94 protein-coding genes (2 of these 94 cut by a window edge) are annotated in these 115,343 nt (G+C 66.9%); 47 read left to right on the forward strand and 47 right to left on the reverse strand.

All coding sequences use genetic code 11. The annotated features are described in order from the left end of the window. A protein-coding gene (gene pbpC, locus IB256_RS25805) for a penicillin-binding protein 1C (RefSeq protein ID WP_192404617.1) crosses the window boundary here: on the forward strand, nucleotides 1-1,219 show its 3' portion. Its footprint begins 1,130 nt before the window's first position; only the last 1,219 of its 2,349 coding nucleotides appear in the window; its start codon lies off the left edge, out of view; its stop codon occupies nucleotides 1,217-1,219. A gap of 36 nt (nucleotides 1,220-1,255) precedes the next feature. Here pbpC and IB256_RS25810 read toward each other — a convergent pair whose 3' ends face one another. The 5 genes from IB256_RS25810 to IB256_RS25830 form a co-directional block, all read right to left on the reverse strand. Then, nucleotides 1,256-2,029, reverse strand: a complete 774-nt coding sequence (locus IB256_RS25810; RefSeq protein ID WP_192404618.1) for an alpha/beta fold hydrolase — start codon at nucleotides 2,027-2,029, stop codon at nucleotides 1,256-1,258. 82 nt (nucleotides 2,030-2,111) lie between these two features. Continuing rightward, the gene (locus IB256_RS25815) at nucleotides 2,112-2,948 is read right to left on the reverse strand and encodes an oxidoreductase (RefSeq protein WP_192404619.1); all 837 of its coding nucleotides are present in this window, start codon (nucleotides 2,946-2,948) and stop codon (nucleotides 2,112-2,114) included. Between the two features lie 45 nt (nucleotides 2,949-2,993). Further along, nucleotides 2,994-3,494: a cytochrome P460 family protein gene (locus tag IB256_RS25820; RefSeq protein WP_192295569.1), complete on the reverse strand. Its 501-nt coding sequence runs from the start codon at nucleotides 3,492-3,494 to the stop codon at nucleotides 2,994-2,996. A gap of 14 nt (nucleotides 3,495-3,508) precedes the next feature. Further along, complete coding sequence (locus IB256_RS25825; protein WP_192404620.1) at nucleotides 3,509-4,516, reverse strand: alpha/beta fold hydrolase; 1,008 nt, start codon at nucleotides 4,514-4,516, stop codon at nucleotides 3,509-3,511. A 58-nt stretch (nucleotides 4,517-4,574) separates the two neighbouring features. Next, a complete protein-coding gene (locus IB256_RS25830; RefSeq protein ID WP_192295567.1) occupies nucleotides 4,575-5,930 on the reverse strand; it encodes an epoxide hydrolase family protein in 1,356 nt (451 codons plus the stop codon). A 221-nt stretch (nucleotides 5,931-6,151) separates the two neighbouring features. Here IB256_RS25830 and IB256_RS25835 point away from each other — a divergent pair, with 221 nt between their 5' ends. The 3 genes from IB256_RS25835 (at nucleotide 6,152) to IB256_RS25845 (ending at nucleotide 10,040) form a co-directional block, all read left to right on the forward strand. After that, entirely contained in the window at nucleotides 6,152-8,950 is a 2,799-nt protein-coding gene (locus IB256_RS25835; RefSeq protein WP_192295566.1) for a PAS domain-containing protein, read from the forward strand. Further along, nucleotides 8,950-9,321, forward strand: a complete 372-nt coding sequence (locus tag IB256_RS25840) for a response regulator transcription factor (protein WP_192295565.1) — start codon at nucleotides 8,950-8,952, stop codon at nucleotides 9,319-9,321. The genes IB256_RS25835 and IB256_RS25840 overlap by 1 nt, the downstream gene beginning before the upstream one ends. Before the next feature lie 89 nt (nucleotides 9,322-9,410). Next, entirely contained in the window at nucleotides 9,411-10,040 is a 630-nt protein-coding gene (locus IB256_RS25845; RefSeq protein ID WP_168190511.1) for a response regulator transcription factor, read from the forward strand. 6 nt (nucleotides 10,041-10,046) lie between these two features. Here the strand turns inward: IB256_RS25845 and IB256_RS25850 are convergent, their stop codons facing one another. The 5 genes from IB256_RS25850 to IB256_RS25870 form a co-directional block, all read right to left on the reverse strand. Further along, nucleotides 10,047-12,920: an ATP-binding protein gene (locus tag IB256_RS25850; protein ID WP_192404621.1), complete on the reverse strand. Its 2,874-nt coding sequence runs from the start codon at nucleotides 12,918-12,920 to the stop codon at nucleotides 10,047-10,049. A gap of 141 nt (nucleotides 12,921-13,061) precedes the next feature. Further along, complete coding sequence (locus tag IB256_RS25855; RefSeq protein ID WP_192295563.1) at nucleotides 13,062-13,478, reverse strand: organic hydroperoxide resistance protein; 417 nt, start codon at nucleotides 13,476-13,478, stop codon at nucleotides 13,062-13,064. A gap of 23 nt (nucleotides 13,479-13,501) precedes the next feature. Next, on the reverse strand, nucleotides 13,502-13,891 hold the full coding sequence (locus IB256_RS25860) for a hypothetical protein (protein WP_192295562.1): 390 nt from the start codon (nucleotides 13,889-13,891) through the stop codon (nucleotides 13,502-13,504). Between the two features lie 174 nt (nucleotides 13,892-14,065). Next, nucleotides 14,066-14,815, reverse strand: coding sequence for a creatininase family protein (locus tag IB256_RS25865; protein WP_192295561.1), 750 nt, complete (start codon nucleotides 14,813-14,815; stop codon nucleotides 14,066-14,068). A gap of 212 nt (nucleotides 14,816-15,027) precedes the next feature. Then, nucleotides 15,028-15,915: a DMT family transporter gene (locus IB256_RS25870; RefSeq protein ID WP_192295560.1), complete on the reverse strand. Its 888-nt coding sequence runs from the start codon at nucleotides 15,913-15,915 to the stop codon at nucleotides 15,028-15,030. Between the two features lie 190 nt (nucleotides 15,916-16,105). On the opposite strand from IB256_RS25870, the gene IB256_RS25875 reads away from it, so the two are divergent. The 5 genes from IB256_RS25875 (at nucleotide 16,106) to IB256_RS25895 (ending at nucleotide 21,060) form a co-directional block, all read left to right on the forward strand. After that, nucleotides 16,106-17,017, forward strand: a complete 912-nt coding sequence (locus tag IB256_RS25875) for a LysR family transcriptional regulator (protein WP_192404622.1) — start codon at nucleotides 16,106-16,108, stop codon at nucleotides 17,015-17,017. Beyond that, entirely contained in the window at nucleotides 17,014-17,916 is a 903-nt protein-coding gene (locus IB256_RS25880) for a LysR family transcriptional regulator (RefSeq protein WP_192295558.1), read from the forward strand. Before IB256_RS25875 ends, IB256_RS25880 begins: the two co-directional genes overlap by 4 nt. Nucleotides 17,917-18,114: 198 nt before the next feature. Further along, a complete protein-coding gene (locus IB256_RS25885; RefSeq protein ID WP_192295557.1) occupies nucleotides 18,115-18,738 on the forward strand; it encodes a glutathione S-transferase family protein in 624 nt (207 codons plus the stop codon). 55 nt (nucleotides 18,739-18,793) lie between these two features. After that, nucleotides 18,794-20,830, forward strand: coding sequence for a pyridoxamine 5'-phosphate oxidase family protein (locus IB256_RS25890; RefSeq protein WP_192404623.1), 2,037 nt, complete (start codon nucleotides 18,794-18,796; stop codon nucleotides 20,828-20,830). A 14-nt stretch (nucleotides 20,831-20,844) separates the two neighbouring features. After that, nucleotides 20,845-21,060 carry a hypothetical protein gene (locus tag IB256_RS25895; protein WP_192295555.1) on the forward strand — a complete coding sequence of 72 codons (216 nt, stop codon included), beginning with the start codon at nucleotides 20,845-20,847 and terminating at the stop codon, nucleotides 21,058-21,060. A gap of 273 nt (nucleotides 21,061-21,333) precedes the next feature. Here the strand turns inward: IB256_RS25895 and IB256_RS25900 are convergent, their stop codons facing one another. Continuing rightward, entirely contained in the window at nucleotides 21,334-22,932 is a 1,599-nt protein-coding gene (locus IB256_RS25900) for an amidohydrolase (RefSeq protein ID WP_192404624.1), read from the reverse strand. Nucleotides 22,933-23,061: 129 nt separating this feature from the next. Between IB256_RS25900 and IB256_RS25905 the strand changes: the two genes are divergently transcribed. Next, entirely contained in the window at nucleotides 23,062-24,009 is a 948-nt protein-coding gene (locus tag IB256_RS25905; protein ID WP_192295553.1) for a LysR substrate-binding domain-containing protein, read from the forward strand. Nucleotides 24,010-24,012: 3 nt separating this feature from the next. Here IB256_RS25905 and IB256_RS25910 read toward each other — a convergent pair whose 3' ends face one another. The 9 genes from IB256_RS25910 to IB256_RS25950 form a co-directional block, all read right to left on the reverse strand. Continuing rightward, complete coding sequence (locus IB256_RS25910) at nucleotides 24,013-25,074, reverse strand: ornithine cyclodeaminase (RefSeq protein WP_192295552.1); 1,062 nt, start codon at nucleotides 25,072-25,074, stop codon at nucleotides 24,013-24,015. A 309-nt stretch (nucleotides 25,075-25,383) separates the two neighbouring features. Then, complete coding sequence (locus IB256_RS25915; protein ID WP_192295551.1) at nucleotides 25,384-25,869, reverse strand: Lrp/AsnC family transcriptional regulator; 486 nt, start codon at nucleotides 25,867-25,869, stop codon at nucleotides 25,384-25,386. 119 nt (nucleotides 25,870-25,988) lie between these two features. Beyond that, nucleotides 25,989-27,332, reverse strand: a complete 1,344-nt coding sequence (locus tag IB256_RS25920; protein ID WP_192404625.1) for an APC family permease — start codon at nucleotides 27,330-27,332, stop codon at nucleotides 25,989-25,991. 114 nt (nucleotides 27,333-27,446) lie between these two features. After that, nucleotides 27,447-28,190: an N-formylglutamate amidohydrolase gene (locus IB256_RS25925; protein ID WP_192295550.1), complete on the reverse strand. Its 744-nt coding sequence runs from the start codon at nucleotides 28,188-28,190 to the stop codon at nucleotides 27,447-27,449. Then, a complete protein-coding gene (locus IB256_RS25930; RefSeq protein WP_192404626.1) occupies nucleotides 28,174-29,514 on the reverse strand; it encodes a glutamine synthetase family protein in 1,341 nt (446 codons plus the stop codon). The genes IB256_RS25925 and IB256_RS25930 overlap by 17 nt, the downstream gene beginning before the upstream one ends. A gap of 15 nt (nucleotides 29,515-29,529) precedes the next feature. Further along, a complete protein-coding gene (locus tag IB256_RS25935) occupies nucleotides 29,530-30,171 on the reverse strand; it encodes an isochorismatase family cysteine hydrolase (protein ID WP_192295548.1) in 642 nt (213 codons plus the stop codon). Nucleotides 30,172-30,173: 2 nt separating this feature from the next. Beyond that, nucleotides 30,174-31,031: a MurR/RpiR family transcriptional regulator gene (locus IB256_RS25940; protein ID WP_138214482.1), complete on the reverse strand. Its 858-nt coding sequence runs from the start codon at nucleotides 31,029-31,031 to the stop codon at nucleotides 30,174-30,176. A gap of 268 nt (nucleotides 31,032-31,299) precedes the next feature. Beyond that, complete coding sequence (locus tag IB256_RS25945) at nucleotides 31,300-31,554, reverse strand: hypothetical protein (RefSeq protein WP_138214483.1); 255 nt, start codon at nucleotides 31,552-31,554, stop codon at nucleotides 31,300-31,302. A 152-nt stretch (nucleotides 31,555-31,706) separates the two neighbouring features. Beyond that, nucleotides 31,707-33,254: an MFS transporter gene (locus tag IB256_RS25950; RefSeq protein WP_192404627.1), complete on the reverse strand. Its 1,548-nt coding sequence runs from the start codon at nucleotides 33,252-33,254 to the stop codon at nucleotides 31,707-31,709. A gap of 141 nt (nucleotides 33,255-33,395) precedes the next feature. On the opposite strand from IB256_RS25950, the gene IB256_RS25955 reads away from it, so the two are divergent. Beyond that, nucleotides 33,396-34,286, forward strand: coding sequence for a LysR family transcriptional regulator (locus tag IB256_RS25955; RefSeq protein ID WP_192295546.1), 891 nt, complete (start codon nucleotides 33,396-33,398; stop codon nucleotides 34,284-34,286). Here the strand turns inward: IB256_RS25955 and IB256_RS25960 are convergent. Next, nucleotides 34,256-34,609: a VOC family protein gene (locus IB256_RS25960; RefSeq protein WP_192295545.1), complete on the reverse strand. Its 354-nt coding sequence runs from the start codon at nucleotides 34,607-34,609 to the stop codon at nucleotides 34,256-34,258. The genes IB256_RS25955 and IB256_RS25960 overlap by 31 nt on opposite strands. A gap of 143 nt (nucleotides 34,610-34,752) precedes the next feature. On the opposite strand from IB256_RS25960, the gene IB256_RS25965 reads away from it, so the two are divergent. From IB256_RS25965 to IB256_RS25975, 3 genes are all read left to right on the forward strand, one after another. After that, on the forward strand, nucleotides 34,753-35,541 hold the full coding sequence (locus IB256_RS25965; protein ID WP_192404628.1) for an AraC family transcriptional regulator: 789 nt from the start codon (nucleotides 34,753-34,755) through the stop codon (nucleotides 35,539-35,541). A gap of 94 nt (nucleotides 35,542-35,635) precedes the next feature. Then, entirely contained in the window at nucleotides 35,636-36,235 is a 600-nt protein-coding gene (locus IB256_RS25970; RefSeq protein WP_192295543.1) for an NAD(P)H-binding protein, read from the forward strand. Between the two features lie 5 nt (nucleotides 36,236-36,240). Further along, nucleotides 36,241-36,567, forward strand: coding sequence for a hypothetical protein (locus IB256_RS25975; protein WP_192404629.1), 327 nt, complete (start codon nucleotides 36,241-36,243; stop codon nucleotides 36,565-36,567). 60 nt (nucleotides 36,568-36,627) lie between these two features. Here the strand turns inward: IB256_RS25975 and IB256_RS25980 are convergent, their stop codons facing one another. From IB256_RS25980 to ptrR, 6 genes are all read right to left on the reverse strand, one after another. Further along, nucleotides 36,628-37,497 carry a hypothetical protein gene (locus IB256_RS25980; protein WP_192295541.1) on the reverse strand — a complete coding sequence of 290 codons (870 nt, stop codon included), beginning with the start codon at nucleotides 37,495-37,497 and terminating at the stop codon, nucleotides 36,628-36,630. Between the two features lie 10 nt (nucleotides 37,498-37,507). Then, on the reverse strand, nucleotides 37,508-38,332 hold the full coding sequence (locus tag IB256_RS25985) for an OmpA family protein (protein WP_192404630.1): 825 nt from the start codon (nucleotides 38,330-38,332) through the stop codon (nucleotides 37,508-37,510). 50 nt (nucleotides 38,333-38,382) lie between these two features. Then, on the reverse strand, nucleotides 38,383-42,564 hold the full coding sequence (locus IB256_RS25990) for a YadA-like family protein (RefSeq protein ID WP_192404631.1): 4,182 nt from the start codon (nucleotides 42,562-42,564) through the stop codon (nucleotides 38,383-38,385). A 48-nt stretch (nucleotides 42,565-42,612) separates the two neighbouring features. Beyond that, the gene (locus IB256_RS25995) at nucleotides 42,613-43,458 is read right to left on the reverse strand and encodes a hypothetical protein (RefSeq protein ID WP_192404632.1); all 846 of its coding nucleotides are present in this window, start codon (nucleotides 43,456-43,458) and stop codon (nucleotides 42,613-42,615) included. A gap of 103 nt (nucleotides 43,459-43,561) precedes the next feature. Beyond that, on the reverse strand, nucleotides 43,562-45,148 hold the full coding sequence (locus IB256_RS26000; protein ID WP_192404633.1) for a response regulator: 1,587 nt from the start codon (nucleotides 45,146-45,148) through the stop codon (nucleotides 43,562-43,564). Nucleotides 45,149-45,229: 81 nt separating this feature from the next. Next, complete coding sequence (gene ptrR / locus IB256_RS26005; RefSeq protein WP_192295536.1) at nucleotides 45,230-46,114, reverse strand: putrescine utilization regulator PtrR; 885 nt, start codon at nucleotides 46,112-46,114, stop codon at nucleotides 45,230-45,232. 108 nt (nucleotides 46,115-46,222) lie between these two features. Between ptrR and IB256_RS26010 the strand changes: the two genes are divergently transcribed. Then, nucleotides 46,223-47,611: an aldehyde dehydrogenase family protein gene (locus IB256_RS26010; RefSeq protein WP_192404634.1), complete on the forward strand. Its 1,389-nt coding sequence runs from the start codon at nucleotides 46,223-46,225 to the stop codon at nucleotides 47,609-47,611. A gap of 58 nt (nucleotides 47,612-47,669) precedes the next feature. Here the strand turns inward: IB256_RS26010 and hemN are convergent, their stop codons facing one another. Beyond that, nucleotides 47,670-49,067: an oxygen-independent coproporphyrinogen III oxidase gene (hemN, locus tag IB256_RS26015; RefSeq protein WP_192295534.1), complete on the reverse strand. Its 1,398-nt coding sequence runs from the start codon at nucleotides 49,065-49,067 to the stop codon at nucleotides 47,670-47,672. Between the two features lie 456 nt (nucleotides 49,068-49,523). Between hemN and IB256_RS26020 the strand changes: the two genes are divergently transcribed. The 6 genes from IB256_RS26020 (at nucleotide 49,524) to IB256_RS26045 (ending at nucleotide 59,883) form a co-directional block, all read left to right on the forward strand. Beyond that, a complete protein-coding gene (locus tag IB256_RS26020; protein WP_192295533.1) occupies nucleotides 49,524-52,172 on the forward strand; it encodes a nitrate/nitrite transporter in 2,649 nt (882 codons plus the stop codon). A gap of 75 nt (nucleotides 52,173-52,247) precedes the next feature. Beyond that, nucleotides 52,248-56,012 (forward strand): nitrate reductase subunit alpha, encoded by a 3,765-nt coding sequence (locus IB256_RS26025; RefSeq protein ID WP_192295532.1) that lies wholly within the window; start codon nucleotides 52,248-52,250, stop codon nucleotides 56,010-56,012. Further along, entirely contained in the window at nucleotides 56,009-57,568 is a 1,560-nt protein-coding gene (gene narH, locus IB256_RS26030; RefSeq protein ID WP_138214498.1) for a nitrate reductase subunit beta, read from the forward strand. Before IB256_RS26025 ends, narH begins: the two co-directional genes overlap by 4 nt. Continuing rightward, nucleotides 57,561-58,331, forward strand: a complete 771-nt coding sequence (gene narJ / locus IB256_RS26035) for a nitrate reductase molybdenum cofactor assembly chaperone (RefSeq protein ID WP_192295530.1) — start codon at nucleotides 57,561-57,563, stop codon at nucleotides 58,329-58,331. The genes narH and narJ overlap by 8 nt, the downstream gene beginning before the upstream one ends. Before the next feature lie 29 nt (nucleotides 58,332-58,360). Beyond that, complete coding sequence (gene narI, locus IB256_RS26040; RefSeq protein ID WP_081518326.1) at nucleotides 58,361-59,044, forward strand: respiratory nitrate reductase subunit gamma; 684 nt, start codon at nucleotides 58,361-58,363, stop codon at nucleotides 59,042-59,044. An 11-nt stretch (nucleotides 59,045-59,055) separates the two neighbouring features. Continuing rightward, on the forward strand, nucleotides 59,056-59,883 hold the full coding sequence (locus IB256_RS26045) for a peptidylprolyl isomerase (RefSeq protein WP_138214501.1): 828 nt from the start codon (nucleotides 59,056-59,058) through the stop codon (nucleotides 59,881-59,883). 12 nt (nucleotides 59,884-59,895) lie between these two features. Here the strand turns inward: IB256_RS26045 and IB256_RS26050 are convergent, their stop codons facing one another. Continuing rightward, nucleotides 59,896-60,159, reverse strand: a complete 264-nt coding sequence (locus tag IB256_RS26050; RefSeq protein WP_138214502.1) for a hypothetical protein — start codon at nucleotides 60,157-60,159, stop codon at nucleotides 59,896-59,898. A gap of 217 nt (nucleotides 60,160-60,376) precedes the next feature. On the opposite strand from IB256_RS26050, the gene IB256_RS26055 reads away from it, so the two are divergent. Further along, nucleotides 60,377-61,558: a GGDEF domain-containing protein gene (locus IB256_RS26055; protein ID WP_192295528.1), complete on the forward strand. Its 1,182-nt coding sequence runs from the start codon at nucleotides 60,377-60,379 to the stop codon at nucleotides 61,556-61,558. 52 nt (nucleotides 61,559-61,610) lie between these two features. On the opposite strand, the gene aguA is transcribed toward IB256_RS26055, so the two are convergent. Beyond that, complete coding sequence (gene aguA / locus IB256_RS26060; RefSeq protein ID WP_192295527.1) at nucleotides 61,611-62,726, reverse strand: agmatine deiminase; 1,116 nt, start codon at nucleotides 62,724-62,726, stop codon at nucleotides 61,611-61,613. 301 nt (nucleotides 62,727-63,027) lie between these two features. After that, complete coding sequence (locus IB256_RS26065) at nucleotides 63,028-63,915, reverse strand: LysR substrate-binding domain-containing protein (RefSeq protein ID WP_192404635.1); 888 nt, start codon at nucleotides 63,913-63,915, stop codon at nucleotides 63,028-63,030. A 410-nt stretch (nucleotides 63,916-64,325) separates the two neighbouring features. Here IB256_RS26065 and IB256_RS26070 point away from each other — a divergent pair, with 410 nt between their 5' ends. The 8 genes from IB256_RS26070 (at nucleotide 64,326) to IB256_RS26105 (ending at nucleotide 75,801) form a co-directional block, all read left to right on the forward strand. Continuing rightward, the gene (locus IB256_RS26070) at nucleotides 64,326-65,627 is read left to right on the forward strand and encodes an OmpP1/FadL family transporter (RefSeq protein WP_192404636.1); all 1,302 of its coding nucleotides are present in this window, start codon (nucleotides 64,326-64,328) and stop codon (nucleotides 65,625-65,627) included. 81 nt (nucleotides 65,628-65,708) lie between these two features. Then, complete coding sequence (locus IB256_RS26075) at nucleotides 65,709-66,380, forward strand: DUF3313 domain-containing protein (protein ID WP_151187466.1); 672 nt, start codon at nucleotides 65,709-65,711, stop codon at nucleotides 66,378-66,380. 138 nt (nucleotides 66,381-66,518) lie between these two features. After that, complete coding sequence (locus IB256_RS26080) at nucleotides 66,519-68,540, forward strand: alkyl/aryl-sulfatase (protein WP_192404637.1); 2,022 nt, start codon at nucleotides 66,519-66,521, stop codon at nucleotides 68,538-68,540. A 75-nt stretch (nucleotides 68,541-68,615) separates the two neighbouring features. Continuing rightward, nucleotides 68,616-69,611 (forward strand): AraC family transcriptional regulator, encoded by a 996-nt coding sequence (locus IB256_RS26085; RefSeq protein WP_192404638.1) that lies wholly within the window; start codon nucleotides 68,616-68,618, stop codon nucleotides 69,609-69,611. Between the two features lie 302 nt (nucleotides 69,612-69,913). Next, nucleotides 69,914-70,447 carry a sigma-70 family RNA polymerase sigma factor gene (locus tag IB256_RS26090; RefSeq protein WP_192295522.1) on the forward strand — a complete coding sequence of 178 codons (534 nt, stop codon included), beginning with the start codon at nucleotides 69,914-69,916 and terminating at the stop codon, nucleotides 70,445-70,447. Further along, a complete protein-coding gene (locus tag IB256_RS26095) occupies nucleotides 70,444-71,418 on the forward strand; it encodes a FecR domain-containing protein (RefSeq protein ID WP_192295521.1) in 975 nt (324 codons plus the stop codon). Before IB256_RS26090 ends, IB256_RS26095 begins: the two co-directional genes overlap by 4 nt. 145 nt (nucleotides 71,419-71,563) lie before the next feature. After that, nucleotides 71,564-74,089, forward strand: coding sequence for a TonB-dependent siderophore receptor (locus tag IB256_RS26100; RefSeq protein WP_192404639.1), 2,526 nt, complete (start codon nucleotides 71,564-71,566; stop codon nucleotides 74,087-74,089). A 242-nt stretch (nucleotides 74,090-74,331) separates the two neighbouring features. Beyond that, nucleotides 74,332-75,801, forward strand: coding sequence for a sensor domain-containing diguanylate cyclase (locus IB256_RS26105; protein WP_192295519.1), 1,470 nt, complete (start codon nucleotides 74,332-74,334; stop codon nucleotides 75,799-75,801). Here the strand turns inward: IB256_RS26105 and IB256_RS26110 are convergent. Beyond that, on the reverse strand, nucleotides 75,798-76,415 hold the full coding sequence (locus tag IB256_RS26110) for a methylthioribulose 1-phosphate dehydratase (protein WP_192404640.1): 618 nt from the start codon (nucleotides 76,413-76,415) through the stop codon (nucleotides 75,798-75,800). The two genes, IB256_RS26105 and IB256_RS26110, sit on opposite strands and share 4 nt — an antisense overlap. A gap of 289 nt (nucleotides 76,416-76,704) precedes the next feature. Between IB256_RS26110 and IB256_RS26115 the strand changes: the two genes are divergently transcribed. The 4 genes from IB256_RS26115 to speE all read left to right on the forward strand — a co-directional run bounded on the left by IB256_RS26115 (nucleotide 76,705) and on the right by speE (nucleotide 79,938). Beyond that, nucleotides 76,705-77,850, forward strand: a complete 1,146-nt coding sequence (locus IB256_RS26115) for a phosphotransferase enzyme family protein (protein WP_192295517.1) — start codon at nucleotides 76,705-76,707, stop codon at nucleotides 77,848-77,850. Between the two features lie 33 nt (nucleotides 77,851-77,883). Further along, nucleotides 77,884-78,474, forward strand: coding sequence for a nicotinamide riboside transporter PnuC (gene pnuC / locus IB256_RS26120; RefSeq protein WP_192295516.1), 591 nt, complete (start codon nucleotides 77,884-77,886; stop codon nucleotides 78,472-78,474). 139 nt (nucleotides 78,475-78,613) lie between these two features. Beyond that, nucleotides 78,614-79,072, forward strand: a complete 459-nt coding sequence (locus IB256_RS26125) for a DUF3574 domain-containing protein (protein ID WP_192295515.1) — start codon at nucleotides 78,614-78,616, stop codon at nucleotides 79,070-79,072. Next, nucleotides 79,072-79,938, forward strand: coding sequence for a polyamine aminopropyltransferase (speE, locus tag IB256_RS26130; RefSeq protein WP_192404641.1), 867 nt, complete (start codon nucleotides 79,072-79,074; stop codon nucleotides 79,936-79,938). The genes IB256_RS26125 and speE overlap by 1 nt, the downstream gene beginning before the upstream one ends. On the opposite strand, the gene IB256_RS26135 is transcribed toward speE, so the two are convergent. From IB256_RS26135 to IB256_RS26165, 7 genes are all read right to left on the reverse strand, one after another. Beyond that, nucleotides 79,923-80,375, reverse strand: coding sequence for a DUF3574 domain-containing protein (locus IB256_RS26135; protein WP_192295513.1), 453 nt, complete (start codon nucleotides 80,373-80,375; stop codon nucleotides 79,923-79,925). The two genes, speE and IB256_RS26135, sit on opposite strands and share 16 nt — an antisense overlap. Then, entirely contained in the window at nucleotides 80,375-81,751 is a 1,377-nt protein-coding gene (locus IB256_RS26140; protein WP_192295512.1) for an APC family permease, read from the reverse strand. Before IB256_RS26140 ends, IB256_RS26135 begins: the two co-directional genes overlap by 1 nt. A gap of 72 nt (nucleotides 81,752-81,823) precedes the next feature. Next, the gene (locus IB256_RS26145) at nucleotides 81,824-84,205 is read right to left on the reverse strand and encodes a TonB-dependent receptor plug domain-containing protein (RefSeq protein WP_192295511.1); all 2,382 of its coding nucleotides are present in this window, start codon (nucleotides 84,203-84,205) and stop codon (nucleotides 81,824-81,826) included. Between the two features lie 371 nt (nucleotides 84,206-84,576). Then, the gene (locus IB256_RS26150; RefSeq protein ID WP_192404655.1) at nucleotides 84,577-85,242 is read right to left on the reverse strand and encodes a sulfite oxidase-like oxidoreductase; all 666 of its coding nucleotides are present in this window, start codon (nucleotides 85,240-85,242) and stop codon (nucleotides 84,577-84,579) included. Nucleotides 85,243-85,251: 9 nt separating this feature from the next. Continuing rightward, a complete protein-coding gene (locus tag IB256_RS26155; RefSeq protein WP_192295510.1) occupies nucleotides 85,252-86,307 on the reverse strand; it encodes a substrate-binding domain-containing protein in 1,056 nt (351 codons plus the stop codon). Nucleotides 86,308-86,332: 25 nt separating this feature from the next. Continuing rightward, nucleotides 86,333-87,355: an ABC transporter permease gene (locus IB256_RS26160; RefSeq protein WP_192404642.1), complete on the reverse strand. Its 1,023-nt coding sequence runs from the start codon at nucleotides 87,353-87,355 to the stop codon at nucleotides 86,333-86,335. A gap of 13 nt (nucleotides 87,356-87,368) precedes the next feature. After that, entirely contained in the window at nucleotides 87,369-88,901 is a 1,533-nt protein-coding gene (locus tag IB256_RS26165) for a sugar ABC transporter ATP-binding protein (RefSeq protein WP_192404643.1), read from the reverse strand. Nucleotides 88,902-89,154: 253 nt separating this feature from the next. Between IB256_RS26165 and yghU the strand changes: the two genes are divergently transcribed. Beyond that, nucleotides 89,155-89,991, forward strand: coding sequence for a glutathione-dependent disulfide-bond oxidoreductase (gene yghU / locus IB256_RS26170; RefSeq protein ID WP_192295507.1), 837 nt, complete (start codon nucleotides 89,155-89,157; stop codon nucleotides 89,989-89,991). Between the two features lie 290 nt (nucleotides 89,992-90,281). Here yghU and ycaC read toward each other — a convergent pair whose 3' ends face one another. Both ycaC and IB256_RS26180 read right to left on the reverse strand, forming a co-directional pair. Continuing rightward, nucleotides 90,282-90,911, reverse strand: coding sequence for an isochorismate family cysteine hydrolase YcaC (gene ycaC / locus IB256_RS26175; protein WP_192319086.1), 630 nt, complete (start codon nucleotides 90,909-90,911; stop codon nucleotides 90,282-90,284). A 174-nt stretch (nucleotides 90,912-91,085) separates the two neighbouring features. Continuing rightward, entirely contained in the window at nucleotides 91,086-91,496 is a 411-nt protein-coding gene (locus IB256_RS26180; RefSeq protein WP_192296351.1) for a helix-turn-helix domain-containing protein, read from the reverse strand. A 474-nt stretch (nucleotides 91,497-91,970) separates the two neighbouring features. Here IB256_RS26180 and IB256_RS26185 point away from each other — a divergent pair, with 474 nt between their 5' ends. Then, on the forward strand, nucleotides 91,971-94,766 hold the full coding sequence (locus IB256_RS26185; protein ID WP_192404644.1) for an ATP-binding protein: 2,796 nt from the start codon (nucleotides 91,971-91,973) through the stop codon (nucleotides 94,764-94,766). 12 nt (nucleotides 94,767-94,778) lie between these two features. Here IB256_RS26185 and tssA read toward each other — a convergent pair whose 3' ends face one another. From tssA to IB256_RS26210, 5 genes are read right to left on the reverse strand one after another with little or no spacing between them, the layout of a single operon-like run. After that, nucleotides 94,779-95,837 (reverse strand): type VI secretion system protein TssA, encoded by a 1,059-nt coding sequence (tssA, locus tag IB256_RS26190; RefSeq protein WP_192404645.1) that lies wholly within the window; start codon nucleotides 95,835-95,837, stop codon nucleotides 94,779-94,781. Continuing rightward, nucleotides 95,834-99,658 carry a type VI secretion protein IcmF/TssM N-terminal domain-containing protein gene (locus IB256_RS26195; RefSeq protein WP_192404646.1) on the reverse strand — a complete coding sequence of 1,275 codons (3,825 nt, stop codon included), beginning with the start codon at nucleotides 99,656-99,658 and terminating at the stop codon, nucleotides 95,834-95,836. The genes tssA and IB256_RS26195 overlap by 4 nt, the downstream gene beginning before the upstream one ends. Then, entirely contained in the window at nucleotides 99,655-100,425 is a 771-nt protein-coding gene (locus IB256_RS26200; RefSeq protein ID WP_192404647.1) for a DotU family type IV/VI secretion system protein, read from the reverse strand. Before IB256_RS26200 ends, IB256_RS26195 begins: the two co-directional genes overlap by 4 nt. Nucleotides 100,426-100,440: 15 nt before the next feature. Continuing rightward, on the reverse strand, nucleotides 100,441-101,772 hold the full coding sequence (gene tssK, locus IB256_RS26205) for a type VI secretion system baseplate subunit TssK (RefSeq protein WP_192296356.1): 1,332 nt from the start codon (nucleotides 101,770-101,772) through the stop codon (nucleotides 100,441-100,443). Between the two features lie 56 nt (nucleotides 101,773-101,828). Further along, nucleotides 101,829-102,284, reverse strand: a complete 456-nt coding sequence (locus IB256_RS26210; RefSeq protein ID WP_138214554.1) for a type VI secretion protein — start codon at nucleotides 102,282-102,284, stop codon at nucleotides 101,829-101,831. A 227-nt stretch (nucleotides 102,285-102,511) separates the two neighbouring features. Here IB256_RS26210 and tssB point away from each other — a divergent pair, with 227 nt between their 5' ends. From tssB to IB256_RS26260, 10 genes are all read left to right on the forward strand, one after another. Continuing rightward, on the forward strand, nucleotides 102,512-103,084 hold the full coding sequence (gene tssB / locus IB256_RS26215; protein ID WP_026079019.1) for a type VI secretion system contractile sheath small subunit: 573 nt from the start codon (nucleotides 102,512-102,514) through the stop codon (nucleotides 103,082-103,084). Between the two features lie 25 nt (nucleotides 103,085-103,109). Beyond that, on the forward strand, nucleotides 103,110-104,597 hold the full coding sequence (tssC, locus tag IB256_RS26220) for a type VI secretion system contractile sheath large subunit (protein ID WP_192404648.1): 1,488 nt from the start codon (nucleotides 103,110-103,112) through the stop codon (nucleotides 104,595-104,597). 70 nt (nucleotides 104,598-104,667) lie between these two features. After that, nucleotides 104,668-105,165 (forward strand): Hcp family type VI secretion system effector, encoded by a 498-nt coding sequence (locus IB256_RS26225; protein WP_192296357.1) that lies wholly within the window; start codon nucleotides 104,668-104,670, stop codon nucleotides 105,163-105,165. Nucleotides 105,166-105,177: 12 nt separating this feature from the next. Beyond that, on the forward strand, nucleotides 105,178-105,606 hold the full coding sequence (tssE, locus tag IB256_RS26230; RefSeq protein ID WP_192296358.1) for a type VI secretion system baseplate subunit TssE: 429 nt from the start codon (nucleotides 105,178-105,180) through the stop codon (nucleotides 105,604-105,606). Then, nucleotides 105,590-107,416 (forward strand): type VI secretion system baseplate subunit TssF, encoded by a 1,827-nt coding sequence (tssF, locus tag IB256_RS26235; protein ID WP_192404649.1) that lies wholly within the window; start codon nucleotides 105,590-105,592, stop codon nucleotides 107,414-107,416. The genes tssE and tssF overlap by 17 nt, the downstream gene beginning before the upstream one ends. Continuing rightward, the gene (gene tssG / locus IB256_RS26240) at nucleotides 107,380-108,393 is read left to right on the forward strand and encodes a type VI secretion system baseplate subunit TssG (RefSeq protein WP_192296360.1); all 1,014 of its coding nucleotides are present in this window, start codon (nucleotides 107,380-107,382) and stop codon (nucleotides 108,391-108,393) included. The genes tssF and tssG overlap by 37 nt, the downstream gene beginning before the upstream one ends. Then, on the forward strand, nucleotides 108,393-110,942 hold the full coding sequence (gene tssH, locus IB256_RS26245) for a type VI secretion system ATPase TssH (protein ID WP_192296361.1): 2,550 nt from the start codon (nucleotides 108,393-108,395) through the stop codon (nucleotides 110,940-110,942). The genes tssG and tssH overlap by 1 nt, the downstream gene beginning before the upstream one ends. Nucleotides 110,943-111,442: 500 nt before the next feature. After that, nucleotides 111,443-111,952: a hypothetical protein gene (locus IB256_RS26250; RefSeq protein WP_192296362.1), complete on the forward strand. Its 510-nt coding sequence runs from the start codon at nucleotides 111,443-111,445 to the stop codon at nucleotides 111,950-111,952. Between the two features lie 38 nt (nucleotides 111,953-111,990). After that, entirely contained in the window at nucleotides 111,991-113,991 is a 2,001-nt protein-coding gene (gene tssI / locus IB256_RS26255) for a type VI secretion system tip protein VgrG (protein ID WP_192296363.1), read from the forward strand. Nucleotides 113,992-114,001: 10 nt separating this feature from the next. Then, nucleotides 114,002-114,547 (forward strand): toxin-antitoxin system YwqK family antitoxin, encoded by a 546-nt coding sequence (locus IB256_RS26260; RefSeq protein ID WP_192296364.1) that lies wholly within the window; start codon nucleotides 114,002-114,004, stop codon nucleotides 114,545-114,547. Nucleotides 114,548-114,553: 6 nt separating this feature from the next. Here IB256_RS26260 and IB256_RS26265 read toward each other — a convergent pair whose 3' ends face one another. Then, nucleotides 114,554-114,949 (reverse strand): DUF4280 domain-containing protein, encoded by a 396-nt coding sequence (locus tag IB256_RS26265; RefSeq protein WP_138214563.1) that lies wholly within the window; start codon nucleotides 114,947-114,949, stop codon nucleotides 114,554-114,556. Nucleotides 114,950-115,152: 203 nt separating this feature from the next. On the opposite strand from IB256_RS26265, the gene IB256_RS26270 reads away from it, so the two are divergent. After that, nucleotides 115,153-115,343, forward strand: partial view of an acetoacetate decarboxylase gene (locus IB256_RS26270; protein WP_192296366.1) — the 5' end (the start) only. The gene runs 709 nt beyond the window's last position; 191 of the gene's 900 nt are visible here — the first part of the coding sequence; the start codon lies at nucleotides 115,153-115,155; its stop codon lies off the right edge, out of view.

Here is a 115,343-nt window from a genome sequence, read left to right on the forward strand (position 1 = left end):
CGGCAACTTCGATGAAGCCTTTGCCGGACCGGTCAGCGTCACCGAGGCCCTGCAGCGCTCGCTGAACGTGCCGGCGGTGGACGTACTGGACCGCGTCGGCCCCGCACGTTTTGCCGCGCAACTGGCGGCCGGCGGCCTGGAGTTGCGTCTGCCGCCGGGTGCGCAGCCCAACCTGGCGATGGTCCTGGGCGGAACGGCGGCCAGGCTGGAAGAACTGGTGGGTGTCTACAGCGCACTGGCCAACGGCGGCGTGGCCGGCGCGCCACGCTATACCCCGGAACAGCCCCTGCGGCAGCGCCGACTGCTGTCACCGGGCGCGGCCTGGATAGTGCGCGACATGCTCGCCAGTAACCCGGCCGAGCTGCCCGGCATGCCCCTGCAGAACAGCGCCACCGCACGTGCCCGCCTGGCCTGGAAGACCGGCACCAGTTACGGCTACCGCGATGCCTGGGCCATCGGCGTCACCGACAACTGGACCGTCGGCATCTGGGTCGGTCGCCCCGACGGCACGCCCTCCCCCGGGCAATACGGCAGCATCACCGCCCTGCCCCTGCTGTTCGCCGTCAACGCCATGCTGCCCAATCCCGGCGGCACGCCGCGCTTCACCCAGCCGGCCAGCGTGCAGGCCATGGACATCTGCTGGCCGCTGGGCACCGCCGCCAGCGCAACCCCTGCCGACCTGTGCCGGCAGCGCCGCAGTGCCTGGGTGCTCGACCATTCCGTACCGCCCACCTTCGCCGAGCGCGGCATGGGCGTCTGGGCCGGCGGCCTGCTCAAGCTGCGTGTCAATGACGCCGGCCAACGCCTCAGCGCCGGTTGCGCCGACGACGCGGAGCGTGCCCTGCAGATCGCCCGCTGGCCTGCCCTGGCAACACCGTGGCTGAGCAGCGCCGACGAGCAGGCCGCCACCGTGCCACCGTTGAAACCGGGCTGCGCGGCGGACTCGTTGGACAGCAGCAGCCCTATCCGCATCGCCGGCCTCACCGATGGCAGTACCCTGCGCAAACCGTCCAACAGCACGGCCCCGCTGCGAATCACGCTGCAGGCGCTGGGCACTTCCGCCCAGGTGCAGTGGCTGCTCGACGGCCGCCTGCAAGCCAGCAGCGAAGGTAGCGAGACGGTGAACATCACCCTGCCCAGGCCCGGTGCGCATCAGGTGACGGCACTGTCCCGCCAAGGACCTTTTGCCCGGTTGTCGCTGACGGTACTGGCGCAGTGAAGCGCCAGCCGTCACACAACAACCGGCTCCCAGCGATCAGTAGCCGGTAGCCGCCTTCTCGATAGAGCGCGCCACGGCCTCGGGATGCGAGACCATGACCACATGGGAAGCCCCGCTGACCACCTCGACGTCCTTCGCCTGGGCGCGCTCGGCCATGAAGGCCAGCGCCTGCGGCGGGATGTTACGGTCCGCATCGCCATAGACGAACCACGACGGAATAGCCGTCCAGGCAGCCGCGCCGGCCTTCTCGTTCAACGCCGCCTCGGTGACCGGCCGCTGCGCCGCCGCCATCAGCGCGGCTTCGCCAGCGGGAACATCGGCGGCGAATTGGTCGTGGAACTTGTCCTGCTGGATGTACAGGTCCTTGCCGCCATCGGCCAGCGCGACCGGCGCGGCCAGGGTCGGGCCGAGGGTGCTGCCGGGGAACTTGCCGGCCAGCTCGGCGGCGCTCTCGCCCTTCTGCGGCGCGAACGCGGCGACGTAGACCAGCGCCTTGACGTTGGCCCGGTCACTGGCTGCCGCGCTGATCACGTTGCCGCCGTAGGAATGACCCACCAGCACCACCGGCCCCTTGACGCTGCCGACGATGTTGCCGATGTACGCGCCATCGCTGGCCACGCCGCGCAGCGGGTTGGCGGCAGCGATCACGCTGTAGCCGTCCTTTTCGAGGATGCGGGTCACGCCGTTCCAGCTGGAAGCATCGGCGAAAGCGCCATGCACCAGCACCACCGTCGGTTTCACCGGAGCCGCGAAAGCGCTGCCGACCAGCAGGCCGCTGGCGAGCGCCAGGGCGGTGAGGGTCATCTTCATAGTGGATCTCCTTGCTGAGGATGTGAGGAATAAAAAGCCCCGCACGGCGGCTCGGGGGAATCTCGGACCGTGCGGGGAACGCTCATGCCGAGCGGGGAAAATCGGAAGACTGGCTCAGTTCGCGCCACAGGCGCAGCTCAGCCAGGCGTGCCTTGTCGGCGTTCTCGATGGCCTGCAGCGCATCGCTGCCCAGGGCCAGGCGCAATGGCGGACGATCCATCCAGGCCACTGCGAGGATCGCCTGCGCGGCGCGCTGCGGATCGCCCGGTTGCTGACCGTCGTAAGCGCGTTGCCGGCGCGCGACCGCACCGACCACGGCGTCGTACTCGAAGCGCCCTTCCGAGAGCGTCGTCGAAGCGCCGGCAAAGTCGGTGCGCAGGCCGCCAGGCTCGATGATCGTCACCCGCACGCCGATCAGCGCCATCTCGCGCGCCAGCACTTCGGAAAAGCCCTCCACGCCCCACTTCGCCGCCGAATAGGGCGCACGCCCTGGCGCGCCGATGCGCCCGCCCACCGACGACAGCTGGATGATGTGGCCGCTGCGCTGTCGGCGCAGAAGCGGGATCGCCGCCTTGGTGACGATGATGGTGCCGAACAGGTTGGTCTCGATTTCCCGGCGGAACTCCTCCAGCGAGGTGTCTTCCACCGAGTTGACGTTGCCGAAGCCGGCGTTGTTGACCAGTACGTCGAGCCCGCCGAACTCCTCGACCATCTGCCCCACGGCGTCCTGCGCGGCGGCCGGGTCGGTGACGTCCAGCGGCGCCAGGCGCAGCGTCTGCGGGTAGAGCCGGGCGAGATCGGCCAGGGCATCCGGATCGCGGGCGGTGGCCAGCAGACGGTGCCCGGCCTGCAGCACGGCCTCGGCCAGCGCGCGGCCCAGCCCGCGGGAGCAGCCGGTGATCAGCCATCGTTGGTTCATGGGGACCTCCACCTCTTTCAAAGTGCAGTGCTCAAGGAGCAGCTATCAGGGTGCGTAGCGGGTGAAGACCAGGTCGTGGTCCTTCACCCGCGCCTGGTGACAGGCCAGGCAGGTCTGGTGCTGCGCCTCGTCGGCGGGCTTGCCGTCGATGAAGCGGGCGAAGCCCCAGCCGCCGGTGGCCGCGTACTTCTTCGAGTCCTTGACCATGAACTGCACGGTGGTGGCCGCACCGGGAACCGACGCCGGCTCGAACTCCGGCGACTGCACGTGCTTCCAGGCGAGCTTGGCCAGCACGCTGCCGTCAGGGAACGGCAAGGTGCCGGCGCGGTAGGCCTTCATGGCGATGTCGTTACCCAGCACGGCGCGCAATTCGTTCAGCGGCGCCGCCTCCTGGGCGGGCGCCACCAGCTGCCAGTTCCGGTAGCCCTCGGGCATGCGCACGCCGTAGATCGGCGAGGCGTCGCCGTCAGCCCTGGCGCCTGACGCCACCAGCAGGGCGAAGCCGGCCAGGGCGATACGGCGCAACATGGTTCCTGTGATGTTCATGGCGGCTCTCCGGCTCACAGATGATCGGCGTCGACCACCGCCTTGACGAAAGCGTCCGGCGCCTCCTGCGGCAGGTTGTGACCAATGCCACCGGTGATCAGGCGGTACTCGTACTTGCCACTGAAGCGCTTGGCGTAGGCCTCGGCCGGCGGGTGCGGCGCACCGTTGGCGTCGCCTTCGAGGGTGATGGTCGGCACCTTGATGCTCGGGAATGCCGCGAGTTTCTTCTCCAGCTCCGCATAGCGCGGCTCGCCTTCGGCGAGGTTCAGGCGCCAGCGATAGTTGTGGATGGAGATCGCGCCGTGGTCGGGGTTGTCCAGGGCCTGGGCGCTGCGCTCGAAGGTGGCGTCGTCGAACTTCCACTGCGGTGAAGCCAGTTGCCAGATCAGCCTGGCGAACTCGTGGCGGTACTTGTCGTAGCCGGCCTTGCCGCGCTCGGTGGAGAAGTAGAACTGGTACCACCACTGCAGCTCGGCGGTCGGCGGCAGCGGCGCCTTGCCCGCTTCCTGGCTGCCGATCAGGTAACCGCTGACCGATACCAGCGCCTTCACCCGCTCCGGCCAGAGCGCCGCGACGATGTCCGCCGAGCGCGCGCCCCAGTCGTAGCCGGCCAGTACGGCGCTCTTGATCTTCAGTGCATCCATGAAGTCAATGACGTCCACTGCCAACGCGGCCGGCTCGCCGTTACGCCGGGTCGAGGCGGAGAGGAAGCGCGTTTCGCCGTAGCCGCGGGCATAGGGAACCAGCACGTGATAACCCTTGGCGGCCAGTTGCGGCGCCACTTCGGTGTAGCTGTGGATGTCGTACGGCCAGCCATGCAACAGGATCACCACCGGGCCGTCGGCCGGACCCGCTTCGGCGTAGGCGACATTGAGCAAGCCGGCATTGATGTGCTTGAGCGTGCCGAACGCCGGATCGGTCGACGGCGCGGTAGCGGCCTGCGCCACCGAGCAGGAGGTGAATTGCGCGAGGGCGATGGCCAGCGCCGAGGCGCCAAGGTACGGATGCTTGAACAGGGTCATCAGGAGTCTCCAGGACAGGCGTGCGGCCTGCACGGTGGTTGCCGGCGTTCGGCGGGAATCAGTGGCTGGTGAGGCTGGCTCGCAGCGGGCGGAATGCCTCGCGCAGCTCCTCGCTGAACAGCTGCGGCTGTTCCCAGGCGGCGAAGTGGCCGCCCTTCTCCACCGCGTGGAAGTACGCCAGCGAGGGATAGGCGCGCTGCGCCCAGCTTTTCGGCGCGCGGTAGATCTCGCCGGGGAACACGCTGATGGCCACCGGCACCTTGATCTGCGCGGTTTTCTGCGCGGCGGCGCTGAAGTTGTTGTTGTTGTTTTCCCAGTAGAAGCGCGAGGAGGAAGCGCCGGTGTTGGTCAGCCAGTAGAGCGAAATGTCGTCGAGCATCTCGTCGCGGCTCAGCACGCGCTCGGGCTCCCCACCGCTGTCGGTCCAGGCGGCGAATTTCTCGTACATCCACGCGGCCATGCCGGCGGGGGAATCGGCCAGGGAATAGCCGATGGTCTGCGGGCGGGTCACCATCATCGCGCCATAGGCGGCATTGCGGCCGAAGAAGGTGCTCAGCGCGTCGAAGGCGCGGCGCTCGTCGGTGCCCAGCCCGGCTGGAGCCGGAGCACCGCTGTTGATCGGCCCGACCAGTTCCGGCGGCACCGTCGCCGGCATGTTCAGGTGGATGCCCAGCAGGCCGGGCGGGGCCAGGCGGCCAAGGGCATCGGAGATCACCGAGCCGTGGTCGCCGCCCTGGGACACATAGTGGCTGTAGCCCAGGCGCTTCATCAGCACGTCCCAGGCGCGGGCCACCCGGTCCGGGCCCCAGCCGGTGGCGGTCGGTTTGCCGGAAAAGCCGTGGCCGGGGATCGCTGGGATCACCACATCGAAGGCGTCTTCCGCGCGCCCGCCATAGGCCACCGGGTCGGTCAGCGGGCCGATGGTCTTGAGGAACTCCAGCGGCGAGCCGGGCCAACCGTGGGTAAGGATCAGCGGCATGGCGTGCGGTTCTTTCGAACGCACGTGGATGAACTGGATGTCCACGCCATCGATGCGAGTAATGAACTGCGGCAGCGCGTTGAGCCGGGCTTCGGCGCGGCGCCAGTCATAGTCCGTGCCCCAGTAGTCCACCAGCGCTCGGACTTTTTCCAGCTGGATGCCTTGCGAGGCATCGTTGACCGTCTCGCGGTCCGGCCAGCGCGTCGCGGCGATGCGCCGGCGCAGATCGTCCAGTTGCCCCTGCGGCACCTGGACGCGGAACGGCCGCACGCTGTCATCGGCGCTCGCGGCGCTGCTGGCAATGGCGGTTGCGGCAAAGGTTTGCTGCAGCAGGTGATGCTGACCGTCGCCGAGCAGGAACAGGCCCACGGCGGAGGCCATGAGCGTGCGGCTGAAGCGGCGACGAAACTCTTGCGATAACGCGACGGCTGGCATGGTCGATCTCCCTGAGTCACTGGCCGACGGATCGGCGACCTGCAGCGATCTCAACAAAGCCCGGGAGGTGCCGCGATTGCACCATGGTGTCGGTCGATACCTTGGTATCGGGCCCGGCGCGTGAAGCACATGCGGTGTCGCGGCCGACACCTAGGTATCATTGGCAGCCCCGCCAGCAAGGCGCATGCTCGCCCCACGGCTAGCGCCGGGAGAGGACCGGTATGCACAACGAAGTCGTCGACAAGCTGCCCGACATGGCGTGGACCGCCAGCGTCGAAGGCCGCCTGGAAAGCGTCAACCAGGCCTGGCGCCTTTATGCCGGGCGCGACCCCGACGCCCTCGGCGAGCATGCCTGGCAGGCGTTGGTGCATCCTGACGACCTGCCGGCGCTGCAGCGCGGCTGGAGCGCCATCTGCCAGTGTGGCGTTGCCCATGACCTGCAGGCCCGCCTGCGCCGGCACGACGGTGTCTATCGCCGCTTCCTGCTGCGCGCCCGCCCGCTCACCAACGATCTCGACGAGCCCGCCGGCTGGTGCGGCCAGAACATCGATATCGAAGACCTTCTGCCCGCGCCGCCCTTGACCGTGACGCGCGAGACCCAGGACCTGATCGACAGCATTCCCGCGCTGATCTCGCTGATGACGCCCAGCGGCGAACTGGAGTGCGTCAACCGGCACAACCGCGAGTACCTCGGCGCCAGTTTCGACGAGCTGCGGCGCTGGACCAGCTCTGACACCATCCACCCCGACGACCTGCCCTGCGCGCTGGCCGCCTGGAAGCACTCGGTGGCCAGCGGCGATCCGTACAACTTCCAGCAGCGGGTGCGCGGCGCGGACGGCATCTACCGCTGGTTCCACGTGCGCGGCCTGCCCCACCGCGATGCCGAGGGGCGCATTCAGCGCTGGTTCGTGCTGAAGGTGGACATCGACGAACAGCGGCGCGACCAGGCCTTGATCGCCCAGGCGCAGACGTCGCTGGCCCGTGCGCTGGAAGAAGTCAGCGTTTCCGAGGACCGACTGCGCACCCTGATTGACGCCGTGCCCGGCTTCGTCTGGCGCACCGACCCGGGCGGCAGCGTGGAGTTCCTCAACCAGCGCTGGTTCGACTACACCGGCATGACCCCGGAAAGCGCCGCCGGCGTTGGCTGGATGACCGCCCTGCACCCTGAGGATGCGCCGGCCCTGGGCGTCTACTGGCAAGGCCTGCTGGAAGCGGGCAGCGCCGGCGAATTCGAAGCGCGCCTGCGCCGCTTCGACGGCAGCTACCGCTGGTTCCTCATCCGCGCGGTGCCCCAGCTGGACGCGGCTGGCCGCGTGCTGAAATGGTACGGCGGCAACACCGACATCCATGTGCGCAAGCGCGCCGAGCTGTTGCTGGCCGGCGAAAAACGCCTGCTCGGTCTGATGGCCGGCGGTTGCGCCCTGCCGCAGGTGCTGGAAGCCCTTTGCGACCTGGTGGAGGCCAACCTCGAGGGCAGCCGCTGCGCCATCACCCTGGTCGCGCCGCGCCATGGCCGCTTGCCGGAAGCGACGCTGCGCCTGCAGGCCGGCGCCGCACCGCACCTGCCGGCTTCGATGTACGGCGGCGCGGACGGCCAGCCGGCGAGTTCGCAAAGCAGCCCGCAGGCACTGGCTGTGCTGCAGGGCGCCACCGTGAAGATCGATGACCTGCAGCGGGAAGTCCGCTGGCCGCTCTGGCGGCAACAGGCGCAAGCCAGCGACCTGCACGCGCTGGCGGCAGTGCCGGTGGTGGCCAACCACGGCGAGGTGAGCGGCATCCTCTCGGTTTATTTCGGCCAGCCCCAGAAGTTGGACGAAAACCAGTGCGCGCTGATCGGGCAGTTCACTCACCTCGCCAGCATCGCCATCGACCGCGCCCGCAGCGAAGCGGCCCTGCGACAGAGCGAAGCCTTCCTGGCCAAGGCCCAGCGCATCAGCCTCACCGGCACCTTCTCCTGGCGCGTGGACAACGACGAGATCGCCTGGTCGGAAGAGATCTACCGGCTCCTCGACCTGCAGCCGGGCCTGACGCCGGGCTTCGATCTGATCTTCTCGCGCATCCACCCGGACGACCGCGCCACCGTGGAAGCCATGCTCAGGCGCCAGCGCCGCGACGGCTGCGACTTCGAGCATGAACACCGGCTGCTGCTGCCCAGCGGCGCCGTGCGCCACGTCCACCTGGTCGCCCAGGCCACCCGCGAAGCCGACGGCGCGCTGCTGTACATCGCCACGGCGCAGGACGTCACCCAGCGCCGCCTCGCCGAGGAAACCCTGCACCGGACCCGCGCCGAGCTCGCCCATGTCGCCCGCGTCGCCAGCCTGGGCGCGCTGACCGCGTCCATCGCCCACGAGGTCAACCAGCCGCTGTCGGGCATCATCACCAATGCCAGCACCTGCCTGCGCATGCTCGGCTCGCAAACCCCCAACCTGGAAGGTGCCCGGGAAACCGCGCGGCGCACCATCCGCGACGGCAACCGCGCGGCCGACGTGATCAAGCGCCTGCGTGCGCTGTTCGCCCGCCACGAAACGGTCAGTGAACAGGTGGACCTGAACGAGGCCACGCGGGAAGTCATCGCCATGCTGCACAACGAACTGCAGCGCCACGGCGTGACTGTGCTGCCCACGCTGCAGGAAGAGTTGCCCGCCGTGAGCGGCGACCGCGTGCAGCTGCAGCAGGTGATCCTCAACCTCATCCTCAACGCCATCGATGCGCTGGACGAAGTGCACGACCGCCCCCGGCAGCTGCGCATCAGCACCGGCCATGACCTGGACGCGAGCATCTTCCTGGCGGTACGCGACAACGGCGCGGGCTTTGCGCCGGAGGACGCCGGCCGGCTGTTCGACGCCTTCTTCAGCACCAAGCAGTCGGGCATGGGCATCGGCCTGTGGGTCAGCCGCTCGATCATCGAGCACCACGCCGGCCGGGTCTGGGCCACCACCCACGACGGGCCGGGCTCCACCTTCATCTTCGCGCTGCCCCCGGCATCGCCCAGCCACGACCAACCGATGGAGATCCGCTGATGGCCACGCCCCTGCTCGTGTCGGTGGTCGATGACGACGAATCAGTGCGCGAATCCCTGCCGGACCTGCTGCGCGAGTTCGGCTTCGAGGTGAACGCGTTTTCCTCGGCCGAGGACTTCCTCGCCTCGGAGGCGCTGCAACGCACCCGCTGCCTGATCCTCGACGTGTCGATGCCGGGCATGAGCGGGCCGCAGCTGCAGAAGGAACTGGCGCAGCGGGCGATCCCCGTGCCGATCATCTTCATCACCGCCTACAGCGACGCAACCACCTGCCCACGCCTGCTCGCCCTGGGCGCAGTGGCCTGCCTGCTCAAGCCGTTCAGCGAAGCGGAACTGCTCAAGGCGCTCAGCGCCGCCCTGCCGGTCGGCTGACAGCCCGGTCGACGCCACTCGGAGGACATGGCATGTTGCACCACTCTCCCCTTCAACCCGGCTCATCCCCGCGAACGGAAACCCGGTCCATGTCAGAGGCGACACCCATCGTCTACGTGGTCGACGACGACATCTCGGTGCGCGAATCACTGGAGCTGCTGATCCGCTCGGCCGGCTGGCAGCCGGTGCTGTTCGAGGCCGCCAGCGCCTTCCTCGACCAGCCGCCGAGCCTCGCGCCGTGCTGCCTGGTGCTGGACGTCAACCTGCCGGACCTCAACGGGCTCGACCTGCAGCGCAGCGTGGCCGGCGAGCGCCCGGCGATGCCGATCATCTTCATCACCGGCTACGGCGACGTACCGCTCACCGTGCGTGCGATGAAGGCGGGCGCGGTGGAGTTCCTCACCAAGCCGTTCGACAGCGACACGCTGCTGCAGGCCATCACCGACGCCCTGGAACACAGCCGCGCAGCGCTCGGCCAGCAGTCCCGTCTCGACGCCCTGCGCCAGGCCTACGCCCTGCTCACCAGCCGCGAGCGGGAAGTACTGGAGATGGTGGTGGCCGGCCGCCTGAACAAGCAGGTTGCCGCCGACCTGGGCATCAGCGAGATCACCGTGAAAGCCCACCGTGGCCGGGTCATGCGCAAGATGCAGGCGCGCACGCTGCCAGACCTGGTGAACATGGCGGCACTGCTCGCCATCGGGCCGGCCGAGAGCCGCTGAGATCGCTCAGGCGGTAGCGCCCAGCGCCCGCCGCAATGCTTCCAGCTGGCAGACGTCGAGCGTGTCCAGGCCTTCTTCGGGCTGGCAGGTTTCCAGCAGCGCCAGCGCTTGGGCCACATCCCCTTGCTTCGCGCGCAGCCGCGCCAGGTCCAGGCTCGAACGCAAGACCCAGGCGAACGCGCCCTGTTCGCGAGCCATCGCCAGCGACGCCTGGAGAACACGCTCCACCGCCTGATCCCCCTCCTCGCCCAGCGCAGCGATGATCTGCGCCTCGATACGCATCAGCTCCGGCAAGGCATAGGCATCACCGCTGCTGCGGCAGTGCGCGATGCTGCGCCGCGCCACACCCAGTGCGCGGCGGTGTTCGCCGGCGAGGATCAGGCCTTCGGCCAGGGCAATCTCGAACGAGGTGGTCAGCAACTCGTAGCGCATGCCGTGCAGGCGCGTGAGGCTTTCTTCCAGTTGACGCACCGCATCGCCGGGTTGTTCGCGGCGAATGGCGATGGCCGCGCGCAGGCCCGGAGTCGCGGCCTGATAGGGGGCGAAGGCGTTGGCCTCGGCGATCCGGCTGAAACTCGCCAGGCTGCGCTCGGCCTTGTCCAGCTCGCCGGTCCAGAGATGAATGCACAGCGTCCACACCAGGGCGATGCAATGGGTGGCCGGGTGGTTGAGTTCCGCCGCCTCGGCTTCCACCTGGTCCGCCCAGCGCCGCGACTGGTCGGCGCAACCCAGCAGCCAGAGCGTCCGCGCCAAGGCGAGACCCGTGCGGTTGTGGTGGTCGAAGCCATAGTGCAACGTGCGGCTGCGTTCGGAAGGCAAGCTGTTGCGCAGGGACTTTTCCAGTTCCTCTCGCGCCCGCTGCTGGTCGCCCAGCAGGTGATGGGAGATACCGGCGAGCGAGGCAGCCACGGCCACCGCTTCCGGTTCGCCCAGGATATCGCCGACCAGCACCGCGCGCTCCGCCCAGGCCAGTGAAGAGGCGAAGTCACCGATGCGTTCGTAGAAGATCTGCAGGCGCCCGAGCACCCGCAGTTCGGCCCAGTGGTCGCCCAGCGCCTCGGCGATTTCCAGCGCGCGAAGCAGGGCCTTTCCGGCGGCCTCGCTGTTGCCGCGGGTGAACATCAGCACCAGCCCGAGGGCCGCCTGCAGTTCCATTTCAGTGGGCGTGCCGAAGTAGCCCAGCTCCAGCAACTCAGTGGCGCGAGCGCACCAGGTACGGCACTCCACCTGCAGTGAATAGTGCAGGAACAGCGGCGCGCTGGCCGCCGCCAGCGGTAGGGCCAGACCAGGGTCGCCCTGCGGGCCGAAGCTCCACTCCAGCGCGCTGCGCACGTTGCCCAGCTGGCTGGCCAGTCGCGCGCAGCCTTCGTAGATCACCTCGGGCACGCTCCCCAGTTGCTCCAGCAACCACAGGTAATAGGCGGCGTGACGAAAGGCCAGTGCGTGCGCCTCGTCAAGGCCTTGGGAAGCAGCCTTTTCGCGGGCGAAGGCACGGGTCATTTCCAGCAAGCGATAGGCCGTGGCGGCCTCGCTGCGGTCCACCGCCACGAGTCCCTTGGCGGTCAGCTCATCGAGGATGGCAGCCGCTTCCAGCGTGTCGATTCGTGCATCGGCAACGACCTGCGCGGCCGCCTCCTGGGAGAACGGCCCGACGAAGACCGAAAGGCGGTCGAACACCAGCTTCTCGCTGCCGGACAACAGGCCATAGCTCCAGTCCAGCATGGCGCGCAGCGTCTGGTGGCGCGGCTGGGCGGTGCGCCGGCCGGACCAGCCCAGGGAGAAGCGTTCGCCCAGCAGCGAATGGGTGGCCCTCACGCCATGGACGGCCACCCGTACCGCCGCCAGTTCGATGGGCAAGGCCATGCCACCCAGGCGCCGGCACATGTCGGCAATCAGGCCGGGGTCGCCATCCTGCAATTGCAGCGAAGCATTGGCGGCCTCGGCGCGCTCGACGAACAGCCGCACGGCGGGGAACGCCAGCAAAGCTTCTGGCGGCAAGCCTTGCGGGTCTTCGGGGAAATCCAGCGGGCCCAGCCAGTGCGCCTCTTCGTCCCGCGCGCGCAGCGGCTCGCGACTGGTGGCCAGTAGGCCGACGCCGGGAGCCGCATCGCGAATGCGCTCGGCCAGCGCGGACACTACGTCCACCACGTGCTCGCAGTTATCGACGATCAGCAGCAGGTCCTGGCCCCTGAGGTGCGCCAGCAGCACCGCCAGCGGGTCCTCGGACTGCACCGGAACGCCCACCGAAGCGGCCAGCGCCGAGGTCACCAGGTTTTCATCCTCGACTTGCGCCAGGTCTATGAAGCGCACCGCCTGCCGGCCCTCCGCGGCCAGGCGGTGACCCACCTCGTTGGCCAGGCTGGTCTTGCCGACACCGCCGGTGCCGACAATGGTGAACAGGCGCGGCTCACGCAGGCGCTGCAGGATCATCTGCACGTCGGACTCGCGGCCGATCAGCTTCACCCGTGGCGGCAAGCTGCCGACGCCTTCGCTCTTGCTCATCACGGGCAGCACTGCCGGCGCTGCGTCGCTGCCACGACTCACCGGCGCGACGAAGGCATAGCCGACACCCACCTGGGTGGTGATATAGCGCGCGCCGTCCTCGCCGTCGCCCAGGGCGCGGCGCAGGCCGGTCATGTGGAAGCGCAGGCTGCCCTCTTCCACCACCATGTCGGGCCACACGCGCTTGAGCAGCTCGCGCTTGGAGAGCACCCGACCGGGCTTTTCCAGCAGCGCGAGCAGCAGGTCGAAGGCACGCCCGCCGATGTCCATCGGCTGCGCATTACGGGTGAGCAGGCGCTTGCCGGGCACGACCCGGAACGGGCCGAATTCGACCGGCGTTTTGAGTGAGGAGGACAGATCGTCCGCTGCGGACTCCACGGGGCGTCTCTTCCGACAGAGGGAGTGGGCGCGAGACTGGCCCGCAAGTCCTAGCAGGATAGGAGTTTCGAGCACGCGATCAAGCCTTTGCGTGACCTTTTATGCGGGCTGTCACGCCCAATGGCCGGTGGCGATGCCCCATCAGCACAGGCTCAGGGTGACGGCGACATTGCCCCGCAGTGCTTTCGAGTAGGGGCAACTCTGCTGCGCGGCATCCAGCAGCCGCTGCGCCAGTTCGGCGTCCAGCCCCGGCAGGTGGACCGCCAGGTGGGCCCGCAGGAAGAAACCCTGCTCGCCGTGCATCAGCTCCACCTCGGCATCCACCGTCGTGTCCGCCGGGAACTCCTGCTTGCGCGCATTCGCGGCATGCCGCAGCGCGCCGATGAAACAGGCGGACCAGCCAGCGGCGAACAACTGCTCGGGGTTGCTGCCCTCCCCCGGTGCGCCGGGTGGCGTCAGACGGACCTGCAACCGACCATCATCACTGCGTGCTTCACCATCACGGCCGCCACGGGTATGTACGCGGGCGGTGTAGAGAATTTTCTCGATCGACTGCATCGGGACTTCCTGAAAACCTGGACTCAGTGGGCGGCGGCGGTACGCCTGCGCCGCGCCGGTTTCTGCGCTTCACACACGACGGGCCCTGCGCCCGGCAGCGCGCAACGGTGGACACTCAGTTCATGCCGAGCCAGCTCCAGCAGCCAGGCGCGAAAGGGCACGGCCGGGTCGTAGCTGGCGCGCTGTCCGTCGACCTGCCGCAGGGTGGCGCGCAGCAGGTCGCCCATGTCGTGCTGGTCGATGCGCCCGGCCTGCGCCTGACCCTCGAAGAAGGCGATGAGCAGCGGCAGCACGGCCATGTACAGCTGGCGCGATGCCACCTCGTCGTGTTCGCCGGAGCCGAGGATCAACGCGCCGAATTCGGCATTGCTGCGCCGCCCCGCCAGATTCATGCAGCCATCATGCTGGGTCATGGAGGCCTCCCTGGTTAGCCAATGACACCCGGTTGCCAGAGTGGCAAGGCCTGCGCAATCGGGCGAGTTATCTGCTGTTAGCTCTTGTTAGCTGGCCGGCTTTGCGCGGCGCAGAAAAGCAGAAACCCGAGCGAGGCTCGGGTTTGCGTGAGGTAGCGCAGCGGCGGATGGCACTCAGAACGGCGAGGGTTCCCCGCTGAAGGCCTCGACCGCCTGCACCAGTCCGAGGGCAGCCAGCATCACCAGCTCGCGCCCCTTCTCCGGCGTGGCAAGGCCTGGATCAGAGCCCATGCGGCCGTCCGGATGGCGCGCGCGGAAGTCCGCCGCTTCGCGTATCGGGCCCCAGTTAGCGATCGGCGGCGAGTACTCGGCCGACTTGATGTGCTGCGGATAGGCCCACTGGGTCACGGCGATCTCCGACGGCGTAGCGTGGATGCCATGGCCCTTGGGGAACTGTCGGTTGGCCAGTTCGCCGACGCCTTCCAGGTCCCACCAGTTGCACAGCTTCAGGGCGAAACCGGCCGGGCGGCGGGCGAAGCTGGCCTGGGCGTAGAGCTCGGAGAAGGCGGCCTCGATGGAAGCGACGTTGCCGCCGTGGCCATTGAGGAAGAGGATTCTCTCGAAGCCGTGGGCAGCCAGGGAATTCACCCAGTCGCAGATGGCGGCGATGAAGGTCGAGGGGCGCAGCGTGATGGTGCCGGGGAAGCCCAGGTGATGCTGCGCCATGCCGATGTTGAAGGTCGGCGCGATGAGGATGTCCGCCGACTTCTGCGCTTCGTGGGCGATGATTTCCGGGCACATCCAGTCGGTCCCCAGCAGGCCGATGGGGCCGTGCTGCTCGTTGGAGCCGATGGGGATGACGATGGTCCGGCTGCGGCCAAGGAACTGCTCGATTTCGGACCAGGTACAAAGGGGTAGGAGCATGGAGACCTCGCGATTCGACGGGTTCGCCTGGGTAGGATGAGCGTGCGGCGCACGTTCGGGCGGCGGGGTTCTCGGAGTTGAGACCGGGTTGCCCCTGCCGGGAATGACACCACGCCGGCCGGGAGGCGGACATTGCACCATGGTGTCTATCGGGCGTTCGGCGCGGCTGATTGACGGCGGACCTTGTCCGCCATTCGCGAGCAGGCTCGCTCCTACAAGGCCTTCGGCCTGATCGAGTACAACCCCGCCAGCAGGATCAGCAGCGCGCCGGTGATGGTCCAGAGGGTCGGCGTCTCGCCGAAGACGATGAGGCCGATCAGCGTGGCGAAGGCCAGCAGCGAGTAGTTGAACGGCTGCAGCGTCGAGGCCTGGGCGTACTTCAGCGCCTGGATCAGCAGCAACTGGGCGATCACCCCGGAGACGGCGACGATCGACATCAGCATCGCTTCGTGGGGCGTCGGCGTGACCCACGCGGGAAGCCCGGCGGAGGTGGCCGCCACGGCGCCGACCACGGCCATGTACAGCGTAGTGGTGGCGAAGGAGTCGGTCTGGCTGATACGCCGCGAGAGGATGTTGAAGAAGGCGAAGGTCAGCGCCGCCGCCAGCGGAATCAGCGCCGCGGGCTCGAACACGCCCATGCCGGGGCGCAGGATCAGCAGCGTACCGCCAAAACCCACCGCCGCCGCCAGCCATTGCCGGCCGACCATCCGCTCACCGAGAAACAGCCGCGCCAGGCCCAGCGTCATCAGCGGGAAGACCGCGTAGAGTGCGTGGGTTTCGGCCAGCCCGAGATAGCGCAGGGCCAGGCCGAAGATGGCGATCTCGCCTACGCCCAGCAACGCGCGGACCACCTGTTGCCAGGGGCTGGCGCTGCGGATGGCCGCGCGCACGCCGCCCTGGGAACGACAGACGATGAGCGCGAACAGCACGAACACCCAGTAGCGCACCATCACCAGTTCGGCCACCGGCAAGTGGCGGACCAGCACCTTGGTGATGCCGTCCTGGCAGGCGAAGATGAGCATCGACAGCAGGCACAGGGCGATGCCCAGGCGTGGGTTGTTGGCAGCGGCCAGCGCGGTAGTCGAGGTCTTGCTGGTCATGGGAGAAGGCTCTTGGCGGTGGCGGCCTCGCGGCGGGCGCCTCCAGCGCTTGTGCCGGAGCGGCCGGGGCGCGGTCAAGCCACAGGGCGCTGGCAAGCACGCCGATGTCGCCCGCAAGCCGCCGGCACTTCAATCCGGCGCCGCTTCCCTCTACAGTCTGGCGACCCGCTCAAGGCGACAACGGTGATCCATGGACAGGTTTCAGGAAATGACAGTACTGCTGGCCGTGGCCGAGGCCGGCAGCTTTGCCGCTGGCGCCAAGCAGCTGGGCCTGTCGCCGCCCAGCGTGACCCGCGCCATCGCCGCGCTGGAGCAGCGCCTGGGTACCCTGCTGCTGGCCCGCAGCACCCGCAGCGTGCGGCTGACCGAGGCCGGCCAGCGTTATGTCGAGGACTGCCGGCGCATCCTCCAGGAACTGGAAGAAGCCGAGGAACTGGCCTCCGGCAGCGCCCTGCGGCCGCGCGGCAACCTGGCGGTGACCGCCCCGGTGCTGTTCGGCGAGCTGTACCTGATCCCGCTGATCGCCGGCTACCTGGAAACCCATCCCGAGGTGACAGTCAACGCGCTGCTGGTGGATCGCGTGGTGAACATGCTCGACGAGGGCATCGACGTGGCCGTGCGTATCGGCCAACTGCCCGAGGGCAGCCTGACCGCGCTGAAAGTCGGCGAAATCCGCCCGGTGGTCTGCGCCTCCCCGGCGTTCCTCGACTGCCACGGCCGCCCGCGGCACCCCAACGAACTGCTCGACGCGCCGGTGGTGATGGCCGCCACCAGCGTCCTGCTCACCGACTGGCAGTTCGTCACCGCGGACGGCCCGCTGACCCTGCGCCCACCGTCGCGTTTCATGGTCAGCTCGAACAACGCCGCCATCCACGCCGCGCGCCTGGGCGGCGGCTATACCCGCGTCCTCTCCTACCAGGCCGCCGAGGCCGTGGCGCGTGGCGAACTGGAGATCGTCCTCGACGAGTTCGCCACGGCGCCATTGCCGATCCACCTGCTTTACCAGGACAGCACGCGGCTGCCGGCGAAGGTTCGCAGCTTCGTCACGCATTGCGCGGAACGCCTGCGCGCCGACCCGGCCCTGCAAGCCACACAGCCGTGAGCCGCTACCGGGAAATGCAGGCGTTCGACGCCGTGGCGCGCTCCGGCAGCCTCGCCGCGGGCGCGCGTCGGCTGGAGCTGTCCACCGCGACGGTGATGCGCCTGGTTGCCGCTTTGGAGTCCCGCCTGCAATGCGAGTTTCTGCTGCGCGGCCCGCGTGGGGTCGAGCTGAGCGCCAGTGGCGAAGCCTTCGCCGCCAGTTGCCGGCAGATTCTCCAGGGTATCGATGAGGCGGAAGGCTCGCTCGACGGCTTGCAGGCCCACCCTGCCGGGCAGTTGAACCTGACATTGCCGCTGCTGATGGCCGACCGCCTCTTCGCGCCCATCGCAATGGATTACCTGGCAGCCTTTCCCGATGTACGCCTGGTCAGCCGTCACCGCGAGGACCTGCCGCGTCTGCTGGAAGACGGCATCGATGTGGCGCTGGTAATAGGTACCTTGCCCGACTCTTCCGGCTTCGCCTTGCCGGTGGGCATGGTGCGGCCGGTGATCTGCGCATCGCCCGACTACCTCACGCGCCATGGCGTGCCGCAGGCGCCGGAGGACCTCAAGGCGCACAGCATCATCGTCTCCGGCAGCCAGGGCCCCATCAGCGAATGGCGCTTCCGTCATCAGGGCGCGCCGCGTTCGGTGCGCTTCTCACCGAGGCTGGCGTGCAGCACCACCCACGCGGCGATCCGTGCGGCCAGCCTGGGGCTCGGGCTGACCCGCTGCATGAGTCACGAGGCCCATGCCGAACTGAGCAGCGGGGGCCTGCAAGCTGTGCTGCAGGACTACGCGGCGCCAGGGTTGCCGGTGCAGCTGATCTACCGCGAAGGCCGCCGCGCGGCGGCGCGGGTGCGTACCTTCCTCGATTTCGTGGTGCCGCGCCTGCGCGCGCATCCGGCATTGCGCGGGTAGGTCGGAGCGGCGAGGGCAGCCCATGGCCGCACGACGGCTGATCCCACCGCCCATTCTTCCGCATTCTGAAACGCTGGATTGCCCGCCCTGGTGATTCTGCGCGCCGTCCATCAGGCGCAGCATTCACCCATCAGCTCGAGCAACCCACCCCGAACCGACTCGCGCTGCCTACCCACTCAAGCCAACGGAGTCACCGCCATGTCCCACACCATCAAACTCTTCCGCCATCCGCTGTCCGGCCACGCCCACCGCGTCGAGCTGATGCTCTCGCTGTTGCAGCTGCCCACCGAACTGATCTCCGTGGACCTCGCCAAGGGCGCCCACAAGCATCCGGATTTCCTCGCCCTGAACCCTTTCGGCCAGGTGCCGGTGATCGATGACGAAGGCGTCATCGTCTCTGACTCCAACGCCATCCTGGTCTACCTGGCGAAAAAATACGGCAACGGCCGCTGGCTGCCGGAAGATCCGCTGGGCGCCGCCCGCGTGCAGCGCTGGCTGTCGGTCGCCGCCGGGCAGGTTGCCTACGGCCCGGCCGCCGCGCGGCTGATCACCGTGTTCGGCGCCGCCTTCAACCCCGAGGAAGTCGCCACCCGCGCCCACACCCTGTTCCAGGTGATGGAACGCGAACTGGCGAAGACGCCCTTCCTGACCGGCAGCGAGGCGACCATCGCCGACGTGTCCAACTACTCCTACATTTCCCATGCGCCGGAGGGCAACGTCTCACTGCAGGACTACCCCAACCTGCGAGCCTGGCTGGCCCGAGTGGAGGCCCTGCCGCACTTCGTGCCGATGCAGCGCACTGCCATCGGCCTGCAAGCCTGATGCAACCTTCGCTGCCGGGGTAACCCGGCAGCCCCTTCGTCGCGAGGTGCCCGTCATGTTCCAGTTGCCCAAACACCGTACCTCCCCCTGGCACGCCGGCGAGAAGGCGATCCAGGAGCGCGTCGGCGTCGCCGAGCGCATGGAAGTCCATGGCCAGAAAGTCATCCGCGACTACATGCCCGACCAGCACCGTGAGTTCTACCACCAGCTGCCCTTCATCATCGCCGGCGCCGTGGATGACCAGGGCAGGCCCTGGGCAACCCTGCTCGAAGGTGCGGAAGGCTTCGTCACTTCACCCGACCCGAAAAGCCTGCTGCTCGACAGCGTGCCCGACAGCCAGGACCCGGCGGCCAGCGGCCTGCGAGCCGGCCACGCCATCGGTCTGCTGGGCATCGAGTTGCATACCCGCCGGCGCAACCGCATGAACGGTGTCCTCCGCGAAGTGGACGGCGGCCTGTTGACGGTGGCCGTCGAGCACTCCTTCGGCAACTGCCCGCAGTACATCCAGAAGCGCGAGTGGAGCCGCGACGAGCAGCGCTACAGCCAGCGCGCCCCGCGTGAGGATTTCGGTGCGCTGAACGAGGAGCTGGCAACCATCATCCGCAACGCCGACACCTTCTTCGTCGCCAGCTATGTGCAGCACGAAGACGGCGAGCGTTCGGTGGACGTTTCCCATCGCGGCGGCCGCCCCGGCTTCGTCCGGGTCGACGGCAATCGCCTGACCATCCCCGACTATGCCGGCAACCTGCACTTCAACACCCTCGGCAACCTGCAGGTCAACCCGCAGGCGGGGCTGCTGTTCGTCGACTTCACCAGCGGTGACGTGCTGCAGGTTCACGGCCGCACCGAAATCCTCTTCGACAGCCCGCTGCTGGCGGCCTTCGAAGGCGCCGAACGCCTGTGGACCCTGGACATGCAGCACGCGGTGCTGCGCCGCAACGCCCTGGCGCTGCGCTGGAACTTCCGCGAATACTCGCCCACCAGCCTGATGACCGGCACCTGGGCCGAGGCCGACGCCAGACTGCAGGAGCGCGAGCAGCGCCAGCAGTGGCAGGACTGGCAGGTGCTGCGCGTGGAACCGGAAAGCGAAGACATCCGCTCGTTCTACCTGCAACCACCCACCGGCCTCGCCGTGACCTTCGCACCAGGCCAGCATCTGCCGGTGCGCCTGGCAGCCGGCGAACAGGCGCTGATCCGCACCTACAGCCTTTCCAGCGCACCGTCGGACGGCGAGCTGCGCATCAGCGTGAAGGCCCAGGGCCCGGCGTCGCGATACCTGCATGAACATATTGGTGTGGGCGATCACCTGCAGATCCGCGCGCCCATGGGCAGCTTCACCCTGAAGGGCGACAGCGTACGGCCAGTGGTGCTGATCGGCGCGGGCGTGGGCATCACCCCACTGCTGTCGATGCTACGTGAATTGGCGGCGGGCCCGGCGCGGCGCGTGCATCTGTTCCAGTCTGCGCGGACGCTGGGCCAGTTACCGTTCCAGCGCGAGATCGCCGAGCTGCGCCAGCGCGCGCCGCAACTGCAGATTCACCGTGCACTCAGCCGCCCGGAACCGGATGCTCTGCCCGGCCGCGACTTCGAACAGATCGGGCGTCTGGATATCGAGGCGATCAAGGCGCGGCTGCCGCTGGACGATTACGACTTCTACGTCTGCGGCCCCGGCGAATTCACCCAGGCAATCTACGACGGCCTGCGCGGCCTGAGCATCGCCGACGCGCGCATCCACGCCGAGACCTTCGGCCCCTCGACGCTCAAACGCCGGGGTGACGGCCAAGAGCCGACGCTGGTGCAACCGCCCGCTGCCACCGAACCGGTGCCGGTGTACTTCGCCGGCTCGGCCAAGGAGGCCCGCTGGAAGCCCGAGAGCGGCAGCCTGCTGGAGCTGGCCGAGGCCCGGGGGCTGGCACCCGATTTCAGCTGCCGCGGCGGTTCCTGCGGCACCTGCAGGACGAAGATCGTCAGCGGCCAGGTGCACTACCCCAATCCACCGGCGGAACTGCCCGAAGCGGGCAGCGTACTGATCTGCTGCGCCATCCCGGCGCAGGACGACAGCGGCGTGCAACCGCTGGTGCTGGACCTCTAGGAGGCGAAACGATCATGAACGCACTGACTGCATTCGAAAGCGGGAGCGAGCGCTTCCCGCGTTGGGACGAGGAAGTCTTCGAATCGGCCGCGCCGGGTCTCTGCGGGCCGAACGAAGCGGAAGTGGGTTTCCTGCTGCCGCAGCTGCTCTCGACGCCGGGCTGTCCGTCGCGCTCGCGCGCCGTGGAGATTAGCGCGGCACTGGTCCGCTGGCTCAAACGCGCCCGATAGGCGCTATTCGCGCCTATGTACAACCGCGTAGGGCGCATAACCCGGAACGGGTTATCCGCCGATGCCATGACGGCGGATAACGCTGGCGCGTTATGCGCCCTACGGAACGGGTTCAGGCGCGCCCAACCAACCACACCAGATCACAAGGGAACTCCAACGTAGGATGGGTGGAGCCTGCGATACCCATGCTGTATCGCAGGCAGGGATCGATGGGTATCGCTGCGCTCAACCCATCCTACGTGCGCATTTCCCGGCGGGTTCGGTAGCTCGGGATCACTCGTCCTCGCGCGCCGGAATCCACCATTCCTCGCCGCGCACCGTGCGGATGTACTCCGGCCAGCGGAAGCGGTGCGGGACCTTGAAGTCCTTCGGCAGCAGCGGCGCCTGCCACTGTTCGCCGCCGATGCCGCCGCCGGTGCGCTGGTTGAATTCGCGGGTCGCCTCGGCCAGCAGGCCGGCATCGGTGAACAACTCGATCAGCGTGCTGCCGATGGTCTTCGAGGCCACGTCGATCATCGGGTCGATGGTCTCGCGGATGCCGCCCAGGGCGTTGGACACCCAGTCCGGATAGGTGAAGCCGGAGGGCGCGCTGAGCATCGGCCGGGCCACGTAGAGGCGCACGGTCGGGCAGTGCCAGGTGTATTCGGGGTAGTCGTCGGAGGTCAGGTACTTCTGCCACGCCGGCATCTGCAGGCGCATCTGCCGCTCGCATTCCTGCGGCTCGATCAATGCCTGAGTGGCCGGCAGGAAGGGCTCATCCATGGGCTCGAGACCGAGGTTCACCTGGATTTCCCGCGCCACCGCGATGGCCTGTTCACCCCAGCTCGGCGCGCCGATGGCGGCGAGGTTGTCGTAGCAGGCCTGGGCCAGCGCATGGTTGGCCAGCCCGCCACGGGACTTGCAGACCCAGGTCTTCTTCCACTGGCAGCCGGTGGCCATGGCCGCGGCGGCGGCGTTGTTGTCCATCACCGTGGAGATGGTCTCGGCCTGTTCGATGGAGTCGCAGCGCAGCAGGTACTGGATCTGCGAGACGTGCGGCGGCAGGTTGTCGGCGGTGGCTTGCCCGGTAGTGAGGATGGCTTCGTTGAAGCTCCACAGCCCGGTGAACGGCAGGGTCGAGCGACGCAGGCTCTCGTTCAGGGTGTAGAAGTGCACCAGCGCATCATTGGCGCCAGGAGCGCGGGCGGCCAGGTGGTTCTGCGGGATCGGACTGTAGCGGTCGGCAGCGATCCAGTTCTGCGGCTCTTCGCAGGTGAAGGTGTAGATGTACGAGTAGGCGATACCGCAGTGGGTGTCCCAGGTGGTGGTGTTGTTCAGCGGCAGCATGTAGGTGGGATGGAAGCTGACGGCGGCGTCGAGGTCGTCGTAGTAGCCCTTGGCGGCGTGCACGGGCTTGGACGCGCGCAGTTTTTCCGCCGGTTCGCCGAAGAACTTGATGGTGCCCCGGATACCGAATTCCAGCATCGCCGCCTTGGCCGCCAGCACCCCGCCCAGAGCGCTGATACCCAGCGCGGAGTGCGGGTCGGTGTGGCCCGGCGCGTACTTCGACAGGCCATCGCGTGGCATCGGCCTGGTCGCCGCCGCCTGGCAGTTGCCGGGCACTGCGTCGTATTCGGCGTAGGTGGCGAGGATCGGCCCGTCACCCTCGCTGCCATCGCCATTGCTGAAAGTGGCGACGAAGGCGGTGGGCATGCCGCCGCTGCCCTCTTCCACCGTGAAGCCTTCCTTGCGCAGCAACTCCACGTACCAGGCGCAGGACTTGTACTCGCGGAACGCCGGCTCGGCGAAATGCCAGATCACCTGGTGCCAGTCGGACAGCTGCTGGCGGTGCTCGTCGATCCACTGCTGGACGTAGGCCTTGAATTTCGACATGGCGGCTTCCTCATCGTTGCCTGTTGTTGTTGTCGTGTGGCCTAGTATTGGTGAAGCGGAATTTGCAACAAGCGCAGGATTTCGCCACCCATGTCCAGTTAGTTTCACCAATGGAGCAATGAGCGCCCCATGCACTTTCCCTCGATGACCGCCCTGCGGGCACTGGATGCCGTGGCCCGGCTGGGCAGCGTCTCCGCCGCCGCGACGGAGCTGAACCTCACCCGCAGCGCGGTCAGCCACCGCATCGCCACGCTGGAGGAACGCCTCGGCTTCGCCCTGACCGAGCGCACCGGGCGCGGCATTCGCCTGACCTATCGGGGGGAAAGGTATGCCCGCGACGTGCGACGCATCCTCGCGGAGGTACAGCTGGCCGGCAGCAGCTTCGACGAGCAGCAGGTCAGCGGCCCGTTGTGCGTGAGCTGCAACCCCGGTTTCGCCACCTACTGGCTGTGCCAGCACCTGGGCGACTTCCTGGCGCAGTACCCGAAGGTGCAGTTGCACGTAGTGACGCCGCGCGTGCCGCAGGACACCAGCGCCAGCGACGCCGACCTGTTCATCGCCTACGGCAGCGGCGACTGGCCGAACCAGACGGTGGAGCAACTGGTGGCCCTGCACTTCTTCCCGGTCTGCAGCCCGCGTCTGATCCACTCGCGCGGCGGCCTGCAGCAGCCGGCGGACCTGGCCCACTACACACTGCTGCACATGAATGATTTTGCCGACTGGCGCCTGTGGCTCGGCGCGGTGGGTGCGAGCGCCATCGATCACCGCTCCGGCGTGCTGTTCGCCGATGCACCCTGCACCATCGCCGCGTGCATAGCCGCCCAGGGCGTGGCCATCGGCGACAACCTGCTCAGCGGCGACGCCCTCGCCCGCGGCCTGTTGGTGCGCCCGTTCGACATCACCATCCAGTCCAGCCGGGGCTACTTCCTGGTGACCGACCCGGTGAAGGCCGAACGCGCGGTGGTGAAGGCCTTCAGCCAATGGCTGAAGGCCCGTGTCGCCGCCACCACACAGAGCGCCAGCGACCTCAGCCGCCCACCGCTGGCGATCCCACCAGAGGCGGAACTGACGCGCTGAACCTCAGGCGATGCGGCGCAGCCCTTTGCGCGCCTTGGCAGAGCGGGTGTAGCGGAACAGGTCCTTGGGATCGTTGTCCTCTTCCTCGCTCCACGGCACCAGGTCGATGCGCTCGCCGAGGCCCAGGCGACTGGCCTGCTCATTCACGTAGCGCAACGCGGAGTAATCCTCGAGGGCGAAGCCGACCGAGTCAAAGATGGTCACCTGCTCGGCGCTGTCGCGCCCGGCCAGCTGGCCCGCCAGCACGCGCCACAGATCGGTCACCGGGAAGTCCGCCGGCATCTGCTGGATCTCGCCCTCGACCCGCGATTGCGGCTCGTACTCGACGAACACCTTGCCGGCGCGCAGGACGTCGGCGTGCAGTTCGGTCTTGCCCGGGCAGTCGCCACCCACGCCGTTGATGTGCATGCCCGACTCGATCATCTCCGGGGTAAGAATGGTCGCGTAGGCCTTGTCGGCGGTCACCGTGGTGACGATGTCGGCGCCGCGCACCGCTTCGGCGGTGGAGCCGGCGCGGATGATTTTCAGGTTGGGGACGTCCGCCAGGTTGCGGATCAGCTTCTCGGTGGCCTGCGGATCGATGTCGTAGACGGCGATTTCCTCGATGCCCAGGTGGTGATGGAAGGCCAGGGCCTGGAACTCGCTCTGTGCGCCGTTGCCGATCAGCGCCATGCGTCGCGAATCCGGGCGGGCCAGCGCGCGGGCGGCCATCAGCGAGGTGGCGCAGGTGCGCAGCGCGGTGGCCACGGTCAGCTCGGAGAGCAGCACCGGATAGCCCGTCTCGACATCCGCCAGCACACCGAAGGCCATGACAGTGAACAGCCCGCGCTGGGTGTTCTGCGGGTGGCCGTTGACGTACTTGAAGGCATAGCGGGCGGTATCGGACACGGGCATCAGCTCGATGACGCCGATCTCGGAGTGGTTGGCGACACGGGCGGATTTGTCGAAGGACTCCCAGCGCACGAAATCCTGGGCGATGGTGTCGGCGAGTTCGCCGATGAAGCGGGCGACACCGATCTGCTGGACCAGTTGGGACATCGTGGGGACGTCGACGAAGCGAGTCATGGTGGGACCTCCGATTGTTGTGATTGGACTTTTCTGTCGGTGTATTCGAACGGTACCGCCCCGCTCCAGCATGCCTCGAACAGCGGGCACAACAACGTCGCAGAGGCCCTGGATCAGGTCTGCACTTCGGGAGAGGGGCTACACGATTCTCCCACCGGCCCCAGAGAAAACCCGGCTGTAATGGAGGGCTTTGCCGGCCGATCCGGCTGTATTGGAGGGTCATGACAGCCGATTCGGCTGCGCTTGAGGCAGCCGCTGGCGGGGGGATATCAGCGGAGGAAAACGCCGGAGAAAAGCGAGTCCACGGCGCTAGCTGGCGGACTCCTTGATAGTCGTCAGCTCAGGGTGGGCAACCAGCTTGTCGATGTGCAGGCTCTCATCGTTCAGCCAGGTTTCGGTGAGCGCGCGGTAGTGCTCCATGTCGCGGCAGCGCATGCGCACGCTGTAGTCGAAGGTCCCGCTGATCAGCTGGCAGTGCAGCACTTCCGGGCAGGCGATCATGCGTGCCTCGAAGGCCTTCTGCGCGGTGCGGCCACTCTGGTTGGACAACGCGACCAGCACCAGCAGCGACAGACCCGCGGCGATCTTCTGTTCGTCGATGACGGCTCCGTAGCCACGGATGATGCCGTGCCGCTCCAGCTTGCGGACGCGTTCCTGGCAGGGGCGCGGGGTGAGGTGGACCAGCGCGGACAGCTTGCCGTAGGTGATGCGGCCCTGGTGACGGAGGATGCGGAGGATCTCCTCATCGATGCGGTCCAGGGTGAAGGGCGTACTGTCCTGATCTTTCCTGCTCATGCTGTTTCACGCTGGTTCGTCGGTGTTGGCGGCGTCCCTGCACCGCCCGATCTTTATGGGGCACGCCTCGCCGTCTGTCAAAGCGCGCCGTGCCGTCTGCGACAGCACGGCGCACCCGCTCAGATTTCCCGTGCCAGCTCGCTGCCGTTGCCGCGTCGGCTGAGCACCGCGAGGTACACCAGGCCGATGGCTATCCAGCCTGCGCCCAGCTCCTGCGCCTCACGGCTCATGCTGAACAGTACGTAGGCGATGATCACCAGGCCAACCAGTGGGAACACCAGGTGGCGCAGCACCTGGCCGCTCTTCTGGCGGATGAAGTAATGATTGATCACCGCCAGGTGCAGCAGGCAGAAACCGGTCAGCGCGCCGAAGTTCACCAGCGAGGTGAGCACGTCCGGCGAGTCGAGGAAGTAGATGCCGATGCCCAGCGACAGCACGCCGACCAGGTACAGGCTGATGTGCGGGGTCTGGTACTTCGGGTGCACCTTGGCCAGCACTCGCGGCAACTTGCCGTCGCGAGCCATGGAGTACAGCAGGCGCGAAACGGCGGCTTGCGAGGTGATCGACACAGTCACGCCCCAGGCCAGCGCGGTGGACACCGCCGTCAGCGTGGACAGCCAGCTGCCGCCGGCCGCTTCGGCGATCTCGTAGAAGGCGGTGTCCGCCGACTTGAAGGTCATGCCTGCAGCCAGGTCAGTGGCCAGCCAGGTCTGCACGATGAAGATCGCGCCCATGACGAACAGCGCGATCAGCGAGGCGCGGCCAATCTGCTTGGCCGGGTCGCCCTTGACCTCCTCGGCGAGGGTGGAGATCGCATCGAAGCCGAGGAACGACAGCACCGCGATGGACACCGCCTTCATCACCAGGCCGAGGTTGAAATGCTCCGGCTGCAGCAGCGGTTCCAGCGTCAGCCGGCCATTGCCCAGGCCGCCTTCCAGCGCGTGGTAACCCACCGCCAGGAAGATCGCCAGCACCACCAGTTCGGCGATCAGGAACAGCAGGTTGAAGCGCGCCGCCAGGGTGATGCCGCGCAGGTTGATGAGCGTGGCGGACACCAGGAAGATCAGCATGAAGATTAGCTTGGGGATCGCCGGGAACAGGTGGTTCAGCGCCAGCGCGCTGAACACGTAGAGCAGCGGCGGGATCAGCAGGTAGTCCAGCAGCAGGACCCAGCCGGCAATGAAACCGACGTTGGGGTGGATGCCGCGCTGGGCATAGGAGTACACGGAACCGGCGATGGGAAACGCGCGGGACATCGCGCCATAGCTGAGCGCGGTGAAGAGCATCGCCACCATGCCCACCAGGTAGGCCATGGGCACCATACCGTGGGCGTCGGCATGGACCCAGCCGTACACGCCGAAGGGGGCGATCGGGATCATGAAGATCATCCCGTAGATCACCAGGTCGCCGAGCGTCAGGCTACGGCGGAGTTGTTGCTTGTATCCGAACTGTTCGATGGCCACGGGGCACTTCCTCTGGGAACGGCAGCTTTCAGGGTTCGGCGCTCATGCGCTGAATTGTTGTTGTTTTCAGAACCCGCCCGCCCCGGCCGAACGCACCAGGTCGGGCATGGGTCCTCAGAGCCAGGGAGCCAGGCGTGTCGCCCAGGCTTCCACCCCTTGCGGGGTCCGCAGTCCGTCATTGCGGATTTCGATCAACACGGCGTCCACGCCGCGCTCGTCGCCATGCACCGGGACAGTCATGTCCTCCAGCGGGTCGATCACATAGGGCTGGTTGGCGCCGATTTCTTCCCCGCTCTCCCTCAAGCCAGCAACCATGCGCTGGGCATAGGCTTCGGCCTTCGCGTAGAGCACCCCGGCGACCCACGGGCGCGGCTCGCCGCGATAGCTCGGGGTGAAGCTGTGTACGCCGACAAGCCGGGTTGGCCGGGCGGCGGCCAGGCGCTCGTCGAGCAGCGCGGTCAATCGCTGGTGGAAGGGTTCGAACAGACTCGCGACCCTCTCCTGCCGGGCCGCGGCGCTCAGGTTGAGGTTGCCGGGGATCGGGTAGATCTCGCTGTGCTCGGGAATCGCATCGGGTGCCGACAGCGGGCGGTTGAGGTCGATCAGCAGGCGCGAGTAGTTGGCTACCAGCAGCGTGGCGTCCAGGCGCGCCGACAGCTCGCGGGCCAGCTCCAGCGCGCCGATGTCCCAGGCGATGTGCTCGGCGGCAGCCGCGTCGTCCAGGCCCAGCTGCGCCAGTTCCTCGGGGATGTAGCGACTGGCGTGCTCGCAGACCAGCAGCACCGGGCTCTTGCCCTGCGGGTTGACGATCTCGAACGGCGGACGCCGGTAGAGGCCGGATTCAGTAGAACTTTGCATAGGATTCACAGAGTTGTTCTTCGCTGAGTTCACGGGTCAGGGCCTGCTCCTGGCGCTTCATGGAAACGTAGGTCTGCAGCAGCGCCGGCGGCAGCTGGGCGCACAGTTCGGTATCGGCGAGCAGCAGGCGCTGGGCCTCCTCCAGCGAACCCGGCAGCGACTTGATCCCCAGCTCCTCGCGCTGGGCGTCGCTGAGACTGTGCGGATCGACGTCGGTGACCGCCGACAACGGCAGTTCCTGCTGCATGCCCAGGCGCCCGGCGATCAGCACCGCGGCCATGGCCAGGTGCGGGCTGGCGGTGGCGTCCATGGGGCGGAATTCCAGGTTGAACTGACGCGCCTTGGGCTTGCCGCCAATTTCCACCACCGGGCAGATGCGAAGCGCGGCTTCGCGGTTGCGCAGGCCCAGGCAGGCGTAGGCGGCGCTCCAGTGGTGCGGCTTCAGCCGCAGGTAGGACACCGCCGTTGGCGCGGTGAGCGCGCACAGCGCCGGCAGGTGGCGCAGCACGCCAGCGGCCCAGTGCTCGGCGAGCTTCGACAGGTTGCTCGGCGCGGCTTCGTCGTAGAACACCGGGGTACCGTCCAGGCGTTGCAGGCTCAGGTGCAGGTGCACGCCGTTGGTCACGGCGCCGGGCGCCAGCAGCGGAGTGAAGGTGCTGCGCCAGCCGAACTGGCGGGCGATCTCGCGGGTGACTTCGCGGACGTTCACTGCGCGGTCGGCCGCAGCAACGCCCTGGGTCGGCCGGCAGGTGACTTCGTACTGGTTGCGGCCGTACTCGGGCAGGAACATTTCCGGCTCGGCGCCGATCTGTTCCAGCGCGCTCATCAGCCAGCCGCCGAAGTTGCCGGTCTGCCGCTGTGCCTGAAGCGAGAAAGCGGCGGCGTGTTCGTCCGCCAGGCCCAGCAGGTTGAATTCATGTTCGAAGGCGGCGGTGACTTGCAGATCGAGCTCCCGGTAGCGGGCGATCTCCTCGCGCAGCAGCGTGCGCGGGCACACCGGCCAGGGCGTGCCGGTGGTGGTCACCAGGTCGCCGTGCAGGTAATCCAGCGGCGCGGCCTGGGCGTCCGGGCCGTTTTGAAGTCGCACCCGGCTGCTCGGGTCGGGCAGCAGGCGCAGGTCGCCGTGGCTGCCCCAGGGATTGTCGTCGGCAATGATGTCCTGGGGCGTCAGCGCGCTGTTGGCGGGCACCCAGCCACAACCAGTGACAAGCTGCTCGGCGACTTCCGATTCGGGAAGCGAGCGGCCACGGGTGATGCCGCAGAGGTCGGTGGTGACGAAGCTGGTCAGGCGCATCGGAGCGGGATTGTTATTGTTCTGACTCATGACGTTCTCCCGGCCTCAGGCCAGCGCGGCGATACGGGCCAGCACACTGTCGGTGTCGGCGATCCAGCAGTAGCCCTTGATCGCTTCCAGGCAGGCCTGGTGGCGTTCGGCGGTGTGGGTGGCGCAGGCGTCCTCGACGAGGGTGACGAGGTAGCCACGGTCGGCTGCGTCGCGCACGGCCATGTCCACGCACTGGTCGGTGACCACGCCGCAGATGATCAGGTGGCGGGTATTCAGGTTGCGCAGCACGTAGTCGATGGCGGTGGAGTTGAAGACCCCCGAGGAAGTCTTGGGCAGCACGATCTCGTTCTCCCGCGGCGCCAGGGCATCGATCACCTGAGCGTCGGGGCTGCCCTTGGGCAGGTGCATGTCGGAGAGCTTGTGGTCCAGCGAGCGGTCACGGCCATCGGCGGTGAGGCTCTCGATGATGGTGTGCAGCACCTCCCCGCCCACCTCGCGCATGGCCGCCAGCAGGCGCTGCTGGTTGGGTATCACGCTCGCCTCGACACGGTCGTAGAAGTAGGAGTGCGTCGCTGGATCGACATGAGCATCGCGGCCGGGGATGACCCAGGCGTTCTGCATGTCGACGAACAGGATGGCGGTCTGGCCGCGAGTGAACGGAAGGTCACGGGGCGATTGGTGGGGCAAGCTGAACACGGTCATTCCTCGAGGATGTGGCTGCCAAAGGCAGCTCTCAGGTGGTCGATGCCTTCCAGGCGTTCGTCGAGCTGGCCGTCCATGCGCGCTACCAGGCTGGCGATCAGCGCCTCGACCTGGGCCATGGTCGGCACCAGGGTGTCGAAGGGCGATGGGGATTCCACCGGGGCACTGATGATCAGGTCGGCGAACTCGCGCAGCGGCGAGTCGTAGATATCGGTGAACAGCACCACGCGGGCGCCACGGGCCTTGGCCGCACGGGTCACGCCCAGCGCCTGGGCCTGGTAGCGGCGGTAGTCGAACACCACCACCAGGGTCTGGCGGTCGATGTCGCCCAGCTGGTCGGGCAGCGCGGCGCCGTCGTCCAGCAACAGGCAACCGCTGCGCAGCATGCGCAGGTGCGCCACCAGGTAACCGGCGAGGAAGCGGCTGAAGCGGCCGCCGTGGCAGAGCACGCGCAGCTTGGGGTCGAGCAGCCAGTCGCCGAGCAGGCGCACGTCGTCGGCCTGGGTCAGCGCCAGGGTGCGTTGGATGCCTTCGCTGGCGTCGCTCAGGTAGTTGGACCAGACATCGTCGCGGCTCATGCCTTCGCGACGCCCGGCGAGCAGGGTGCGCGGCGAGCGCAGGCGGTCGTCCACCTCGGCCATCAGCGCGTTCTGGAAGTCGCTATAGCCGCTGAAGCCGAGCTTCTTCACCAGACGCAGGATGCTGGGATCACTGACCCCGGCCTGACGCGCGAGGCGCGACATCGGTCCGAGGCCGGCGCGCGGGTAGTCGTCGAGCAAGGCGCGCAGGACTTTGCGCTCGGCCTTGGTGAGCTCGACTTCCGGGGTGTTCAGGCGATCTTTGAGTGTGAGCATGGTGGCGCCTCTTGTTATGGCGCCATTTGTATAATGTGCTTCATAAACTTTCAATACGTATTTTTTGTAGTATTCACTACAAATTGCAGGCGCACGACTTCAGCGTGGCGACGTAGACGTTCGCCTGCGATTTTCCAGTGAATAGGCGGGGCGTGTTGGCAGGTGCTTCGAACGTCGTCGGCGACGGCAGTCAGGCTGAATGAACGAAGTGGGAAAAGGCGGCGCCAGCCACGATTCGCAGGAACGGCGCCACCAGCGCGCCGCTGCGTCAGACGCCCTCGTCGAGGCGCTCGACCCAGCGCTCGGCCGCGTCATGGGACGCCTGGAAGGCTTCCTCGTGGGACTCCCACGGGCCGACCACCACGTCCAGCGGCGACACGCCGGCCGGCATCTTCGCCAGCGACAGCAGCACTTCTCCCACCTTGCCCGGGGCGATGTATCGCGGCGACATCAACACGGCGACACCCGTGGACGTCAGGTACTCACTGGGTGCCATGAACTCCGGCTCGACTGACTGCTGCATGTGTTTCCCCCCTGGCCGTGGACGGCCCGTTCTGCTCTGGATGGCGGCGACGAGGCGCACAACGCGCACTCTTCCTGATTCCTGACCCGGCCGGACGAACCACAGTTCCGGCAACCACCGCCGTCCCGCCGGCTAGCGGACAAACGGCCGTTTCAGGCGGGCACCGGCTCATGCGCCGGCATCGGCCGCTTGAGCAGCGCACCCACCAGCACCGCGAACACCAGCGCCGCGACGCCCGCCGCCAGCAATACACCCTCGAAACCGCCGATGAAGGCCTGGCGCACAGCGGGCGCCAGCGCACTGCGCAGTGTCGGATCGACCAGCGACAGCGCCGCCGTGAAGTCCCCCGCCGCCGCGCGGGTCGCCATCTCGGCAGCCTTGTCCAGGTGCGCAGGGGCAAGCTTTGCCAGTGCGTCGCGCAGCAACTGGGCGCTGCGTGCGGCCAGGATGCCACCGAGAATGCCGATGGCCAGCACGATGGCGGCGAAGCGCGTGGTGGTGCTCAACCCCGAGGCCATCCCGGTGCGCTCGCGGGGCACGCAGGCCATGATGTTCTTCTGCGTGTCGCCGTTGAGCAGCCCGGCGCCGGCACCCAGCACCAGGCTGGCGAGGGCGAAGGCCAGGTAGCCGCCCTGCCCGGCCGCCAGCGCGCACAGCAGGTTGCCCGCGCCGACCAGCACCAGACCGAAGGCAAAAATCTGCGCCGGGCTGAAGCGCCCACTCAGGCGCATGCCCACCCGTGGCGCCAGCAGCATCGCCACGGCGAACGGCAGCATTCCCGCGCCCGCCGCCACCGCCGACAGCTGCAGGCCGTTCTGCAGGTACAGCGGCAGCAGGGTCATCATCACCTGGGCACAGGCGGCGTAGCCGAACATGCCGAGCAAGGCGCCGATGAAGCGGCCGCTGCGCATCAGCCGCAGGTCGATCATCGGCCGCGCCTGGCTGCGCTCCACCAGCACGAACAGGCCCAGCAGGCCGGCGCTGACCAGCAACCGCGCGAGGGTCGGCGGGCTGTCCCAGCCGACGCGGTTGCCATCGATCAGCGCCCAGATCAGGTAGCCCAGGCCGCCAGCGAGGGTCAGGCTGCCCAGCGGGTCGAGGCGCGCGGCAGCGCTGTCGCGGGACTCCTCGATGCTGCGCAGCGCCATCGCCCCCAGCAGCACCACCAGCGGCAGATTGAGGTAGAAGATCCAGCGCCAGCCCAGGGTGGCGGATATCACCCCGCCCAGCAGCGGCGCGAAGGTGATGGTGGCGCCCATGCACGCGCCCCAGAAGGCCCAGGCGCGCAGGCGCTCCTCGGGTTCGTGGAAGCGATGGCCGATGGCGGCCAGCGCCGAGGTCAGCAACAGCGCGGCACCGACTCCCTTGGCGGCGCGGGCGATATCCAGGAACAGCAGGCTCGGCGCCGCACCGCAGGCCAGCGAGGCTGCGCCGAACAGCACCAGCCCGAGCAGCAGCATGCGCCGCCGGCCGAAACGGTCGGCCAGGCTGCCGGCGGGCAGCAGGCAGGCGGCGAAGGCCAGCAGGTAGGCGCTGACCACCCACTCGATATCGGCGAAGGAGCCGGACAGGTCGCGGGCGATGCTCGGCAGCGAAACCGCGACGATGTTGGTGTCGAGGATGATCAGCGCGCACACCGCCGAAGCGGTCAGCAGGGTGAAACGGGCGGAGGGTCGTGGGCGAATCACAGGGTCGGACATGGCAAGGCTTCCCGCGCTGGCCGGCGCGCCGGGTTTTGCCCTCGTCGCGCCAGCCTTGTAGTGTTGCCTCCACGGTAACGCCCGCGTGCGCCGGGCTTGTTAGCCACGGCGGCCTTCGTCATTAGCCTGCGACTAACGAACATGGAAATCCGACATTTCCGCTACTTCCTCAGCGTCGCCCACCACGGCCACTTCACCCGCGCGGCCGAGCAACTGGGCATCGCCCCGCCGACCCTGAGCCGGCAGATCCAGGACATGGAAAAGGAACTGGGCGTGCTGCTGTTCCAGCGCAGCCAGCGCGAGGTGCGCCTGACCGCCGCCGGCGAAGCCCTGCTGGCGGAAGCCGGACTCGCGGTACGCCAGTTCGACGCCGCGCAACTGGGCGCGCAGCGCGCCGGCCGGGGCGAAACCGGGCATCTGCGCCTGGGCTACGTGGCCTCAGCGGCCTACTCCGGCGTGCTGCAGCAGCATGTCGAGCAATTCACCCGCGCTCTGCCGGCGGTGGACCTGGACATCAGCGAAGCGCCCATGGCGCAACTGCCGGCGCAGGTACGCGACGGTACGCTCGACCTCGCCTACGTGCGCTCGCCGATGAGCCTGCCAGAGGAGCTGGAAGCCATCGCCCTGCAGGAGGAAGGCTTCGTCCTCGCCCTGCCCGCTTCCTCGCGCCTCAACGAGCTGCCGGAGATTCGCGCCGCGCGCTTGAGTGGTGAAACCTTCATCCTTCCGGAGCAGATCTCCGGCACGCTGGAAGTGGCCAGCGCCGGCGGCTTTGCCCCGCGCCTGGGCCAGCAGCCGGGCAGCCTGGTCGCGGTGATCGCGCTGGTGTCCCTCGGCCGCGGCGTCGCCATCGTCCCCGAGTCCGTGGTGCGCCGGGTGCAATTGCCGCAGGTGAACTACCGTCCGCTCGCCGACTGCGCGCCGCGCTCGTGGCTGTCACTGCTGCACCGGCGCTTCGAGAAATCACCGCTGGTGCGGCGCTATATCGAACAGGTCCGGGCTCAGTCCGCCGACCACACCGCCAGCTCGTAGCCGTCCGGGTCGATGAAATGGAAACGCCGGCCGCCGGGGAAGGCAAACGTCGCGCGGCTGATGGTGGCGCCGGCGGCTTCGAGGCGCGCCTGGGTTTGCGCCAGGTCGTCGGCGTAGAGGATCACCAGCGGGCCGCCGGGGCGTACCGGCTCACCGGTGGTGAAACCGCCGGTCAGGCGGCCGTCGCTGAACTCGGTATAGGTGGGGCCGTAGTCGGTGTAGCGCCAGCCGAACGCACTGGCGTAGAAGGCCTTGCTGCGCGCGATGTCGCTGACGTTGAACTCGATGTTGTCGATCTGACGGTCGTTTCCGCGGATACCCATAGTCGCCTCCTGGCAAGTCATGTCGGCCTGATCCTACGGCAAATCCCCGCGAGCAAAGCGCACCGCGCCGGTCGACCGCAGGCTGATTGGCCATTTTACGCCGATTGACGAATAATCATCGCGACTCAGCCAGATTCGCTGCCATGCTCAACATCCCCCTCGCCAGTGTCGACGACGTCGACCGCGCTGTGCTCGCCATCGGCACCGATTACCCGCTCGGCACGCTGCTCAAGCCCCACGCCCACCGCCGAGCGCAGTTCCTCTATGGCATGAGCGGGCTGATGGAGGTGGAAACCGAGGACGGCGCCTGGGTGATCCCACCCTACAGCGGCGTGTGGATTCCCGCCGGCAAGCAGCATCGGGTGCTGATGCGCGGGGTCAGCACACGCAGCCTGTACATCGACCCGCAGGTGCCGGTGCGCGACACCCTGCTGTGCCAGGCGCTGACCGTCTCGCCGCTGCTGCATCACCTGCTGCTGGCCAGCGTCGAGGTGCCGGCGCTGCACGACGAGCACGGCCGCGACGGCGACCTGATCCGCCTGCTGCTCCACGAGCTGCGCCAGGCGCCGAGCCTGCCGCTGTTCGCACCGCTGCCGGCGCACCCGCGACTGCTGGAGCTGTGCCGGGACTTCCTGCGCGCACCGGCCATCGACGTCACGGCGGACCGCTGGGCCGGCGAGTTGCATTGCAGCACGCGCACCTTCAGCCGGCTGTTCCGCCAGCAGACCGGCCTCTCCTTCGGCGCCTGGCGCCAGCAGGCCTGCCTGCTTGCCGCCGTCACCCGGCTCGCGGCGGGCAACCCGGTCACCCGCGTGGCGCTGGAGCTGGGCTACGACAGCCCGAGCGCCTTCTCCAGCATGTTCCGCCGCAGCCTGGGCGTGGCGCCCAGCAGCTACCAGGCCTCGGCGGACAGCACTGCGGTGACCGCGTAACACCGCTGGCGCAATCGGACTGAACCCTCGCCGGCCCTCTCCTTCGATATGCACATGTCGCATCCGTCGAACCAACGCTGTCGAAGGAGCCTCCATGCACAACCTGGAAACCCCGACCCTCAAGCTGGGACTGTTCAAACCCTCGGGCAGCTTCGGCCAGGCGCTGATCGCCGGCGCCCTGCAACGCCAGCACGAGGTCACCGTGCTGCTCGACGACCTCAACCGCCTGCGTGCGCGCCCCGGCCTGCGCTGCAAGCTGGGCAGCCTGGACTCGTCCATCGTGGTCAGCCAGGCCGTTTCGGGGTTGGATGTAGTCTTTGCCTTCCTCGCCGACCAGCCGGCGGAGGAGCTGCCGCCGCAGTGCGGCGCACTGATCGACGGTGCGTTGCGCGCGGAGGTCCCGCGCCTTCTGCTGGTGGGCCATTGGGGCTGGCTGGTGGAGCCTGCCGATGCTGACCAGGAACAGCTCGGCGCCGGCCTCGCCCGTAGCCTCGAAGTCAGCGGTCTGGACTGGACACTGGTGGAGGCACCGCCAATGCCCGAAGGCCTGCGCATCGACGACTTCAGTCGCGCCGGTAGCGCCTCCGCCGAGGACTCCGCCCTGGCGCTGTCCTACGCCGAGGCGCTGCTGGACGAGATGCAGCTGAGCCTGCACAGCGGCCAGTGCCTGCGCCTGCGCAGCGGCGAGGAGTAGCCGCCATGTCCGGCCCCGATGCACTCAGCCAGTTTCTCGGCACCCTGCTACTGGCGCTGGCCTTCAGCGCCTTCATCCTCTTCGTGCGCGGCTATCGCCCGGCCGGCGTCAGCGGTATCTGGTACGACCTGGTGCTGGTGTTCGTCGGTCTCTGGCTCGCACTGTGGCCGGAGCTGGGCAATTACCTGCGGAGCATGAGCATCCACAGCGCCATCGGCCTGCTGGCGGAGCTGCTTGCCACACTGCTGGGCGGAATACTGGGGGCGGGAGTGGCGTATGGATTGCGCCGGGTCATGCGCGAAAGCGGCAGCGACAGCCGGCCGGGGAGATGAGTGAAAGCGGTGCGACGGCGGACGATGGCCTGGACCACCGTCCGTCGCGCCCCTCAGGCCTCAGGGGTGATCCACGACCTGAGTGACGGCGTGGGGGTAATAGGCCACCCGCAGCGTATGCGGCTGGCCCATCAGTTGGCCATCGCCGTACCAGGTGATGTTGTCCTGGCGCAGGGTCATGCCGTCGCTGGTGTATTCGTACTCGCCGCCGTTGGAAGTGCTGAAGGCAAAGCGCTCGCTGTCCATCTGCTTCAGGTCGAAGCGGGTGCCAGCCGGCGGCATCTGCTGCTTCACGCGCTTGAGGTAGGCCGGCGCCAGTTCGGAGAACAGCTCGCGGGTGCGTGACTGATACTGGGCATCGGTGAGACCGGGGGTCTGCTGCAGTTTCTCGGCGATCAGGGTGAAGTACTCGGCATCGGTGCGGGCCAGCGCCATGCGCACGGCCATCACTTCGCCCAGGCGGGCCTGGTCGACCTGCAGCTTGCCGTCGGCGCCCTTGTCCGGGGCGATGAACTCGTTGCCATCGACCTGGATCAGCGGCGTGGTAGCCAGGTAGGCGGCGCAGGCGATCTGCTGGCCGGTGTGGTTCCCGCTGACCAGCAGCGCGGTGACGCCACCCTTCTCCTTCAGGCCGGCAGTGCTTTCGCCACTGGCGGCGACGAAACGGTCCACTTCCGCCTGGGTGGCTTCGCCACGGGCCAGGCTGCAGACCTGCTGCATTACGGCGGGATTACGTTTGCCGCCGACCAGCGGGCTCATGCTGAACACGGCGTTGCGGATGATCGGCAGGGCTGGATAGTCCAGCGTGCCCAGGTGCTGCTGGGCGCTGGCTTTGGCATCGCTGGCGGGAGTCTGGTCGGAGCCTTTGCAGCCGGCCAGCAGGCAGACGGGGATCAGCATCGCGGTCAGCCATTTGCTCTGGATGTTCATGGCGTGTTCCTCACTCGTGGACTTGCGCCGCAGCGGCGCTGGATTCGATGACGACCCGGCGGTCGGCCGCCAGGCAGTTGATCAGTTGGGTGCGCGGCAGGTCCGGGCAATCGGCTACCGGCTCAGCGGCCCCGGCACCGCGTACGTGCATCGAGGCGAACGGCACGCCAGCGGCGGCCAGGTATTCGCGCACCGCTTCGGCACGGCGCCGCGACAGCTCGCGGTTGTAGGCCGGCGAGCCAAGACGGTCGGTGTGCCCGGTGATGCTGATCTGCGATGGCTGCTGCGCCTTCAGTTGTTCGGCCAGGGGCGCCAGGCTGGCGCGGCCGGCAGGGCTGAGTTCAGCGCTGTTGAAGGCGAAAGTGGCGTCACCGCCGAGGGTGACGCGCTGCGAAGCAGCCGGTGCCGTCACGGGTGATTGAGCCGGGGCCGGCTGGGCCTGATCCAGGCAGTCGGCCGGCGAGAACAGGAAGGTCTGCGCCTGCATGTCCTTGTCGAACAGCACCTTGTACTGGCAGACCAGGTCCTGCTGGCCCGGACGGCGGAAGCGCAGGACGTAGTCCCATTCATGCACGCCGAACAGGCCTTCCTGGAAGTGCGGGGTGCCGAGCAGTTCGTAGAGCTGGGCCTTGCCCATGCCCGGCTGTACCTTGCCGAGGTTTTCCAGGTTCACGTAGCTGCCCTGCGGGCGGTAGGAATCGCTGATCGCGGGGAATTGCGGATCGGCACTATGCCCCTGGGCATCGACCACGCTGTGGCTGCCGCAGGCTGCCAGCAGCAGTCCGCTGCAGGCCAGGGCCAGGGTGCACAGGTTGCGGATGGTGAAAGTGTTCATTTTGACCTCCTTCGCGCAGCCCGACCGGAGCCGGGCCGCGACGTAATGACTTACCACTGGTAACCGAGACCGACGGCGACGCCGGCTTCACCCTGGCTGCTGGTACTGCCCTGCAGCTTGGTGACCCACTTGCCGTTGTCGGAGATGCGCGAGACGCCAATCGCCAGCGCACCCTGGCCGCGGTAGTTGCCCAGCCCGACGGTGGCCATGCTGGCCCCGGCCGAGTGCGGCTGCGGCAGGGTCGCCATGGCCATGGCCCCGGCGATACCGGCGCTGAGGATGTCGTCCTGTTTCTTCAGGTCGTGGCGCAGCGCGTTGTAGCGGGAGTCGGTGTAGTCGTAGAACTGGTTGGAGATGTCACCCATGCTCTGCTGCAGCTGGCTGACGTTCACCGCATCGGTCGGCGCGGTGCCGGCGGCGAGGTTGGTGATCTGCCGCTCGTTGCCGGCGCTGCCCATCGAGACGCTGTTGGCGCGGTCGGCGACCGAATTGGCACCCAGTGCCACCGAGTTCTGCGCCTGGGCGCTGGAGCCGTTGCCCAGGGCCGTGGCGTTGGCGCCGCTGGCCCGTGCGCGGGTGCCGATGGCCGCACTGTTGTTGCCCGAGGCCTCCGCTCCCGCGCCGCCGGCCACCGCATCGGTGCCGGTGGGGCGCGGCTTGGGCAGGCTGCTGCTGTTGTTCACCTGGAACATGCCATCGGTGCCGTTCTGCAGCTGGGTGATGTCGGTCTTCGCCTGGGTGACGCGGTTGTCGACGTTGTTGATGGTGCTGTTGACCGTGTTGCCGTGGTCGCGCAACTGCGAGACGTTGACCGCATCGGTGTCGGCCTCGCCGGCCTTGACGTTGGTGATCTGCCGTTCGTTGCCGGCGCTGCCCACCGAGACGCTGTTATCGCGATCGGCCACCGAGTCGGCGCCCAGGGCCACGCTGTTCGCGGCCTCGGCACTGGCTCCGGCGCCGATGGCCGAGCTGCGCTCGCCGGTGGCGGCAGCACCCTCGCCCATGGCCACCGAGGAACTGCCAGTGGCGCTGGCGCCGGTGCCCACCGCCGTGGCGCTGTCAGCGCTGGCGGTTGCATGGCTGCCGATGGCGCTGGCGTTGCTGGCACTGGCATTGGCGCCATCGCCCATGGCCAGGGAGGACCTCCCGGAAGCCTGGGCGGCCGGGCCGACGGCGATGGAATCGGCGCCGCTGGCGATGGAGTCGGGTTTCTGCGAATTGGCGTGGAAGTACCTGATGCCGCCCAGGGTGATGTTGTTGATCTGGGTGGTCACTTCGTACAGCTGCGAGCCGTTCACTGCGTCGGTGGAGGTAGCGTCGATATTGCCGGCGGCGACGTTGGTGATCTTGCTCGGCCCGCGCCCGCCGTGGTTGGCGCTGAAGGCCCCTTTGCCACCATTGGCGGTCGGGTCCCAGAGCAGCGCATCCTGGCTCAGTTGGTCGGTGCGGTCGGAGACACCCTTGAGTTGCGAGACGTTCACCGCGTCGGTCTCATCCGCGCCTGCCGCGACACCCGTGACACGGCGGTTGCCGACATTGACTTCACCTGTCGCACTGCCGCCCACCAGATACGCCTGATGTCCCAGGGTGCTGCCATCGGCGACGGAACCTGCGCCCAGCGCCACGCTGCCGTCATGGCTGGACACCGCGCCCATGCCAATGGCGACGGAGTCCTGGCCGAGCGCCGCCGAATCAGTGCCGGTGGAGTTGGCGTGGAAGTACTTGGTGCCCGTGTTGTAGATATTCTCGACGTGGTCGCCCAGGTTGGAGACATCTCCTTCCACGTTGGTGACGCGGCCACCCAGGTGCGTCACCTGAGTGTTGGTCGCGGATAACTGCGAACCGTTCACTGCATCGGTGGAGTTGTCGTTGATATCGCCGGCTGCGACGTTGGTGATCTTGTTCGGCCCGTTGCCGTGGTGGGTGGCGCTGAAGCTGTTGCTGCCCCAGTCCCAGAGCAGCGCATCCTGGCTCAGTTGCTCGGCCCGTTCGGAAACGCCCCTGAGCTGCGAGACGTTCACAGCATCGGTGTCATCGGCACCAGCGGCGAGGTTGGTGATGCGGCGTTCGGCTCCGGAGGAACCAACGGAGACCTCACCGTTAGCATTGCCCATCGCCGGGTAGCCGCCTGCCATGTACGCTGGATGGCCGAGATTGGCCGTGGTGGTGCTGCCCGCCCCCAGCGCCACGCTGTTGTCGGCACTGGCGTTGCTATTGCGGCCCAGCGCCAGGGCGTCCTTGCCAGTCGCCTGAGCCTGATAACCGACCGCCGTGGAGCCCTGGCCCTTGGCGTAGGCGTCGTCCACCTGCAGCCCTTCGTCATTGGTGCGCACGTAGCGGATGCCACGTCCGTTCTCGGCGACGTTGGCATCGTTGTCGTTGCCGAAGACGTTGTTCACCCGGTTGTCGACATGGGTGACTCGGTTGTCGACCTGAGTGACGCGGTTATCGACGTTGGTGACGTTCTCGTTGGTCTCGTTGAGCTGCGACATGTTCACCGCGTCGCTGTCATCCGCACCACGGGCGACGTTAGTGATCCTGGTGCCGCCGGTCCTGGTCGACGAGTTGTAGGTATCGCCCTGCATCACCACCTTGTTGTAGTTGATGCTGCCGGTGACCGGATCGCGCTCGTACTTGACCGCGCCGGCGTCGCCGTCGGCCACCTGCTCGCCCAGGGCTTTCAGCTGGCTGACGTTGACGCCGTCGGTATCCTGCGCGCCAGCGGCAAGGTTGGTCAGGCGGCGGACGATCGGAGCGTTGCTGGTGTCGCCGGCATGACCGATGGAGAATTCGCTGTCGGCAACACTGCCAGCAACGCTGGTGGCGCCAGTCGGAACGTAGGCAGTTTCCGTGCGTATGCTTCTGCCGGCAGTGCTGGTGCTGTTGGCGCCCAGCACGATGCTGTTAAGCCCGTTGGCTTGCGCACCATTGCCGATGGCCACCGAGTTGGAGCGACTGGCCGAGCTCGCGTTGCCCAGGGCAATTGCGTTACTGGCATCCATCCCTACACTGCTGCCGTTGCCCAGCGCCATGCCGTTGCTGGCACGGTCACCGACCATTGCCTTTGTACCTAACGCCACCGTGTTGCTCGCGCCGACTCCGATCTGACTGCTACTCCCCAGGGCCAGGCCATTGCTGGAGTTGGTACCGACCACGGCAGAGCTGCCCAGCGCTACGGAATTGGTCGCGCCGGTCACGGCGGATGTGCCCAGAGCCAGCGAGTTGTTGGCATTGGCAGTCGCGCCCTTGCCAAGGGCTGCAGCGTTCTGGGCACCGTCGGCGATCAGACTGCCGCTACCCAGCGCGAGGCTGTCGGTGGCGCTCTGGCCGACCTTCGCAGCGCTGCCCATCGCAACGGAGCCCGCTGCACCCGCCACCGAACTTTCGCCCAGCGCCGTGGACCGGGAAGCTTGAGCATTGGCTCCGAAGCCCAGCGCTGTCGCTTTGTTGGCGTCCGCGGCAACCTGGCTGTTGTTGCCCAGCGCCATGCTGTCGGTGGCGCCGCGATTGACGGTCGCGCCATTGCCCAGCGTGAGCGCGTCGTTGGAAAGGGTCTGCGCGCCGTTGCCGATGGCGATGCCCTTGCTGCCCTGCACCAGGGCGTTGTTGCCCACGGCCAGGCCCTGGCTCGACTCGCTGCCGACCTTCGCCCCTGTCCCGAAGGCGCTGGCATCCTGGCTCAGGCTCTGGGCGTTGTTGCCGATGGCGATGGCATCGGCGCCAGTGGCGCTGGTGCCATTGGCATCGTTGACGTTGCCGATGGCCATGGAATTGCTGCCATCGATCTTGTTGTTCAGACCGATTCGGCCGCCGTTGACGTAGAGCTCGTTGCCCAGGGTCAGCGAGTTGCTGCCATCCGCCTGGGAGCCGGTTCCATAGAACAGCACCCGGCCAGTCTGGGTCGATTTGTCATTGGAAAGACAGTTTTCGTTCCCGCTGTCGGGGCCGTCATACTTCCAGCCCGTGCTACCAGTGGCACCGGTGTCATGCACGAAGATGCAACCTGGATCGGTGCTGTCGTTGACGTACAGACCGGGGTTACCTGCCACCGCACCGGCCATCCCGCTGACGGCAAGGCCGACGCTCAACGCCAGCAGAGACAGGGCCTGCTTTAACGGACGGCCCGCGCCGGCACCGCGATGACCACTCTTGCCGACGCGACTGGTCAGCTCCGAGGCAACACACCAGGCAGCGCGACTGCGCGACCACACCAGACGATAAATCCTGTTCATGAGAAGCTCCTTCCAGGGGCGCTGCCCCCGGATTTCTGCGAAGGGAAATCAGCGGGAGGACAGCTGCAGGGCGCGGCTGGACTGGATCAGTTGCGGGCGTTCCATGGCCGTCGGGCGCGACTGCTGCAGCGCGCGCTCGTAAAGGCGCAGTGCGCCGGCATGGTCCTGGCGGACGTAGTCGAGGTAGCCACCGGCGAACAATCCGGCCTCGGTGCGCAGGTCACGCTTGACCGCGTCGGGGGCCTGCAGGCCATCGATCTGGGCGAACACCGCGGAGCTGTCGGACTTGCCCTGGAACAGCGCGAGCATGGCGCGCTGGTGCTCGTCGACCGGTTTGATGGCACGGGCGAGTTTCTCCACACGCGCCTTGGTGACGGCCGGCTTGACTCCGGCATCGCTGGCCTGGCGGGCGGTTACCCAGAGGTTCCAGAGGCCGGCGTAAGCCTGGACCTGCGGACTGGGGGAGGTCTTCTGCAGCTCTGCGAAGGCTTTGCCGGCCTGCTCGAAGCGGCCCAGCGCGGCCAGGTTCACTGCCGACGGCAAGGCGATCACCGCCGCCTGGTCGCTGCCCTTGAGGGCGTCGTAGAACTGCCGGGCGCGCATGTGGCGGCCGCCGGCATCCTCGATGAAGGCCTGCTCGGCCAGGGCGCGGCTACCGCCCTGCCCTTGCGCGCCGGCTTCGCGCAGCAGCGCCTGGGCCGAAGCGAGGTCGCCTTCGAGCAGTTGCTGGTGGGCCAGCAGCACCAGGGGTTGTGCGACGGTTTGCGCGGGCGCCTGCGGCACCGGTTGCGCCGGGCCGGCCAGGGCCGACCCCGTGGCGACCAGCAATGCCAGGGCGATGGTGGAAAGCTTGCCGGAGCGACTGCGATCGGCGGTTTTCGAGAGAGGGTTCATGGCGGCAACTCCTGTAAATGTTCGAGTTGCCGTCATGCTAGGAATGGCGCGGGCGGAGCGAACTAGGAGTCCTCCCCGCCCCGGCATCAGAGTTGTTCCGCAATCAGGAGGGTGCTGCCAGGACCAGCTCCAGCTCCAGGTCGATGGCCAGACGCTCCGCGTTCCGCTCGGCCCCCATCCGGGCATTCATCCGTTGCGCCAGGCGCTGGACGTACTGCTGCAGGATGACGCTGCCGGTTCCTCCCAGGCCGCTGAGCTCCAGACGCACCAGCAACTGCCCCTGACGCACCGCTCGAGCTGCGAGCGTGACCTGTTCCGGCTCGCCAAGCAGCTCCAGTGCGCCACAGAGCCAATGGGCGAAAAGCTCGGCATCCAGCCAGCCATGCAGCGGCTCGCTGCAATGGTCGGCAAAACGGCAATCGGGATACGCCGCCAGGCAACGCTCGATGACCGGGCTCAGGTCACACGGCAACAGTGCCGGTGCGGGGTGGTCTTCGCGCGGATTACTGGTGCTCCTGAGCCGGCGCAGTGATTCGAAGACACCGGTCAGGCCCGGCGTCGCCGGATGCAATTCGAGCCCTGCCAGGTGCATCGTCAGTTCGTCCAGGGCCGCCGTGCCGATTTCGCGGATGCGATGCAACCGGGCTTCGGCGGCCAGCGCGCGGTCGCGCCACTCGAGCAGTTCGCCTTCGCTGTCGGTGATGTCCTGCAAGCCGCCGAGCACTCCGGTCGGCTGCCCACCGGAGTCTCGACAAGGCACCATCCAGGCGTGTACCACATGGTGGCTGCCCGCAAGATCGACGCGGAATGTCGTAGTGACCGGCACGCCTTTCTCGACCAGTGCCTGGAACTTCTCGGGCAAGACTTCGCGGTACTGTTGCGGCAGCCAGGGACTGTCGGCCAGGCGGGAACCGAGCGCTTCGTCCACGCTGATCCGGTGGTAGTCGAGAAAGCGCTGATTGCAGAACAGCAGGCGACTGTCGACACCCCGCACGAACATCGGGTTGGGCGCGGCATCGACCAGCTCGCGCAGCATGCCGATCTCGGCGGGCAGCGCTTCGGCCACCGCCGCACCCGATGGATAATCCGCTACCAGGCCTGCACGACGGGCGATATCGGCCAGCTCGACGTTGGAGCCAACGCGCAGCTTCTCCAGCAGGTGCGCCTTGTAGGTGCTGACCGTCTTGAAGCTGATGCGCAGCTGCTCGGCGATACGCACGTTCGACTGCCCCTCGGCGATCAGTTGCAGCACCGATAATTCACGCGGAGTCAGGCCGCCCAGCACATCTTCGGGGCCCGACTGCATGTGCTCGCGGGCGAAGTGACCGCGGCCGGCGAGAACATCGGCGATGGCCTTGCGCAGCAGGGCGGTGTCTTCATGCTTGCTGACGAAGCCACTGGCGCCGGCCTGGAAGCACAGCGGGGCGAAATGCGCCGGGTTCTGCCGGCTGTAGACCAGCACCTTCTGCCGGGCATCGCGAGCGCGCAGGCGCCGCAGCAGGTCGAGCCCGCCTGCCCCCGGCAGGTTCAGTTCGAGGACTACCAGGTCCGGGTGGGCTTCACGCGCCAGGCTCAGGGCATTGGGCACATCGATCGCCTCTGCCGCCACCTCGTGGCCCATTTCTTCCAGCAACGTGCGCAAGGCATCGCGCACTATCGGTGTCGCATCCGCGAGCAAAACCCTGGCCATAGCTACCCTGCTCCGAGCCGGTTTCCGTCCGCAACAGCATAGGCACCACCGACCCTCCACGCAGCGCCTTTATCGAGAAGATCAACCCCCCGCCATGTCCAGCGCCGCCGCCTGCTCGTCGACCAACTGGCGGAACAGCTCCAGCGAGCGTGAGCGCGAGTCGCTGCGCCAGATCAGCCAGGTGTTCAGCCGGGCGAAGTCGCCACTCATGGGCCAGGCGCTGACCGAGGCGCTGCCGGGCATGTTGCTCAGCATGCTGCGCGGCATCACCGCCAGGCCGCCGCCCGCGCTCACGCAGGCGAGCATGCTGTGATAGGACTCCAGCTCGCGGATGGCGCCGGGGGCCGCGCCGTCAGCGGCGAACCAGCGTTCGAAGTGATGTCGGTAAGAGCAGTTGTCGCGGAACACGTAGATCATCTCGCCGTCGGCATCCTGGCCACGCTGGATAGGCGCGTGGTGCGAAGGCGCGACCACCAGCATGTCCTCGTCGAACACCGGCACGCCGTCCAGCGCCGGGTGCTTGATCGGCCCGTCGACGAAGGCGGCGATCAGCTCGCCGGCGATCACCCCGTCGATCATGTCGCCCGACGGGCCGGTGGACAGGTCCAGCTCCACCTTCGGGTACTGCTGGTGGTAGCGCGCCAGCAGGCGCGGGATGCGCACCGCCGCCGTGCTCTCCAGCGAGCCGATGGGGAAGCGCCCCGTGGGCTCCTTGCCCGACACCACCACCCGCGCCTCTTCCACCAGGCCGAGGATGCGCGTGGCGTAGACGAGGAAGTCGTGCCCGGCCAGGGACAGGCGCAGGCGGTTGTTCTCGCGGATGAACAGGTCGGCGCCCAGGTCCGCTTCCAGCTGCTTGATCCGCGTGGTCAGGTTGGACGGCACGCGGTGCATGGCCTGGGCGGCGGCGGCGATGCTCTTGTGGGCCGCCACGGCGCAGAAGATTTCCAGCTGGACGAGGTCCATTTCATTCTCCAAACGAGAGCGTAATCGTCATTATTATTCAGTTTTCATAAGCATGATTCAACGCGACACTGGCTCCACTTCCTGCAACCCACCCTCCAGGAGCGAGCCATGAGCATCTCCCCGCAAACCCACGCGATCTCCCGCAATCCCGCCACCGGCGAGGTGATCGACAGCTACGCCTTCGAGTCCGCGCAGGCGCTTGAGCAGTCCCTGGCCCGCGCAGCACAGGGCTACGCGACCTGGAAGCGCACCCCGCTGGAGCAGCGCGCCGCCGCCCTGGTACGCCTAGGCCAGGCGCTGCGCGCCAACTCCGATGCCCTTGCCGCCACTATCACCGCCGAGATGGGCAAGCCCATCACCCAGGCCCGTGGCGAAGTGGAAAAGTGCGCCGGCCTGTGCGACTGGTACGCCGCCAACGGCCCGCAGATGCTCGCCCCGGAGCCCACCAGCGTGGAGCACGAGCGCGCCTGGATCGAGTACCGCCCGCTGGGCCCGATCCTCGCGGTGATGCCGTGGAACTTCCCGATCTGGCAAGTGCTGCGCGGCGCGGTGCCGGCGCTGCTGGCAGGCAACACCTATGTGCTCAAGCACGCACCGAACGTCATGGGCAGCGCCTACGGAATGCTGCAGGCGTTCCAGCAGGCGGACTTCCCGGCCGGTGTGTTCGAGGTGATCAACGTCGGTAACGACCTGGTATCCCAGGCCATCCGCGACGACCGCATCGCCGCCGTCACCGTGACCGGCAGCGTGCGCGCCGGCTCCGCCATCGGCTCCCAAGCCGGCGCCGCGCTGAAGAAGTGCGTGCTGGAACTGGGCGGCTCGGACGCTTTCATCGTGCTCGCCGATGCCGACCTCGACGTGGCCGTGAAGGCCGCCGTCGCGGGACGCTTCCAGAATTCCGGACAGGTCTGCGCCGCCGCCAAGCGCTTCATCATCGAGGACAGCATCGCCGACGCCTTTACCGAACGCTTCGTCGCCGCCACCCGCGAACTGCCGATGGGCGACCCGACCCAGGCACAGACCTACGTCGGCCCCATGGCCCGCTATGACCTGCGCGACGAGCTGGATGACCAGGTACAGCGCACCCTGGCCGAAGGCGCCACCCTGCTGCTGGGCGGCTGCAAGGCCGAAGGTGCGGGCAACTTCTACCAGCCCACCGTGCTGGCGGACGTGACGCCGGACATGACCTCGTTCCGCGAGGAACTGTTCGGCCCGGTGGCCTCGATCATCCGCGCCAGGGACGCCCGCCACGCGCTGGAACTGGCCAATGACAGCGACTTCGGCCTGACCGCCACGGTGTTCACCGCCGACCTCGCCCGCGCCCGGCAGATGAGCGCCGAGCTGGACGTCGGTGGCGTGTTCATCAACGGCTACAGCGCCAGCGATGCCCGCGTCGGTTTCGGCGGCGTGAAGAAGAGCGGCTTCGGTCGCGAGCTGTCGCACTTCGGCGTGCGCGAGTTCTGCAACGCGCAGACCGTGTGGGTCGATCGCCGCTAAGCGCTGAAAACGCAAAGGCCCACCTCGCAGGTGGGCCTTTGTGCATCTGTCACCAGCGTCAGATAGTGCGCGAGAAGCGCTCCTGCTGCTCGCCACCCAGGTAGGCGTCAAAGGCCATGGCCACGCTGCGCATCATCAGCTGGCCCTGGGGCAGCAGCACCAGCGCGTCGTCGTGCAGCTCAATCAGGCCGTCGCCGACCTGCTCGCGCAACTGCCGCAGCGAGCCCTCGAAGTAATCGCCGAAGCGAATGCCGTGGCGCTCCTCCAGCGGGGCGTAGTCCACGCGGCCATGGCACATCAGTGCGCTGATCACTTCGCGGCGCAGGCAGTCGTCGTCGGTCAGGCGATAGCCCTTGTGCACCGGCAGCAAGCCCTCATTGATCCGCGCGTAATACTGCGACAGCTCCTTCACGTTCTGCCCGTAGGTGTCGCCGACCTTGCTGATGGACGACACGCCCAGGGCGATCAGGTCGCAGTCGGCGTGGGTCGAGTAGCCCTGGAAGTTGCGCTGCAGGGTGCCGTTGCTGCGGGCCACGGTGAGCTCGTCGTCGGGCAGGGAAAAGTGGTCCATGCCGATGTAGACGTAGCCCGCTTCGGTCAGCCGCTGGATGGTCAGTTCCAGCAGTTCCAGCTTGCGCTCGGGCGGTGGCATGTCCTCGCGGCGGATCAGCCGCTGCGCGCGTACCCGCTCGGGCAGGTGGGCGTAACTGTAGGCGGCAATGCGGTCGGGGCGCAGGGCGATGATCTTGCTGAGGGTAGTGTCGAAGCTCGCAACGGTCTGCAGCGGCAGGCCATAGATCAGGTCCACGGAGACCGACTTGAACTTCGCCTCGCGCGCCGCCGCGACCAGGTCGAAGACCTGCTGCTCGCTCTGCACGCGGTTGACTGCTTCCTGCACCTTCTCGTCGAAATCCTGCACGCCGAAGCTCAGGCGGTTGAAGCCCTGGGCGCGCAGCTCGGCGATGCGCTCGCGGCTGATGGTGCGCGGGTCGACTTCAATGGAGAACTCGTGGGCGTCGCTTTCGTCGAGGTTGAAATGCTCGCGCAGGCTGTCCATCACCTCGCCAAGCTGCTCGCTGGTCAGATAGGTCGGCGTGCCGCCCCCCAGGTGCAGCTGGGTGAGCTTGCGGGTGCCGTCGAACAGCTCGGCCTGCATGGCGATCTCGCGCTTGAGGTAGTCCAGGTATTCCACGGCGCGGTGGGTCTTCTGGGTGATGATCTTGTTGCAGGCGCAGTAGTAGCAGAGGCTCTTGCAGAACGGGATATGGATGTACACCGAGAGCGGCTTGGCCGCGCTCCCGTCGGTGGGGTGGTTGCTGCGCCGGGCAGCCGCGCGGTAGTCGTCGGCGGCGAACGCGCCATGGAACTGCGGCGCGGTGGGATAGGAGGTGTAGCGCGGGCCGGGACGGTCGTACTTCTCCACCAGCGCGCGGTTGAAACTCATCGATTCGGGCATGACACGGGCTCCTGAGGCGCTGGCAGTCTGTCGCTGCGAGTCGCCGCCGCACGATACTCCGCTCAAGCTACGCGCCTCCTGCGCAGGATCAAGAAGTTCTGTCGTGCAGGACGAATCTCCACGCTCCTACAGTAGTTGCTGATCGATGGCAGCACGTCTGTTCACGCAATGGCAATCCAATGGCCATCGCTATTTATATTTCTATACAGCGAAACACCAAGTTGCGCACGTTCGCAGCAATATCCCGCCTCGTTTTGGAATTCCCGTTGATCTGCGTCTAGGCTGGACCTCTGCAGCACCTGAGCGGTGCCAAGATAACCAGAGATTCCACAAGACACCGTGATTCGGCTAATGGCAATGCCCGCGAGCGCAGGTACCCACTGACCTGCCCCGGCATCGTTACGGCTGGATGGAACGAACCGTTGCTGACGGTACCTTCAAGGGACTGCGTGCAGAATGGCTACTTCAATTCCAGCCGGCGACCGCTATCGCGCTCTCGGCTTGTCGACCCTGGCCTTTACCCTGTGCTTCGCCGTATGGACGCTGTTCTCCATCCTCGGCCTGCAGATCAAGAACGAGTTCGGCCTGAGCGATACCCAGCTCGGCCTGCTGATGGCGACGCCGGTGCTGACCGGCTCGATCTCGCGCATCTTCCTCGGCCTGTGGACCGACCGCTACGGCGGCCGCTGGGTGTTCGGCCTGCTGATGCTGGTGTCGGCCGTCTGCGTCTACCTGCTGACCTTCGCCAACAGTTTCCCGATGTTGCTGGTGGCCGCCCTTGGCGTGGGCCTCGCCGGCGGCGGCTTCATCGTCGGCACTGCCTACACCGCCACCTGGTTCGAAGCCGGGCAACAGGGCACCGCGCTGGGGATCTTCGGCGCCGGTAACGTCGGCGCCGGCCTGACCAACCTCGCCGCCCCGCTGCTGATGCTCGCCCTCGGCTGGCGCGGCGCCGCGCTGGTCTATGCGATCGTGCTCGGCGTCATGGGTATCCTGTTCATCCTGCTGGCCAAGACCGACCCGCAGGCCGCCACCCGCCAGGCCAAGGCCATCCCGCTGTCCGAGCAACTGGCGCCGCTGGCCGAGCTGCGCGTGTGGCGCTTCTCGCTCTATTACTTCTTTGTCTTCGGCGCCTTCGTCGCGCTGGCCCTGTGGCTGCCGCACTACCTGATGGAGGTGTACGGCCTGGGGCTGGCCGCCGCCGGTTTCGTCGCCGCGCTGTACACGGTGCCGGCCTCGCTGTTCCGCATCCTCGGCGGCTGGCTGTCGGACCGCTACGGCGCGCGCCGGGTGATGTACTGGACCCTGAGCCTGTCGGTGATCTGCACCTTCCTGCTCAGCTATCCACCGACCCGCTATGTCGTCACCGGCGTGCGCGGCGAGGTGGAATTCGCCATGCACCTGGGGCTGATCGGCTTCGCCGCAATCATCATCGTGCTGGGCTTCTTCATGTCCCTGGGCAAGGCGGCGGTGTTCAAGCACATTCCCACCTATTACCCGCAGCACGTCGGTGTGGTCGGCGGGCTGGTGGGGATGATGGGCGGCCTGGGCGGCTTCCTGCTGCCGCTGACCTTCGGCATGCTCAACGACGTGGTCGGCATCTGGCAGAGCTGCTTCATGCTGCTGTTCCTGATCGCCGCCGGCGCCCTGGCCTGGATGCACTATGCGATCCGCATGGCCGAGCGGGTGGAATGGGCCGAGCGCAGTTCCTCCCGCGACCTGCCGGAGCTCTCCACCCCCAGCAGCTTCGTCCTGCGCGAATGGCACCCCGAGGACCCGGCATTCTGGGAGCAGACCGGCAAGCGTATCGCCACGCGCAACCTGTGGATCTCCATCCCCAACCTGCTGCTGGCCTTCGCCATCTGGATGGTCTGGTCGGTGGTGGTAGCCAAGCTGCCGCTGGCGGGCTTCGAGTACAGCGCCAACCAGCTGTTCTGGCTGGCCGCCCTGCCCGGCCTGTCCGGCGCCACCCTGCGCATCTTCTACAGCTTCATGGTGCCGATCTTCGGCGGCCGGCGCTGGACGGCGCTGTCCACCGCGTCGCTGCTGCTGCCGGCACTTTGGATCGGCTTCGCCGTGCAGAACCCGAACACGCCGTACCTGGTGATGCTGATCCTCGCTCTGCTCTGCGGCCTGGGCGGCGGCAACTTCTCTTCCAGCATGGCGAACATCTCGTTCTTCTTCCCCAAACAGGCCAAGGGCGCGGCCATGGGCCTGAACGCCGGACTGGGCAACCTGGGCGTGAGCGTCATGCAGTTCGCCGTGCCGCTGTGCATCACCATGGCGGTGTTCGGCAGCCTGGGCGGCGAGCCGCAGATGACCGCCGCCGGCACGCCGCTGTGGCTGCAGAACGCCGGCTTCATCTGGGTGCCGTTCATCATCCTGGCGACCATCGCCGCCTGGTTCGGCATGAACGACATCGCCAGCGCCAAGTCGTCCTTCGCCGACCAGATGGCGATCTTCAAGCGCAAGCACACCTGGCTGATGAGCGTGCTCTATACCGGCACCTTCGGCAGCTTCATCGGCTTCTCCGCTGGCTTCCCGCTGCTGGCCGGGCACCTGTTCCCCGGCGTCGACGTACTCAAGTTCGCCTTCCTCGGGCCGCTGATCGGCGCCCTCGCCCGCGCCTTCACCGGCGGCCTGGCGGACCGTTTCGGCGGCGGGCGGATCAGCCTCTGGGTATTCGTCGCCATGGCCGTGTGCGTCGGCGGCGTGCTGTTCTTCATCGAAGGCAAGGATCAGCCGGGCGCCTTCTGGGGTTTCCTGGCGATGTTCCTGCTGTTGTTCTTCTTCTCCGGCGTGGGCAATGCCAGCACCACGCAGATGATCCCGGCGATCTTCCGGATCATGACACCCCGCCTGTTCCCCAGCCTGCCCGCCGAGCAACAGGGCCTGCAGAGCGAGAAGGAGTCCGCCGCGGCGGTGGGCTTCATCTCGGCGGTAGCGGCCTACGGCGGCTTCTTCATCCCGAAATCGTTCGGCAGTTCGTTCGACCTCACCGGAGGCCCGGAATGGGCGCTCTACGGGTTCATCGTGTTCTACGTGCTGTGTATCGCGCTGACCTGGTTCTACTACACCCGTGGCAATGCCGAAGTTCGTTGCTGACGAGCTGCGTTGCTGAAGAGTCGCGTTGCTAGAGAGGCGCGTTGCTAACCGCGTGCCCTGCCAAGGAGGAGAAACATGAGCTTCTTCATCGACCGCCTGCGCTACCTGGTCAAGCGTCCCCCGGAGTTCGCCGGCGGCCACGGCGAAACCCGCGATGAGAGCCGCGACTGGGAAGACGGCTATCGCCAGCGCTGGCAGTTCGACAAGATCGCCCGCTCGACCCACGGGGTGAACTGCACCGGCTCCTGCAGCTGGAAGATCTACGTGAAGAACGGCCTGGTCACCTGGGAAACCCAGCAGACCGACTACCCGCGCACCCGCCCCGACCTGCCCAACCACGAGCCCCGTGGCTGCCCGCGCGGCGCCAGCTATTCCTGGTACCTGTACAGCGCCAACCGGCTGAAATACCCCATGGTGCGCAAGGCGCTGGTGCAGCTATGGCGCGAGGCGCTGGCGACCCACAAGGACCCGGTACTGGCCTGGGCGAGCATCGTCGAGGACCCGCAGAAGTCCAAACAGTACAAATCCATCCGTGGCCGTGGCGGGTTCGTCCGCGCCGATTGGGACGAGATGCAGACCCTGGTCGCCGCCGCCAACGTCTACACCGTGAAGACCTACGGCCCGGACCGCGTCGCCGGCTTCTCGCCGATCCCGGCGATGTCGATGGTCTCCTACGCCTCGGGCACCCGTTACCTGTCGCTGATCGGCGGGGTCTGCCTGAGCTTCTACGACTGGTACTGCGACCTGCCGCCCGCCTCGCCACAGGTGTGGGGCGAGCAGACCGACGTGCCCGAGTCCGCCGACTGGTACAACTCCGGCTACATCATCGCCTGGGGTTCCAACGTCCCGCAGACCCGCACCCCCGACGCGCACTTCTTCACCGAGGTGCGTTACAAGGGCACCAAGACCATCGCCATCACCCCCGACTACGCGGAAATATCCAAGCTCTGCGACGAATGGATGAGCGCCAAGCAGGGCACCGACTCCGCGCTGGCCATCGCCATGGGCCATGTGATCTTCAAGGAATTCCACCTGGAGAAACCCAGCGCCTACTTCACCGACTACATCCGCCGCTACACCGACATGCCGATCCTGGTCGAGCTGGAACAGCGCGACGACGGCAGCCTGGTGCCGGGCAAGCAGCTGCGCGCCAGCGACTTCGACGGCAACCTGGAGCAGGCCAACAACCCCGAATGGAAGACCGTGGCCTGGGACGAAAGCGGCGACCGCCTGGTGGTACCGCGCGGCGCCATCGGCTTCCGCTGGGGCGAGAGCGGCCACTGGAACCTGGAGCAGGTCGACGCCGACGGCAAGGAGATCAGCCTGCGCCTGTCGCAACTCGGCCACCATGACGAAGTGGCGCGGGTGGCCTTCCCCTACTTCGGCGGCATCGAGCGCCAGCACTTCCCCAACGTGAAAGTGCGCGACGTCATCTACCACCATGTGCCGGCCAAGCGCCTGAAACTGGCCGATGGCCGCGAGGTGCTGGCGGTCACCGTGTTCGACCTGACCGCCGCCAACTACGGCATCGACCGTGGCCTGCAAGCCACCGTCGGCGGTGCGGGCGAGGACGACGGCGCCAGCGACTACGGGCAGATGAAGCCCTATACCCCGGCCTGGCAGGAGGCGATCACCGGGGTGCCGGCGGCGCAGATGATCCGCATCGCCCGCGAGTTCGCCCTCAATGCCGACAAGACCCATGGCCGTTCCATGATCATCGTCGGTGCCGGGATGAACCACTGGTACCACATGGACATGAACTACCGCGGGCTGATCAACATGCTCATCCTCTGCGGTTGTATCGGCAAGAGCGGCGGCGGCTGGTCGCACTATGTCGGCCAGGAAAAGCTGCGCCCGCAGACCGGCTGGACGCCGCTGGCCTTCGCCCTCGACTGGCACCGTCCGCCGCGCCACATGAACGGCACCTCGTTCTTCTACAACCACTCCAGCCAGTGGCGCTACGAGAAGCTGGAAGTGAAGGAGCTGCTCTCCCCGCTCGCCCGCCCGCAGGACTTCAGCGGCAGCCTGGTGGACTTCAACGTGCGCGCCGAGCGCATGGGCTGGCTGCCCTCCGCACCGCAACTGGGGATCAACCCGCTGCGCCTGGCCGCCGCCGCCCAGGCCGCCGGCAAGAGCACCGTGGACTACACCGTCGAGCAACTGAAAAGCGGCCAGCTGCGTTTTGCCAGCGAAGACCCGGACAACCCGCAGAACCACCCGCGCAACCTGTTCGTCTGGCGCTCCAACCTGCTCGGTTCTTCCGGCAAGGGCCACGAGTACATGCTCAAGTACCTGCTGGGCACCAAGCATGGCGTGCTCGGCAAGGACCTGGGCGAAGCGGGCAAGCAGCGCTCCGAGGAGGTGGTCTGGAAGGACGACCCCATCGAAGGCAAGCTCGACCTGCTGACCACCCTGGACTTCCGCATGTCCACCACCTGCCTCTACTCGGATGTGGTGCTGCCCACCGCCACCTGGTACGAGAAGGACGACCTCAACACCTCGGACATGCACCCCTTCATCCACCCGCTCACCGCCGCCACCGACCCGGCGTGGGAAGCGCGCAGCGACTGGCAGATCTACGACGGCATCGCCCAGGCCTTCTCGCGCCTGTGCGTCGGCCACCTGGGCGAGGAAACCGACCTGGTCACCCTGCCCCTGCAGCACGACAGCCCCGGCGAGCTGGCCCAGCCCGAAGTGCGTGACTGGAAGAAGGGCGAGTGCGAGGCAATCCCCGGAAAGACCATGCCGTCGCTCATCGAGGTCAAGCGCAACTACCCGGAAACCTACGAGCGCTTCAGCTCCGTCGGCCCGCTGCTGGACACCATCGGCAACGGTGGCAAGGGCATCGCCTGGAAGACCGAGACCGAGGTCGACCTGCTCGGCAAGCTCAACTACCGCAAGCTGGAAGGCTCCGCCGCCGGCCGGCCGAAGATCGCCTCGGCCATCGACGCCGCCGAGATGATCCTCGCGCTGGCGCCGGAAACCAACGGCCAGGTAGCGGTGAAAGCCTGGGCGGCGCTGTCGAAGATCACCGGGCGCGACCACACGCACCTGGCCAAGCCCAAGGAAGAAGAGAAAATCCGCTTCCGCGACCTCGTCGCGCAGCCGCGCAAGATCATCTCCAGCCCTACCTGGTCGGGCCTGGAAGACGAGCACGTGAGCTACAACGCCTGCTACACCAATGTGCATGAGCTGATCCCCTGGCGCACCGTCACCGGCCGCCAGCAGTTCTACCAGGACCACCCGTGGATGCGCGCCTTCGGTGAAAGCCTGATGGTCTATCGCCCGCCCATCGACACCAAGGCCGCCGCCAGCGTTGCCGCGCCGAAAAGCAACGGCAACCCGGAAATCGCCCTGAACTGGCTGACCCCGCACCAGAAGTGGGGCATCCACTCCACCTACAGCGACAACCTGCTGATGCAGACCCTGTCGCGCGGCGGGCCGATCGTCTGGATGTCCGAGGACGACGCACGCTCCATTGGTGTCTCCGATAACGACTGGATCGAGCTGTACAACGCCAACGGCGCCATCGCCGCCCGCGCAGTGGTGAGTCAGCGGGTGCGCCCGGGCATGGCGATGATGTACCACGCCCAGGAGCGCATCCTGAATATCCCAGGCTCGGAGATGACCGGCACGCGCGGCGGTATCCACAACTCGGTCACGCGGGTCTGTCCCAAGCCGACCCACATGATCGGCGGCTACGCGCAGCTCTCCTACGGCTTCAACTACTACGGCACCGTGGGTTCCAACCGCGACGAGTTCGTCATCGTGCGCAAGATGCGCCGCATCGACTGGCTCGACGGTGAAGGCAACGACTATCAGCAGGAGGCCGTCAAATGAAGATTCGTTCCCAGGTCGGGATGGTCCTGAACCTCGACAAGTGCATCGGCTGTCACACCTGCTCGGTCACCTGCAAGAACGTCTGGACCAGCCGCGAAGGCATCGAATATGCCTGGTACAACAACGTCGAGACCAAGCCCGGCATCGGCTACCCCAAGGAATGGGAGAACCAGAAGAAATGGAACGGCGGCTGGGTGCGCAACGCCGACGGCTCCATCAACCCGCGCATCGGCGGCAAGTGGCGGGTACTGGCGAACATCTTCGCCAACCCGGACCTGCCGGAGATCGACGACTACTACGAGCCCTTCACCTTCGACTACCAGCACCTGCACAGCGCCAAGCAGGGCGACCACCAGCCGGTGGCGCGGCCGCGCTCGCTGATCTCCGGGCAGCGCATGGACAAGGTGGAATGGGGCCCGAACTGGGAAGAACTGCTGGGCACCGAGTTCGCCAAGCGGCGCAAGGACATCAACTTCGACCAGGTACAGGCGGACATCTACGGGCAGTTCGAAAACACCTTCATGATGTACCTGCCGCGCCTGTGCGAGCACTGCCTGAACCCGGCGTGCGTGGCCTCCTGCCCCAGTGGCGCGATCTACAAGCGCGAGGAAGACGGCATCGTCCTCATCGACCAGGACAAGTGCCGCGGCTGGCGCATGTGCATCAGTGGCTGCCCGTACAAGAAGATCTACTACAACTGGAAAAGCGGTAAGTCGGAGAAGTGCATCTTCTGCTACCCGCGCATCGAGACCGGCCAGCCCACGGTGTGCTCGGAAACCTGCGTGGGACGCATCCGCTACCTCGGCGTGCTGCTCTACGACGCCGACCGCATCGAGGAAGTGGCCGCCTCCAAGGATGACCGCGACCTCTACCACCGCCAGTGCGAAATCTTCCTCGATCCGCACGACCCGGAAGTCATCGCCCAGGCGCGCAAGGACGGCATCCCCGACAACGTGATCGCCGCAGCGCAAGCCTCACCCGTCTACAAGCTGGCCATCGACTGGCAGCTGGCCCTGCCGCTGCACCCGGAATACCGCACCCTGCCGATGGTCTGGTACGTGCCGCCGCTCTCCCCCATCCAGTCCGCCGCCGAGGCCGGGCACGTGGAGTTCGATGGCGTGCTGCCCAAGGTCGAGTCGCTGCGCATCCCGGTACGTTACCTGGCGAACATGCTCACCGCCGGCGAGGAAGCACCGGTGGTGCTGGCCCTCAAGCGCCTCATGGCAATGCGCGTGTACATGCGCGCCAAGCACGTCGACAAGGAGCTGAACACCGAGGTGCTGCAACAGGTCGGCCTGACCCAGAACCAGGTCGAGGAGATGTACCGCTACCTGGCCATCGCCAACTACGAGGATCGTTTCGTCATTCCCACCGGCCACCGCGAGCACATCCCCGAGGCCTATGCCGAACGCAGCGGTTGCGGCTTCACCTTCGGCGACGGCTGCAACGGTGGCGGCAACAACCAGGTCAGCCTGTTCGGCGGACGCAAGAACACCACCACGCTGGTCAAGCCGGTGCAGACCTTCGACCCGGTGGAGGACAGCCGCCATGGGTAACTACGAAGCCATTCCCAAACCTCACGACGGCCCCATCGTCGGCCTGCTCAGCCTGCGCGTGCTGGCGCGCCTGCTCGACTACCCCACCGCCGAGCTGCAGGCGGCCTGCGCCGAAGCCGTGGAGATTCTCGACGGCGAGGACCGCCTGCCACTGAAGCTGCGCACGGAACTGGCGCAGTGGTGCGCTGAACTGGCCGCCGGCGACCTGCTCGATCTCGAGGAAGCCTACGTCGAGCTGTTCGACCGTGGCCGCGCCACCTCACTGCTGCTGTTCGAGCACGTGCACGGCGAATCCCGTGACCGCGGCCAGGCCATGGTCAACCTGCTGGCCGAGTATGAAGCCGCCGGCTTCCAGCTCGACGCCCGCGAGTTGCCGGACTACCTGCCGCTGTTCCTGGAGTACCTGTCGACCCGCAGCCATGAGGAAATCGGCCAGTGGCTGGGCGACATCCAGCACATCCTCGCCCTGCTCACCGCGCGTCTGGAAGAGCGCGGCACCCGCTACGCGCTGGTACCCCGCGCCCTGCTCGCGCTGATCGGCGCCACCGAGGCCATCGACGAGCAGCGCCCGGTGGCCGCCGGCGAAGCACCGGACAACACGCCCCAGGCGCTGGACGCGGTGTGGGAGGAAGAAGCCGTGCGCTTCCACGCCGAAACCGACAAGGACTGCAGCCTGCAGTCAGCCGAAGGACGACGCCTGGCTGAACGCAAGTACGAAGCGCTGCCCCAGGTCGTGCAGATCATGCCGTCAGAGCGCCCCTGAACCCGGCAAAGAATGAACGGAGGCCCATCATGTTCGAGCAATACCTGCTCCAATTCATCTACGGCATCTACCCCTACCTCGCCGGCACCGTGTTCCTGATCGGCAGCCTGATGCGCTACGACTATGGCCAGTACACTTGGAAGACCGGCTCCAGCCAGATGCTCTCGTCGAAGCACATGCGCCTGGCCAGTAACCTCTTCCACATCGGCATCCTGGCGATCTTCGGCGGCCACCTGGTCGGCCTGCTGACGCCGCACTGGGTCTACGCGCCGTTCCTCTCGGCCGGGCACAAGCAGCTGATGGCGATCATCTTCGGCGGCATCGCCGGGGTGCTCTGCGTGATCGGCGGCGCCATGCTGCTCTGGCGGCGGCTGACCAACCCGCGCGTGCGCGCCTCCTCCAGCGTGATGGACAACCTGATCATCGCCCTGCTCCTGCTGCAGGCCTGCCTGGGCCTGACCACCATCTTCGAATCCATGGACCACCTGGACGGCGGCATGATGCTGGCGCTGGCCAACTGGGCGCAGGCCATCGTGTTCTTCCGCGGCGGCGCGGCCGACTTCGTGATGGAAGCGCCGCTGATCTTCAAGCTGCACATCTTCATCGGCCTGACCATCATCCTGCTGTTCCCCTTCACCCGTCTGGTGCACGTGTGGAGCATTCCGCTGGGCTACTTCGGCCGTAACTACCAGATCGTCCGCCGTCGCGGCTAAGGAAAAAGCCAATGGACATGATTGCCGTCGAGAACCTCCCCGATGCACCGATCCCGGTGATCCGCGTCGGCGACACCGAACTGACCGAGGCCGACATCGCCAAGGAGACGCCCTTCCACCCGGCCTCCTCGCTGGCCGATGCGCAGCTCAGCGCCGTGCGCGCACTGGTCGTGCGCGAGCTGCTGTCGCAGCGCGCCGCCATGCTCGGGCTGACAGCGAACATCGAGGATGATGACCAGGCCGTCGCGGCCCTGCTGGAACGCGAGCTGAACGTCCCGGAGCCGGACGAAACCAGCTGCCGGCGCTACTTCGACACCCACCGCGAGCGCTTCTCCGAACCGACCCGCCTGCGCGTGCGGCACATCCTGCTGCCCGCCGCACCGGAAGACGCCAAGGCCCGCGACGCGCACTACCGGCTGGGCGAGAAGCTGCTGAAGGAGCTGGGCGAGCACCCGGAGCGCTTCACCGACCTGGCTCAGCGGCATTCCGCCTGCCCGTCGAAGGACGAAGGCGGCGAACTGGGCTGGCTGACCTCCGGGCAGACCGTCGCTGAGCTGGACCAGGCCATCCAGCGCCTGCCGGTAGGCCTGCACGACCGGCCACTTGCGTCACGCTATGGCTGGCATGTGGTGAGCATCGACGAGCGCCAGGAACGCAAGCCGCTGCCCTATTCCCAGGTCGCCAACCACGTACACCACAGCCTGCGCGAGGAATCCACCCGCCACGCCCTGCGCCAGTACCTGCTGGCGCTGGAGAAGGAAATCGGTGTCCGCGGCTTCAGCCTGGATGAAGACCCCATCGAAGGCTCCGGCAACCGGCGCAGCGATATCGGGCTCTGACTTGCCCAGGGCTCAGGAACGGTCGCGGCGCACGGTGGAGATGAAGCTGGTCGGGATCGACATCAGCAGGATATAGGCCGATACCGCCAGCATCAGTCCGCCGCTACCCAGCAGCAGGTAGCGGCGCTCCTTCACCACGGTCACGTCCAGGCCGCCGGAAAAGAGAATCCAGCCCAGCCCCGCCAGCGCAACGGTGAAAAGGATGGCAATCAGGTAGCTGGCGGCGACGATCAGCATCCAGAACGGACTCCAGCGCCGGCGCGTTGGCTTTTCCATGGCTTCGGGCCTCCCAGCCCCCCAGCGAATACTCACGAACCCGCGCAGTCTGATGGCCACTGGCCGCTTCGGCAATGCGACGAAAGCGCAAGAAGCGCTTCCCAGACACGGCAGGGGCGCTGCAAACCCGACCGGAAGCGCCCGGCTGGCATACCGGAAAACCAGCAAGGGCGCTTACAATCACGGTTTTTGCCGACAGTGCAGTACGGTTTCGAAAATGTCGCTCGATCCACCCACCATGTTGACCATCACGGTCGCCCTCGCTGCGGCCGCAGCGCTGTACCTGGCCATCGAATGGCGCAGCGTGCGCGAACGCTCGCTGCTCTACTGGAGCGCGGGCTTCGCCACCATCACCATCGGCTCCACCCTCGCCCTGCTGCGCATGAGCGGCTACCTGCTGGTGGGCATCTGGTTCGCCAACGGCCTGCTGGTGCTGGCGCACTGGTTCTTCCTCAGCGGCGTGGCGAAGTTCACCGAAGCGAGGTTGTCGCGGGGCTGGCTGCTCGTCCCGCTCACCTGGATAGCGTTGCTGGCGCTTCCCGACGGCGGCCCGCTGTGGTCCAAGCTCATGCTGCTGGCCAACTCCTGGCTGGTCGCCCTGCTCTCCCTGCGCGCCAGCTACCTGCTGCGGCCCCACGGCAAGTCCCTGAGCGTGGGCGCGGTGCAACTGCGCTACGTGATGCTGGTGCACGGCGCCTTTTACCTGGCCAAGGGCGCGACGGTGATCATCCCCGGTACGCTGATCGACCTGGCCGCCTTCCGTGGCGAAATCATCCAGATTTCCCTGGTCGAAGGCGCCATGGCGATCATGCTGATCGCCCTGTCGATGACCGGCACCGAGCGCTATCGCCGCGAGAAACGCATCGCCCGGCTTGCCGCGCGGGACCCGCTGACCGCCCTGTACAACCGCCGCGCCCTCGAAGTCCGTGCGCCGCGCGTGTTCGAGGAGATCTCCCCGGAGCGCCCCGGCGCGCTGCTGTTGATCGACATCGACAACTTCAAGCAGGTCAACGACCTGCACGGCCACACCGCCGGCGACCGCCTGCTGGTGGCGCTCAGCGAGATGATCCGCGCCGCTTTGCCCGAGCGGGCCGTGGCGGCGCGCCTGGGCGGTGACGAGTTCGTCATCCTGCTGAGCAATATCAGCGGCGAACAGGTGATGGAACTGGCCGGCAAGCTGCGCGAGCAGTTCCAGACCACCGCCACGCAGAACTTCGCCACGCCCCAGGCCGTGACCCTGAGCATCGGCGCCAACCTGTTCGACCAGCCACCGGCCAGCCTCGCCGCGCTGATCGAGCAAGGCGACGCTGCGCTCTACGAATCCAAGCGCGGCGGTCGCGACAGCATCCGCCTGATGGACCGCACGGTGGCCGGTGGCGATCCGCTGCGCCTGGGCTGATTCGAGCGGATAGGAGCAACGCGGCCCGCGCAAGGCGGGCCGTGTGGGGACCTCAGGTGTGGCGCGCCGGCGCCGCGTACTGGGGCATGGTGATGCAGCCGATGTTGCCGCCGCCCAGGAGAATTTCCCGCGAGTTGTCGATACCGATCACGCGCTTGTCCGGGAACAGCTCGGCCAGCACGCCCTGGGCGATGCGGTCGTTGGGGTCGTTGAAGAACGGCATCACGATGGCCGAGTTGCCGGTGTAGAAGTTGATGTAGGAGGCGCAGATCTTCGTGCCTTCCTGGCGGTCGAAGCTGCCGTCGACCTGGTCCAGGCCCTCGGCCTCGGCAGCCGTCCACTCCAGGACCTGCGGCTGCGGCAGCTTGTGTACTTCCAGCGCGTTGCCTCGGGCGTCGCGAGCGCTGCGCAGCACGTCGTAGGCCTCCTGGTAGATTTCCCACTGCGGGTCGCTGCGGTCGTCCGTCCACTGCATCACCACCACGCCGGGCCGCACGAAGCAGGCCAGATCGTCGACGTGGCCGTCGGTTTCGTCGAACTTGCACCCGCGCGGCAGCCAGATCACGTGCTCGGCGCCCAGGTAGTCGCAGAGCCGGCGGGTGACCTCTTCCTTGCCCAGGTGGGCATTGCGGTTGCGGTTGAGCAGGCACTGCTCGGTGGTCAGCAGGGTGCCCTGGCCGTCACTGCGGATGCTGCCCATCTCGGCGATGATCGACGCGCGATAGCGGTCGAAGCCTTCGATCTCGAGGATCTTCTGCGCGATCTGGTCGTCCTTGTCCCAGGGGTAATAAAGGCCGCCATCGAGCCCGCCGTAGGCGTTGAACTGGAAGTCCACCCCGCGCATCTCGCCGGTGGCGTCATTGACCAGGAAAGCCGGGCCGCTGTCGCGGAACCAGGTGTCGTTGCAGGTCATTTCCACCACGCGCACATTCTCGGGGAGCATGCGCCGGGCGTTGGCGTACTGCGCGGCAGAGGCGCAGACGGTCACCGGCTCGCTGCTGGCGATGGCGCTGACCACCTCGACCCAGATCTTCTGCGCCGGCTTGCCGCCGTTGCGCCAGACATCCGTGCGCTCGGGCCAGCCAAGCCAGCAGCGGGCCTTGGGTTCGAATTCGCCGGGCAGGCGGAAGCCGTCGGCCTTGGGCAGTGTCGAGTGGGTGCGAGACATCGGTGGTACTCCGCAATCAGGGACTGGAATGCCTCAAGGTTGCCGGCTCGCCGCGAAGAGCACCATTGATGAATTTCGCGGAATAGCTGAATTCAATTCATCGAAAACCAACAAAAAGATGAGACCCACCAACAGTACCGACCTTACCGGCAAACCTCGCCGTAGGATGGGTGGAGCCTGCGACACCCATGCTGCCTGGGCTTCACGGCGCATCGATGGGTCTCGCTGCGCTCCACGCCATCCTACCTGGCGTTCATCCTGCGAGACGCAGGTTAAGCCGCCAGAACAGACCGTGCCGGACTCACATGTCATTGAGCTGGTCGGTCATCCATTCGATGAAATCCGCCACCGCCGGCTTCTCCAGACGCAGGCGTTCGCAGACCAGCGCGTACTGCCCCAGGGAGGTGATCTGCGCGGCGAACGGGCGCACCAGCCGGCCGCTGGCCAGGTCCTCGGCGCTGGTCAGGTTGTCGCCGATGGCCACGCCCTGCCCGCGCACCGCCGCTTCCATGGTCAGCCCGGCGTGGCCAAGGTAGACGTGGCGGCTGGGGCGGATGTCGCTGGCGTGGGTGGTCAGCCAGGCAGTCCAGGACTTGCCGTCCTGGTCGTCGTGCAGCAGGCAGTGGCGCGCCAGGTCGCGTGGATGCTTGAGCGGCGACTGGTTGAACAGGCCGGGGCTGCACACCGGGAAGAACTGCAGGGTCGGCAACGGCCGCACGAAGTAGGTGCTGGCGTCCGCCGGACCGGTGCCGTAGGTGATCGCCAGGTCGATCTCGGCGGCCGGCCCCGGCGCCTCCAGCGGCTGTTCATGCAGGTGCAGGACAATCTCCGGATAGCGCTCGGCGAAATCCGCCAGCCGGCCCACCAGCCACTTCTGCGCCAGCTCCACCGTCACGGCGATATGCAGCTGTGCCTGAGAGCCCGGATCGCGCAACTCATCGCACGCTGTACCGATCAGCTCGAAGGCCTGTTGCAGGCTGCGCAGCAGGCGCCGCGCCTGGGGAGTGGGCTGCACCTGGCGACCCTGGCGCTCGAACAGCGTCGCCCCCAGTTGCTCTTCGAGCTGGCGTATCTGGTGGCTGACCGCACTGTCGGTGACACACAGCTCGGCGGCGGCGCGGCCGAAGTGCGCATGGCGGGCAGCGGACTCGAAGGTGCGCAGGGCGGTAAGCGAAGGCAGGCGGCGCATGGGCGGCAGGTCTTTTCGAAGAATGGCGGCCGGCATGCTGACCGAGGCGCCACGCCCAGCGCAAGCCACGGCATCGAGGCAGGGGCATCACTCTTTTCGCGACAGCCGCCACCGGCAGGGGACCAACGTCACTTTGCGGGAGCACCATCGTCGAGTGACGGCCAATCGGCAGGCCGGACGATTGGATACTCTTTATGTCCAGCATTGTGTCGTGTGCGGCACATCTATCGCGTCTTGAAGCAAAACCCGAGTTGCATATCCCGGATCGCTATCTAGGCTCTTTCACACAACCTGCTTCCCCATGTCCTATGGGTAGCAGGCTCAACGTCTCCAGAGCGCATTCGGAGCGAATGCCTTTCACGTCGCCAGGGCGACGCGAGAGCCAGTCAGGGATCAGCAGGGGATGCTCGATGACCAGAGACAGCACAGGCGCCGCAAAGGCCATCAGCGCCACCATCGCCACATCGCTTTGTATCCTGTTCTCCGGCCCCGCCTCCGCGGGCGGCATCATGATCTACGAGGCCGGGCAGGAAGGCATGGGCCTGGCCAACGCCGGCTCCGCCGCCCTGGCCAGCGACCCCAGCGTGCTGATGAGCAACCCCGCCGGTATCGCCAGGCTCAAGGGCACGCAGATCAGCGCCAACGCCCAGGTCATCCTCGGCGACCTGCGTTTCTCCCGTGACGACAACAACCAGTTCGATGGCAACGAAGGCGGCAACGCCCTGGAATGGCTGCCCGGCGCGAGCTTCTTCGTCAGCCAGCAGATCGACGAGCGCTCGGCCATCGGCTTCGGCATGTACGGCAACTTCGGCCTGGCGCTGAACTACGACGACGACTGGGCCGGCCGCTACTTCAGCCAGGAAACGGCGATCATCGGCGTGTCCTTCCAGCCGACCATCGCGCACAAATTCACCGACGACCTCACCTTCGGCATCGGCCCGCGCATCGTCTACGGCTACTACCGCACCGAGATGGCCATCAACAACAACCTGCTGGGCCTGCGCGACAACCCCGACGGCCAGCTGGAATACAAGGACACCGACGTCGGCGTCGGGGTCAACCTGGGCCTGCTCTATGACCTGAGCGAGCGCACGCAGATCGGCCTCGCCTACACCAGCAAGGTGAAGCTGGAGTTCGAAGACAGCCCCGACGTGAGCAAGATCAGCAACCCGATCATCAATGCCGCGCTCAACCGCCTGGACGTCAGCTCGCTGGAGCTGGACGTGAACATCCCGCAGACGGCGACCCTGAGCATCGCCCACCAGCTGGACCCGCAGTGGAAGCTGCTGGGCAGCCTGGGCTGGCAGGACTGGAGCGAGTTCGGCGAGATCGGCGTGGACGTCGACGCCAACGCCGGCGGTGTCGACCGTACTGTCGACCGCAAGTACAAGGACACCTGGCACGCCTCCATCGGCACACAGTACCAGGCCACCCCGCAATGGCGCTGGAGCCTCGGCCTGGGCTACGACAGCTCGGCGGTGGACGACAAGGACCGCACCGTGGACAACCCCATGGCCGAGACCTGGCGCCTGGCGACCGGTATCAACTACCAGGTCGAGGAAGGCCTCGACCTGCACCTGGCCTACACCCTCGTCTGGCTCGGCGACATGGACGTCGAGCAGACCAAGTCACGCTCCGGCGAGACCCTTTCCGGCACTTACAACAACGCCGCCCTGCACATCATCGGCGGCGGTGCGACCTGGCGATTCTGACGGCCTACGCGACGACAAGAGCGCGGCCCTGACACTGCGATACGACACCTTCCACAAGAAACATCCCTAAGGAGCACTGCAATGAACCTGAAATTCCTGGCCCTGCCGCTGTGCGTGGCCACCCTCACCCTCTCCGGCTGCGCCAGCAAGTACGTGGAGCCGGAGAACTACTCAGGCTTCCTCAAGGACTACAGCGTCCTCAAGGAAGAGAAATCGCCCTCCGGCGCGCCGGTGATGCGCTGGATCAAGCCCGGCATCGACGTCAGCCAGTTCACCAGCGTCTACGTCGAGCCGAGCCAGCTCTACCCGAAACCGCAGCCCAGCGAGAAGATCCCGCAGAGCACCCTGGACGGCATCACCAAGTACTACGACCAGGCGCTGCAGACGCAATTCGCCAAGGCCCTGCCGCTGGCCACCGGCCCCGGCCCGGGCGTGCTGATCGTGCGTCCGGCGATCACCGCCGTCAGCGCCGAGACCAAGGGCCTGCAACCCTACGAGGTGATCCCGATCGCCCTGATCGCCGCCGGCGTCAGCACCGCCACCGGCATCCGCGACCAGGACACCAGCATCGCCACCGAAGCGGCCTTCCTCGACGGCAGTGACGGCAAGGTGGTCGCCCAGGTCGTGCGCAAGGGCGCCGGCACCGAGCTGGAGAACTCCTCCCAGGTCATGAGCGCCAACGACGCCAAGGCCGTGCTCGATGGCTGGGCGCGGGACATGCTCAAGTCCTATGAGCAACTGAAACACAAGTAACCCCCTGCATGGCCCGCCAGCCGGCGGGCCATGCCCACAAGGCCCCGACGCACCACCCGATGCAGTGAGGAAGTCACCGACATTCAACGCTGGCAGTTGCCCCGCAGGTACAGCGCATTCCGCAAGAAGGAGCTTGAAATGAAAGCGATTGCCCGATCCCTGAAGCCGTTTGGCCAACTGCCAGGCCAAGGCCTGTGGAAATTCAGTGCCTCGTTCGCCCTGGCCGCCGCCATCTCCATGACCACCCAGGCCTGGGCCGCCGAAGCGCCCAAGGCTGCTACCGACGCGACCAAGTCCGCCAACGACGCCCTGCTCAAGGAGCTGCCGTTCGACGACAAGACCTCGTTCGAGCTGGCGCACAAGGGCTTCATCGCGCCGCTGCCGTCCGAGCCGATCAAGGGCGAGAAAGGCAACCTGATCTGGGACCCGGCCAAGTACAACTTCATCAAGGAAGGCCAGGCCGCGCCGGCCTCGACCAACCCGAGCCTGTGGCGACAATCGCAGCTGATCAACATCTCCGGTCTGTTCGAGGTCACCAAGGGCCTCTACCAGGTGCGCAACTACGACCTGTCGAACATGACCATTGTCGAGGGCAAGACCGGCATCACCATCTTCGACCCGCTGATCTCCGAGGAAACCGCCCGCGCGGCGCTGGAGCTGTACTACCAGCACCGACCGAAGAAACCGGTGGTGGCGGTGATCTACACCCACAGCCACGTCGACCACTACGGCGGCGTGAAGGGCGTGGTGAAAGAGGAAGACGTCAAGGCCGGCAAGGTGAAGATCTACGCACCCAAGGGCTTCCTCGAACACGCCGTGGCCGAGAACGTAATGGCCGGCACCGCCATGAGCCGCCGCGCCAGCTACATGTACGGCAACCTGCTGCCGCCGACTGACACCGGCCAGCTCGGCGCGGGCCTGGGCACTACCACCTCTGCCGGCACCGTGACCCTGATCCCGCCGACCGACATCATTTCCCAGACCGGCGAGAAGCACGTCATCGACGGCCTGCACTACGAGTTCCTCTACGCGCCGGGCAGCGAGGCCCCGGCCGAGATGATGTACTACATCAAGGAAATGAAGGCGCTGAACACCGCCGAAGACTCCACCCATACCCTGCACAACACCTATTCGCTGCGCGGCGCGAAAATCCGCGAGCCGCTGCCCTGGTCCAAGTACCTCAACCAGGCGCTGAAGATGTGGGGCGACGACGTCCAGGTGATGTACGCCATGCACCACTGGCCGGTCTGGGGCAACAAGGAAGTCAACGAGCACATCGGCCTGCAGCGCGACATGTACCGCTACATCAACGACGAAACCCTGCGCCTGGCGAACAAGGGCCTGACCATGACCGAAATCGCCGAGCAGGTGAAGCTGCCCAAGGCGATCGCCACCAAGTTCTCCAACCGGGGCTACTACGGCTCGCTGAACCACAACGTGAAGGCGACCTACGTGCTCTACCTGGGCTGGTTCAACGGCAACCCGGCGACCCTGCACGAGCTGCCGCCGGACGAGGAAGGCAAGCGCTACGTCGACATGATGGGCGGCGCCGACGCGGTGCTGAAGAAGGCCAAGGAGTACTACGACAAGGGCGACTACCGCTGGGTGGCCGAGGTGGTCAACCACGTGGTCTTCGCCGACCCGAACAACCAGGCGGCGAAGAACCTGCAGGCCGACGCTCTCGAGCAGATGGGCTACCAGGCCGAGAGCGGCCCGTGGCGCAACTTCTACCTGACCGGTGCGCAGGAGCTGCGCAACGGCGTGCAGAAGCTGCCGACGCCGGACACCGCCAGCCCCGACACCGTCAAGGCGATGGACCTCGACCTGTTCTTCGACTACCTGGCCATGCGCCTGAAAGGCCCGGAAGTCGAGGACAAGAAGATCACCCTGAACTTCGACTTCACCGACCTCAAGCAGAAGTACCTGCTGCAGATGGAAAACGGCGTGCTCAACCACACCGAAGGTCTGCAGGCCAAGGACGCCGACGCCACCATCACCCTGACCCGCGACACCCTCAACAAGCTGATGCTCAAGCAGGCGACGCTGAAGGATGCCGAGGCCTCGGGCGACATCAAGGTCAACGGCGACCAGGCCAAGCTCGAAGAGCTCATGAGCTACATGGACAACTTCGACTTCTGGTTCAACATCGTCACGCCCTGACCGGGCCGCAGCAGCCAGGCCGGCGGCACGCGCCGCCGGCCTGGCGCTTTCCTCGCAGTCCTGGAAGCCCCTCACATGGATACCGTTCGCGGCACCGCTTTCCTCCAGTTCGGCGAACTGCTCGCCGAGCGCGGCGCCTCGCTTCGCGCTCACCTCGCGCCGCATCGCATCGACCTGAACGTCGTCGGCGACTACGAGAAGAAGTTCTCCTACCGCAGCCTGGTGCAGATCTTCGAAGGCAGTGCCCGCTCACTGGCCATGCCAGAATTCGGCCTGGAACTGGCGAGCCGGCAGAAATCCACCCTGCTCGGCCCTCTGCAACACCTGGCGCAGACCGCGCCCACTGCCGGCGAAGGGCTGGCTGCGGTGGTGCGCTACATGCGCCTCTACAGTCCCTCGATCCTCTTCCACCTCGAGCGCCGCAACGACTGCACCCTGCTCTGCTTCGACAACGCCCTGCCGTGCATCGAAGAGATTCCGCAAATCGTCGAGAAGTCACTGCTGCACGGCCGACTGATGATGGCTGAACTGCTCGGCACGCCCTTCCAGCCCACCACCGTGCTGCTGCGCCACCAGCCGCAAGCCGAGCTGGCGGTGTACCGGCGCTACTTCGGTTGCCCGGTGCTGTTCGGCCAGGAATACAACGCCCTGGCGATCTCCCAGCGCGACCTGCAACGCCCCTGCGTACGTCACGACGCCACGCTGCACGCCATCGTGAAGTTCTACCTGGAAGCACATTCGGGCGCGGACGAGAAACTCGGCTTCGAGGTCGAGCGACACATCCACGCCCTGCTGCCCCGGCAGCGCTGCAACCTGGAACAGGTGGCACAACTGCTCGACCTGCACCCGCGCACCCTGCAGCGTCGACTGGCCAACGACGGTATCGACTTCGAAGAGCACGTCGACCAGATCCGCCGCCGCCGCGCCGAACAACTGCTCGGCCAGTCCGACCTGCCCATCTCGAGGATCGCCCAGGAGCTGGGCTACCGCCGCACCACCTCATTCTGCCGCGCGCACCACCGCTGGTTCGGCATGGCGCCCATCGAGCATCGGCGCGCGCTGAAGTCCTGAGTCCGCCACACCCGCGATCGATTCACCGCCGCTCCGCTCCGTAGGGCGCATAACCCGGAACGGGTTATCCGCCGGCAGCCTGACGGCGGATAACGCTGGCGCGTTGTCCGCCCTACCAGCGCGAGCACGCTGCAGCGCCAGATGCACCAGGCCTGTGGTCGCGCGCATCGCGCGCTCCTCCAGCAGCCCCGCGATACCGGCGCTCACTCGAACATTCCCTGCAAAGCGTTATTGCCCTGAGGCCAGGCATTCGGTTATTTTGATAATAATTCGCATTTGCACGATCCATCGTCCGGCCTCCCATGACACGACCCATCGCCCGCGCCCATCGAGCCCAAGTGGCCAGCCTCTACCGCGAGAACCACGGCTGGATCCAGCAGTGGATCAATCGTCGCCTGGGCAATGCCAGCGATGCCGCCGAGCTGGCCCAGGACGTCTTCGTGCGCCTGTTGGCGCAGCCACGGGAGTTCGAGAGCGACGTCCACGCCCGCGCCTACCTGAGCCGCATCTCGCTGCACCTGTGCGTCGATTTCTGGCGCCGCAAGCAGTTGGAGAAAGCCTGGCTCGAAGCCCTGGCGCTGGTGCCGGAAAGCCATTGGCCGTCGCAGGAACACCAGGCGATCATCCTGGAAACCCTTGGCCAGCTGCAGGACCTGCTGGAACGGCTGCCGCCCAAGGTCGCCGCCGCCTTCAGCCTGTCGCAGCTGCACGGCATGGGTTACCGGGAGATCGCCGAGGAGCTTGGCGTTTCGGTGCGCACAGTGACCAAATACATCGCCCAGGCCATGTTCCAGTGCGCCCTGCTCGAGGCGGAACTGGACGGAGTGCTGCAGTGAGCGCGCGCCCCGGCCTCGACCACGCCACGCTGGAAAGCGCCGCCAACTGGTTCGCGCGCCTGCAAGAGTCCCCCAACGACACCGAACTGCGCGCGCAATGGCGCCGCTGGCTCGACCAGGGCGAATCGCAGCGCCTGGCCTGGAGCTACATCGAACGCATCGGCCAGCGCTTTGCCAGCCTGCAGGAGCAGGGCCCCTCCGCGCACAGGACACTGACCTCCCTGCGCACCGGCAAGCAGACCCGCCGCCGCCTGCTCAGCCAGCTCAGCGTATTGGCCGGCGCCGGCCTGTTCGGCTGGCTCGGTTGGCGAGCAAATCCCATCGCCAGCCTCCACGCCTGGCGCGCCCAGTACCGCACGGCGGTGGGCGAGCGCCGCAGCGAGCGGCTGAGCGACGGCACACAAGTCTGGCTCAACAGCGACAGCGCACTGGACGTTCATTTCGACGACGCCCGCCGCGAGCTGGTGCTGTACGCCGGTGAAGTGCTGATCGAGACCGGCCACGGCGACAGCCGTCCCTTCCAGGTCCGCACCCGTGCCGGCTTGCTGCAGCCGCTGGGCACGCGCTTCAGCGTGCGCGAAATCGGCCCGCGCACGCAGCTCAATGTCTACCAGGGCGCGGTGCGCGCCACCCTGCAGGACAGCGGCGCCAGCCTCACCCTGCAAGCGGGCCAGGGCGTCGTCTTCGATGCCCTCGAAGCCGCTGCGCTGACCCGCGCCGAAGCCCGCCGCGAAGCCTGGAGCCGCGGCCTGCTGCTGGCCGAGGACATGCCGCTGGAGGAATTCATCGCCGAACTCGGCGGTTACCGGAGCGGCCACCTGGGCGTCGACCCCACCGTGGCACGGCTGCGCGTCATGGGCAGCTTCCCGCTGGCCGACACCGACCAGGCCCTGGCACAACTGGAAGAGGCGCTGCCGGTGCGTGTGCAGCGGCGTTTCGACTGGTGGGTGACGGTGGTTCCACGGAGCTAGCCAGGCGCCCTGCGGGTGTTCGCGAGCAACAATCTTCCCGCTCTGGTGGCACCCTGCAAAAAAGTTTTCGAGAATGGTTCCGATTTTCCGTTCTGCTTCGGATTACTAGGAAACACTCCTAATAACCGGACGCCAAGGAACCGGAATGTCACGCCAAGACCAGCACTTCCCGAGCAAAAAGCATCCCCTGTTTCTCGCCATCGCCCTGAGCCTGGCCACCGTCGCCTCGCTCACGACAACCTCCACGGCGATGGCTGAGCAAGCTCAGCGCCAGAGCTTCGACATCCCCGCCGGCCCCCTCGCCCGCCAGCTCAATGAGCTGGCCGCGCAGACCGGCCTGCTGCTGGCCGCCGACGCCGAGCTGACCCGCGACCGCCAGAGCCAGGCCGTGCGCGGCAACTACAGCGCCGAGGAAGCGCTGGACGTGATGCTGATGGGCAGCGGCCTCGCAGCCCAGCGCAAAGGCAACCGCTACCAGCTGGTGCCGATCCCGCAGGACGACGCCGCGCTGGAGATGACCGACACCACCATCATGGGCCAGGGCATGGGCCAGGCCACCGAGAACAGCGGCAGCTACACGCCGGGCCTGACCAGCGTCGGCTCGAAGACGCCGACTTCGCTGAAGGAAACCCCGCAGTCGGTCTCGGTAATCACCCGCCAGTTGATGGACGACCGCCAGATCACCGACATCAACGAGGCCATGAAGGCGGTACCGGGGATCACCGTGCAGAGCGGCACCTTCCGCCTGCAGGACTACTACTCGCGCGGCTTCGCCATCCAGAACATCCAGCTCGACGGCGCCGCGCCGATGGCCCTGGGCACCACCGCCGGCTCGTTCTACTCCTCCAACGTCTACGACATGGCCGAGTTCGACCACGTCGAAGTGCTGCGCGGCAGCTCGGCGCTGTTCGGCGGCACCGGCGACCCCGGCGGCATCATCAACCTGGTGCGCAAGCGCCCGCTGGATACCTACCAGCTGAAGTTCAGCGCCTCCGCCGGCACTTGGGACAACTACCGCTCAGAGCTGGACGTGACCGGGCCGCTGGGTTTCGACGGCAAGCTGCGCGGGCGCGCGGTGGTGGCCTACCAGGACCGCCAGTACTTCACCGACAACCGCGCCACCGACAAGCCGATCTTCTACGGCGTGCTGGAAGCCGACGTCACCGACGACACCCTGCTCACCGGCGGGATGCGCTTCAACCAGGTCCACGAAACCGGTACCGCCAACGCCGTGCCGCGCTACAGCAACGGCGTCGATCTCGGCCTGCCGCGCCATACCGGGCTGTCCACCACCTGGGCGTATGCAGATGGTTTTTCCCGCGAGTACTTTGCCAAGCTGGACCACCGCCTGAACGACGACTGGAAGCTCAACCTCAGCTACACCAACATCTACGACACCATCGAAACCAACAACGCCACCACCCTGGGGTCGGTGAACCCGGTGACCGGCACCGGAGTCACCCGCTACGGCACCTGGATCACCCAGTGGAGCGAGCAGGACCTCTGGGACGCCAACGTCTCGGGCAACTTCAGCCTGTTCGGCCTGAACCACCAGCTCACCGTCGGCGGCGACTACCAGGACATCGACAGCCGCTGGCAGGGCACCCCGCGCTTCGCGACTGCCGGCGGCGCGGTGGACGTGTTCGACCCGAACTCCACGCCCTGGACCGACCCCGGCCCCCGTCCGGACGTTACCCGCAACTACAGCCCCAACAGCCAGACCCAGTACGGCCTCTACTCCAGCCTGCGCCTGCAGCTGGCCGAGCCGCTGCATCTGATCCTTGGCGCGCGGGTGCAGCGCTACAAGTTCGACCAGACCTACCAGACCCTGGCTAGCGGCACCTGGAACACGCAGTCACGCGTCGACATGCGCGAACCGACCAGGACCACGCCGTTCGGCGGTATCGTCTACGACCTCAGCGACGAGTGGGCCGCCTACGCCAGCTACGCGGAAATCTTCAAGCCGCAGCAGAACTACATGGCCGGCCCGCTGGGCAGCGGCAGCACCCTCGACCCCATGACCGGCAAGACCTACGAGACGGGCCTGAAGGGCGAGCTGTTCGACGGCAGGGTGAACACCAGCGTGGCGCTCTACTACACCAAGCGCGAAGACCAGGCCGTGCTCGACCCACAGTACGACGCCACCTCGGTGCTGTTCGGCGGCAACTGCTGCTACGTCAACGGCGGCGAAGTCGTCAGCAAGGGCGTGGACATGGAAATCTCCGGCGAGGTACTGCCGGACTGGATGGTGATGGCCAGCTACACCCTCAACCTCAACAAGAACCGCACCGTCGGCGGCGAGCTGAGCACCATCACGCCCAAGCACCTGGCCAAGCTGTTCAGCACCTACCGCCTGCCGGGCGACTGGTCGAAGTTCCGCGTCGGCGGCGGCGTCGATATCCAGAGCGCGACCAAGGTCAGCGGCACCGCCTCCTACTACGACAGCAACGGCAACGTGACGCAGGCCGACGTGCCGTACGACTACCAGCAAAGCGGCTACGCGGTGTGGAATGCGCTGGTCGACTACCAGCTGGACGAACACTGGAACGTCGCGCTCAACGGCAACAACCTGTTCGACAAGAAGTACTACCAGACGGTCGGCACCTCGACCTATGGCAACGTCTATGGCGACCCGCGCAACTTCATGCTGACCGTGCGTGCGACGTACTGAGGATCGGGCCTTCATCAAAGCTTAATCTTGCGCCGGCAGACTGAAGCCAGTCACCAATGGTGCGTGACCCATGAATGCTGCCTGTTCCAGGCAGCATTTTTTTTGCCTCCCCGTCGGGGCACACCGGCAGGAGCAGCCCATGTTCTTCCTGCCGGGGAATACCGGACAACCCGGCCGATTGCTGCTATATGCCTTGAGGCACGCACCGATGTGCAGCCGCCCCTCCCTGTATGGATACCGGCATGCCGATCCGCCGTTCGAGCACCATCCTTCTTGCCAGCCTGGGCCTGACCGGCGCCATCGGCGCCCTGTCGACCTGGGCCATCCTGGAAATGCGCCACGACGCCCTCGAAGTCGCCAGTGCCAACGGCCACAACATCGCCCTGCTGGTGCAGCGCGACATCCAGCGCAACCTCGACCTCTACGACATGACCCTGCAGGCCGTGGTGCACGCCCACGCCCAGCCGGAGATACGCGGGCTGTCCATGGACACGCGCAACCTGCTGCTTCGGGCCTACACCGCGCCCACTCGCGGCATGGGCTCGGTGTTCCTGACCAACGCCGACGGCATCGCCACCTACAGCTTCGGCAAGGAAGTACCGGCACGCATCGACCTCTCCGGCCGCGAGTACTTCCAGGCACTACGCGTATCGCAGGGCGACGCGCCCTACCTGAGCCACCCGTACATCCCCTACTCCAGCGACGCCCGCAACAGCGTTGCGCTGAGCCGTCGCCTGGAACGCGAAGACGGCAGCTTCGCCGGGGTGGTCGGCGCCAACCTGGAGCTGGCCTACTTCAGCGAACTGTTCAGCGACCTCAACCTCGGCGATGGCGGCACGGTCAGCCTGCACATGCGCGACGGCACCCTGCTCGCGCACTGGCCGGACACGGAGCCCGCCGCGACGCTGGGCGAATCCTTCGAGCGCTACCGCAGCAACGGCGCGGAGAACTTCTTCGACACCAACAGCGACGGGCAGGAGCGCTGGCACGACTTCCGCCCGGTAGACGGCTACCCGCTGGTGTTCAGCGTCGCCCTGCCATCGCGCGAGATCTACGAGGACTGGTACTGGCGCGCCAGCCTGATCGGTTTGCTGGGCGTTTCCCTGGTCGGCGCGGTCATCGGCCTCGCGCTGCTCGCCCTGCGCCAGATGCGTGAGCGCGACCGCCAGGAAGCCGAATTGCGGCAGGCCGCCAGCACCGACCCGCTGACCGGACTGAACAACCGCCGTGCCTTCGACCTGCGCGCCAACCACGAGTGGGCGCGCTACCAGCGCAGCGGAGCCGCGCTGTCAGTGATGCTGATGGATATCGACAAGTTCAAGGCCTACAACGACCACTACGGTCACCCCGCCGGCGACGCCGCACTGAAGACCGTGGCCCGGGTGATCGCCGAGTGGGCACGGCGCCCCGCCGATTGCGCGGCGCGCTTCGGCGGCGAGGAATTCGTCGTGCTGCTGGGCGACAGCGAAGAAGCCGATGCCCTGGAGCTTGCCGAGCACATCCGCGCCAGCCTGCAGGCCCTCGCCGTGCCGCACGAGCATGGCCCGCAGGGGGTGCTCACCCTGAGCATCGGCGTGGCCAGCACCTCGCAATTCAACCCCGCCGACTGGGCCGAGTTGCTGCAGTCTGCCGACAGCGCGCTGTACCGGGCAAAGGATGGCGGACGCAACCGGGTGGTCGGCTTCCGTTGCACCTCAGTCGAAGCCTCCTAGCCGCGCAGGCTCAGCACCTTCAGCTCGCACTCGAAGAGAAACTCGAACGCCTCCACCTGGCGCAGCGCATCGCTCATCTGCGCGCCCCAGGTGTACAGGCCATGCCCGCGAATCAGATAGCCGAAGCAATCCGGGTGGGCGTCGAGCCAGGGCTGCACCTGGGTGGCCAGGCGGGCGATGTCCTGGTCGTTGTCGAAGACCGGCACGCTGACGCGGCCTTCATGGGTACTGACGCCGGCAAAGGCCTTCTGCAGCTCGTAATCCTCCAGTTGCAGACGATCACCGACGGTCAGGCGCGACAGCACCGTGGCGTTCACCGAGTGGGTGTGCAGCACCGCGCCGACCTCCGGGCGCCACGCATAGAGCTGGGTATGCAGCAGGGTTTCCGCCGACGGCTTCTTGCCCGGCTCCAGGCTGTTGCCGGCCAGATCGGTTTCCAGCACATCGTCCTCACCCAACTGGCCCTTGTGCTTGCCGGAAACGGTGAGCAGAACGCGATCCGCCGTCAGCCGTGTCGAATAGTTGCTGCTGGTGGCCGGCGACCAGCCACGGCCGTAGAGGAAGCGGCCGGCGTCGATGATCTGCCGGGTGAGTTGCTGGCGGGTATCGGTCATGGCGAAGTCGAGGCTGCGGAAAGAGGCCGCCACTCTATCCAGCGCCTCCCGCCGCGCTAAATACCGTAATCGCATGAGGTCATAACCCGCAGTGGCGCCCCCTCGGCCCGCGAACGCAGCATTCCCGACATTCCGCGGCGGATGCTGGCAAAATCCCCCCGCGCATCACCCCGGATGGCCGGGACGCACCGAGTGAACAACAGCTGCTTCAGCGACCTGAATACCTGTGCGCGCACCCCGAATTCCGGTGCGGCATCGCCGGTGATGGCCGGCAAGTGGAGAACCCTGCATGACCAAACGCCTGAGCCACGGCATGGGCCTCGAGCCGGTGGAGCCCGACTGGCCGGCGCTCACCGAGGCGGAAGTCGCCAGCCTGCTGGAAGACTTTCCGCAGGCCGGCGCCAACGCCCACCTGACCTGGCATAGCCCCCGCCCCTTCTCCGCCGCCGCGCTGGTGGAAACCGACGGCGGCCCGCTGTTCGTCAAACGTCACCATCCCGGCGTGCGCTCCGCAACCGCGCTGGCGGAGGAGCATGCCTTCCTCGATCACCTGGCTCGTCGCGGCGCGCCCGTTGCCCAGGTACTGCGTGACAGCCACGGCTATAGCGCCATCGCACGAAACGGCTGGACCTACGAGGTACACCGCAAGGCCAAGGGGCTCGACCTGTACCGTGACGCGCTGTCCTGGACACCCTTCCAGCACAACGCCCACGCTTTCGCCGCCGGCGTCGCCCTGGCGCGGCTACACCACGCCGCCGAAGGCTTCGACGCCCCCGCGCGCAGCACCGATGTGCTGTTCAGCAACCTGAGTCTGTTCGGCGCAGAGGACCCCATCGCTGCCATTGAGGCGACCCTCCTCCAGGCGCCCGCCCTCGCCGAGTACCTGCAGGCGCGTCCGTGGCAGGAGACCCTGAGCGAACTCCATCTGCCGCTGCAACGCCACCTGCTGCCCTACCTGGGCCGCCAGCCGGCGCTGTGGACCCACAACGACTGGCATGCCTCCAACCTGCTGTGGAACGAAGACAGCCGGCAGGCGCAGGTCGTGTCGATACTGGACTTCGGCCTGAGCGACCGCACCTTCGCGCTGTTCGACCTGACCACCGCCATCGAGCGCAACCTGGTGCCCTGGCTGGAGCTGGACCAGGGCCGCGCCGCCGTGGCCGACCTCGACGGGCTCGACGCCCTGCTGCAGGGCTATGCCAGCGTCCGCCCGCTGAGCCGCGACGACCTGCTCGCGCTGACCGCGCTGCTGCCACTGGTGCATGCGGATTTCGCCCTGTCCGAGATCGGCTACTTCCATGGCCTGCTCGGCTCGGAGGAAAATGCCTCCCTGGCCTACGACAACTACCTGATCGGCCACACCCGCTGGTTCCAGGGCAGCGAGGGACAGCGGCTGCTCAACCATCTGCGCCAACTGGCGGCCAGGGCGAACTGACTCGCCTGAACATCCATTCTGAGGAAAAAGGGCATGTCTGCTCTGGAAATCATCGCGGTCATCGTCAACGTGCTCGGCGTCTGGCTCACCGCCCGACGCATCCGCTGGTGCTGGCCGGTGAACGTGGTGGCGGTGTTGCTCTACGCGTGGATCTTCTTCAGCGTGAAGCTCTATTCCGACATGCTCCTGCAACTGGTCTTCGTGGTGCTGCAGTTCTACGGCTGGTGGCAGTGGAGCCAGGGCGGCAGCGACCACGGCAAGGTGCGCGTCGAGCGCCTGCCGCTCCCTACAGCCATCTCCAGCTGCCTGGCCGGTGCCGCCGGCGCCGTCGCCCTGGGCTGGACCATGCACACCCACACCGACGCCGCCCTGCCCTGGCTCGACGCCGCACTCACCGCCTTCAGCCTGGTGGCGAGCTTCTGGGCCGCGCGCAAGTACGTCGCCAGCTGGTGGCTGTGGATCATCCTCGACGTGGTCTACACCGGCGTATTCCTCTACAAGGCGCTCTACCTCACGGCCGGGCTCTACGCGGGCTTCATCGTGCTGGCGATCTACGGCCTGCTGGCCTGGCGGCGCGAGCTGCACGACGAGCCGCCGAGCGGGCCGGCTATGGCGGCGAGTTGAACGGTAGGAGCAGGTATTCCGGGCAGGGGCGAATCCTTTAATACGAGCATATGAGAATGCTTTTTCAGTATTTAAGGAAATAACAGCCGACATCCTATAGTGGCGATCTGGTTCACCCTCATCACCGCAAGGAAGTCCCATGCTCCGCCATCTACTTGCCGCCAGCCTCGCCCTGGCGCTGTTCGGCTGCGCCACCCCGCCCGCTCCCTCCGTCCATACCACCAATCCCAGCAGTTCGACGTTGCAGGGCGATCCGACCCGGCCGGCGCAGGCGCAGTGGTTGCGCACCGAGTTGTACTTCGCGCTGGGCCAGGAGAACGGCAAGGAGAAGATCAGCGAGCAGCGCTGGCGGCAATTCCTCGACCAGGAGGTGACGCCGCGCTTCCCGGATGGCTTCACCGCCTACGACGCCTACGGCCAGTGGCGCGACCACGGTGCGCCGGAACCGGAGCGGCTGAGCACCAAGGTGATCGTGATCCTGCATGAAGACACTGCCGCGCGCGGCAAGGACATCGAGGCGATCCGCCTGGCGTGGAAGCGTATCACCGGGGACCTCTCCGTTCTGCGTCTGTCGCAACCGGCGCAGGTTTCCTTCTAATGGACGAATTCCGCGAGTCGCTGCATGACGGTTACGCGCAGGCGCTGACCGTCGACGAGCCGATCTACCAGGGCAACACCGGCCAGCAGGAGGTGCAGGTGTTCCGCAACCGGCGCTTCGGCCGCGTGCTGACGCTGGACGGCGTGGTGCAGACCACCGAGGCGGACGAGTTCGTCTACCACGAGATGCTCGCCCATGTGCCGATCCTCGCCCATGGCGCGGTGCGCCGCGTGCTGGTGATTGGCGTGGGCGACGGCGGCATCCTGCGGGAGATCGTCCGTCACGCCGGCATCGAGGAAATAGTCGCCGTGGAGATCGACCCGCAGGTGGTCGAACTGTGCCGCGAGCTGCTGCCGCTGCATTCCGCTGGAGCGCTGGACGATCCGCGCCTGCAGCTGATCTACGCCGACGGCCTGGAGTACCTCGCGCAGAGTCGCGAGACCTTCGACCTGATCCTTTGCGACTCCACCGATCCGGGCGGCCCGGCGGCCAGCCTGTTCACCGACGCCTTCTACCGTAACTGCCAGCTGCGCCTAGGCAGCGGCGGCATCCTCGCCACGCAGAACGGCGTGCCCTTCCTCCAGCCGGAGGAACTGGGCGGTACGGCGCGGCGGCTGGCAGATACCTTCGCCGACTGGGGCTTCTACCACGCGGCGGTACCGACCTACATCGGCGGCAGCATGGCCTTCGGCTGGGCGTCCAACAGCGAGAAGGTGCGCCGCACCGAGCTGGAAATCCTGCGCCAGCGCTTCGCGAAGAGCGGCCTGGTGACCCGTTACTACACCCCCGAGGTGCACCAGGCGGCGTTCGCCCTGCCGCGCTACATGCTCGACCTGATCGAGGCCGGGCTTCAGCGCGACAGCTGAGGGTTGTCCAGGCGCTGCGGCGTCCAGTCCGGGTCGCGGGCGCGAACCGGACTGCTGACCTGCAGCACTGCCGTACCGAAGCGCAGCTTGAAGTGCGCGCCGATATCCGTGAGTGCCTGGCGCGTGTAGGGGTTGTCGGCGTGGATGAGGATCAGCATCCGCGACGGCAGCTTCTCCGGCCCGCCGCTGGGGCCGCGCCACTGGCCGTGCAGGTCGAGCCAGCTCAGGCCATCGGGGAAGCGCGGCGTCACCTCGCGGGCGAGGAAGTCTTCCCACTGCGCCAGCTCCACCGCTTCCAGGTACAGCTCGGTGCGCAGCATGCGCCGGCCGCTGGCTTCACCACTGGCGCTGGCTGACGGCTCGTTGAGCCATAGCCCGACCAAAGCCGCCAGCAACACAGCCACGGCGCCATTGCGCCAGAGTGCCTTTGCGCGCATCACCCGCCCTCCTCCGTCCAGCCTTGCTCCTGAGCCCCTCGCGGGCGCAGAAGCAGTTGCAGCACCGCCCCCAGCGCCAGCACAGCCACGCCGAGCAACGCGCCCCAGCCGACATAGGCAACGCTGGAATACAGCATGTACAGGCACACCGCGAGGAAGCCCAGCGGCAGCCACGGGTACAGCGGGACGCGGATCGGCCGCGGCACTTCCGGGTGGCGGCGGCGCAGGACGATCAACGCCACGCTGCTCAGGCTGAGGAACAGCCAGTACACCGGGGTCATGTACTCGACCATGGTGTTGAAGCCATGGCCACTCCAGCCGCCGACCGCGATCAGCAGTAGCGCTACCACGCCCTCGGCCAGCAGCGCGGCGCGTGGCACACCGTGGCGCACGTCCCAACGACCGAGTACGGCCAGTGCCGGCACATCCCGCGCGGCGGCGTAGGTCGTGCGGCTACCGACGATCAGCGTGGAGTTGATGCTGGCGACGGCGGACACCACCACCACCGCCATGATCAGGCCGATGCCCGGCGCACCGAAGGCCAGCCCGAGCAGTTCCAGCGCCGGCGCGCCGCTGGCGGCCAGGCCATCGAAGCCCAGCCCGCGAATGAACGCCCAGTTCAGCGCCAGGTAGATCAGCAGCAAGGCAGCGAGCGCGCCGAGCATGGCGGTAAAGATGCCCCGCCGGTTGTCGCGCAGCTCCGCCGACAGCGTGGCTGCATCGCTCCAGCCGCCGAAGGCGAGGAAGACGTAGATCAACGCGGCGGAGAACCCGGCAACGCCAACCTGCTCCGGCTCCACCGGCACTACTGCGGGCGGCACGAAGCCGCGCCACTCCAGCCACAGGCCGGCGCCGAAGATGCCGAGGAAGCCCGCCGCCACCAGAGCCACCAACCCCGCCTGGGTGCCAAGGCTGACCCGCCAGCCGATCAGGTTGAGCGCCACCAGCGCGCTGACCAGCCCGCCCGCCAGCAGCACGTTGCCCAGCCGGCCGAGGCCGAGCAAGGCGCTGAAGTGGTCGGCGAAGAGGAAGGCCATCAGCGCTATCCAGCCGGTGTGCAGGATGGCGAAGCGCGACCAGGCGAACAGGAAGCCCACCCGCTGCCCGTAGGCGCGCTCGAGGAAGTGGTAGTCGCCGCCGGGATGGGCGAAGGCCGAGGCCATCTCCACGTAGCACAGCGCACCGACCATCGACAGCACGCCACCAAGCACCCACACCAGGTAGAAGTGTTCCTGGCCGACGTTGAGCGCCACGGTGGGCGCGGTTTTCAGGATGTCGCTGGTGATCACCATGCCCAGCGTCAGCAGCAGCGCGTGGACGGCGCCCAGCTGCCGGTGCGGGCCGGCTGGCCTGTCAGCGGCGAAGTTGTCAGCCATGAGTCGGCTCCGCAAAAGTAGCCGGGCCGCAAGGCGGCCCGGTGAGAACGCCAGCTATCAGAACGACTGCCTCTAGAACGAATAGCTCGCGCGGGCGTAGTAGTACGCGCCGTTGGAGCCGATCGGCGAGAGCACGTCGTACGGCAGATTGCCGCCGTAGTTGATCTCCGAGCTGGAGCGTTCCGGGTAGTTGTCGGTGAGGTTGTTGCCGCCCACCGCCAGGCTGAACTGCGGGGTGAACTTGTAGGCCACCTCGGCATCCAGCTGCCACACCGCGCCGTAGGTCTGCTCCGGGTGGTAGCCGTCGCCGAAGTCGAACACGCGAGTGGTCTCGCCCTGTCGGGTCAGACGGCCGAGCAGGTTCCACTGCGCATCGCTCCAGGTGGTGGTGAGAATAAAGCGGTCTTTGGGCGCGGCGTCGGTGAGGGTGTTGCGCTCCTCTACGCCCACCAGTGCGTCCTCACCGATGCCGAGGTTGGAGAGCTGCTGCGGCGTGCCCTTGGTGCTGCGTACCTTGGTGTGGTTGTAGGTGTACGCGGTGGTCACGCCCAGTTGCCCGCCGACGAAGGGCTGGTGGTAGTTGAGCACCAGCTCGGCGCCATCGGTGCGGGTGTCGGCGGCGTTGGTGAAGAAGTTCACGTCATGCACGCCGGCCACGCCGAAGTTGTCCTGGATGAACTGCTCCATGGCGTCGCTGCCGATGCGCTGGGACAGGGTGATGCGGTCATCGACGTCGATGCGGAACACGTCGAAGGACAGGTCGAAGCGCTCGTTCAGCTGCGCGGTCAGGCCCAGGCTGAAGTTCTTCGAGGTCTCCGGGTCGAGTTTCTCGGCGCCCAGCGCGCGGGCGATCGGGTCGTTCACCGAGAGCACGCGGATATCGGTAAGCGTGCCGCCGTCGCCGAAGTTGCTGGTGGTGTTCTGGAAGCCCACCTGGGCCAGCGAGGGCGCGCGGAAGTTGGTGGACGCCGCCCCGCGCAGGGCCAGCACCGGGGTCAGCTGGTAGCGGCCGCTGAGCTTTCCGGTGAGTTTGCTGCCGGCGTCGTCGTAGCGTTCCCAGCGCGCGGCGGCATCGACGAAGAAGTCGTCGGTGAGATCGCCCGACAGGTCCACGTAGGTGCCGAAGACATTGCGGTCGATGTCCACCTCTTCGCTCGGGCGCAGGCCGTTGGCGCCGTCGGCGCCAACGCCGTAGTAAGAGGCTTCGTCGCCGGCGGTGGTGATGTAGTTCTCGTAGCGGTACTCGCCACCGACCGCGAGCACGAAGGGCCGCCCGGCGAGGCTCAGCTCGCGGCTGAGATCGAGGTTGGCGACACTCTGGCGCAGCTCGTAGTCGCCGGTATCGAAGCGCGTTGGCGTGTCTTCGCCGAGCGATGCATTAAGGGTGCGCCGGGTCGAGGATTCGAAACGGTTGCGGCCGTGGGTGACGCTGGCGTCGTAGTCCCAGGTGTCGGCGATCAGACCCTTGTAGCCGAGGGTGGCGGAAAGGTCGGTGTTGTCGCCCAGGGACTGCGGCAGGTAGCCGTTGGGGTAGATCTCCGGGTGCTCGTCCGGGTAGCGGTAGAATTCCGCGCCAGTGGTGTGGCGCTCGTTGTACAGCCCGAAGGAGTAGAGCTTGCCGCCGCCCAGCGCGAGGTCGCCGTTGAACCAGGCGTTGACGTCGCGCGCCAGGCCATCGCCCATCACGTAGTTGCGCTGACCGGGGGTATCGGCGAAGCCGTCGTAGCCGGCGCGGTTGGTGGGCTCGCGGTTGATGAACTCGGCGCCGCCACGGACGAAGCCGTCTTCGCCCAGGCGCGTGCCGGCCTTGGCGGCGGTGTAGGAGTTCTGCCCGTCGGTGGTGGTCTTGCCGATGGCGTCCTGGTGGGTGTGGTAGGCGCCGTAGCTGGTGGTCACCTCGCCGCCTTCGGGGGCGTCGTCGAGGATGATGTTGATCACCCCGGCGATGGCGTCGGAGCCGTACTGCGCGCCGGCGCCGTCACGCAGCACTTCGATGCGCTTGATGGCGCTGATGGGGATCGAGTTGAAGTCCACCGGCGCGGTGCCACGGCCGATCTTCGAGGAATCATTGACCAGCGCCGAGGTGTGCTGGCGCTTGCCATTGATCAGCACCAGCACCTGGTCCGGGCTCATGCCGCGCAGCTGGGCGGCGCGCACATGGTCGGCGCCGCCGGAGTTGGACTGGCGGGGAAAGTTGAAGGACGGCAGCAGCGTCGCCAGGGCCTGGCCCAGCTCACCACCGACGGCACCGGTGGACTTGAGGTCTTGCGCGGTGAGCACGTCCACCGGCACCGGGGAATCCAGCAGGGTGCGGTTGTTGCCGCGGGTGCCGGTGACCAGCACGGTCTCGAGTTTGGTGGTGGCCTCGGAAGTCGACGGGGTTTCGTCGGCGTGCGCGGCAGACTGGGCGATGACCGAGGCCACCGCAACGGCAATGAGGGAACGGGATAACACGCGAAGTACTCCTGTCTCGCTTAAAGAGCGCCACTCGCCGTTGGCGGCGAGTCCGGAACTCCGCTGATGTGTTTTCTGATGGGCTCGAGCGGTTGGTGTCGGAAGTCCGGAAACCGCGAGCGACTGTTCCCCTCAGGATGGAGAAAACAGTGCTCGGGAAAGCGCTCCAGGTGTCACGGCCGGTCTCTCTTCGTGATGAGCGAAAAGGCGCGGCTCTCGGTATCGCCGGTCATCCCTGACCAGATGGGGAAGGCATCATCCTAGCTAGTGGCAGAGTGCTTTCAAACGAATAAAAAATGCTTTGTTTATAACTGGTTACGGTGTTCGCCGAGCAACAGCTCAAAGTGTTTGCCCAGCAACAGCGACGCCCGTCAATCGAAGGCCTTGCGCTCCCATTCGTCCTCGGGAATATCCAGCGCCTCGCCGGAAAAACGCTCCTCGCGGAACGGATCAGCCTCGTTGTGGAAGCCATTGCGCTCCCAGAATCCGAGGCGGTCGCTGTCGCTGAATGCCAGCTCGCGCAGCCACTTCGCGCTCTTCCAGAAATAGCGCCCGGCGATCACCAACCGCAGCGGCCAGCCGTGCACCGGGGTCAGCGGCTCGCCGGCGTAATGCGTGGCAAGCAGGCTGTCAGGGCGCAGCAGGTGTTCCAGCGGCAGGTTGGTCTCGTAGTCGTGGTCGGCGTAGGCCATGACGAACTGCCCGGCTGGCTCCACTCCGTAGTGCGCCAGCAGGTCGGACAGGTGCACGCCGTGCCACGCGGTGTCGAACTTGGACCAGCGCGTGACGCAATGGATATCGCAGACCAGCTCGCGCTGCGGCAGCGCCAGCAGGTCGTCCAGGCTCAGTTCCAGCGTTCTGGACAGTGCCCCGCACAGGCGCAGGCGCCAGGTCGCGCGGTCGTACTCGGGTACCTCGCCTTCGTGGAGGATCGGGAAGCGCTCGGTCAGCACCTGCCCCGGCGGCAGGCGTTCGCCGTAACGCGGGTCACCAGCCGGCGAGCGTGCCTTCTTCAGGCGCCGGGCCTTGTCGTGCAGGCTCATGCTTCAGTTCGCCAGCGGGATCCACGGCGCCTGCGCCACTTTCTGCGCCTCGCCGAAGGCCGGCACCTTGCGCGCCAGGTCGCGGACGTTCTTCACGTCGAGGTCGAGCAATTGCTGGCGGGTGATCAGGGTCGGCGGTACCAGCACCTGCTCGCCGGGATTCTCCCCGGCGATGCGCAGCGCCAGGCTGCGCACGCTGATGGCGCCGGCCACTTCCGGGTTGACCGCAGCGGTGGCGCTCCAGGCGCTGCCCTGCTCCTTCATGATCTGGATATCGGCAGTGGAAATATCGGCGCTGTAGATTTTCACCTGCTTACCCAGCCCGGCTTCGTCCACGGCGATCTTCACGCCCTTGGCGAACTCGTCGAAGGGTGCGAAGAACACAGTGATGTCCGGGTTGGCGCGCAGCACCGCGCTGGCCTGGTCGGCCACCGAGTTGGCGATCGGCGCGTTGAGCGTGCCGAAGCGCGCCTTCTCGACGATGCCGGGGTGCTCGGCCTTCACCTGGCGCCAGATTTCGTCGCGGCGCTCCATGGGAGTGAAGCCGTCGATGTACACGTAGCCGGCGTCGAACTGGTTGCCGTTGTCCTGCAGCACCTGCTTGAGGGCCAGGCGCGCCAGCTCGCGGTGGTCCTGCTCGACGCGGGTGATGCGCGGGTCGTTCACGTCGACGTCGAAGGTCACTACCTTGATGCCCTTGGCCAGTGCCTTGTCGATGGAGTCCTTGAGCGTTTCGGCGAGGCCGAGCTGGACGATGATGCCGTCCACGCCCAGGTCGATGGCCTGCTCCAGCATCTCGCGCTGGGTGGCCGCCTGCTGGCGCGCGTCGAACACGCGCAGCTTCACGTCCAGCGCGTTGGCCTGCTTCTCGACGCCACGCAGATAGGCCTCGGGGAAGTCGCCGGAGAACAGGTAGCCGACGAGGGCGATCTGCACGCCGCCCTTGTCGAAGGGTGCGGGCGCACCGGGTAGCCCGGCGGCGACGGCACTGGCTGCGCCGGACAGCAACAGCCCGGCGGCGAACAGCGCGCGCAGGGATTTGGCGGGGGTGAATTTCATCCGTTGAATCTCCGAGAAAGTGCGATCAGCGCCCACGCCGGGCCAGACCGAAAGTGAACATCAGGGCCGAGACCAGCACGGCGCCCTTGACGAAATCCTGCGCGTAGTAAGGCGCGTTGAGCATGGTCAGGCCGTTGAGCAGGGTCGCTACCAGCACCGCGCCCACCAGGGTTCCGAAGGCGTTGGGCTTCTGCGCGCCGAGCACGGCGAATCCGATCAGCGCAGCGCCGAGGGCATCGAGCACCAGCCCGTTGCCGGAGCTGACGTCGCCACGTCCAAGGCGCGCCGCCAGCAGCAATCCGCCCAGCGAAGCGAGCAGCGCCGAGAGCACGTAGGCGAGCAGCTTGTAGCGCTCCACCGCCGCACCGGCGAGGCGGGCGGCCTGCTCGTTGCCGCCGATGGCGTAGAACAGCCGGCCCGGCCGCGTGCGCTCGAGGAACAGCCAGACCAGCAGTGCGCAGCCGAGCATCACCACCACGGGCACCGGCACGCAGCCCCACAACTGCGCGCGGCCGAGGGCGAGGAACCAGCCGGCGAAGGCGCCCGGCGCTTCGTCACCGTTGGGCAGGGTCATGCCGACGGCGATGGAGCGGCCGCCGGTGGGGATCAGTTGCACGCCGACCACCAGGAACATGCTGCCAAGGGTGGCTAGGATGTCCGGCACGCGCATGCGCACGATCAGCCAGCCGTTGAGCAGCCCGACCAGGGTGCCGAGGCCGAGACTGATGAGGATCGCCACGAGCGGCCCCCAGTCCAGCACCACCATCACGTAGCTGGCGGTCATCAGGCTCAGCGCGGCGACCGCACCGATGGACAGGTCCAGCCCGCCCACGGCCATGCTCAGGGTCACACCCAGGGCGAGCAGCGCGACGATGGACACCGACTGCAGCACCAGGAACAGATTGCCGACCCGCAGGAAGGCCGGCTCCAGCAGCGCAAACACCAGCACCAGCAGGGCCAGCAGCAAGAGCAGCGCGTAGTGGATGAGGAAGTCGAGCAAGCGTGCGACGGGCGACGTCGCTGGGCTGCCCACGGTAGTTCTGGACACGCACGGCTCCTTTCTAGATGCGCGCAGTTTCCTGGCGTGAAGGGTTGGTTGGGGTGAGATGGGCGACGATCTCGCTGCGTTGCAGGTCGTGCCGGGGCAGTTCGGCGACCACCGCTCCGTCGCGCACAACGAGGATGCGGTCGGCGATTTCCAGGGCTTCGTCCGGGTCGCTGCAGATCACCAGCGTGGCGCGGCCGGTGGCGCTGGCGCGGATGCGCTGACCGATGTCGCGGCGGGCGCGCACATCGACGCCCTGGAAGGGCTCGTCGAGGATCAGCACGCGGCCCTGCCCCAGCAGCCAGCGGGCGAGGATGACCTTCTGCTGGTTGCCGCCGGAGAGCAGTTCGAGAGGATGCTCGGGGCCTGGCCCCTTGATGCCGAGCGCTTCGATCTGCTCGGCGACTTTGGCGCGCTCGGCCGTGCGATCGATGAAGCCGAAGCGCGTAAAACTGCGCAGGAACGGCAAGGTCATGCTGGCGCGCACCGAGAAGCCCGGCACCCACGAGTTGTGCGCACGGTCCTCGGCGGCGAAGAACACGCCGGCGGAAATCGCTTCGCGCGGCGTACGGGGCAGCCAGTCGCGGCCATCGAGGCGGATCGATCCGGCGTGATGGCGGCGCAGGCCGAACAGCACTTCGGCGATCTCGCTCTTGCCGGCGCCGAGCAGGCCGGTCAGGGCGACCACTTCGCCTTCGTGCAGATCCAGGTCAAATGTCGCGCTATGGGCTTCCAGCTGCCAGTCGCGCAGGGCCAGCACCGTCTCGCCGCGCTCCAGTGGCTGCAACTGCACATCGCCCAACGCGGCGCCGAGCATGGATTCCACGGCGGCGCCGAGATCCAGCGGCGCCGTGAACTCGCCGACCAGACGGCCATCACGCAGCACCAGCGCGCGATCCGCCACACGTTGCAGATCAGACAACCGATGGGAGATGTAGAGGATCGCCACGCCGCGTTCGCGCAGGTGGTCGATCAGTTGGAACAGGCGCCCGGCTTCGACGGTCGACAGCGATGCAGTGGGCTCGTCGAGGATCAGCAGGCGCGGTTTCAACGCCAGCGCGCGGGACAGGATCACCAGTTGCCGCTCGGCGGTGCCGAGGGTTTCGATGGGTGCTTGCAGTGGCAGATGCAGGTCCAGGCCGGCGGCGATTTCAGCCGCGCGCCTGAGCGCCTCGCGAGGACGGAAGAACAGGGCGCCGGAGGCGCCGCAGAGTTCGTCCAGCAGGAGGTTTTCCGCGACGCTCAGGCCGGGCACCACGCCCTGCTCCACCTGCTGGTGAACGGCAACTATGCCGTGGCGCCGGGCGTCGTGGGGTGAGGCGAAACGCACCGCCTGGCCATCGATCAGTAACTGCCCGGCATCATGGCCATGGGAGCCGGCGATGATCTTCACCAGCGTCGACTTGCCCGCACCGTTCGCGCCGAGCAGGGCGAGGACTTCGCCGGGACGAATATCCAGGTCCAGACCGGCCAGCACGCGGTTTTCGGCAAAGGACTTGCCGACACCTTCGAGGCGGAGGAACGGGACGGAAGCAGGTTGGACGGACATCAGGCTCTCGATACGACGGGGCAGAGCGAAAGCGCCGTATCAGAGCTTCGCCGTTGGACTGAGCGGCGATTCTTTTATAGTCTCAAACCATGCATCAACTAATTTTTAATATCGTTTATGCATATACTAACAACCGGCTGCGCATGCACAAGCGTACTGTTCGCCCAGCAACAGCCGCCCGAAAAACGGCTGACGCAACGCAGACCCGGCGGTTAGCATCCATGGCAATCAACCCACAAGGTGAGAACTCACGATGGCGAACGATACCTACACTCCACCCCGCGTCTGGACCTGGGACAAGGGCAACGGCGGCGCCTTCGCCAGCATCAACCGGCCCATCGCCGGCCCGACCCACGACAAGGAACTGCCACGCGGCAAGCACCCGCTGCAGCTGTATTCGCTGGCCACTCCCAACGGCGTGAAGGTCACCATCCTGCTCGAAGAGCTGCTGGAACTGGGCGTGAGCGCCGCCGAATACGACGCGTGGCCGATCAGGATCAGCGACGGCGACCAGTTCGGCAGCGGCTTCGTCGGGATCAACCCGAACTCGAAGATCCCGGCGCTGCTGGACACCAGCGTCGAGCCGGAGCTGCGCATCTTCGAATCCGGCTCAATTCTGGTGTACCTCGCGGAGAAGTACGGCCACTTCCTGTCCGGGGACCTGGCCAAGCGCACCGAGACGCTGAACTGGCTGTTCTGGCAGATGGGCAGCGCGCCTTTCCTCGGCGGCGGCTTCGGCCACTTCTACGCCTACGCGCCGGAGAAGTACGAGTACCCGATCAACCGCTACGCCATGGAGGTCAAGCGCCAGCTCGACGTGCTCGACCGCCAGCTCGCCGAGAACCGCTACATCGCCGGCGACGAATACAGCATCGCCGACATGGCGATCTGGCCCTGGTACGGCGCGCTGCTGAACAACCAGGTGTATGAGGCGGCTGAATTCCTCGATGTGGAGAGCTACACACACGTGCGCCGCTGGACCGACGAGATCGCCGCTCGCCCGGCTGTGAAACGTGGCCGCCGGGTCAATCGCACCTGGGGCGACGACGCCCTGCCGGAGCGGCACAGCGCCGACGACTTCAGCAAGTGATTCATTAGCCCTGGGGCGTGAGCTGGATCGCGTCCCGCACTCTGCCGCCCCTCCCGGCGAACGTTCTCGTAGGATGGCGTGGAGCGCAGCGATACCCATCAAATCCGGTGCGCCGCCAGCATGGGTATCGCTGCGCTCCACCCATCCTACGGTCGTGCTTCGCCGCGGCCTCGATGTGAATGGAGTCTACGGTCACGGAGAGGCTCCGCCTCCGCAGGAGAGCACCGTACGAACGCCAATAAAAAACCGGAGCCCCTTCAGAGGCTCCGGTTTTTTACTTCAGCGCGCGATTACTTGCCAGCAGTCAGGGTGCTGTAGGCAGTGATCAGGTTGCGGTAATCCGGAATGTGGTTCGAGCACAGGGCAGCCAGCCCTTCGATGTCGTTGCGCCAGTCGCGGTGCAGCTCACAGGCCACGCCGAACCAGGTCATCAGCTGGGCGCCAGCCGCTTCCATCCGACGCCAGGCGGCGTCGCGGGTCATCTCGTTGAAGGTGCCGGACGCATCCGCCACGACGAACACATCGAAACCTTCCGCCAGGGCCGACAGCGCCGGGAACGCCACGCAGACCTCGGTCACCACGCCGGCGATGATCAGCTGCTTCTTGCCAGTGGCCTTCACCGCTTTCACGAAATCCTCGTTGTCCCAGGCATTGATCTGACCGGGGCGGGCGATGTACGGCGCGTCCGGGAACTGCGCTTTCAGCTCGGGAACCAGCGGGCCGTTGGGGCCGGTTTCGAAGCTGGTGGTGAGGATGGTCGGCAGGTTGAAGAATTTGGCCAGGTCGCCCAGCGCCAGCACGTTGTTCTTGAACTTGTCCGGATCGATGTCGCGGACCAGCGAGAGCAGACCGGCCTGGTGGTCGACCAGCAGTACGGCGGCGTTGTCTTTGTCCAGGCGGTTGTAGGTGGGGTTGGCCATGGTGAAATCCTCGATTTGTTTTCAGTGGGTCCGGCTGTGCCGGAAGGTTTGGACTCGTTTGCAGCGCGTCACTGCATGGAACAAAGATTAAATTCGACACCCTTGATCCACCAGACGGCAAAATTCACTTATAGCGTTCCATTTTCAGAACGATCTGCCACAAGGGGGATCGAGCTAACCCGCGTGTCGCCAGGTGGATTCGCGCATCCCATCGAAGAAGCGCCGCTGCCAGCTCAGCGGCGTAACGCCTTCGAGGCGGAAGAAGATTCGGCAGAAATGCGCCTGGTCGCAGAAGCCACATTGCAGGCCGATCTCCGCCAGCGGGAAGGTCGACTCACGCATCAGTTGCTTGGCCTTCTCCACCCGCTGGATTCGCATCCAGGCCTGGGGCGAATGCCCGGTGGTGACCTTGAACTTGCGGGTGAAGTCGCTGCGTGACAGTGCGCAGGCGGCGGCCAGGTCGCTGACCGTGATGCCGCTGTCCAGATGCTTGAGCAGCAGCGCCTGGGCACGCTCCTTCTGCCAGGGGGCCAGATCGCGCTTGGGGGCGTCCACTGGAATCTGGCTGATGAGTCTCTGAAGCATGCTGGTCTCTCCCCTGCGGTCTGCGAACCATTCTTTGTGGGTGCAGGGGTACCGGCGAGTTAAAGCTGGTTAAACCGCATTAACCCGCCGCAGAGGAAATGCAGCGGCGCGACCGCCGGAAGCGAATATTTCCAGGGTCCGCGCGGCCACCCGACAACACCGCGAAAGCGCCGCCAGTCAGCCGCCATGCCTTGCGCGGCGTGGCTTGCAGCACATGGGGGATGGGACAGGGGGCACCCTGTTGCGGTATCGCGGGCCAGCGCCACAGCGAGCCGGCGTTAATCGTTATTAAGCCCGCCGGCAAAACTCCCCGCCCGTCGCAGGATGGCTCAACGCTGAGCCGTCGTTTACCCTGACTGCCATCCACACAAGAAATGGCCAATCGACCGGAGAGTCGATGGACCTGTGCCACCGGGGCTGACGTCAGGACCGGTGCGAAACCTGCCCCCAGCGTGCGAAAGCGACTACCAGACGATGATTCCCGAGCCCGTGGCCACGGTCGAAACCGTGCTTCATTTCGGCCCCTACCAGATCTATCCCGCATCCCGCGTGATCCTCGAAGCCGGCCGCCCATTGCGCCTGGGGCAACGCGCGCTGGACATCCTGCTGGCGCTGCTGGAGCGCGCCGGCCAGGTAGTCAGCAAGCGCGAGCTGCTGGCCCGCGCCTGGCCCGGCCAGGACATCGACGAAGGCAACCTGCGGGTACACATGACCGCTCTGCGCAAAGCGCTGGGCGATGGCCAGAACGGGCGGCGCTTCATTGTCACGATCGCGCTGCGCGGCTACAGCTTCGTCGAGCCGCTGACGGCGTCGGCACAGGCGACGCCCGCCCCCGATGACGGCCAGTCGGCGGACCACAACCTGCCACCCCGGCGCAACCGCCTGCTCGGCCGCGAGGCCGAGCTGGAGCGCCTGGTCACCGAGCTGCCGAGACGTCGCTGCGTCAGCCTGGTGGGCTGTGGCGGCATCGGCAAGACCAGCCTCGCCCTGCAGGCTGCGGAGCGTTTCATCGGCCAGTATCCCCACGGCATCCGCATGCTCGACCTCACCCCATTGCAGGACGCGCGACCGCTGAACAGCACGCTCGCCTGCGCGCTGGGCATTCCGGGGCTGGCCGGCGAATCGCTGGAACATCTCTGCCGCCAGGTCGCCGACCGGCAGATGCTGCTGCTCATCGACAACTGCGAGCACCTGATCGAGGCGGCCGCGCATCTGGTCGAGTGCCTGCTGCGCCACGCGCCGCAGATCCACATCCTCGCCACCAGCCGCGAGAGCCTGCGCGCTACCGGCGAATACATCCTGCCGCTACGGCCGCTCGGATGCCCGCCGGCGCAGGTCGGCAGCGTCGAGGACGCCCTCGCCTACCCCGCCGTCGCACTGCTCATCGAGCGGACCAAGGAGACCCACGAGGACTTCGAATTCCGCCCCGAAGACCTCCCCCGCGTCGGCGAAATCTGCCGGCGCCTGGAGGGCATTCCGCTGGCGCTGGAACTGGCCGCCGGCCACCTGGGGCAGGCCGACGGAGGCATCGACGCACTGCTGCAGGACGGCTACCTGGATCTGCCGCTGCAGTCCGAAGAGTCGCCCAGCCGCCACGAACACCTGCGCGCGATGCTCGACTGGAGCTACACACTGCTGCGCCCCGCGGAGCAATCCTGCCTGCGTCGCCTGAGCGTGTTCCGCGGCAGCTTCACCCTGGACTCCATCGCCGCCGTCCTCGGCCAGCCGGCGGACCTGGGCTCGGCCTTCGTGCTGGTGAACCAGCTGACCGCCAAGTCGCTGCTGACCACCGAGATTCGCAGCGACGAGGTCACCTACCGGTTGCTCGAACCGACCCGCCTGCACGCGCTGGAGAAACTCCAGGCCGCCGGCGAACTGCACGAGGCCCGCGAACGCCACCTGCAGCTGTGCCAGAACACGATGCAAGCCGCGCAGAACGACTGGGAAAGGTCCGCTTCGCTGGGCTGGCTCAAGCAACACTCGCCGTGGCTCGCGGAAGTTCGCGCGGCACTCGACTGGGGGCTGCACGCGGAAGTCCGGCACACCCAGGCCATTCACCTCGCGGCCTGCTCGGCACCGCTCTGGCAGGAGCTGTCATTGCTGCACGAATACGGTCCTTACGTGAGCGCGGCACTCGGCCTGCTCAGCGCCGAATCCGCTTCATCGTTGTCACTGGCCATGCGCCTGGAGCTGGCGCTGGGCAACACGACCTACCACGACGTGCGCAACCGTCAGGCGGACGAGGCCTTCCAGAACGCCCGCTACCTCGCCCAGCAGATCGGCGACCTCAACGGGGAACTCACCGCGCTGTCCGGCGGCCTGGCCGTGCTGCTGTGGGCCGGCCAGTACCAGCAGGCGGCCGAGCAGAGCCGGCACTTCGACCGGCTGAGCGACGGCCAGGGTGAGATGCTCGCCACCAGCGCCCTGCGCCTGAAGGTGCTGGCGTTGCATTATTCGGGCAACCAGGTACGCGCCCAGACCGTCGGCGACGAAGTGCTGCGGCGTCTGGAGGAGCAGCGCCGGGCCAACCGTTTCGCCCCTTGTCTGGGGGTGCAATACGACCAGCAGGTTGCGTCTCTTGCCACCCAGGCGCGCACGCTCTGGTTACGTGGCTTGCCCGAGCAGGCGGAGCGCATGGCGACACAAGCCATCGAACTGGCCTGCGAGATCGACCACAGCGCCTCCATCGCCTACAGCCTCGCGGTAGCCGGCTGCGTCATCGCCTTCTACAACGGCGAGTTCGACAAGGCCCGCAGCCGCGTTCGGCAGATGATCGAGGTTGCCGAGCGCCACCGCGTGCCGTTGTTCACCGACTGGGCGCGGCACTATGCGTGGGCCATGCAGCTCGATGAAACTGCCGGCGCCACGGCACCTGCCGTCGGCCTGGTGCGCGACATCGTGCAGACCCTCGGCGGCCGTCCCCTGCCCGCCGATCAGGCCCAATTGATGCGCGCACGCACCGGCGCGGCCGGCTGGTGCGCACCGGAAATCCTGCGCAACGAAGCGGTCGCCCTGCTGGCGCGCGGCGACCGCGAATCCCTGCTCGGCGGCGAAACCCTGCTGATCCGCGCCCTGACACTGGCACAGGAGCAAGGCGCACTGGCCTGGGAACTGCGATCGGCTACCGGCCTGGCGCAGCTGTGGAGCGCGCAGGGCAAACAGCAAGCCGCGCGGCAACTGCTGGAGCCGGTCTACCAGCGCTTTACCGAAGGCCTGGACTCACCGGACCAGCGCCATGCGCGGCAATGCCTCGAGGCCTGCGGTCACTGACGATGGCACCGCTCAGCGCAATACGCCAAGCATGACCCAGACGCGACGGGCCTCGGGGTCGGCATGGACCAGCTCGTCCATCAGCGCACTCAGCGGCATGCCGCCCCACTCCACCGCCCGGCGAATGATGTAGGGCACCGGGCTGTGCGGTTCCGTGCGCGCCAGGTACTCGGCGATGGCGGTGAGCTGCCGGTAGGCCTCTTCGCGGCTCTGCGGAGCACCGCCGGCGGGAAGCGATCCGGAAGTAGCCACAGGAGCCGGCTCCGGCTCGGAAGGCACTTCCGGTGTGGCGCTGGGTATGAACTCTTGCGGGGCCATGGCCTTGCATCCCTGGATGACGTTGCTGAAAGCGTCGATGGACGCGGCGAGTTGGTGCAGGCTCGGTGCGGCATCGCCGAGCTGGCGGTCACACCAGGCATCCAGGCGCCGCAGGTGGCCGGCTGCCCTCTCCAGCTGGGTCAGCGTCGCCCCCCAGCCATTCACCGCACCGCTGCGGATCGATTCGTTCAGCCGTTTCTGCTCCTGTCGCGCACTTTCCGCCGCCACCTTGTCGACCTTGTTGTCGCTGACCTGCACCTGCCGTCGCTGCAGTTCCTGCCAGCTGTGCAGGGTGGTCTGCGGCCAGCCGCTGCACAGCGGCACACGGGTAAGCAGGAGTTCGGTGTAGCGCCGCGACAACCAGGCAAGTGGCGCCGCACGCCACTCCTGGTCACCGTCGGTGGCCTGCGGATGCAGTTGCTCAGGGAACGCATCGCAGAGATCGGCCAGCAGGCCCAGCGCGGCCGCAAGGCCTGCAGGACCCTGGGTGACTATCCAGGCCTCGCCCAGGAAACCGGCGATGGTCAGGTCCTTGCTGCGTCGCGCCAGCAGTTCCTCGGCGAGCACCGCCAGCGCCAACCAGTCCGCGCGCTTGGGCTCAGCCTGCCAGACGCCCGCCGGCAGCTCGGTATCCTCCTCGCGGCGAAGCTCGCGCAGGCGATCCATCAGCGGGTCGTGGCGCAGCGACTCTCCGCACGGCGACTCGCCCGGCAGAGGTTGCAGGAGCGCTTGCAGCGCCTCGTCTGAAATCATGGCAACTCCTGGGCGCCGGCAAAGGACGCCACGCCTACACCGCTGAAGGGCGTGCGCGGCGCGCGTACGGGCAAGGGCTGGACGGACAGCGGCTGCTTGGCGTCCTGGGTCATCAAGGAGATCCGCAGGAACATCCGTGCCTCGGGCTCTCGGCTGTTCGGCGCGCGGACCGGCACCTGCAGCGCAAGCGGGAAGTCGGTGTAGTCGGCGCTGGGCTGGCGTTGCAGGATCAGGTGCGAACGCAGCAGGCGCATCAGCGCCCACGGGCCGCCGTACTCCCAACCCACCTCCAGGTCCGCCACGGCCATGCTCGCCTGCTGCGGGTCGATGTCCGGCCGTTGCGCGCTGTCCTTGGCCCAGCGCAGCAGCAATTTCATCGGCTCACCAACATTCCAGTGCAGGCGCTGGCTGTCGCTGCCGGGGAAGCTCAACGGACGGTCCGCCGCGTAGAGCGTCCAGGCGATCACCTGGTCGGCGCCACGCTCGGCCTCGCGGTCGGTGCGCCAGCGCACGTCGAGGTCGACGCCCTGCGCCCCGCCCTTGTCGCGCTGGAACAGGGGGCCCATCCAGGACTTGGCCAATTGCAGGCGCTGGAGGAAATCCGCCGCCGCCACGCGGTCGACCGACTGGCTGAGCTGGAGGCCTGCCTGGGCCCGCTCCAGGTTCTGGTCGAGCAACTCGACCAGGTGCTGCACCCGCGCCGGGTCGGCGTCTTCGGCCTGCAGGCTGTAGGCGAAGGGGAAGCGATTGGCCAGATACTGGTTGAAGTAGTCGGCGATGGCCGACCAGGCCTGGGCGGCGTCCTTCTGCTGCAGTTCCAGGCAGCGTTGCTGCGCCTGGCCGTGCAGGCCACGGGTGAAGCGCGCCACGTCGCCCTGCCCGGCCGCCAGCGCGGAAGTCCGCAGGATGTTGCCGCAGCTGGAGGCGTCCATTTCCACGAAGTCGCGGGTTACCAGCTGATCGAGCAATATCGGCGAGCTGGTCGGGTTCTGCGCCTTGTACTTGACCAGTTCATCACTGAGGTCGGTGAAGCGCCGCACCTTGTCCTGGTCGGAGAAGCCGAGGTTGCCCCGGTCACGCAGCCAGGTCAGCGCCGGCGCGTGCTCCTCGCTCAGGGCGAGCATGGTGTCGAACTGTTGGGCCAGGTTGCGCTTGAGGTCCTGGGTGTCGGTGGAGCGGTACAGTTGCAGGCCGAAGTTGCGCGTGCCGTCCCAACCGGAAGGTTCAGAGCGAACGCGGAACAGTGGCAATGCATCGACCGACTTCAACACGCCGTCTACGTCGGCCAGCGCGCCACGGGTCAGGTGAATGTCCAGTGCGTTCGCCAGATCGCTGCGCTGCACGGACTCCAGGGCCGAACGGACCTGCTCGGCTTGCTCCAGCGGAACGTCGAAGGTGTTCTTCGCGGGCGCGCCGCTGGCCGAAACCGATTGCGTCAGGCTGCTCCATATCGCGCTGGCGGCCGCGGCCGCAGCGCTCTCGGCGAGAGCATCACGGTACTCGGCCGGAATCCGCGCCTGCTCCTGCTCGCTGTACTTGCGGTAGCTGGCGTAGTACGCCAGGGCGGCGTTCAGCGAGTGGGCATCCAGATTGCCCAGGCCGCGCGGATCGATGTCCTGCGCTCCCTTGCTCAAGGCGGTGCCGGCGAAGTCCTGGCGCAACAGCGAATCGATGGTGCTGCCCAGCGCCACCACATGCTCCTGCAGCGCCAGCGTACCACCGGGCTGCAGTTGCAGCAGGTTATCGCGGGAACCGGCGGCGGAGATCCACTGGTCGTGGAAGGCGCGCTGCAGCTTGCTGGCCTGGCTGGTCACCCGGGCTTCCGCCGAGGGACCGAGCAGGTAGGACTGGCGTACGTCGTCTAGCATCGCGCGAAAGCCCGGCACGATCTCCTGGGCATTGCCGTGGCTCCAGGCGGCGTTGGTCAGGGCTACCATGTTGCGCAGCGCGTCGATCTGTGCGGCGGTCTCTTCCAGCTCCTCGAGGCTGTTGCCCTGCCGCGCCTTGAGCTCGTTCAGGTGCAGACGCAGGAAGCCGGCCGGGCGCACGAAGTTGTCGGCGAGGAAGAACTGGTCGAGCCAGAGGCTCATCAGGTCGTCAAAGTTGCGCGCCAACTGGCCCTCGCGCGGACCGGGGTCGACGGGTGCCGGAGCATCGGGAATGCCCTGACCGAGCACTGACTGCAGGTAGCCTGCATTACGCAGTGAGCCCGGCTCCAGGGTCAGGCCATAGGCCTGTTCGCCCAGTTTGCCAAGGCTTTCCAGTGCGTTCTTCGAAGTGCCGGCGCGCAGCTCGGTGTACCAGCGGTTGCGCTGCTCGAAGGCCAGTACGCCGTGCGCCAGGTCGCGGGCGGCGACGAAGTTCGGCCACTGCTCCGGGCTGTCGCTCTGCACGTTGGCACGGCGTTCGCTGCTGCGGATGGCGCGCAGCCGGACCAGTTCGGCGGCCTGCGCCTGCTGCAGGGGCACCAGCACTTCGCGGCGGGTCAGGTCGCGCAGCAGTTCATCCATGTGCTCGTCGAAACCGGAGAACCAGGAGCTCGGATATACCAGTGAGCTGAAGTGCCAGCGCGGCGCGGCCTGCAGCAGCGCCCAGTAAGCTTGCAGGCGTTGCCGGGCGGCCTCATCCGGCGATTCGCCGGCCGCATCGCCTTCGCCCTGCCCACGCTGCACGGCCAGGATGCGCTGCCCCAGCGTCTGCGCCTCGCGGGAATCCACGTGCCAGACCCACAGCATCCCCAATAGCCAGCAGACGCCGGCCACGCCAGCCACCGCCCCCAGCACGCGTTGCGAGCGCTGGCGCAGGCGCAGGACTCGCGGCACGACCTGGGCCAGCCCGCGCTCGGCGAGCAGGCGCGATTGCCAGAGATGCTGGGTGAACAGTAACTGCGCGGGTGCCTCCTCCCGCGCCGAGAGCGCCCAGTCGTCAGCACTGGGAGCCTTGCGGTACGCACCGCTGAAGTACAGGCCACGCAAGCGCGGTGCTTCACCCAGCGCATTGCCCTGGAAGACCGGTTCCAGTCGCTGGCGCAGACCTTCGCGCAGACTCTCCAGCGCCTGCGGGAAGCGATACAGCTCCTCGCTCAATTGCCCCTTGAGCACGCCCGCTTCGAGGATCGCCGCCTGCAACGCCTGCAATACCTGGTCGAAGCCGCGCTCAAGGTGCTCGCCCTGCCAGGCCGCATCCGCCTGCAAGGGCGAGGCCCAGCCCAGCGGGCGCTCGCGAACCTCGGCAGGCAGCGCCGAGCGCAGTTCGGCGAATCCATCGAGCTCTTCCAGCCCGGTCACCACTACGTAGACCGGCAGGCTCAGCCCCAGTCTTTGCAACAGGTCGTTGAAGCGCCGACGCAGCTGGATGCTTTCCTGGGCCAGGCTTGCCGGGTCCAGCAGGCGCTCCGCCGGCACCGCCCAGATCACGCCGTCCAGCGGGCGACGCGGGCGCATCCGCAGCAGCAGGCCGAGCAGCCGCCGCCAGGGCTGCAGCGACGAGGGCACACCTTCCTCCGGCATGAACAGGGTCTGCGGCACCGCCAGCAAGGCGCCGTCCTGATCGGCCCACCAGCGGCCGAACCAGGCCGGACGGTTCACCGCAGCCAGGCTCCAGTCCGCAGCCAGGCGCTCGCCCAGCAGCGGGTCGCCCAGCAGGAGATACCAGGGCACGTCGTAGCGATCGGCCACATCGTGGTCCTGCTCCATCTGCCGTACGGTCAGGTAGAAGGCGCGTACCGCTTCGCCGCCCTTGCTGCGCAGCCAGAGGAATCCCGCCACCGCCAGCGCCACCGCCAGCAGCAACAGCAGGGCCAGCACCAGCCAGCCGCTCAAGCCGCCAGCTCCGGGAAAGTAGCCGCCCAGGCGAGGTCGAGCAGGGGCGCCAGTTCACCGCGCACGTCGCTCCACAGCCAATGGCCGAGGACGATGAGCAGAAGGACGCCGGCGACAACCGTCAGCGTCAGGCGCAGCCCGTCGGGCAAGGCACGCCGCAGTGGCAATCGCAGCGGCGCAGCAGCGGCCGGGCGCGCCAGGGTCTCCAGCAGCGCTGGCACCTCGGCGTCACGCTGCCAGGCATGGGCGAACAGCGCGTGCCGCCACTTTTCATGGAGCGCCTCGCCCTTCGGGCCGCGCAGCTTGCCGTGGAAGCCCAGCAGCAGGCACTGCAGGTAGACGTTGGCCAGATCACGGGTGCCCGGCGCGCGGGTATCCAGCAGGCGATGAATGGCCTGGGGCACGCGCTCCCCGGCATTGCGCGTGCCGTACAGACGGGATTCCAGTGGCCGTTCCTGCCACGCGGACTGGCCATTCCAGGGGTCGAACAGCAGGCTTTCGTCAAGCAGTGCGACGAAGGCGTAGACCATGCCCTTCACCTGCTCGCCGGCGGCATCGCCGACGCTGGCATTGGCGCTGCGCCACAAGCGACGCACCACCGCCTGGGCTTCGTCGGCAACCCGTTCGAGGGTCGCGCTGTCGTCGCCGGTGGATTCGCGCATATCTTCCCAGCGCCTGCGCCACTCCAGCCAGGCGGCCTGGAAAGCGCCACTCAAGGGTGCCTCGCCGAACGACGGCGGATAGATCGCCTGATTCCCTTCAAGCATCTTTGCTTCCCTGCCTCAGGCGCCGCTGGCGCCGTCCACGATGAACAGCACGACCTGCCAGGGACTGCCACCGCCGCTGCCTGCCGCGGCGGCCCGCAGGCACAGGCGCTGGGCGGGATCGAACCAGTCGCCCTCGGCCTGCACGACGAACAGGTGGGTGTCCTCACCCACGCTGTAGGCGATCTGTTCGGCGCGACTCATGGGCAGATGTTCCAGGCCCGACATGCGTTGGCGGCCCAGGATCGCCAGGCTCGCCTCGGAGGCGACGATGCAGCGTGACAGCCACTCGTGAGCCTGCTCCTCGCCGCAACCGGGCGGCATGCGCAGGCCAATGACCAGACGCTGGACCGGTGATCGGAGGTCCGGCAGGGCCAGCGCGAAGTCATTGCCGACCCGTTCAAATGCCAGACTACGATAGCCGGCGCGCACCCTGCCAAGGGTGAGCTCCAGCCACTCGATCACCGGGCTGAAGGTCCGCAGGAGTTCGTTGAAATCGAAGGTCGGGAAGGCCGGGACGCCGCCCAGCGGATCGAGCACGCTCCAGCTGCCGGCCATGCCGCACAGCAGGCCATGCAGTTGTGCCGGGCTCGCTGTGCCGCTGTAGAGCGCGACCTCCAGTTCCGGCAGGCGCGCCCACAGCGCCGCCAGCTGGCGGCGGATTTCCTGGCTGTCCTCGGTGTTCTCCGCCTGCTGCGCCTGGCGCAGGCGGCCAGCGAGAAACACGCATTTCTCCCGCGCATGGGCGCACAGCGCCACCAGAGCCTGCCCCAGCATCGACGCCGGTACGATTCGCGGAGTGGGCGCCACGTAAGGCAGGCTGACGAAGCCACCGGCGTCCTTGCCCACGCGCAGCAGCGGCAGGCACACCGAGTCGGCGCGCTGGGCTTCGGTCACCAGGCGCAGGGCCGGGCGCCAGACGACAACGGGTTCCGGATTCTCGCCACTGGCCAGGTCCGGCACGGCCGGCCCGCTCAGGGATTGCAGGCGGCCCTTGAGCGGCAGCACCTGGCCGCCGCGGGCGAGCGGACTGAGTGCGAGGTAGAGGGTGATGTTGGCATTGGGGGAAGCGGCGATGGCCGCCGTGGCGTCGAACACCAGCGTACCGCCCTGGCCCAGGCTGACCGGCAGGCCATCGGGCAGGATCGCCTCCAGCGCGAGGATACGCACCACGCCGGTGCTCAGGGCGGAGGGGTCCAGCTCCAGGTGTTCAAGGCCCCAGAACCAGGGATTGGCCGCGTGGGCCAGGCGCGCAGAAAGCACTTCGGCGCGCAGTCCCTGGAGCTGGAAGTGCTGGGGAAGCAGTTGCATCCCTTCGTGCCAACAAACTGCGTCAGGCAGAACTCTCACACCACTCCCCCTTCGACGTCCTGGATTGTCATGGGCCCGCCCGGAAAGGCGGTGGTTCAGTGCTCCTCGGCACTCAGCAGGCGCATCTCCCTGCTGTCGAAACGCAGCCATACGTTGGGCTGCTGATCCAGGCGCATGCGATGGGCGCCGGGAGTGTTATAGCCGGCAAAGACCAAAAGTCCAGAAGCCGGCTTGCCGGCCAGGGGGAAGTCCCTGGCCTCCATGAACTGCCCGGGCACCAGCTCGAGGCTCCACACCGAGAGCTGCTTCTGGTAGTCGCGGCGGTACTGTTCGCGGTCGCTGAACCACTGTTTGGCGCTCATCGCCGAGAGCAGCTTGAGCAGGTCCGCATCCTGCACCGCGACGAAGTCCACGGCGATGGGCGAATCGCCATTGGCCTTGCTCGCAACATCGAGGGTCAGACGGTCGACATCGACCTTCGGACCAAACCAGGAACAGCCTCCGAGGACTGCCAGGAGCACAGCACAGAGGCAGGCTTTCGTCGACTTCATGAAACGTCCTTGTGAAATGTCTGTCAGAGATTATTTTCGGATTTGCGTTTTTAGCAACCTGATCTAGCTTGCTTGGTTAGCTCGTGGACAACGAGCCCAGATGGGATCGCCAAGGACAGGCCTGTATCGCATTTCCCCCTTTCCTGTCGTGTGGTCCAGCCAAGGAGCGCGACGACAGCGAGCCCCGCTGCGGCGTGCCCGTCTCCTACGCAGTGGAGTTCGCCAGCATGGCAGAAAGCACGCAGCACAAACTGGACCGGGTGCGCCCTCCCCGGGTCCAGATCACCTACGACGTGGAAATCGGCAACGCCATCGAGAAGAAGGAACTGCCGCTGGTCGTGGGCATCCTCGCCGACCTCTCCGGCAAGCCGGTCACGCCCCTGCCCAAGCTCGGCGAGCGCCGCTTCACCGAGATCGACCGTGACAACTTCAACGCCGTGCTCTCGTCCATCGGACCGCGCGTGGCGCTGCAGGTCGACAACACCCTGAGCAACGACGGCAGCCGGCTCAACGTCGAGCTGAACTTCAAGCACATCGACGACTTCGACCCGGTCAGCATCGTCAACCAGGTCGTGCCGCTGCGCCGCCTGTTCGAAGCCCGCCAGCGCCTGCGCGACCTGCTCACCAAGCTCGACGGCAACGACGAGCTGGACCAGCTGCTGCAGGACGTGGTGAGCAACACCGAGGGGCTGCAGGAAATCCGCGCGACCCACCCGGTGACCGCCGATGCCGGCGCCGCCAACGACACCGCCCAGGCCGCCGCCGACGAAGGCGAAGCACCTGCCGAACCGCAAGCCTGATCCCGACCGCAAGGAGAGCACAGCAATGGCCAAACCCAGCTCCGCCGCGGCGCAAGGCGCCGAAGGCAGCACCCAAACACTCGACCTGCTGGACCGCATCATCGCCGACGGCCGCATGGCCCACGATGACAGCCAGCAGGAATACGCCCGCGACATGCTCGCGGAGTTCGCCACCCAGGTCCTCGACGAAGGCATGGCCGTCAGCAAGGACACCGTGGCCATGATCAACGAGCGCATCGGTCGCATTGACGAACTGATCAGCGCCCAGCTCAACCAGATCCTCCACCATCCGGAGCTGCAACAACTCGAATCCTCCTGGCGCGGTATGCACCAGCTGGTGCAGAACAGCGAGACCGGCACGCGCCTCAAGCTGCGCCTGCTCAACGTCAGCCAGCAGGACCTGCAGAACGATCTGGAGAAAGCCGTCGAGTTCGACCAGAGCGCGCTGTTCAAGAAGATCTACGAGGAGGAATACGGCACCTTCGGCGGGCACCCCTTCAGCCTGCTGGTGGGTGACTACTCCTTCGGCCGCCACCCGCAGGACATCGCCCTGCTGGAGAAACTCTCCAACGTCGCCGCCGCGGCCCACGCGCCCTTCATCGCCGCAGCCAGCCCGCGCCTTTTCGACATGGGCAGCTTCACCGAGCTGGCGGTGCCGCGTGACCTGAGCAAGGTCTTCGAGAGCCTGGAGCTGATCAAGTGGCGTTCGTTCCGCGAGAGCGAGGATTCGCGCTACGTCTCCCTGGCGCTGCCGCGCTTCCTGGTGCGCCTGCCCTACGGTCCGGAAACCCTGCCGGTGGAAGGCATGAACTTCATCGAGGATGTGGACGGCACCGACCACGCCAAGTACCTCTGGGGCAACGCCGCGTGGGTCATGGCCCAGCGCATCACCGAAGCCTTCAGCAAGTACGGCTGGTGCGCGGCGATCCGCGGCAGCGAAGGCGGTGGCGCCGTCGAAGGCCTGCCGGCGCATACCTTCCGCACCCACGCCGGCGACCTGTCGCTCAAGTGCCCGACCGAGGTCGCGATCACCGACCGCCGCGAGAAGGAACTCAACGACCTGGGCTTCATCGCCCTGTGCCACAAGAAGAACACCGACCTCGCGGTGTTCTTCGGCGGCCAGTCCACCAACAAGCCACGCCAGTACAACACCAACGAGGCCAACGCCAACGCGCGGCTCTCGGCGATGCTGCCGTACGTGCTGGCGGCCTCGCGCTTCGCCCATTACCTGAAAGTGATCATGCGCGACAAGGTGGGCAGCTTCATGACCCGCGACAACGTGCAGACCTACCTCAACAACTGGATCGCCGACTACGTGCTGATCAACGACAACGCCCCGCAGGAGATCAAGGCGCAGTACCCGCTGCGCGAAGCCCGCGTGGACGTCAGCGAGGTCGCCGGCAAGCCTGGCGTCTACCGTGCCACGGTGTTCCTGCGCCCGCACTTCCAGCTCGAGGAACTGACCGCCTCGATCCGTCTGGTCGCCAGTCTGCCGCCGCCGGTCGCCGCCTGAGCCAGGGGGCCGCCCGTGCGGGCGGCCCCTTCACCTGATTCCCCTCTTTCATGCAGCGGAGTTTTCCAACATGGATGCGATACTTCTCGACCTGGGCGACGACATCAAGGGCGACAGCCAGCTGGCCGGCTTCGAAAACAAGATCGAAATCATGTCGTACAGCCACAACGTCGCCATGCAGGTGACCAACGATGTCAGCAACTCGGAGCGCACCTCCGGCAAGCCGCACATCGGCGAGTTCACCCTGACCAAGTTCGTCGACACCTCGACCCCGACGCTCAACGAATACTGCTGTTCCGGCAAGGCTATCCCCACCGCCACCCTGACCATCGGCCGCAACGCCGCCGAAGGCGACGGCAAGATCATGCCGTTCATCACCTACACGCTGAACAACGTGGTGCTGTCCAACGTCAGCGTCAGCGGCGGTGCCGGTGGCAAACCGGTGGAAACGATGTCGCTGAACTTCACCAAGATCAAATGGGAGCTCACCGCGCAGAAGGACGACGGCAGCAAGGAAGGCACCGCCGCCTCGACCTGGGACATGGCCGCCAACAAGCTGGCCAGCTAAGGACACGTGGCCTTGCACGGCATCGCCCGGCCACCGTTGCTGGACCGCCTCTCCGAAGCCGGAGAGGCGGAACCGGCCTTCGACCAGCGCGCCCTGGCGGCCTCAGTCGCGCAGGAACTGTCACGCCTGCTCAACAGCCGCAGTCCGGCTGGCAATGGCGTCGGCATCCTGGCCTATGGCATCGCCGACTGGACCGCCCTGCAGGCCCGCCGCGAAGCCGACCGCCTGCACCTGGCCCGGGAAATCCGCCGCGCGGTGACCCGCTTCGAGCCACGCCTGGGGCTGAGCGAAGTGATGGTCGACGCCGATCCGCAGTACCCGCAACGCCTGCGCGTACGCCTGCTCGGCAACCTGCGCCAGGACACCGGCCGAGCCCCCCTCCTGTTCGAACTCATCCCCGTTGGCGGAACACTGGAAGTACGCCATGAGCGACTCGATTGATGCCGAACTGCTGGACTACTACCAGCGCGAACTGACCTGGCTGCGCCACGCCGGCGCCGGTTTCGCCGCGCGCTATCCCAAGGTGGCGCGGCGGCTGGAGCTGGGCCCCGGTGAGTGCGGCGACCCCCACGTCGAGCGTCTGCTGGAAGGCTTCGCCCTGCTTGCCGCACGGCTGCAGCGACGCCTGGACGACGACTACGCGCAGTTCAGCGACGCCCTGCTGGAGCAACTCTATCCCCTCGCCCTGCGGCCCCTGCCTTCCTGCGCCGTGGTGCGCTTCGAGCCGGACCCGGCCAAGGGCAAGCTGAGTGCCGGCTTCCACCTGCCGCGCGGCACCCCGTTGTTCGTCAGCGTGCCGGGCCAGGAGCGGATCGAACTGCCCGAAGAGCTGCGCGGCCAGACCCTGCACTGGCGCACCGCCGACGAAGTCACCCTGTGGCCGCTGCGCATCGAGGAAGTCGTGCTGCTCGGCGCCGAAGAAGCCCAGGCCGCCACCGGCAGCGCCGGCGTGCGTGGGGCCCTGCGACTGGATCTGCGCTGCCTCGACAAGGACGGCTGGGCCGCCCTGGACATCGATAGCCTGCGCATCCACCTGACCGCCAACGCCGTCGCCAAGGCCGCCCTCTACGACCTGCTCGGCGCCCATGCCTGCGGCCTCATCGCCGAAGCCGAGGGTGCCGAACCGCAACGCCTCGCCGGCCTGCCACAACGGGTCGGCTTCGCCGCCGAACAGGCCCTGCTACCGGAAGACGAACGCGTGCATCCCGGCTTGCGCCTGCTCGCCGAGTACTTCGCCTTCCCCGACAAGTTCGCCTTCTTCGATCTGCCGCTCCAGGGCCTGCGTGCCAGCGGCGAGCAGCTCTACCTCTACATCCTCTTCGACCGCCCCGCGCCCGCCCGCCTGACCCTGCAAGCCAGCGACCTGGCGTTGGGCTGCGTACCGGCGATCAACCTGTTCCCGCGCACCTCCGAGCCGCTACGGCCGGACGGCACGCGCAGCGAGTACCGACTGATCGCCGACGCCCACCGCGAGAACTCGGTGGAGATCCACAGCATCCGTTCCCTGCGCGCCAGCACCCCGCTGGGAGTGCTCGAGGTCGCGCCCTACCACGGTACCCAGCACCGCTCCGGCGCATTCGGTCTCTACTGGCACGCACGGCGGGTCGAGGGCATGACGCCCAACCGGCGCGGTAGCGACCTGTTGCTGACCCTGGTGGACGCCGGCCTGCAACCCCTGGAAGAAATTCCCCAGTACAGCCTCAGCGCGGAGCTGCTGTGCACCAACCGCAGCCTCGCCGAGTACCTGCCGGCTGGTACCGAGCTGGCCTTCGAGCGTCCCGGCCCGGTGGCCCGCGCCAGCCTGCTGCGCGCACCGAGCCGGCAATGCCAGCCGGGGCTCGATGGCCCCTCGCGCTGGCAACTGGTGTCGCAGCTCACGCTCAACCACCTGTCGCTGGTGGAAGGCCCGCAAGCCCTCGACGCCCTGCGGGAAATCCTCGCGCTGCACGACTTCAGCGAAGACAAGCTGGCCGCCCGGCAGATCGAAGGGCTGGTCCGGCTGGACTGCGCGCGCGTGGTGGACCACGTCGGCAGCGATGCCTGGCGCGGTTGGCGCAACGGCCTGGAGGTTCGCGTGCACCTGGAGCGCCAGGCCTTCGTCGGTGCCAGTGCGGTGCTGTTCGGCGCCGTGCTCGCACAGTTCTTTTCGCTCTACGCCAACGCCAACCGCTTCGTGCGCACGGTGCTGGTGCAATCGGACCAGGAGATTTGCCGATGGCAACCCCAGGCCGGCCAGCCCATCACTCTCTGAGCCGGCGCCTGCGCGCCGAGCCGCACCGCTTCGAGTGGCTGCAGGCCCTGTTGCTGCTCGAACACGAACAGCCCCAGGCCACACCGCTGGGTCACGGCAGCCGTCCGGACGCCGAAGCGCTGCGTCTGCGCGGCCCACTGACGCCGGTGTTCGCCCCCAGCCAGATCGACGCCCTGGAAGACGAGGACGGCCGGCCGCTGCTGAGCACCTCGATCTTCGGCCTGGGCGGTGCCGACGGCGCCCTGCCCTACGCCTACCAGGAATGGCTGCAGCAACGCGCCCGGCAGAAGGACCACGCCCCCGCCGAATTCCTCGACCTGTTCCAGCACCGCCTGCTCAGCCTGCTCTACCGGGTGTTGCGGAAACACCGGCTGGCGGTAGGTTTCCAGACCCCATCCGCCGCCCCCCTGCACCGCCCGTTGCGGGCCCTGGCGGGGCTGCTGCCGGAGGGCCTGCATGAGCGCGGCGCGATGCCCGACGCCAGCGTGCTCGGCCGCAGCGCACACTTCAGCGGCCAGCGTCGCTCGCTGGTCGGCTTCGCCGCCATGCTCCGCGAGCAGTTCGGCATCCCCGCCGAGTGCGAGGCTTATGCCGGCGCCTGGCGCGAGATTCCACCGGCCCGCCGCAGCGTGCTGCAACGCGGCGGCGCCAACCTGGGCCTTGGCCGTGACGCCATCGCCGGCACCCGCGTATGGGACGAACACGCCGGTTTCCATCTGCGCCTCGGCCCGCTGGACGAAGCCACGGCTCGGCACTTCTTCCCGGACGGCATCGCCTATCCGCTGCTGGCCCACCTCTGTGCGTTGTACTTCGGCCCCGACCTGGACTGCCGGCTGCGTCTGCTGGTGCGCGCCAGCGGGCCGCTGGCCCTGGGACGTGGCAATGGCCCGAGACTGAACTGGAACACCGGCCTGCGCCGCAGCGGCGGCGCCGTAAAACCCATCGACCTGACCCTGCGCCACGCGGAGATGCCCTGATGGACCTCGCCAGCCTGATCGGCCGCCTCAACCCCGAATCCCGCCGCGCGCTGGAGCGCGCCGCACAGCGCTGCCTGCAACGCACGCACCACTACGTCGAGATCGAACACCTGCTGCTGGAACTGCTGGACATCGACGGCGGCGACCTCGCCCGTCTGCTGCCGCGCTTCGGCCTGGAGCGCGACCAGCTGGTGGGCGAGATCAACACCGCCCTGGAGCTGTTCCGCATCGGCAGCACGCGCACCCCGGCGCTCTCGCCACAGACCATCGGCCTGCTGGAGGATGCGGTGGTGCAGGCCAGCGTGCTCGGCCAGCCGGCGATCCGCTCCGGGCTGCTCCTGCTCGCCCTGCTCGACCGCGAGGAGCGCCGCGCCCTGCTGCTCAACAGCGCCTCGTCGCTGCTGCGCATTCCCCACGAGACGCTGCGGGAGAAACTCCTGGAGTGGACCGAAGGCTCTCGCGAGCAGCCCGCCGGTGCCCGCACCCCGGACAAGGCAAAACCCGCCAGCGCAGCGGCCCAGGACAGTGGGCTCGACCAGTACACCCAGGACCTCACAGCCGACGCCCATGCCGGGCGCATCGACCCCATAGTCGGGCGCGACGGCGAGATCCGCCAATGCGTGGACATCCTCCTGCGCCGTCGGCAGAACAACCCGATCCTGGTCGGCGCCCCCGGCGTCGGCAAGACCGCCGTGGTCGAAGGCCTGGCCCTGCGCATCGCCGCCGGCGAGGTGCCGCCTCCGCTACAAGGCGTGATCTTGCGCGTGCTTGATCTGGGCTTGCTGCAGGCCGGAGCCGGGGTCAAGGGCGAGTTCGAACAGCGCCTGAAAGGTGTGATCGACGCGGTGCGCAGCAGCGAGCAGCCGATCATCCTGTTCATCGACGAGGCCCACACCCTGATCGGCGCCGGCGGCGCGGAAGGCGGCAGCGACGCCGCCAACCTGCTCAAGCCGGCCCTGGCCCGTGGCGAGCTGCGCACCCTGGCCGCCACCACCTGGCTGGAATACAAGAAGTACTTCGAGAAGGACCCGGCGCTGGCCCGGCGCTTCCAGCTGGTGCAGGTCGAGGAGCCCGACGAGGCTACCGCCGTCGACATGTTGCGCGGCGTCGCCGCGAAGCTCGAACAGCACCATGGCGTGCAGGTGCTTGATGTGGCGATCCAGGACGCGGTAAAGCTCTCGCACCGCTACATCTCCGGCCGCCAGTTGCCGGACAAGGCCATCAGCGTGCTGGACACCGCCTGCGCCCGCGTTGCCCTGGCCCAGCACGACGTGCCGCCGGCTCTGGAGAACCTGCGCCACCGCGAACTGGCGGTGGAGGAAGAGCTGCAACGCCTGCGCCGCGAACAGGCCACCGGCCTGGACCACAGCGCACGCATCACCGGCCTGGAGCAGGAGTCGCTGGGCAACCTTTCGGCCATCCGCGCCCTGGAAAAACGCTGGGGCGAAGAGCGCGAGGCGGTGCGCGAACTGCTGCGCTCACGCCATGAACTGCTGACCCTGAGCGAGAGCGCCGACGCCGCCAAGCCCGACGAAGAGCTCGACGGCCGCATCGATCACCTGGCTGCCGAACTGGCACGCCTGGAAGCCGGCCTCGACGCCATCCGCGAGGACGACCCGCTGGTGCCCGAACAGGTCGACTCGAAGACCGTCGCCGCGGTAATCGCCGGCTGGACCGGCATCCCGGTGGGCAAGATGCTCGCCGACGAGGCCCATGCCATCCGCACCCTGGCCCAGCGCATGAGCCAGCGGGTGATGGGCCAGGAAGCCGCGCTGGGCACCATCGCCCAGCGAATCCAGGCCTACCGCGCCGGCCTCACCGACCCGGCCAAGCCGGTGGGCGTGTTTCTGCTGCTCGGCCCCACCGGCGTGGGCAAGACAGAGACCGCCTACGCCCTGGCCGACGCCCTCTACGGCGGCGAGCGCAACCTCATCAGCATCAACCTCTCCGAGTACCAGGAAGCCCACACCGTCAGCCAGCTCAAGGGCGCCCCGCCCGGCTACGTCGGCTACGGCACCGGCGGCGTGCTCACCGAAGCCGTGCGCCGCCGCCCCTACTCGGTGGTGCTGCTGGACGAAATCGAAAAGGCCCACCCGGATGTGCTGGAGGCGTTCTACAACGTCTTCGACAAGGGAGTGATGGAAGACGGCACCGGCCTGGTGGTGGACTTCAAGAACACCGTGATCCTCGCCACCAGCAACGTCGGCGCCGAACTGCTGCTGGACACCCCGCCCAAACAGATCGCCACACCCGTCTTCGACGAGCGACTGCGCAAGGTGCTGCTGCAAGCCTTCCGTGCCGCCTTCCTCGCGCGCATGACGGTGGTGCCCTACCGCCCGCTGGAGGAAACGACGCTGGAAGGCATCGTGATCGCCAAGCTGGAAAAACTCCGAGAACGCTACAAGGCGGCCACCGGCAAGCAGTTCGACTTTGACCAGGCGATCGTCAAGGCGGTGCTCGCCAAGTGCAGTTCGGCGGGGGCACGGGACATCGAGAATGTGCTGATGGCGGAGGTGACGGGGAAGTTGGCGGAGTGGGTGCTGGAGTGACAGTTAATGCACTTGTGCAACTGCGGAAAACAATGAACCGCATCAGGTTGGCACACAGGATGAAAAATGATCAGGAGAGAGCATGCCCACTTATAAATACCAGTGCCTAGAATGCTTAAAGACCTATATAGGACCGGAACTGCTACGCCCCATCATGTGCAACTGCACCCCTCCCAAAAAAATGCATGGTGTTCGACAGCAGTCCCCGCTTTCCGCAGAGCTTATAAAAATTATCAATATCAGTGACGCAAGAAAAATGCGAGTCGACTTCTGCTCAAGATGGAACATAACCAATAAGTCCCATGCAACCCATGGCTCTAATTTTTCTGGAAACCAGAAAGTCGTCGATCTGATTAACGACATCGTATCAACCGTTCAGGGTGGGCTTCGAATCAGCGTCCGTCAACTTATAATCTCGGAATTCAGTTACGACATCGACACTTGCGAAATGATCAACTGACCCAGACACAACCTTGATAACAGCATATCTGGAGTAAAGTATGCCTAGCAACGAAGCCATAACCTTTTGCGGGGAACTCATGAACTGGGCTGCCTCAAGTACCATTTCTGAGCGTATCAAGAGCGCCATGGACACAAATGCCCAATGGGAGATATGGCTACAGGTTGAACTGGCGATCTATTTGAAATCGAAGTCCGGCCTTGTCGTCCGAGAACAGAATTATGATGCCAGCCGTAAATCGCTCGATATATTATGCAAGCTGAATACGAGAGGCTACGCCATCGAATTGAAAGCCGAGTCTCTGAAAACCGGCCTCACTTCAGGGATGACCATGGTCCAGGCTCTACTCTCAGACAAGTCGAAGCTCGAGGAAAATCCTCTGGTCAAAACCCTGATAAGTTTCGGGTGCAATAGTCTCACATCCCTCGTCATAGGTATTGGTAGCATTTCCAATCATCGACAGACAGCCTTGGAAATCCTAAGCGAAACACAAGCGTTCATTTTGAGCTTCAAAGATGACTTCGGTCTTTACATACTCATTATGGAATAGATTTCAAGCCCAATAGGTTGAAGAGAGACATATGAATCATGCCTTCAGACGCCAACGCCAGCTTTGCGCTTATCACAGCGTTCTCCGGCGTCCTATACCCTCAATATTTGGCTGGTGAGGAGAGCCTGAATCATCTTCATCAGCTTGCCGTCCATGGGTACGCTTTTACAAGTCTGATCCCAAATAACTTCATTGGCTCACGGGCAACTCTCGTCATTCACAACGACACTCAGCAACGCTCCCTCGATGCCTTGGTCGCCGAAATCCACCAGCTCCCCGCCGATGCCACCGCCGACCGCTACCAACTGGTCCTGCGCCCCTGGCTCTGGTGGCTGACCCTGGCCAGCAACAACCGCGTATTCCAGAACCTCGCCGCCAGCGACATCGTCACCACGATCTTCAAGGCCCACGGTTTCACCGACTTCAAGCTCTCTCTGAGCGGCAGTTACGAGCCGCGCGAGTATTGCGTGCAGTACGCCGAGAGTGATTTCGCCTTCGTCTCGCGGCTGCTGGAGGAGGAAGGCATCTTCTGGTTCTTCACCCACGAAGAGGGCAAGCACACGCTGGTCCTGGCGGACAGCAACGACGCCTTCCCGCCTATCCCCAACGGGCCCAAGGTGCCGTACCTGGGCCAGGAAATCGGCGTGCGCGAATTGCACGGCATCCGTTCGGCGCAGTACTGCCTGCAGGCGGTGGCCGGAACCTACAGCGCCACTGACTACGAGTTCACCACACCCACCACTTCGCTCTATTCCCAGGCTCAGGCGGAGGCCGGGCCGCGCGCGCAGTACGAGCATCCCGGCGGCTACACCGCCAAGGCCCGTGGCGATGCGCTGACCAAGCAGCGGGTGGACGGCCTGCGCAGCCAGGAAAAGCGCCTGATTGGCGAGAGCGATTGCCGCTGGCTGGTGCCGGGACACTGGTTCACCCTCACCGGTCATGATGACGCCAGCCTGAACATCGACTGGGTGCTGACCTCGGTGACCCACGAGGCCGACCACGAGCATCACCGCAATCGCTTCGAGGCCATCCCCAAGGCCACCGCCTACCGCCCTCCCCGCACCACACCCAAGCCGCGCATGCACACCCAGACCGCCAAGGTGGTGGGCAAGGCTGGCGAGGAAATCTGGACCGACCAGTACGGCCGCATCAAGATCCAGTTCCCCTGGGACCTGCAGGGCAAGAACGACGAGGCCTCGTCCTGCTGGGTGCGCGTGGTGCTGCCCTGGAGCGGCAAGGGCTTCGGCATGCAGTTCATTCCGCGCATCGGCCAGGAGGTAATCGTCACCTTCATCGACGGCGATCCGGACCGTCCGCTGGTCACCGGCTGCGTCTACAACGGCGACAACGCCCTGCCCTATGCGCTGCCGGACAACCAGACGCAATCCGGCATCAAGACCAATTCGTCCAAGGGTGGCGGCGGCTTCAACGAGCTGCGCTTCGAGGACAAGAAGGACGCCGAGGAAGTCTTCCTGCAAGCGCAGAAGGACATGAAGGTGAACGTGCTCAACGACAGCACCGCCACCATCGGCCACGACGAGACGCTCACGGTGCAGAACGCCCGCACCCGCACGGTGAAGGAAGGCGACGAGACCATCACCCTGGAGAAGGGAAAGCGCAGCGTGACCATCCAGACCGGCAGCGACACGCTGGACGTGAAGGATACGCGCACGGTGAAGGTCGGCGCCGACCAGACCCACAGCACCGGCGGCAACTACAGCCACCAGGTCAGCGGCAACTTCGAGCTGACGGTGGACGGCAACCTGACCATCAAGGTCAGCGGCACCCTCACCCTGCAGAGCGGTGGCAGCCTGACGCTGAAGACCGACGCCGATCTCGCCGCCCAGGCCGGCACTTCGGTGACCAGCAAGGCCGGCACCACCCTGACCAACCAGGCGGGCACCTCGCTCACCAACAAAGCCGGCACCACCCTGACCAACGACGCCGGCGTCAGCCTCACCAGCAAGGCCGGCGCCGAGCAGACGGTGGACGGCGGCGGCATGCTGACCCTCAAGGGCGGACTGGTGAAGGTCAACTGAGGACAAGGACATGGCCAACAGCGGAACCCTCGACCTCAAGCGCGGCGACAGCACCCTGCAGGGCCGCCTGCAGGACGGCGCACTGGAAGGCCCGCTGCGCATCAGCGAGCGCGGCCGCCCGCAGGCCAGCCTGGACTACCGCGACGGCGAACTGCACGGCACCAGCACGCTCTACCACCCCAACGGCCAGGTCAGTGCGCAGTTGCCCTACGTACGCGGGCGCCTGCAGGGCGAGGCGCGTTTTTTTGCGGCCGAAGGCTGGCTGCAGCGCAGGGTCAGCTACCGCGACGGACTGATGCATGGCGAGGCCTGCAGCTATCTCGCCGATGGCACGCTGGTCGAGCAGGCCTTCTACCGCGAAGGTGTTCAGGAAGGGCCGTTCCGCCGCTTTCACGGTAACGGCCAACTGGCACAGGAAGCCCGCTATGCGAAAGGTGCGCCGCTGGATCAACCGCGCGCCTATGCCGAGGATGGTCGCCCGCTGGACGACAATGGCAAACCTATTTCGCGGCTGCGCTGGTGGCTGGGCAGCCGTGGCGAGGCCAGCGGGGCCTGAGCGGACTCAGGGAATCAGCATCTGCACCTGGCCAGGAAACACCACCTTGATCGCCCCGCCCCAGGTGCACATCAGCGTGCCGTTGGCATCCAGCGCCGGCATGCCTCCCAGTAGCACCGTGGGCGCGCCGCCGGGGATCCACGGCGCGGCTGTAGCAGGGATGCAAGGCATCGGCGTCAGCACGCCGAGGGCAGCTGCGGTAGCGGCGGCGACGGTCGGATTCGCCGGGCTGGAGCACAGGCCGAAGGGCAGGATGTTCAACAGGGGGATGTGATCCTGCAGGTTGGCCGCCGGCATGCCACCGGTGAGGGTGCGATTGACCGGTAGCACATTGAGCACCGACGGTGCGACACCGAAACTGCATTGCAGCGTCGCGCCGCTGCAAACCTGGGGACAGCCCATGGAATCACCTCGCCTGATGCCTGCCTTGGCCAAACCTGCTCAAGCGTAGCCAGCTTCGCGCCACTGCGCCCAGCATTAAGACCTCCGCCGACCGGCAGAATCCTGCTTGACATTAAAGTTAACTTTAAACTTAGGGTGAGCCCATCCGCCGCCCGGCTCGCAACACTCGGCGGCTCCCACCAGGGTCAAGCAGAGGTCAGCAGATGAAGGCGCAGTTCAAGGCAGTCGAGTTCGGCACCCAGAGCGTTGAAGTGATCGAGGGCGGCTATTACGACCGCTACCGGATGAACCCGGACCTGAACGAGGTGGCGAGGGATCCCGCCGCCGGCAACATCGACTACTTCCGGCGCATTCCCAAGCAGATGGTCGCCTCGCGCGTCGGGCCGACCTGGGC

Source organism: Pseudomonas sp. PDM17, assembly GCF_014851985.1.
Lineage (GTDB): Bacteria > Pseudomonadota > Gammaproteobacteria > Pseudomonadales > Pseudomonadaceae > Pseudomonas.

Coding starts and splice junctions, on each gene's coding strand:
- IB256_RS25990 (WP_192404631.1), bottom strand. CDS start 42,564: ATGAACAGGATTTATCGTCTGGTGTGGTCGCGCAGTCGCGCTGCCTGG.
- IB256_RS26260 (WP_192296364.1), top strand. CDS start 114,002: ATGGCCAACAGCGGAACCCTCGACCTCAAGCGCGGCGACAGCACCCTG.
- tssB (WP_026079019.1), top strand. CDS start 102,512: ATGGCAGAAAGCACGCAGCACAAACTGGACCGGGTGCGCCCTCCCCGG.
- IB256_RS25900 (WP_192404624.1), bottom strand. CDS start 22,932: ATGTCGAAATTCAAGGCCTACGTCCAGCAGTGGATCGACGAGCACCGC.
- IB256_RS26125 (WP_192295515.1), top strand. CDS start 78,614: ATGCTCCGCCATCTACTTGCCGCCAGCCTCGCCCTGGCGCTGTTCGGC.
- IB256_RS26225 (WP_192296357.1), top strand. CDS start 104,668: ATGGATGCGATACTTCTCGACCTGGGCGACGACATCAAGGGCGACAGC.
- IB256_RS26100 (WP_192404639.1), top strand. CDS start 71,564: ATGTCACGCCAAGACCAGCACTTCCCGAGCAAAAAGCATCCCCTGTTT.
- IB256_RS25975 (WP_192404629.1), top strand. CDS start 36,241: ATGTCCGGCCCCGATGCACTCAGCCAGTTTCTCGGCACCCTGCTACTG.
- IB256_RS25875 (WP_192404622.1), top strand. CDS start 16,106: ATGGACAGGTTTCAGGAAATGACAGTACTGCTGGCCGTGGCCGAGGCC.
- IB256_RS25945 (WP_138214483.1), bottom strand. CDS start 31,554: ATGCAGCAGTCAGTCGAGCCGGAGTTCATGGCACCCAGTGAGTACCTG.
- ycaC (WP_192319086.1), bottom strand. CDS start 90,911: ATGGCCAACCCCACCTACAACCGCCTGGACAAAGACAACGCCGCCGTA.
- IB256_RS26045 (WP_138214501.1), top strand. CDS start 59,056: ATGGACATGATTGCCGTCGAGAACCTCCCCGATGCACCGATCCCGGTG.
- IB256_RS26135 (WP_192295513.1), bottom strand. CDS start 80,375: ATGCGCGCAAAGGCACTCTGGCGCAATGGCGCCGTGGCTGTGTTGCTG.
- IB256_RS26180 (WP_192296351.1), bottom strand. CDS start 91,496: ATGCTTCAGAGACTCATCAGCCAGATTCCAGTGGACGCCCCCAAGCGC.
- IB256_RS25955 (WP_192295546.1), top strand. CDS start 33,396: ATGGAAATCCGACATTTCCGCTACTTCCTCAGCGTCGCCCACCACGGC.
- tssH (WP_192296361.1), top strand. CDS start 108,393: ATGGACCTCGCCAGCCTGATCGGCCGCCTCAACCCCGAATCCCGCCGC.
- IB256_RS26200 (WP_192404647.1), bottom strand. CDS start 100,425: ATGCTTGAAGGGAATCAGGCGATCTATCCGCCGTCGTTCGGCGAGGCA.
- aguA (WP_192295527.1), bottom strand. CDS start 62,726: ATGTCTCGCACCCACTCGACACTGCCCAAGGCCGACGGCTTCCGCCTG.
- IB256_RS25985 (WP_192404630.1), bottom strand. CDS start 38,332: ATGAACACTTTCACCATCCGCAACCTGTGCACCCTGGCCCTGGCCTGC.
- narJ (WP_192295530.1), top strand. CDS start 57,561: ATGGGTAACTACGAAGCCATTCCCAAACCTCACGACGGCCCCATCGTC.
- IB256_RS26010 (WP_192404634.1), top strand. CDS start 46,223: ATGAGCATCTCCCCGCAAACCCACGCGATCTCCCGCAATCCCGCCACC.
- IB256_RS25825 (WP_192404620.1), bottom strand. CDS start 4,516: ATGACCCTGTTCAAGCATCCGTACCTTGGCGCCTCGGCGCTGGCCATC.
- IB256_RS26165 (WP_192404643.1), bottom strand. CDS start 88,901: ATGTCCGTCCAACCTGCTTCCGTCCCGTTCCTCCGCCTCGAAGGTGTC.
- tssI (WP_192296363.1), top strand. CDS start 111,991: ATGCCTTCAGACGCCAACGCCAGCTTTGCGCTTATCACAGCGTTCTCC.
- tssA (WP_192404645.1), bottom strand. CDS start 95,837: ATGATTTCAGACGAGGCGCTGCAAGCGCTCCTGCAACCTCTGCCGGGC.
- IB256_RS25995 (WP_192404632.1), bottom strand. CDS start 43,458: ATGAACCCTCTCTCGAAAACCGCCGATCGCAGTCGCTCCGGCAAGCTT.
- IB256_RS25885 (WP_192295557.1), top strand. CDS start 18,115: ATGTCCCACACCATCAAACTCTTCCGCCATCCGCTGTCCGGCCACGCC.
- IB256_RS25905 (WP_192295553.1), top strand. CDS start 23,062: ATGCACTTTCCCTCGATGACCGCCCTGCGGGCACTGGATGCCGTGGCC.
- IB256_RS25835 (WP_192295566.1), top strand. CDS start 6,152: ATGCACAACGAAGTCGTCGACAAGCTGCCCGACATGGCGTGGACCGCC.
- IB256_RS26075 (WP_151187466.1), top strand. CDS start 65,709: ATGAACCTGAAATTCCTGGCCCTGCCGCTGTGCGTGGCCACCCTCACC.
- IB256_RS26110 (WP_192404640.1), bottom strand. CDS start 76,415: ATGACCGATACCCGCCAGCAACTCACCCGGCAGATCATCGACGCCGGC.
- IB256_RS25915 (WP_192295551.1), bottom strand. CDS start 25,869: ATGAGCAGGAAAGATCAGGACAGTACGCCCTTCACCCTGGACCGCATC.
- IB256_RS26105 (WP_192295519.1), top strand. CDS start 74,332: ATGCCGATCCGCCGTTCGAGCACCATCCTTCTTGCCAGCCTGGGCCTG.
- IB256_RS25840 (WP_192295565.1), top strand. CDS start 8,950: ATGGCCACGCCCCTGCTCGTGTCGGTGGTCGATGACGACGAATCAGTG.
- IB256_RS26140 (WP_192295512.1), bottom strand. CDS start 81,751: ATGGCTGACAACTTCGCCGCTGACAGGCCAGCCGGCCCGCACCGGCAG.
- IB256_RS25980 (WP_192295541.1), bottom strand. CDS start 37,497: ATGAACATCCAGAGCAAATGGCTGACCGCGATGCTGATCCCCGTCTGC.
- IB256_RS25860 (WP_192295562.1), bottom strand. CDS start 13,891: ATGACCCAGCATGATGGCTGCATGAATCTGGCGGGGCGGCGCAGCAAT.
- IB256_RS26185 (WP_192404644.1), top strand. CDS start 91,971: ATGATTCCCGAGCCCGTGGCCACGGTCGAAACCGTGCTTCATTTCGGC.
- IB256_RS26065 (WP_192404635.1), bottom strand. CDS start 63,915: ATGCGCCGCCTGCCTTCGCTTACCGCCCTGCGCACCTTCGAGTCCGCT.
- IB256_RS26090 (WP_192295522.1), top strand. CDS start 69,914: ATGACACGACCCATCGCCCGCGCCCATCGAGCCCAAGTGGCCAGCCTC.
- IB256_RS25830 (WP_192295567.1), bottom strand. CDS start 5,930: ATGCCAGCCGTCGCGTTATCGCAAGAGTTTCGTCGCCGCTTCAGCCGC.
- pnuC (WP_192295516.1), top strand. CDS start 77,884: ATGTCTGCTCTGGAAATCATCGCGGTCATCGTCAACGTGCTCGGCGTC.
- IB256_RS26155 (WP_192295510.1), bottom strand. CDS start 86,307: ATGAAATTCACCCCCGCCAAATCCCTGCGCGCGCTGTTCGCCGCCGGG.
- speE (WP_192404641.1), top strand. CDS start 79,072: ATGGACGAATTCCGCGAGTCGCTGCATGACGGTTACGCGCAGGCGCTG.
- ptrR (WP_192295536.1), bottom strand. CDS start 46,114: ATGGACCTCGTCCAGCTGGAAATCTTCTGCGCCGTGGCGGCCCACAAG.
- IB256_RS25865 (WP_192295561.1), bottom strand. CDS start 14,815: ATGCTCCTACCCCTTTGTACCTGGTCCGAAATCGAGCAGTTCCTTGGC.
- IB256_RS25855 (WP_192295563.1), bottom strand. CDS start 13,478: ATGCAGTCGATCGAGAAAATTCTCTACACCGCCCGCGTACATACCCGT.
- IB256_RS25815 (WP_192404619.1), bottom strand. CDS start 2,948: ATGAACCAACGATGGCTGATCACCGGCTGCTCCCGCGGGCTGGGCCGC.
- IB256_RS26070 (WP_192404636.1), top strand. CDS start 64,326: ATGACCAGAGACAGCACAGGCGCCGCAAAGGCCATCAGCGCCACCATC.
- IB256_RS26000 (WP_192404633.1), bottom strand. CDS start 45,148: ATGGCCAGGGTTTTGCTCGCGGATGCGACACCGATAGTGCGCGATGCC.
- IB256_RS25870 (WP_192295560.1), bottom strand. CDS start 15,915: ATGACCAGCAAGACCTCGACTACCGCGCTGGCCGCTGCCAACAACCCA.
- IB256_RS25845 (WP_168190511.1), top strand. CDS start 9,411: ATGTCAGAGGCGACACCCATCGTCTACGTGGTCGACGACGACATCTCG.
- IB256_RS26085 (WP_192404638.1), top strand. CDS start 68,616: ATGGATACCGTTCGCGGCACCGCTTTCCTCCAGTTCGGCGAACTGCTC.
- yghU (WP_192295507.1), top strand. CDS start 89,155: ATGGCGAACGATACCTACACTCCACCCCGCGTCTGGACCTGGGACAAG.
- IB256_RS26055 (WP_192295528.1), top strand. CDS start 60,377: ATGTCGCTCGATCCACCCACCATGTTGACCATCACGGTCGCCCTCGCT.
- IB256_RS26050 (WP_138214502.1), bottom strand. CDS start 60,159: ATGGAAAAGCCAACGCGCCGGCGCTGGAGTCCGTTCTGGATGCTGATC.
- IB256_RS25820 (WP_192295569.1), bottom strand. CDS start 3,494: ATGAACATCACAGGAACCATGTTGCGCCGTATCGCCCTGGCCGGCTTC.
- IB256_RS25970 (WP_192295543.1), top strand. CDS start 35,636: ATGCACAACCTGGAAACCCCGACCCTCAAGCTGGGACTGTTCAAACCC.
- IB256_RS25950 (WP_192404627.1), bottom strand. CDS start 33,254: ATGTCCGACCCTGTGATTCGCCCACGACCCTCCGCCCGTTTCACCCTG.
- IB256_RS25965 (WP_192404628.1), top strand. CDS start 34,753: ATGCTCAACATCCCCCTCGCCAGTGTCGACGACGTCGACCGCGCTGTG.
- IB256_RS26265 (WP_138214563.1), bottom strand. CDS start 114,949: ATGGGCTGTCCCCAGGTTTGCAGCGGCGCGACGCTGCAATGCAGTTTC.
- tssC (WP_192404648.1), top strand. CDS start 103,110: ATGGCCAAACCCAGCTCCGCCGCGGCGCAAGGCGCCGAAGGCAGCACC.
- IB256_RS26210 (WP_138214554.1), bottom strand. CDS start 102,284: ATGAAGTCGACGAAAGCCTGCCTCTGTGCTGTGCTCCTGGCAGTCCTC.
- narI (WP_081518326.1), top strand. CDS start 58,361: ATGTTCGAGCAATACCTGCTCCAATTCATCTACGGCATCTACCCCTAC.
- IB256_RS26115 (WP_192295517.1), top strand. CDS start 76,705: ATGACCAAACGCCTGAGCCACGGCATGGGCCTCGAGCCGGTGGAGCCC.
- IB256_RS25925 (WP_192295550.1), bottom strand. CDS start 28,190: ATGCAAAGTTCTACTGAATCCGGCCTCTACCGGCGTCCGCCGTTCGAG.
- IB256_RS25890 (WP_192404623.1), top strand. CDS start 18,794: ATGTTCCAGTTGCCCAAACACCGTACCTCCCCCTGGCACGCCGGCGAG.
- IB256_RS26020 (WP_192295533.1), top strand. CDS start 49,524: ATGGCTACTTCAATTCCAGCCGGCGACCGCTATCGCGCTCTCGGCTTG.
- tssF (WP_192404649.1), top strand. CDS start 105,590: ATGAGCGACTCGATTGATGCCGAACTGCTGGACTACTACCAGCGCGAA.
- IB256_RS26025 (WP_192295532.1), top strand. CDS start 52,248: ATGAGCTTCTTCATCGACCGCCTGCGCTACCTGGTCAAGCGTCCCCCG.
- IB256_RS26250 (WP_192296362.1), top strand. CDS start 111,443: ATGCCTAGCAACGAAGCCATAACCTTTTGCGGGGAACTCATGAACTGG.
- IB256_RS25910 (WP_192295552.1), bottom strand. CDS start 25,074: ATGACTCGCTTCGTCGACGTCCCCACGATGTCCCAACTGGTCCAGCAG.
- narH (WP_138214498.1), top strand. CDS start 56,009: ATGAAGATTCGTTCCCAGGTCGGGATGGTCCTGAACCTCGACAAGTGC.
- IB256_RS25810 (WP_192404618.1), bottom strand. CDS start 2,029: ATGAAGATGACCCTCACCGCCCTGGCGCTCGCCAGCGGCCTGCTGGTC.
- IB256_RS25940 (WP_138214482.1), bottom strand. CDS start 31,031: ATGCTCACACTCAAAGATCGCCTGAACACCCCGGAAGTCGAGCTCACC.
- IB256_RS25960 (WP_192295545.1), bottom strand. CDS start 34,609: ATGGGTATCCGCGGAAACGACCGTCAGATCGACAACATCGAGTTCAAC.
- IB256_RS25930 (WP_192404626.1), bottom strand. CDS start 29,514: ATGAGTCAGAACAATAACAATCCCGCTCCGATGCGCCTGACCAGCTTC.
- IB256_RS25895 (WP_192295555.1), top strand. CDS start 20,845: ATGAACGCACTGACTGCATTCGAAAGCGGGAGCGAGCGCTTCCCGCGT.
- IB256_RS26080 (WP_192404637.1), top strand. CDS start 66,519: ATGAAAGCGATTGCCCGATCCCTGAAGCCGTTTGGCCAACTGCCAGGC.
- hemN (WP_192295534.1), bottom strand. CDS start 49,067: ATGCCCGAATCGATGAGTTTCAACCGCGCGCTGGTGGAGAAGTACGAC.
- tssG (WP_192296360.1), top strand. CDS start 107,380: ATGGCAACCCCAGGCCGGCCAGCCCATCACTCTCTGAGCCGGCGCCTG.